We start from the raw sequence: 111042 nt of genomic DNA, 5'->3' as shown, positions 1-111042 counted from the left end.
TCCTCCTGCCCCAAGGCACCTCGTGGCCCCAGTCCTTCATTCCGACGTGGCGCTCGATGCGCTTTTCGTTCCCTTCGACACCGGCGACCTGCGTTTCCCGGCGGACGGCCGCGTGCTGTTCCTGCGTGCACGCGACGGCTTCCGTGCGCGCGAACTGCGTCGCCCGGGCTGGGTAATGCAGCAATCGTTCCGGCCGTTCGCCGACGCGCTGGAGCGTTCGGGGTTCGATGTGGTCGCCGATGCGCCCGACGATGCGTTCCCGCTGGTGCTGGTGCTGCCCACGCGCCAGCGCGAGGAAACGCGCGCGCTGTTCGCCCGGGCGCTTCGGCAGGTCGCGCCGGGCGGGATTGTCGTCGCCAGCGTTCCGAATGCGGAAGGCGCACGCACTGCCGAAAGCGATCTGGCAACGCTTGCCGGGGGCGTCACGCAGATATCCAAGCACAAGTGTCGCGTGTTCTGGACCCGGCCTGGCGCCGTCGTCGACGACGCGCTGATGCACGCCTGGCTGGCGTTGGACGAACCGGTTCGCATCGCCGGCGACCGCTTCGTCAGCCGGCGCGGCCTGTTTGCCTGGGACCGGCTAGACGTGGCGTCCGCCTTGCTTGCCGAGGTGCTGCCGTCCGATCTTTCAGGGACCGTGGCCGACCTGGGTGCAGGTTTTGGGTATCTGTCGTGCGAAGTGCTGGATCGTTGCGCCGCCGTGACGGATATCGATCTCTACGAGGCGGAGGCCCGCGCACTGCAACCCGCGCGAATGAATGTGGAAGCCGCCGCGGCGCGGCACGACAGGCCCGTTCGTTTCGACGTCCTCTGGCGCGATGTCACCGCCGGGCTCGACCGCCGTTATCACGCCATCGTGTCCAATCCGCCGTTCCATCAGGGCAGGGCGGACCAGCCCGAACTTGGTCGCGCGTTTATCGAACGCGCCGCGGATGCGCTCGTGCACGGCGGCGTACTGTGGATGGTGGCCAACCGGCACCTGCCTTACGAGAGCACGCTCGCGGCGCGTTTCGTGCAGGTGCGCACGGTCATCGAACGCGATGGATTCAAAGTAATCGAAGCACGGGGTGTGCGATGAAACTGGTAAAACTTCTGGCCAATCTTGGCTATGGCAGCCGTAAGCAGGTGGCCGCGATGTTTCGCGAAGGCCTGGTCACGGATGTCGATGGCGAGGTGCTGTACGCCGACGACAAGGTCGAACACGATCGCATTCTGTTCGAGGAGGAACCTCTCGATCCGCCGCAAGGCCTGATCGTCCTGCTGAACAAGCCGCTTGGCGTTACCTGCTCGCGCAAGGATGTGGGTCGTCTGGTTTACGACTTGCTGCCGCCGCGCTTCGCGTTGCGCAATCCCGTGCTGTCGACGGTCGGGCGGCTGGACCGCGAAACATCGGGATTGTTGCTGTTTACCGACGACGGTCCGTTGCTGCACCGGATCATTTCGCCGAAATCGCGGTTGACCAAGGTGTACGAAGCGACGCTGGCCTCGGACCTGCGTGGCGACGAAGGCGACATCTTCGCTGCCGGCACGCTGATGCTCGAAGGCGAGAACGATCCGCTCGCGCCTGCGAAGCTAGAGGCTCTGACGCCGCGTAAAGCGAGGGTCTCGCTCACCGAGGGCCGCTATCACCAGGTGCGCCGGATGTTCGCCGCCGTGGGCAATCACGTCGAGGCGCTGGAACGTGTTTCGCTGGGTGGTCTTACGCTCGACGGTCTGCCGTCGGGGCAGTGGCGCGCGCTCGACGCGGCGGATATCGCACGTATCTTTTCATCGGAGGCCCCGTGAGCCAGGAACTGTCGGCCGTCACTTTTCTCGTTCGCGATTACGACGAGGCCATCGCCTATTTCACCGGCGCGCTCGGATTCGCGCTTCTGGAGGACACCGCGCTATCGCCTTCGAAGCGCTGGGTCCGCGTGGCGCCGTCCGGTGCGAACGGCAGCTGCCTGCTGCTCGCGGTTGCCGACACGGACGATCAACGCGCTGCCGTGGGCAGGCAGACCGGCGGGCGGGTGGGTTATTTCCTGCATACGACGGATTTCGATGCCGACTACGCACGGATGCGCGAGGCGGGCGTGCGTTTTATCGAAGCGCCGCGCCGGGAGAGTTATGCGACGGTGGTGGTGTTCGAGGATCTGTACGGAAACCGGTGGGATTTGTTGCAGCGGGCTTAAGAGCGCGCCGGAATGGCGGCCAGGAGGCAGGAGACACCGCTGTAGCGACTTTGCCTCGACATCCATCGTCGTTGTCGTTCCTGCGCAGGCAGGAACCTGGTGCGGTGCAATCGGTTTTCGCGACAGAATCCGTTCATGCCCTTAAAGCGCGATCGTGCGCATTTAAGCAGCCCTCGCGTGGTCGCTCTGGGCCCCTGCCTGCGCAGGGGCGACGGTGAGTCTTGTGGAGGCGTTTCCGTAAACGCGAGGGAAGGGATTCAGCGATAGACGCTCCCTACACCGATCCTGCAGTATCGGTGTCTCACTTAACGGACGAGGAACCCCCACGATGAACAAGATCGCCTACGCATTGACCGGCCTGCTTCTGTGTTCGACCGCCTTCGCCGCCGACAAAACCCTCGACGTGCCCATGAACGCCGTCACCGCCGATGGCGTCGGCGCCGCCGTCGGCAAGATCACGGTGACCGAGAGCAAGTACGGCCTCCTTTTCACGCCCGACCTCAAAGGGCTGGCGCCGGGCGTCCACGGTTTCCACCTGCACGCCAATCCGAGCTGCGAGCCGGGCGAGAAGGACGGCAAGAAGGGCGCGGCGCTTGCCGCCGGTGGCCACTTCGACCCAGCGAAGACCAACAAACACGAAGGTCCTTACTCCGACTCGGGTCATGAAGGCGATCTTCCCGCGCTGACCGTGACGGCCGATGGCAGCAGTACCACGGAGGTTCTTGCCCCGCGTCTTAAGACGCTGGCGGAGCTGAAGGGTCATGCGCTGATGGTGCATGCCGGTGGCGACAACCATTCCGATCATCCCGAAGCGCTGGGCGGCGGCGGTGCGCGCATTGTCTGCGGCGTGGTGAAGTAAGACCGCAAGCACGCGGCGTCGCCATGCTGGCGGCGCCGCGTATTCCGGCCGTACACTCCGGCGTCGACCACGCCACCGGGAATACGTCATGCCGAAGTTGTCCAGAACGCTGCTGTGTGCCGCCCTCGTTGTCGCGCTGCCCACGTTCGCGCATGCCGCAGAGCCGGCTCAGGCGGTCCAGCCGGCCAGTCAGAGCGACAAGACCTTCATGGCGCTCGCCGACACTTACTTCGACGGTTTCTACTTTCCGAGCAATCCCACCGCCGCCACCACGGCAGGCATCCATCGCTATGACGGACAGCTCGAGGATGCCAGCAAGGCGGGTATCGATGCGCAGGTAAAGGCGCTGCGCGAATGGGAGTCCCGTTTCACGGCCGTAGCGCCCAAGACGCTTGGCGAACAGGTGTCTGGCGATCGCGAGTTGCTGCTGAACAGCGTGCGAGGCCAGCTGCTGACCTTGACGGTCATCAAGCCCTGGGAAAAGAATCCGGACTTCTACTCAAGCGGCATCGCGAGTAGCGCGTTCACACTGATGGCGCGCAAGTTCGCCTCGCCGGACGATCGCATGCGCTCGCTGGTTTCGCGCGAGAAGCACATGCTCGACACACTGGCCGCGGCGCGGACCAATCTCGTCAATCCCCCGAAGATCTACACGGAGATTGCGTTGGAGCAGCTGCCGGGTCTGCTGACGTTCTTCCAGAACGACGTCCCCGCCGCGTTCGTCGATGTGAAGGACGCCGCGCTTCGCAAGGCGTTCGATGCATCCAACGGTGCCGTGATCAAGGCGCTCGACGACTACCAGACCTGGCTGAAGAACGACGTCCTGCCGCGCTCGAAGGGCGACTTCCGGATCGGAGCCGACACGTATCGCAAGAAACTGGCGTATGACGAGATGGTGGATACGCCGCTCGACAAGCTCATCGCCATCGACATGGAAAACATGCGCGCCAATCAGCGCGAGTTCGCGCGCGTGGCGAAGGAACTCGATCCGACCAAAACGCCCGCGCAGGTGCTGGCCGACCTCGCCGCGGATCATCCGCCGGGCGACAAGCTGCTGGATACGTTCCGCGCCAGTTTCGACAAGCTCATAGGCTTCATCGAGGACAAGGGCATCATCACGATTCCCTCGAAGGTGAAACCGATTCTCGAAGAAACGCCGCCCTTCATGCGCGCGACGACGTTCGCATCCATGGACACCCCGGGACCGTACGAAACCGTCGCCAAGGAAGCGTATTTCAACGTCACGCTGCCCGAGTCGGGCTGGGACAAGCAGCGCACCGACGATTTCATGGCGCAGTTCAGCTATCCGGTGATCAGCAGCGTTGCCGTGCACGAAGCCTATCCCGGCCACTACATCCAGTTCCTTTGGATGCACCAGGTGGACGATCGTGTGCGCAAGCTCGTGGGTGCGAACAGCAACGCCGAGGGCTGGGCGCACTATTGCGAGCAGATGATGCTGGACGAAGGCTTTGCACAGGCGTTGTATCCGAACGATCCGCGCCAGCAGAAACTGCTGAAACTGGGTCAGTTACAGGATGCGTTGCTGCGCAACGCGCGCTTCATCGTCGGCATCAAGATGCATAGTGGTCAGATGACGTTCGATCAGGCGGTCGACTTTTTCGTGAAGGAAGGCTATCAGTCTCGCGGCGTTGGCCTGATCGAAACCAAGCGTGGCACGTCCGATCCGACTTATCTCTATTACACGCTCGGCAAGCTCGAGATCCTCAAGCTGCGCGCCGATCTACAGGCAAAGCAGGGGGCGAAGTTCGACGTGCATCGGTTCCACGACGATTTCATGCGGCAGGGTTTCGCGCCGATCAAGATCGTGCGCCGCGCCATGTTGCACGACGATTCGGCGCCGTTGTGACGGGCCGACGCCTGTAAGGGCGTCGCTTCAGAACAGGTCGATGCTTCCCGCGGGCATCGGCGTCGCCAGTTCGCCGCGTTCGGTCAGCGCTTCGTAGCCATACACGCTGTTGCGGCCGTTCTGCTTCGCGAAGTACAGCGCCTTGTCGGCACGGTCGAGCACGATTTCCGGATAGTCGTGTTCGCCGATAAGGGCGTATCCGATGCTGACGGTGACGTTGCCGACCTGAGGGAAGTTGTGATCGGCTATGTGCTGGCGGAAGCGATCGAGCGTCGCGTTTACCGATGCCTCGTCGACAGCGGTGATCAGCATGACGAATTCTTCGCCGCCGAAGCGAAACAGGATATCGGACTGGCGGAAGGACGCACGCATCCGCTGGGCGAGCATCAGGATCACTTCGTCGCCGTAGACATGGCCGTAGGTGTCGTTGATGCGCTTGAAGTGGTCGATGTCGAGGATGGCGAGCCATATCCGCGAATCGTCGACGGCCGTGCGCCGCTCGTTGTCTTGCCTGAGCGCGCGTTCGGCATGCGATTTCAGCAGCCGGCGCAGGCGCTGTTCGAAACTGCGACGGTTGTACAGGCCGGTGAGCTTGTCGCGCTCGCTCTCGTTGAGCAGGGCGATGTAGTTGCCGTAAATCCGCGAGAAGCCGTCGATCAGGGGACGGATGGCGTCCAGCGGTTCGCCCGATTCGAGCATCAGCGCGCCGATGGCGACGTGGTCCCGCTGTACGGGAACGATCAGGCGCGATACGCCGTCGGGCGTAATTTCGCTGATGGCCTGGAGCGTATCCATGCTGCGGATCAGGCTTTCGGCGAGTACGGCGTCCTGGTGCGTGCCGACCGCATTCACGACCAGTGTGTCTTCGTCGTTCCGGGTGCACACCACCAACGATTCGATCGGATGGTGGGGATCGTCGCCGCGTTTGCACAGAGCGACCGACCCGACCGTGACCAGCTCGGCCAGCGAGAGGACCAGGCTGTGATCCAGGGCGTCGATATCACGGTGATGCGTGAACTCGGCCACGGAGGCGAGCAGCCGCGATTCGGGCAGGGCGTCGGAAGCGAAGGGCCATGTGCCTCTCATGCCGGCACGGCCCGACGCGAGGCATCGGCCTCGGGAAGGTTCTTCGCTGGGTTGTTTCCTGATGGCACCGACGGCTTCCTCCCCCGAGTAGATGCGCTCAACGCCCCGTGTTCAACCACGTACTGTCGCGCCTGAGGACATCTCTCCTTAGTCCTTTAGCGGCAACGCAGCCCCTTACTTTAGTCGAAATGCAAGTCGATGTGCCAATTTGTGACGTAGTTCCTTGCCTGATGGCGCCATGCCATCCGGATCGAGGCGGATTTTCGGCAGGAGGGGGTCCCTACCAGCGGGTCAGCAGTTCGGGGGTGACGCCCACGCGCCGGCAGGACCGCGATGCGACGCCGTCCTTCAGTGCGCGGCGGAAAAGCGGCGACATGCCTTTCAACGTATGTGCGGCCAGGCGGGCGCCGCGACGCTGCGAGGCGGTGCGTTGAAGGGCGTCCTCGGCCCAGGCCGGAAGCAGGGCCGCGCCGGCGCCGAGGAACAGTTCGCGGGACAGCCCGGCCATGGGGACCGGAAGCAGGATGCGCGACAGCACGTCGAGGACGACGCGCGAGCGCTCGCCATAGACCAGGCGAGGGAGCATGGCGGCAAAGTACGCCTCCACTTCGCGTTCGGATGCCGGTACGTCACGCGCTCCCAGCGCTTCCGCGACCCGGCGCGTTTCGTCGTAGTAGGCATCCGCCGCGCCGGGTGGGAGGTCCGCGCGGCAGTATCGGCGGTAGCCGGTGAGGAAGCTGCTCATCTCGGTGACGTGCACCCAGGTCAGCAGGTCGGGGTCGTCGGCGGAGTAGGGAACGCCGGCTTCGGTGACACCACGCACCTGGCCATGAATGCGGCGCACGCGGTCGATCAGCGCATGCGCGTCGGCGGTCGGGGCGTAGGTGGTTCCACCGACGAAAGCCGTCGTGCGGCGCAGGCGGCCGACCAGGTCTTCGCGAAAGTTCGAGTGGTCCCATACGCCCGCCAGTGCTTGCGGATGCAGGGTCTGCAGCATCAGTGCGCACAGGCCGCCGGAAAGCATGCCGGGAAAATCGGCGTTGATTTTCCAGGTGACGCTGTTGGGGCCGAACAGGCCGGCATCGCCCACCGGGTGGTCGTAATCGATACCGCTGGCCGGATCGCGGGGAAATGCGCTGAGTACCCAGCGACGTATCTGGCCGCTGACGGGGCCCATCAGGAAAGAGAGGGGAGGGCTCATACAGTCAGTCGCCCGATAGCCAGCCGCGCCACTTGAAGAACAGCACGGGCAGGATCGTGCTGATCGCGATCGCGGCGAGTGCCAGCGGGTAGCTCCAGTACCAGTCCAGTTCGGGCATGTGCTTGAAGTTCATGCCCCATACGCCGGCCAGGATGATCGGCGGAATGGTCGCGACCGAAGCGACCGTCAGCACCTTCATCACATGGTTCTGATCCGTATTGATGAAGCCGAGCGAGGCGTCGAGCAGGAACTGGAGCTTGTTGGTCAGCTGATCGTCGAATTCGTCCAGCGTGCGCAGGTCGTGGTCCACGACGCGCAGGCGAACTTCGACATCGTCGGACATCCATTCGGGCGACTTGCTGCGAACGAACGATACGATGCGCTGGATACCGAGCAGCGAAGAACGGTTGCGCGTCTGCTGACCTTCCAGATGCCCGACGTCCAGCATGCAGTTGCGCAGCGCGGCGGTACCCAGGCGTGTCCGGGTAAAGACCCGCTCGGACAGCTTCCTCAGGTCGACGGCGACCGCCTCCATGCGCCCGGCGGCAAGGTTGACGATGGATTCCAGCAAGGTGGCGAGCGCGTCCGCGCTGGATGTCCAGGGATGCTCGTCGCTGTTGCTGGCGGCGAGATCGAATGCCTTCGACGGTGCGAAGCGCACGGTCAGCAGGACCTTCGCGGTCACGACGATGCCCAGGGGCGCCGGCGCATGATGTCCTTCGCAGTCGGCGAAGTAGGGGACGCTGAGGTACATCGCATCGTCATCGGTACGGATGCGGCTGGACAGCGCAAGACTGTCGATGTCGTGACGGAGAGGAATGCGCAGGTTCGTGACCTTTCTCGCGCATTCCCGCTCGTCGTCGTCGGGATCGATCAGGTCCAGCCAGAGAATGCCATGGGGGATGGGCATGTCCTTTTGCCACCGAAGGGGCACGGAGCCCTCGCCATGTTGGTGAATGGTCAGCACGCGGCCTTGCGCCTCATCGATCCGTTACGGGTGCCTGAGTTTACGACTCCAGCGTGGCGTGGGTGTGGAAGTCGCATGCCGGAGCGAGCATTCTTATCGTCCACCCGACGAAAAGCTTGTTGTAGGAGCGCTCTCGAGCGTAATCCGAAGCGGAGCACATCACCGGGCTCGCGTCACGCAACGAACAGGAGAAGACATGAGCGCCCAACCCCTGGAAATCGTTCACGACACCGCGAACCGGGCCTTCAGGGCCACGGTCGAGGGACAGGTCAGCGTGCTGGAATACCAGCTAGGCGACAAAATCATGACGATCACGCACACGGGAGTGCCGCAGTCGCTTGGCGGACGCGGTATCGCCTCGGCACTGACGCTCTTCGCCGCGAAGACCGCCGAAGCCGCGGGCTGGAAAATCATCCCGGCCTGCTCGTACGCAAGCACCTGGTTCAGGCGCCACCCGGAGTACGACAAGCTCCTGACATGACCTTCGTCCGGTGACGACACGGAAGGACGCGTGCTAGCGTTCGGCGTTTAAGCGCTTCGCTAGGGGATATGTCATGTCGATGTCCAGAACCTGGACCCTTTCGTTCGCGACGCTGGCCTTCGTGGCCGGCGCGCAGGTACAGGCCGCCGATGCGGCGGCTCCGGCGGCGAAGCCTGCCGATCCACGGATCGAAGCCATCCTGACGTCGCTGGAGAAGGTGCGCAGCATCGACTCGGTGTCGCTGTCGCCCGATGGGCGGAAGCTTGCGTGGACGGTGAAGACCGATGGCAAGCCGGTGCTGGAAGTCGCCGACGTCGATGGCCGCCATGCGCATCGCGTTACTACCTTCAAGGCGGGCGCGTGCCGGGAGACCGCCGCGATCTGGGCGCCGGACTCCCGGCACCTGGCCTTCCTCTCCGATTGCGCGGGCAAAGCGCCGGGCGCCGACGAGGGGAAGCAGAACGATATCTACGTCGTCGACACGCAGGCAAAGAATGCGCCCGCTCAGGTATCCCACCTGAAAGGCTATGTCCACGCGCTGTCCTGGACGGCCGACGGCAAGACCCTCGGCTTTCTGTATGTGCCGGGCGCCACGCGCCGTGCCAGCGCGACCGCGGCGGCGAAACCGCAGCTCGGCGAGGTGGGTGTGGACGGTGTCGAAGTGCAGCAGGTGGCTTCCATCGACGCGGCCGGTGGCGAGCCGCGCCTGCTGACACCGGACGGTCTGCACGTCTACGAGTTCAGCTGGTCGCCGGATGCGTCGCGCATCGCCTATGTCGCGGCACCGCCTCCTGGAGATAACAACTGGTGGGTGGCTAAGCTCTATGCGCAAGGCACGGCTACCGGTTCGTCGCCAACGGTCGTCGTCGACACCGCCACGGTAACCGGTTCGCTGCACGGTTTGCAGATGGCCGTGCCGAGCTTCTCGCCCGATGGTTCGCGCATCGCGTTCGTCGGCGGCCTGATGAGCGATCAGGGGGCTACCGGCGGCGACATCTACAGCGTGGCGGCCAACGGTGGCGAGCCGGTCAACCTGACGACCGGTAGCAAAGTCACGCCTTCATGGCTCGCGTGGCCGGAAGCCGACCGGCTGGTGGTTTCGGAAGTGGCGGGCGGCGTCAGTCGTGTGTCGGCCTATCGCATGGACGCCGCAGGCACGTCGCTGACGCAGCAGACGCTGTTCAGCGTGCCGGCAAGCATCGGCGACGGGCGGCTTTCGATGTCGCTTTCGCTGGATACGGCAGCCACCCGTGCCGCGTTTACCCAAAGTTCCTTCGGCACGGCGCCCGAGGTTCAGGTGGCAAAGCTCGATGGCAGTTCGCTTCCCCAGTCCGTCACCCGTTTCAATGCCGGGTTGAAGCCGACCTGGGGCAAGGCCGAATCCATCGCGTGGGAAAACGAAGGACACGATGTGCAGGGCTGGCTGCTCTATCCCGCTAACTTCGATCCGAAAAAGCACTACGGCATGATCGTGGCGATCCACGGCGGTCCGGCCAGCGCCGTGCTGCCCCGCTGGCCGGCGGCCGGCTACGGCGGCGCACCGCTCGCGGCCCTGGGCTATTTCGTGTTCATGCCCAACCCGCGCGGCAGCTACGGGCAGGGCGAAGCCTTTGTGCAGGCCAACCGCCGCGATTTCGGCTACGGCGACCTGCGCGACGTGCTGGCGGGCGTCGACGCGATCGAGAAGACCCATCCCATCGACGATGCCCGGTTGGGTCTCACCGGCTGGAGCTATGGCGGCTTCATGACGATGTTCGCGGTCACCCAGACCCATCGTTTCCGCGCCGCGGTCGCGGGTGCGGGTATCTCGAACTGGCAGAGTTATTACGGTCAGAACCTGATCGACCAGTGGATGACGCCTTACTTCGGCGCGTCGGTTTACGACGACCCGGGCGTCTATGCGAAGAGTTCGGCGATCGACTTCATCCGCCAGGCGAAGACGCCCACCCTGATCGTGGTCGGCGAGCGCGATGCGGAAACGCCCGCGCCGCAGTCCTTCGAGTTCTGGCACGCGCTCAAGGCACAGGGCGTTCCGACGTCGCTGGTGGTCTATCCGGGCGAAGGCCATGGTTTCGCTCGCGACGAAAACAAACGCGATGTGCTTGCCCGCGCCCTTTCGTGGTTCGACCGGTATCTGCCAGCCACGCCCTGAGCGCGCTCGGATACACTGCATGCCGGACTGGTTGCGGTCCGGCATGCAGTTAGGGATGGGAAGGACAATGAGCCTGGCGGAACGCATTCTCGAGGGACGAAGCGTCTTGCTGGTCGAGGACGAGGCCATGCTGGCCATGGTGTTGGAAGACCGGCTCCTGGATGCCGGAAGTACGGCGGTGCACATTTTTGGACACGTCGAGGCCGCGCTGGCCTTCCTCGCCGCCCATACGGTCGATATGGCCATCGTGGACGTGAACGTGGCGGGCGATAGCGGCGAGCAGGTCGGCGAAGTGCTGGTCGCACTGGGTATCCCGTTCGTCTTCAGCAGCGGCTATGACGACGTCGGGCTGGACGAGCGCTGGCGCGACTGGCCGTTGCTCCGCAAGCCCTATGGCACGGCGGATCTCCATGCCGTCCTGCTCGACCTGATCGACGGTAGCAAAGGGGCCGGCCCGGCATGAGTCCACGTAAACGCATCTCCGGATGGCGGCGGTTTACCCCGCATTTCCGGCTCAGGCCGCGCTGGACCATCGCCCTGACGATCTTCGTCCTTCTGGCGGGCAGCCTGATCGCCGGCGGCATGCGCCCCAGCCTGGGCTTTCTATTGGGATTCGACGCCGCGGCCCTGACCTTCCTCGGCAGTACCATGCCCATGTTCGCAGGGGCGACCATCGAGGAAATGCGGGTCCGGGCCCGCGAACAGGATCCCGGGCGCTGGACGGCGCTATGGATCAGCGTGGCCCTGTCGGTGGTGGTGCTGGTCGCGCTCGGGGTGGAACTGCGCTCGGACAGCGCCAGCGGGCTGCTTGGCATCGCGGTGGCGGGCTTCAGCCTGCTGTTGTCATGGCTGTTCATGAATACGATGTTCGCGCTGCACTACGCACACGCCTGCTACAGCGACGCCACGGTGGAAGTCGAAGCGCTGCAATTCCCGGGAACCAAGGTCCCCGATTATTGGGATTTCCTGTATTTCGCCATGGTACTGGGCATGACTTTCCAGGTTTCCGACGTCCAGATCGCGGACCACAAGCTGCGCCGGGTGGCCTTGGGGCACAGTGTCATCGCGTTTTTCTTCAACGTCATTATCATCGCCATCACCGTGAACGTGGTGGCCGGCAAGGCGTGAAGGCGCACGGGGATGGGGCGGAACACGCTGCATTGTTTGTCAGGGCACGCTAAAGTCGCACGCGGGGGTGGCCGTTATTCCACCGGGTATGCATATCCGCGGCGTCTGGACCGACCGGTCACGAGTGCCGCGGTCTTGATCGATTGGGGTGAGACCGTAGATCGGCGTTCCGCGGAGATGAGCGGTTGAGGTCGATGGATCGGAATCGGAGTGTGGCGTGCTGACAGAACGGCTTGTCGAGAACGGCTTGGGCACCGCCGTGTCGAACTGCGTCCGCGCGAGTTTTTCCACTCCGGGCGACCTCCCGCGTTGCGCGGGGGCCCTGGCATTCGGCGCCGGCGCCGAATGGACGATCGCCTTGCTGGCCGTTTCGGTCATGGTGACGGCTTTCGTCTTCTTCCTGATCTTCCAGCGCCGCCACCGCTCCCAGCGCCTGCGCGATCCGCGCGAGCAGGCGCGCCGGGCGCTCGCCTTTCACGCCTATCACGACACGCTGACCGGCCTGCCCAACCGCGCATTCCTCATGCACGAACTGCAGGAGGCACTTGCATCGACGGAAAAGCCGGCGCTCGCCGTGATGTTCATCGATCTGGATGGCTTCAAATCCATCAACGACACGCTGGGGCACCAGGCGGGCGACAGCTTTCTGCGCGCCGTGGCCACGTCGCTGCGCAGCAGCGTCCGCGAACGCGACACCGTGTCGCGCTTCGGCGGCGACGAATTCGTGGTGGTGGTGCAGTCCTACGGCGGCATGGAAAACCTGGTACGGGTCTGCCGCAAGGTGCTCGACCTGGTCTCTCAGCCAGTGAACGTGGCCGGCCAGTTGGTGGCCGTGTCCCCCAGTATCGGTGTGGCCGTGGCACCGCACGATGGTCGCGACGCCGAAACGCTGCTGCGCAACGCCGACGCCGCGATGTACGCGGTGAAGGAAACCGGCAAGGCGGACTTCCGTTTCTACGAGGAAGGCATGCACGAGCAGGCCCGCGAACGTCTGGCGCTGACCGTGGAGCTTCGCGAAGCCTTGCAGCGCGGCGAGCTCAGTGTCGAATACCAGCCCAAGCGCAACCTGCGTTCCGGGGCACTGGCCGGTGTGGAGGCGCTGGCGCGCTGGCATCATCCGACCCGCGGCGATGTACCGCCCACCGTTTTCGTCGCGGTGGCCGAGCGGTCCGGGCTGATCCACGCGCTGGGCGAATACATGCTGCACAGCGTGCTTCAGCAAGTGTGCGACTGGGATGCCGTCGGTACCCGGGTCGACTATGTCGCCATCAATCTGTCGATGCACGAACTCAGTCGTCCGGCGTTTGTCGACACGCTCCATCGCGCCGTGAAGTCGTTCGGGGTCGATCCGATGCGGATACGCTTCGAACTGACCGAATCCAGCGCCATGCGGCAGCCGGAAGAAACCCTGCGCCAGCTACGCAAACTGCGTTCGCACGGTTTCGCGCTGCTGATCGACGATTTCGGTGCGGGGTACTGGAACCTGGGTCACCTGCGCGAGCTGCCGGTGGGTACGATCAAGATCGACCAGTCGTTCGTACGCGGCAGCGCCTACAATCTCGCGGACCGCGAAATTACCGAGGCCATCGTTGGCCTGGCCAAGAAGCTGAACATGGAGACGATCGCCGAGGGTGTGGAAACGGAAGCTCAGGCCGACTGGCTCCGCGATATGGGTTGCGATATAGGACAAGGGTATTTCTTTGCCCGTCCGATGACCGCCGATGCGTTCCTTCAATATCTGAAACCATCCATGACCGCCTATGCCCATTGAACTGCGACCACGTCGCAGTGTTCTGAGTCCGCGGCGGTTGCTACGCTTTTTTATCCTGTTGACCGGCTTTGCGCTGGCGATGCCGTTCGCGCGCGCGGCCTCCGTTCCCGTCGATCCCTGGGCGGTATTCGAAACGGCATGGTTTGACAGCGTGACGGTCGCAGACGGCCTGCCGCACTCCACGACCACGGCGATCGTGCAGGACAAGCGCGGCCTGATCTGGATCGGCACATTCGGCGGCCTTGTCCGTTACGACGGCTATCGCATGCAGGTCTTCGGACAGGAGCCCGATTCTTACGGCGGGGCGGTGCTTCCCGATGCCTATGTGCGCGCCCTGCAACCGCTGGACGACGGTGGCCTGCTGATCGGCACCAATGCGGGCGGTCTGGTCCGGTTCGATCCGGAAACGACGCGGTTCCACGTCTATCCGATAGGGCGGGATGGCACGTCGAACGGCAAGATATTCTCGATCGCCAAAGCACGCGAACCGAACGCATTCTGGCTGGCGACCGAAAACGGCGTGGACCGGATCGATATCGCTACCGGGCACGTCACCCACGAATCCGGCCGGGACGGAGACGCGCCGGGCATGGTCGCCCGTACTTTCGTCGTGGCCGAAGACAGTCAGGGCAATGTGTGGGCTGGCGCCGATAACGGTCTGTTCGTCCGCAAGCCCGGCAGGCATTTCGAGCGCTATACGCAGCAGGGCGCCGCGATCGAGGAGATTCTCAATGATCAGGTCTGGGCGCTGCACGAGGACTCCGCCGGCCGGCTGTGGGTCGGTACGGGGCAGTCGGGTGCGATCTATATCGACAGAGCGGGAGCCGCGCATCTGGTTCCGGGGTTCTCCGGAAAGAATGGCCTGGCCCGTCGGCGTACCGTGCGCGCCTTCCTCGAGTCCGAACAGGGCGAGTTGTGGGCCGCGACGGACGGTGCCGGTGTCGTCGTTTACGACCTGAATACCGGCAGGTTGCGCACGCTGGCGCATGACGCCGCGATGCCATCCTCGCTGCCGGGCGACATTACCCGCGATCTGCTTCGGGACACGTCCGGCAATATCTGGGTGGCCACGGAACTTGGCGCCGCGCGCTACGACCCGCATGGCCGCAGGGTGTTTTCGGTCCTGCCGTCGCCGCTGGAAACCCACACCCTTTCAAATGCCAACGTGCATTCGGTGTTCGTCGATCCGCGCGGGCGCGTATGGCTCGGACTGGGCATGGGGCGTATCGACGTCCTCGATCTGGCCAACGGCACGATGCGTCATCTGCAGCTGGGCGGCGAACAGGCCGAGCGCGACGTGCAGGCGTTCGTCGTGGCACCCGACGGCTCCATCTGGGCGGGCGCGCAGGGCATTTCGCGAATCGATCCCGATACCTTCGCCTTGACCAGTTCCATGCTGCCGAGTCTCGACGGACGATTGATCCTGTCGTTGCAGCGCGATGGCGACATCATTCTGATCGGCGGCTACGACGGTCTCTTCCGTTACGACACGGTCAAGGGGACGCTGGAGCAACTGCGCCACGAGGCAAACGATCCGGGCAGCCTGGTGGGAGACCAGGTCCGCTATATCGTGCGCATGCCCGAGGCGTGGTGGTTCGAAACGATCAACGGCATCAGCATTCTGTTCGATGGTGCGTCCGGTTTCACGAATCTGCGGCACGATCCGAAGGACGGCGACAGCCTTCCGCAGGATTACACCGGCTCGGTGATGTTCGATCAGCACCATCGCCTGTGGATCGGTACGTTCGGCGGCCTTGCCTATATCGACGACTTCAAGCCGCATGGCCCGTTCCGATTCGGGTTGATCGGCGCGCGCGAAGGTTTGCCCAATACCAAGATCAACGCTTTGCAGATCGACCAGCGAAACCGGATATGGGCCTCCATGGCCAACGGCGTCGTCATGGTCGACGCCGCGAGTCACCGGGTTTCCGATCTGGGCATTCGCGATGGCCTGCGCATTCCGAGCTATATCCATCGCGCGGCGGCCGAGGCGCCCGGTGGCGAACTGATGTTCGGCGGACTGGGTGGCCTGACGGTCGTCCGTCCTTACTGGACGGCGCCGGATACGCCGCCGGCGAAGCTGGCGGTGACGCATATCGCCGTCAACGACGTGCCGATTCCGTTCCGGAATATTCCCGACGACGATGGCAGGCTGGAGCTTGGCGGGAACGGCAGGAATCTTCGCGTCGACTTCGCGCTCCTCGACTTCCGGGCACCGCTGGAAACCCGCTACGCGTATCGCATGGAAGATGCGGATGGCGGCTGGAACGAAGTGGCGCGCGGTATTCCGCCGAGCGCGATCTACACGAATCTGGCCAGTGGGACGTATACGTTGCGATTGCGCGCCACGACGCGTGGCCTGGATGCGCGCACGGTGGAAACCGCCATCCGCGTTGTCGTGACGCCGCGCTGGTACGAAAGTACCTGGGTGTTGCTGGCGGTCGTGCTCCTGGGCGTGGCGGCTTTCTTCGGCCTGGTTTATTTGCGGACGCTGTACCTGCGTCGTCGCGCGGTGCTTTTGCAGGCCGAAGTCGATGCGCGGACGCGCGACCTGAAAGCGGCCAACGAGCGCCTGAACCATCTGGCCGGTACCGACGAACTGACCGGGTCGCTGAATCGCCGGCGCTTCCTCGAACAGGCCGAGCGCGTGCGCATGGGTGCGGCGAACGACGGCATTCCCTTCAGCCTGGTCCTGGTCGATATCGACGACTTCAAGACGGTCAACGATACGTTCGGCCATCTGGCTGGCGACACGGTCATCCGCGAGACGATGCGGGTGCTGTCGTCGATGTGCCGTGCCGACGACCTGGCCGGCCGCTTCGGTGGCGAGGAGTTCATCCTGTGCCTGCCGGGCGCGCTTGCCGAACACGCGCTGGAAGTGACCGAACGCGTGCGCCGCGCGCTTGCCGGCATGGTCATCGTTCACGGCGAATACCGCATCCGGATCACCGTGAGCGCCGGCGTGGCCGTATGGCGCGCGCCCGAATCGCTCAATTCGCTGCTGGGGCGCGCCGACGAAGCGCTGTACGAGGCAAAGGACGACGGCCGCAACCGCAGCCGTCTGGCGACGCACTAATCAGTCGCGGAAGTTCTCGAACTGCAGCGGCAGTTCGACGTCGGCTTTGCGCAGCAGGGCCATGGCGGTCTGCAGGTCGTCGCGCTTCTTGCCCGTAACGCGCAGTTTGTCGCCGTTGATCTGGGCTTCCACCTTCAGCTTGGCCTCCTTCATCGTAGCGATCAGTTTCTTGGCGATCGGCTGCTCGATACCTTGCTTCAGCGTGATCTTCTGCTTCGCGCCGCCCAGGTTCGTCTCGACGGACCCTTCTTCCATGCAGCGGATATCGATGCCACGGGTAACGAGCCGGCCGCGCAGGATGTCGAGCATCTGCTTGAGCTGGAAATCGCTGTCGCCGGTCTGCGTGACGACGAAACCTTCGAGCTCGAATTTCGCGCTGGTGCCTTTGAAATCGAAGCGATTGGCAAGCTCGCGGTTGGCCTGGTCGATGGCGTTGGTCAGTTCGTGCTTGTCGACTTCGGAGACGACGTCGAAGGAAGGCATGGGAATGTCCTTGGATGGGTTCGCCGTCGATTCTAATGGCAATGCCGCGATCTCTCACCGTCGCCCCTGCGCAGGCAGATACCGTCTTGGCCACGCTCATGCAAGGGCGATGTTCGGCTCATAAGGCTTGCCGGATCGGACCACGCCCCAAGCGATGTGCAGTAGTTTGCGCATGGCTGCGACCAGAGCCAGTTTGCGCGGTTTTCCGCGCGCGGTCAGGCGCTGAAAGAGATGCTGGATAGCCCGATTGCATCGGATGGCGGTCATGGCTGGCATGAAGAGCTTGGCTCGAAGCAGGGCGTGGCCGAGCTTGGACAGCGTGCTGCGCCCTTTCCACCTCCCCGATTCACGGATCGCCGGATTCAGTCCGGCAAACGCATCGAGCTTGCGCGGGTCGGAAAACCGCCGCAGATCGCCGACGCAACCGAGGATGAAGGCGGCGGTCAGTTCGCCGATGCCCGGGATCGATACGAGCAGATCGCTGTCCCGACGCAGGTCCGGGTCCGAGTCGATGTGGTCGTTAATCTCCCGGCGCAGGGCGTTGATTTGCCGGTCCAGTGTCTGGAGCATCTCCTCGATCGAGGGGCGGACCGAGGTGTCGGCGACCTCCCGCCGATTGGCCTCCATCTGGCGCATCCCTTCCAGATCGTTCAGCCGATAGATCAGGGCGCGCAGCTTGCGCTGCGCCGGGGTCGGCGGCTGCCAGGGCCGCAGGGGACGGGTCAGTTGCCTTTGCGCGATCGCAAAGCGGGCAATTCGCTTGGCGTCGGTGGTATCGGACTTGGTCCGCGACAGTTCGCTTTTGGCGTACGCGGCGACCTGTGCCGGATTGACCACGAAGACGGTCACCCCCCGTTCGTACAGATAGATGGCCAAGGCCTCGTGATACACCCCGGTCGCTTCCATGCACACGGCCGCATCGGGCGCATGCCGGGCCAGCCATTCGCTCAACAGCTTAAAACCTGCCGGGGTTTGCGGCATCTTGCCCTTGGTCTGGTACTTCCCCGGTCGATCCAGAGGAAGTGCTACGTCGAACGTCGCCTTGGCGACATCGATCCCCACGATGGGCTGAGTCATCAGCTGAGTCCTTAGGTCAGAAGTTTTCGCATCCGATCATCACGACCCGCCAGGCTGATCCTTACATGTGCAGGCTCACGCCACTATGGCGGGCCTAAGATACCGTTCCAGCTTCAGGCGAGTGAAACGGAACGAGGGCGCGAATCTGCCTTGCCGGCTTGATGCCGAAGGAGCCCATGGGCGTCACCTCGTTCCCACCGATGATCAGTCGGGGATTCTCGCGCCATTCGGCTCGGGAATCGACACATAAGGGGCCCAGTGCGTTGCGGACTTTTTTTGCGAGCACGTCCGTTCACGCTTTTTGAGCGCGATCGGTCGCGTCATGCCACAACGGATGCGGTCGCTCTGGGCCCCTGCCTGCGCAGGGGCGACGGTGTTGGATGGATGGGATGGGGCGATTGGGAATGCATTGGCCCAGCCCTGCAGGCATTAACATATGCATTTGCCTCTTCGGGAATCCCCTCTTGGAATACGACGCCCTCATCGTCGGCGCAGGCGCCGCCGGACTTATGACGGCCATTGTCGCCGCGCAGCGCGGACGGCGCGTGCTGGTGGTCGACCATGCCAACAAGGTGGGCAAGAAAATCCTGATGTCCGGGGGCGGGCGCTGCAATTTCACGAATACCGGCACTACCCCGCAGAATTATCTTTCGAACAATCCGCATTTCTGCAAATCCGCATTGGCGCGCTATACGCCGTGGGATTTCATCGCCATGGTCGATCGCCATGGCATCGCCTGGCACGAGAAGGAACTGGGCCAGCTGTTCTGCGACGATTCGTCGAAACAGATTGTGCGCATGCTGCTGGACGAATGCGCGGCGGCGGACGTGCGGGTGGAAGCGAATTGTCCGGTCAGCCGGCTTCGCGCGGTGGAAGGCGGTTTCGCGGCGGAAACGCCGCTCGGACACGTCCGGGCGGATGCCCTGGTGATCGCGACGGGCGGTCTGTCGATCCCGAGCATGGGGGCGACGGGATTCGGCTACGACGTGGCGCGCCAGTTCGGCCATACGGTCCTGCCGACGCGTGCGGGCCTGGTCCCGTTGACCCTCAGTGGCAAGCACCAGGAGCGCTTCGCGGAACTGGCGGGGGTCGCATTGCCGGTGGAGGCGCGTTGCGGACGGCAGTCGTTCCGCAATGCCATGCTGATTACCCATCGTGGCGTCAGCGGGCCGGCCATTCTGCAGATTTCGTCGTACTGGCAGCCAGGCGACGACCTGCGCCTGGATATGCTGCCGGGCACGGATGCTTTCGAGGCGCTGACCGCGCAGCGGGCCGAACGTCCGGGGGCCGAATTGCGCACCGTGCTTTCGTCGCTGCTGCCGCGCCGGCTGGCCGAGCGTCTGTGCGAGCTGTGGTTCGGTAGCCGGCCGATGAAACAGTATCGTGACGCGGAATTGCGGGACATCGCCGTACAGTTGGCGGACTGGCCTTTCGTGGCCAGCGGTACCGAAGGCTATCGCACCGCCGAAGTGACGCTGGGCGGCGTGGACACCGACGAAGTGTCTTCCAGCACCATGATGTCGAAGCAGCACGCGGGCCTGTACTTCGTGGGCGAGGTGCTCGATGTGACCGGGCACCTGGGTGGCTATAACTTTCAGTGGGCCTGGGCGTCGGGCCATGCGGCCGGTTCGGCCCTGTAGACAGAGGAATCAGGCAATGCGTATCGGATTCATCGGACTGGGTGCCATGGGCGCCGGCATGGCGGCCCAGCTGCTGGCGGCCGGCCATGGGGTAACGGTGTGGAATCGATCGCCGGAGGCCGCGAAGGCGCTTGAGGCGAAAGGAGCCCGTGTCGCGGCGACGCCTGCCGACGCTGCGCGCGGCGAAGTGGTCCACAGCATGCTGGCCAACGATGCCGCCGTGCGCGAAGTCATCGAAGGCGGTGGCGTGCTGGATGCGATGCCGCGCGGCAGCGTGCATGTAAACCACGCCACGATTTCGATCGCGCTGGCACAGGAACTGATCGCGGCCCATGCCGAACGCGGCATCGGTTACGTCGCGGCGCCCGTGTTCGGCCGGCCCGAGGTTGCCGCCGCCGGTAATCTGAATATCGTCGTGTCTGGAGACCCTGCCGCCATCCAGCGCGTCCAGCCGTTGCTAGACACGCTGGGCCAGAAAGTCTGGCCGCTGGGCGACGACCCGATACGCGCGCATATCCTGAAGATCGCCGGCAATTTCATGATCGCCACGGCTATCGAAAGCATGGCGGAGGCTTCGGCGCTGACCCGTTCCTATGGCGTTTCGGCGGGCGATTTTCTCGAAGTGATGACGGGTTCGCTGTTCGCCTCGCCCATCTTCAAGACCTATGGCGGCCTGATCGCCGAGGAACGCTACGCGCCCGCCGGGTTCAAGATGTCGCTGGGCTTCAAGGACGTGGGGCTGGCGCGCAGTGCCGCCGAAGCAAAGCGCGTGCCGATGCCGTTCGCCAGCGTGGTGCACGACAACCTGCTGGAAGCCATGGCAGCTGGCGACGGCGACCTGGACTGGTCGGCGCTGGCGCGCGTCGCGGCCGGCCGGGCACACCTGAAAGATCGTTGAGGTTCGTTCTTCACAATCGTCACCACACGGTATTCGCCAGAATGAACCGGCACGTTGGGTGCGGCAGCGGGGTGTGGTTATGACGGCAAGCTGGAAGGTGGTGTACGAGGGCGAGCTGGAAGGTCGCGCGATCACGGTCAGGGAGTCGGGCGACGGCACATACAAGGTGCTGACGAAACAGAACGTGCACGACGAAGGCATTGCCTATCAGGACGGCAAGAACTTCGTCCATGTGTCGCCCAGCAGCGTGGGCGAGCAGGTCGAAAGCGAGGTCAATTCCCGGGACAGCCTCGCCGAGGCGCTGAAAGAACTGCATTTCTCGCCGAAGTCGGTCAATGCCATCGTCGACGGTTTGTCTGGCTGAATTCGCGGTCGTTCTGCCATGATCGGGGCTCGTCTTCCGATCGGTGAGTCCGTTCATGGCAGAAGCGATGTCTCCGATGGTCGAGCGCACCGTGCCGCGCGTCCTCATGTGTGCGCCGACCTTCTTCGAGGTCAGCTACGTCATCAATCCGTGGATGACCCACCACGTCCACGACACCACGCCGGAGCGTTCGGGCCACCAGTGGGACGCGCTGCGCGAAACCGTCGCACAACATGCCGACGTCGTGCTGCAGCCACCCGCGGAAGGCCTGCCGGACATGACCTTCGCCGCCAATGCCGGCCTGGTCTTCCGCAATACCTTTGTCCCGAGCCGCTTCCGCTTCGCCGAACGACGCGACGAAGAAGCGCATGACCGCGCCTGGTTCGTCCGTCACGGGTTCGATATCGTCGACCTGCCTGGCGGCGTATTTTTCGAGGGCGCCGGCGACGCGCTGTTCGATCGCGGCGCGAGCCGGCGATTGTGGATGGGGCACGGACACCGCTCGGACCGGGAGGCCGCGCCTGCGCTGGCGCAGTTGCTCGGCGTCGAGGTGCTCCCGTTACAGCTTACCGATCCACGGTTCTATCACCTCGACACGTGTTTCTGTCCTCTGGCGGGAGGCTACACGGTGTATTTCCCATCGGCATTCGACGAGGCATCGCTGGGCGTCATAGACACGTATGTGTCGCCGGACAAGCGCATCGCGGTCGAAGAGGCCGATGCGCTGGCATTCGCCTGCAATGCCGTGAATCTCGGGAAAATCGTGATACTCAACCGCGCCAGCGCCGATCTGCGGCTGCGGCTGGAGAATGCGGGGTTCGTCGTTATCGAAGTAGCGCTGGACGAGTTCATGAAATCCGGCGGCGCGGCGAAATGCCTGACCCTGCGGCTGGACGAGTTATAAACCGCATTTCCATAGCGACGTAGCTCCTGCACAACGGAGCGGGGCTTCAGCGCTTGCGTTGCGCCAGCCAGCGATCCAGCTGATTGGCGAACGCCTGGCGGTCGCGCGCATGGAAGACCGGCGGGCCACCGGTATCCACGCCCGAGCCGCGCAGTTCGTCCATGAAATTACGCATCGACAGGCGCTGCGAGATGGTCTCGGCGGTATACAGCTCACCGCGCGGATTCAGTGCGAGCGCGCCTTTTTCCAGCACCAGCGCGGCAAGCGGAATGTCCTGGGTCACCACCATGTCGCCCGCCTCGACGCGCCGGACAATTTCACCGTCCGCCACGTCGAAGCCGCTGCCGACCTGGATCGAGCGGATAAAGCGCGATGCCGGCACGCGAATCCACTGATTCGCCACAAGGGTGACATCGATCTTCTCGCGTTCGGCCGCGCGGAAGAGAATTTCCTTGATGACGACCGGGCAGGCGTCGGCATCGACCCATATCTTCATCGCTCAGGCCCGGTTCCAGTGCACATGGCCGTCGATGACCGTATTGGTCCGGCCGCCTACCCATACCGCGTCGCCATCGATGCGGATGAGGATGCGGGCGTCATGGCCGACTTCGCGTCCCTGGCTGACCTCGTAGCCCCGTGCAAGCGGTCCCTGCGGTTCGGCATGTGCGATATACGCCGCGATAAGGCCGTTGGCGGCACCGGAGGCGGGGTCTTCCACGATACCGACGCCTGCGGGAAAGGCCCGTACGGCAAGGCTCGAACCCGAGCGCGCGAAGACGCAAAGTCCAAGACTGTCGCTGGCTTTCGCGAGCGCGGCGATGGCCGCGTGATCGGGCTGCCATGCACGCATGGCGGCCTCGTCGGCGAATTCGGCGATCCACCAGCGCCGGCCGCCTTCGACGAAGGCGGGGGGCAGGGCGCCCGGTACCGACGCACCGAGTACGCTGGCGAGGCGGCCTTCGGCGTCGCCGCCTTCGCTGAGAACGTGTGCCTTTGGCGCCTGGACGAAGAGTTCGCGTCCGCTACCCTGGCCTTCGACGCGGATCGGCAGCGTGCCGGCGCCGCATTCCTGCCAGACCAGTCCGTCGCCATCGGGCACGATCAGCCCGCTGTCGAGCGCGGCATGCGCGCTGCCGACGGTGGGATGGCCCGCGAACGCGATCTCGCGCGTGGGGGTGAAAATGCGGACGCGATAGCTGGCACGCGGGGCGGTCGCGGGCAGCAGGAAGGTGGTTTCGACCAGATTCGTCCAGTGCGCGAAGCGCTGCATCTGGTCGTCTGTCCAGCCGGCGGCATCGACGACGACGCCAAGCGGGTTGCCACCGCCCATCCGGGCGGCGAAAACATCGAGTTGCATGTAGCGGATGAGGGACATGGGGTCGGGATCGGGGCGTGACGGGGATCGTTCATGATAGCCGTCCGAACACCCCTATGCGCCCCGAAGATCGACAAGAGGCCCCCAAGACGGCGAAGATGCGCGGTCGACTCGCGTACGGAATCGCTTCTTCGCATGATTACCCTGCTTATCATCCTGGTTACCGCTGTCGTATCCATCCTGGCGTTCAGGAACGTGCGCCTGATGAACGATCTGATCCTCTGGCCTCCCGCGCTGTCGCGCAGCCGCGAATATTACCGGCTGGTCAGCTACGGGCTCGTGCATGCCGATGGTTCGCACCTGTTCTTCAATATGTTCACGCTGTTCTTCTTCGGCCGCGTGATGGAAGGCTTCTACAACGCCCACATGGGCCCGCTGGGCTTCGTCACGTTCTACATCGGCGGTCTGGTGGTTTCGATCCTGCCGTCCTACCTGAAAAACAAGAACAATGTGTCGTACCGCAGCCTGGGCGCGTCGGGCGCTGTCTCCGCGGTACTGTTCGCCTTCATCCTCATGGCACCCTGGACACGCATCCTCGTCTTCGTGATTCCGATGCCGGCAATCCTGTATGCGGTGCTTTACGTGGCCTATTCGATCGTGATGGAGCGGCGTGGCGGCGACAACGTCAACCATAGCGCGCATCTGTGGGGAGGCGCGTATGGCATAGCCGTCACGTTGCTCATCGATCCGTCCGTGTTCGGCGATTTCATCGCCCAGATCAGCCAGCCGACGTTCCGTTGATGTTCCGTTCCTGAATTGCAGCTGCGCGGGAGATGTGACTTCGCGCGTTGAGTGAGTGATGATGAGCCACCGGAACGTCATCCCTCTCCGATAGGCATCTTCCGGACGAACGCGAGTTTCCCCAGCGCGGGTAGTTCGCGTCGCATACCACCGCAGGAGGAATGAGCGCATGGCTACTACCCGTAAGTCCGCCGCGAAGAAGTCCGCGGCAAAGAAAGCGTCGAAGAAGACCGCGGTAAAAAAGGCAGCGGTAAAGAAAACCGCGGTAAAGAAAGCCGCGGCACGCAAAGCGCCCGCGCGTAAGGTCGCTACTCGCAAGGTCGCCAAAAAGGCCGCCGGGAAGAAGGCGGCTCCGAAGAGGGCGGCAGCGAAGAAATCGTCCGTAAAGAAAACCGCCGTGAAGAAGGCAGCGGGCCGCAAGGTCGCTGCGAAAAAGGCGCCGGCGAAGAAGACGTCCGCAAGAAAGGCGGCAACGAAAAAAACCGCTGCTCGCAAGGGCGTAGCGAAGAAGACCGTCGCGAAGAAATCGGCGGTCCGGAAGTCGGTAGCGAAGAAGCCGGCTGCCCGGAAGGCCACGGCGAAAAAATCGCCTGTCCGTAAAGTCGCCGCAAAGAAGGTAGCGGTGAAGAAAGCCGCCGTTCGCAAGGCGCCCGTAAAGAAGGTACCCGTAAAGAAGGCCGCGCCGGCCCGTAGCGCGCGTACCGTCGTCGCGAAACCCGTAAAGCCCGCAAAAGCGGCGCCGATCAAGAAGCCTGCAATCCGGCCAATCGGCAACCGCGAGGCCGGTGCGCATACCGTGGAACACAAACCTGTTTCGAAGTCGCCGGCGAAGGCCGTGGCGCGCAAGCAGCCAGTCCCCGTCGCCCCGATCCCGGACGAGCCGGTGCAGCACATCACTCAGGAAGAGGCCGTAGCGCACATCCAGGCGCTGCTCGACGCCAAGCGCGAGCGTGTGGCGCAGGGTCCCTCCTGGCCTACCGACGACGCATCCAGGCCCGCTTACTCGCCCGAAGCCGACGTCCACGATGCGCCCAGCGCTCCTTCGCCCGAAGCCACTTACGCCACCACGGCACACGAGCGTGGCGACCAGGACAAACGCAAAGGCTGAACGAATGGATGGGGGCCGCGCGTCGCGGCTCCCGTTTTTTAGCGGCCGTTCAACCACACGCGCCTAGTGTCGTAGTCGACACTCCAAGGGGTACGACAATGCGCCGCGCCGTCGCTATCTGTTTCGCCATTGCTTCCGCGTCACTGCTCTCGGGCTGTTACGACACGGGGTATCGCTATGTCCGGAACGGCGGTGGCGGCGATGCCTATTACGGCAGCGAAACCACGACGGTGGTTTCGCCGGGCTACGGCTACGGTTATGCCGACCCTTATTACGGCTGTTGCTATAACTCGGGCATCGGCGTTTCCACGATCTGGTATCGCGACGGACGGGACGGTCGCTATTACGATCGTCGTCGCGACTACGACCGCGATCGTGATCGCGACCGCGGTCGACCGGGTGGCTGGAACGGAAACGATCGCGACGATCACGGCTCGCGGCCGCCTGGCGGTTGGCAAGGCGGTGGCGGAGACCATCGTCCTCCGCCTGGCGGTTGGCAGGGCGGCGGTAATCGTCCGCCCGGCGGAGGCGACCACAGGCCGCCTCCGGGTGGCTGGCAGGGTCAGGGTGGCGGCAATCGCCCGTCACCGCCTCCCGGTGGCGACGGCGGCCGGCCACAAAGCAGGCCCGTGGGACGCGAGGCACCCGAAGGCGCGCCTAATCGCGGTTGGAAACAGTCTCCCAAGGAACGCGAATAGCGATCCGTTGCGGCACAATGCGGGATGCTTCTACCGCGCCGTTTCGCGATCGTCCTGATCATCCTCATGTCCCTTTGTTCGGGCTGCACTTCAGTTCGCTATTACGCGCACGTAGCGCGCGGGCAGACTTCGTTGCTGTTCGACCGCCGGTCCATAGCGCGTGTTGTAGCCGATCCGGCGACCGATGCGCGCACGGCGGCACGGCTGGGTACGGCTGGGCAAGCACGCGAGTTCGCGTCGACCACGCTGAAGCTGCCGCGCAATCGCAGTTACACCTATTTCGTCGAGCTGAATCGTCCGGCCGTGGTCTGGAACGTTTTCGCCACGCCCGAGCTGTCGCTCGTTCCCGTAACGCACTGCTTTCCTGTCGCCGGTTGCGTGGCATATCGCGGGTATTTCAGTAAAGACCTCGCCGACGCAGAGGCGAAGCGGCTGCACGACGAGGGCGACGATGTCTATGTCGGCGATGTGCCCGCGTATTCGACGCTGGGCTGGTTCGCCGATCCCATCCTGAGCAGCATGCTGCGCTGGGACGACGACGAGCTGGTGGGAACGATATTTCACGAACTGGCGCACCAGAAGCTATACGTGAAGGACGACACGGCCTTCAACGAGTCGTATGCCAGTTTCGTCGAGGAAGAAGGTGTGCGGCAGTGGCGACAGGCGAAGGGGTTGCCGCCGCCGGACCAGACGGGCGCCGTGCTGTCCAAGGCTTTCACGCAGCAGGTGATGGATCTGCGGGACCGGCTCGCGAAGCTCTATACGAGCGATGTTTCCATCGAGGTCAAACGCGCGGGAAAGGCGAATGAAATCGTCGATTTCCGGGAGCGCTACGCCGTGTGGAGAGATACCGAAGGGAAGGGCGATCGCCGTTACGATCGCTGGGTAGCCGCGCCGATCAACAACGCACGGCTTTTGCCCTTCGGGCTTTACGATCAGTGGACGGCGTCGTTCGCGCGCGTGTTCGCCGATGCGCACGGTGACTGGGATGTGTTCTTCGCTGGGGTGCGGCGGTTGTCGAAGCTGAAGAAGGCGGAGCGCGATGAGAAGCTCAAGGCGCTCGCCATTTTACCGTTGCCCGCCACGCCGCCGTTGTAGGAGCCCGCTTTGCGGGCGAAAACCAACGGAGCGGTGACGATGTGCGTGGCATCCGCAGCCCGTAGACCGGGCTCGCGAAGGTGAGCATCCAGCGTCCTCGCCCTGTTGGCTTTCGCCCGCGAAACGGGCTCCTACAAAAGTGGATGTTGATGGCTGTCGTTGCCTCAGAGCGCCGGATAATCCGTATAGCCCTCGGCACCGCCGCCATACAGCGTCGCCGGATTGAGCTTGTTCAACGGCGCACCCTCGCGCAGGCGACGCACGAGATCCGGATTGGAAATAAACCATCGCCCGAAAGCGATCAGGTCCGCGTATCCGCTGGCGAGCGCCGCATTGGCCATACCGGTGTCGTAACCGTTGTTAGCCATCCATGTGCCGCCGAAACGCGCACGTAAAGCGGCGTAGTCGAAGGGTTCGACATGGCGGTCGCCACCGGTGGCGCCTTCGACGACGTGGATATAGGCCAGGCCCAGCGGCGCCAGGTGGTCGACCGCCCGCTCGAAAAGAGCCTGGGGACTGGAGTCGCGGATGTCGTTGGACGGTGTGACCGGCGAGAGGCGCACGCCTGTGCGGCCGGCGCCGGCGACGCTCGCCACCGCCGCGACCGCCTCGCGAAGCAGTCGCGTCCGGTTGTCGATGCCGCCGCCCCATGCGTCCTCGCGACGATTGCTGCCGTCGCGCATGAACTGGTCGATCAGGTAGCCATTGGCGGCATGGACTTCCACGCCGTCGAAACCCGCGTCCATCGCCAGTTCGGTGGCGCGGCGGTAGTCGTTGACGAGACGCGGCATCTCGCCCGCAGCCAGGGCACGGGGCTCGGAGACGTCCTCGAAACCCGCCGCAGTGAACGTTTTGGTTTTCGCCCGGATCGCCGAAGGCGCCACGGGCTGTTCCCCGCCGGCCTGCAGACTGACGTGCGAGACGCGTCCGACGTGCCACAACTGCAGCACGATACGGCCGCCGCGCGCATGCACGCCGTCCGTCACGACCTTCCACCCCTTCACCTGGGCGGCGCTGTAGATACCCGGAGTATCGAGATAGCCCTGGCCTTCCGGGGAAATCTGCGTGCCCTCGGCGACGATGAGTCCGGCGTCGGCGCGCTGCGCGTAGTACTCGGCCATCAGCGGTGTCGGCACGCGGCCGGCTCCCGCGCGGTCGCGCGTCAGCGGCGCCATCACGATGCGGTTGGCCAGTTCGATATCGCCGGCTCGGGTGGGCTCGAACAGCGAGCGGGATACGGTCGGATTGCGCATGGAAGTGAAGCCTTGGAAGGATGCGGAGTTGCGTACGAGCTGGGTCCCGACGGACCGCTTGCAACCCCCTCAGCGTTCGCGAGAGGAAACACAGCGTCCGGTTCGCTGTTCCCGCCAGATGGCTTCGCGGTGTAAGGTCGGACCCTGCTCAACGGGGAAACACAGCGTGGCGCTTTTCTCTTTCTGGTTCCGTATCCGCTTCTGGAAGCGGGTCGCGGCGGGTTTCGTGCTTGGCGCGCTGGTGGGCTGGCTGATGGGCCCGGCCGCGCAGACATGGTTCGCGCCGCTGGGCGAGCTGTATGTCACGCTGATCAAGATGATCGCCGTGCCGCTGGTGTTCTTCGCGGTGTTGCACAGCGTGTCGAGCCTGCATGGCGTAAAGGACGTCGCCGCCCTGGGTGGCCGGACCTTCGTCTGGTTCGCCATCACGGCGGCACTGGCGGTCGTGGTGGGCCTGGCGATCGCTCACCTGACGAACCCCGGCCTCGGTGTCGGCGAGCTGACCATGGCCAGCGATTACAAGGTCAGGGTGGTTCCGACGCCCGTACAGGTATTGCTGGATGTGGTTCCCGCCAATCCGTTCCGGGCGCTGACCGAGGGGAAAATCCTTCAGGTGATCTTTTTCGCCGGCCTGCTCGGGCTGGCGCTGGTGCGCATCGGCGAGAAGTCCTCGCGATTGCGCGCGCTCGCCGGCGAGGCCAACGACGCGATGATCCAGGTGACCCGTTTCGTGCTCGAAGTTACGCCGATCGGCACCTTCGGCCTGATCGCGGCCCTGGTGGGCAGCTACGGCTTCGCCAAACTGTTGCCGTTGGCCACCTTCGTGGTCACGCTTTACCTGGCCTGCGCCATCCAGATCTTCGTCGTATACGGGGGCCTGCTGATGGCCCATCGCCTTAATCCGATCCGGTTCTTCCGCGCGGCACTCCCCGCCATGCAGGTGGCCTTTACTTCGTCGTCCAGTTTCGCGGCGATGCCGGTCGCGCTGCGCAGCGTGGTGCACAACATGGGCGTGAAAGAGGAATACGCCGCCTTTGCCGTGCCCCTGGGCGCGAGCATCAAAATGGACGGCTGCGGGGCGATCTATCCGGCCATCTCGTCCGTGTTCATCGCCCAGTACTTCCACCTGGACCTGGACGCCTCGCAATACTTCATCATCCTGCTGGCGTCCGTGCTCGGTTCCTTCGGTACGGCGGGCGTGCCCGGCACCGCGATCGTGATGGTCACGCTGGTGCTCAGCTCGGCGGGTCTTCCGCTGGAAGGCATCGGTTACCTGGTCGCCATCGACCGCATCCTGGACATGATGCGTACGATGACGAACGTCACCGGCCAGATGGTGGTGCCGGTCCTGGTTGCGCGCGAGCGCGGCATTCTCGATGTGGATATCTATAACCGCGCGTCGACGAATCTCGGCGTGGAGGAAGGCGAGAACGCCTGACTACGGCCTGGGCCTGCCTGCCATGTGCCGCAGGTAGGCGATCAGCGCATCCAGATCGGCGTCGCTCAGCGTGTCGCGCCCGAAGCCGGGCATCTTGCCCTGCGGCCAGCGTCGCAACGACGAGGGATCGCGAATCAGCGAACGCAGCATGTCCTCGCGGAAGTATTCCGTGGGACTGTGCGGCATGTTCAGATCCGGTCCGAGCTTCGCGTCGCCCTGACCGTTGAGGGTATGGCACGCCAGACAGTTGCGCTGGAAGACGGCGAAGCCGCGTACCGGCGCGCTGTCGCGGGGCAGACCGTCGTCCGGACGCATGGCGGGAAAACGGCCGGCCGGGTCGCTCAGCAGGCGAATCGATGCGATCTGGTACGGCCATTGTTCCGGGCCGATCGAAGCGCGTTCCGGATGCAGCCAGACGAGGTAGAAGGGGCCGCCGCCAGGCTTGTCGGCACCGAGCTTCGGCCAGGGTGCCGTCGGCGTTTCCACGGCCAGCCACGGCTCGGCGCCACGGTCGTTAAGGAGTTGGGCCGCCGGAATTTCCGCCGCGAAACCGTCCAGGGCGACGAATTGGAGATGGGCGTCGGGCGGCATGTCGCCCAGTAGCGCGCGTAGCGGGATCGCACGGTAACGCATGGCGCGGTGGTAGGAGACATCGCCGGGCACGTCGATGGTCCGTATGTCGGAGCGCCCGAGCAAGGCAGCCGTATCGAACGTGCGCCGGCCGTGGCCGGTATCGATCTCCAGCGTGGCGGCGAGAGCCGCGGTCGCGACCAGCGACAGAATGAGTCCCAACAAAGCGCGCACGGCGGTCATCCTCGTCTCCACGCGATCGAAGTCGCGGTACTCTCGATTATCGTCGCTTACGCCCCATATCGGTGCGTTACCGTACGCAATACGCAAAGAGTCCCGCCATGGCAGACAGCGCCGTTCCCCAGTTCTTCGACCGGTTCCCGATGCAGCGCATCGCCGATGTCGATCTGGACGCCAATCTCGGCGTCGACGACAACCGCATCGCGATCCTGTTCCTGTGGGGGCGCGACTGTCCCAACTGCGATATCGCGAAGCGTTCGATGCTGCTGACGCCGGAGCGATTCGAATGGCCTGGCGTGCGCTGGCTCCACGACAACGTATACGACGATCCGCGCATGGGGACGCGCTTCGGTCTGCATGGCATTCCGGCGTTCTTCCTGTTCCATCGCGGCAGGAAGCTCGGCCGGATCACGGCGTGGCCGGGAACCGACGCATTCGTCGATGCCGTGAACAAACAGATTGCCGCGACGGGAGCTACCGCATGATCGTCCGTTCGTTGCTGGATACCGATCTCTACAAGTTCTCGATGATGCAGGTGGTACTGCACCAGTATCCGGCGGCGCAGGTGGAATACCGTTTCAAGTGCCGCACGCCGGATGTGGACCTGGTGCCGCACATCGAAAGAATCCGCGAGGAAATCGATGCGCTGTGCACGTTGCGCTTTACCGACGACGAGCTGGCGTACATGCGCAGCCAGCGCTTCCTGAGCAGCGACTTCGTCGATTTTCTCGGCCTGTTCCACCTCAACGCGAAGTACGTCAGCGTCGAGCCGTCGGCGAAAGGCGATGGCGAGATCGAGATTGCCATCGCTGGCCCGTGGCTGCATACGATCATGTTCGAGGTGCCGATCCTGGCCATCGTCAACGAGATCTATTTCTCGGCACGGTATCCGGATATGGATCTGGCCGAGGGACGCAGGCGCCTTCGCGCGAAGATCGAACTGCTTCGCGATACGGACGGTTACGAAACCTGCCGTATTGCCGATTACGGCACGCGTCGTCGCTTCTCGCGTGCCTGGCACGACGAAATGCTGACGATCCTGAAGGACGAACTCGGCCGGCAACTGGCGGGCACCAGCAATGTATGGCTCGCCATGCGGCATGGTCTCGTTCCGCTGGGCAGCATGGCGCACGAATTCCTGCAGGCGTTCCAGTCGCTCGGTCCGCGCCTGCGCGATTCGCAGGTGGCAGCTTTCGAAGGCTGGGCGAAGGAGTATCGCGGCGACCTGGGTATCGCGCTATCGGACGTCTACGGACTGGATACCTTCCTGCGCGACTTCGACATGTATTTCTGCAAGCTGTTCGATGGCGCGCGGCACGATTCGGGCGAGCCGTTCCAGTGGGGCGAACGGGTGCTGGCGCATTACGTGGCGAATCGCGTCGATCCGCGTACGAAGACGCTGGTCTTCAGCGATGGGCTGGATATTCCGCGAGTCATGAAGCTCTACGCGCATTTCCGCGGACGCTGTCAGCTTGCCTTTGGCGTGGGTACGAACCTCACGAACGACGTCGGTCCCGATGCGCTGCAGGTTGTTATCAAGATGGTTCGCTGCAACGGGCAGCCGGTGGCGAAGCTTTCCGATACGCCGGGGAAGAATATAAGCGACGACGTGGAGTACGTGGCGTATCTGCGGCGGGTGTTCGATATCGCGTGAGGTATGCGAAGCCGTATGCGGCGGTGCTTGCCCTGACATTCCTGCCCCTCACCATCGTTCCCGCCTGCGCAGGAACGATGGTGAGGGGGGCAGGGACGGCGTTGCCGGACGGGTGAGGCGTATCAGAATGCCGGCAGCACCGCTCCGTGATACGTCTTCTCGATAAAGGCTTTCACTTCCGGACTCGTCAGTGCCTTCGCCAGCTTCTGCACGCGCGGGTCGTCCTTGTTGTCCGGACGCGCCACGAGGAAGTTCACGTACGGGGAATCCTTGTCCTCGATCAGCAGCGCATCCTTGACCGGATTCAGATTCGCCGCGAGCGCATAGTTCGTATTGATCAGCGCCAGATCCACTTCGTCCAGCACGCGCGGCAACATCGCTGCTTCCAGCTCGCGGAAGGCCAGATGCTTCGGATTCGTGGCGATGTCCTTCAACGTGGCCAGGCGGTCGTTGGGATTCTTCAGCGTGATCAGGCCATGGCTGGCCAGCAGCAATAGCGCGCGGCTGTTGTTGCTGGGATCGTTCGGGATGACGACGTTGGCGCCGTCGGGAAGCTGGTCGATCGACTTGTACTTGCGCGAATAGGCGCCGAACGGTTCGATGTGTACACCGACGACCTTGACCAGGTCGGTCTTGTGATCGCGGTTGTAGGAGTCGAGGTAGGGCTCGGTCTGGAAGAAGTTGACGTCGATCTGCTTCTGCGCGACCTGCGTGTTCGGCTGCACGTAGTCGGTGAAGACCTTGATGTCGAGATCCACGCCTTGCTGGGCAAGCAGGGGTTTGATCTCCTTGAGGATTTCCGCATGCGGCACCGGCGTCGCGGCAACGGACAGGTGCGTGCTCTCAGCGGCCTTGTCGCCGCCGGAACAGCCGGCGGCGATCAGCGCGACGGCGGCGACGAACGGGGCGATAAGCTTCTTCATGAGGCGTCCTGGCGAATGCTGCGGTGCATCAGCATAGACGTCCATACGCCCGGATGCAAAGCAGGATTAGCCGAGGCGCTTTGCGCCTCACCGCATCGTCATCCCCGCGAAGGCGGGGACCCGGTGAGGGCATGGCGCGAAGCGCCTCGAATCAGCGTCGCGAATACCGTTGCACGAGATGGTCCCCGAGCATCTGCAGTATCTGCACCAGAACGATCAGCAGGGTCACGGTGACCAGCATGTAGTCCGGCTTGTAGCCGTTGTAGCCATATTGGTAGGCGAGGGCACCCAGGCCGCCGGCGCCGACAATGCCGCCCATGGCCGTATAGCCCACCAGCGCCACGGCCGTGACGGTGGCGCTGGCGATAAGGCCGGCCCGGGCTTCGGGCAACAGCACGCGACGCACGATCTGCCAGGTGGTGGCGCCCATGGCCTGGCTGGCCTCGATCACGCCACGGTCGACCTCGCGCAAAGCGGTTTCGACCAGCCTGGCGAAGAACGGCGCCGCGCCGATGACCAGCGGCACGATCGCGCCGCGAATGCCGATGCTGACGCCCGTGAGTGCCTTGGTCAGCGGAATCAGCAGGATCATCAGGATGATGAACGGAACCGAGCGCAGGACGTTCACCAGCAACGACATCACGCCGTACAGGCGCGGCTTCGCATGCAGTTGCCCACGCGCGGTAAGGAACAGGGACACGCCCAGCGGAAGGCCGATAGCGACGGTGAACAGCAACGAGCCGCCCAGCATGACCAGGGTATCGAGGCAGGCCTGCGCGATCTCCACCCAGTCGATATTCGGAAACAGGCTATGCAGGAAGGGAGTCATCGTGCGATGTCCTCGATGTCGACGCCGGCGCTACGCAGTTGTTCCAGCGCGGCTTCGAGGTTGTCGCCACGCATGGCGAGCGTCATCTGGCCGTACGGCATGCTCTTGATGCGTTCGATGCGACCGGCAAGCAGGTTGTATTCGACACCCGTGTCGCGCACCACCTGCGAAAGCAGCGGCGCGTACGTGGTGTCGCCACGGAACGACAGGCGGAACAGCCGTCCCGTCACACCCGAGTAGTCGGGGCCGCGGCCTTCTTCGTGCTCGGCTTCGGCGACGAAACGGCGCGTGGTCGGATGCTGCGGATGCAGGAACACATCGGCCACGCTGCCGGACTCCACGACGCGCCCGGCGTCCAGTACCGCCACGCGGTCGCACACGCGACGGATGACGTCCATTTCGTGCGTGATGAGCACGATGGTGAGCCCGAGCTTTTCGTTAATGTCCGCCAGCAGCTCCAGCACCGAGGCCGTCGTCTGCGGATCGAGCGCGCTGGTTGCTTCGTCGCAGAGGAGGATTTCGGGTTTGCTGGCCAGGGCGCGTGCGATACCTACGCGCTGCTTCTGGCCGCCGGAAAGCTGGGCAGGATATTTTTCGGCATGCTCGCTGAGGCCGACCAGCGCCAGCAACTCGCGGACCCGGCCAGCGGTATCCGCATGACCGTGCAGTTCCAGTGGGAACGCCACGTTCTGCGCGACGGTGCGCGAGGACAGCAGGTTGAAATGCTGGAAGATCATGCCGATGCGACGGCGCAACGCGCGCAGCTCGGCGCCCTCGGCATGCGTCACATCCTTGCCGGAGACGAAGACCTGGCCCGAACTGGGCCGCTCCAGCAGGTTGATCAGCCGCAACAGGGTCGACTTGCCGGCACCGGAATGGCCGATGATGCCGAAGACTTCGCCTGGCGCGATCTCGAGGTCGACCGGATGCAGCGCGGACACGTCCGCTCCGTTGACCCGGTAGGATTTGGTGACGGCGGCGAATCGGATCACGAGCGGGTGGGGCCTTCGGTGAAAACCAGGCTGGGAGTGTACCGGACGAGACCCGCCCGGGATCATGCGTACAATGCCCGGACGCCCTGTGGAGGTCCTGAGACGATGACGAGCATCTACGATTTTTCGGCCCGCGATATCGACGGCAACGAACGTTCGCTGGCCGAGTTCCGCGGCAAGCCTCTCCTCGTGGTGAACGTGGCCTCCAAATGCGGTTTCACCCCCCAGTACACCGGGCTGGAGGCGCTTTACAAGGAATGGCACGAGCGTGGCTTCGAAGTCCTGGGTTTTCCCTGCGACCAGTTCGGGCATCAGGAGCCCGGCAACGAGGAAGAGATCAAGAATTTCTGCTCGCTGACCTATGAGGTCAGCTTTCCGATGTTTTCCAAGGTCGACGTCAACGGCGACAAAGCCCATCCGCTTTATCGCTGGCTGAAGCACGAAGGCAAGGGCATTCTGGGTAGCGAAACGATCAAGTGGAACTTCACGAAGTTCCTGGTCGACAAGGACGGGCAGGTCGTCAAGCGTTATGCGCCGACCGATACGCCGGAGAAGATCGGGAAGGATTTGCCGAAGGTGGTCGGGTAAGGCAAGCACCCATCGCGCGCCTGCGCGCGATGGTTACAGCCGGGTGTCCAGCGACGCCAGCATGACCGCAATCGCATCCACATCGCCCGACGACGAAGGCAACGCCTCCGCATCGGGCGGCTGATAATTGTTCAGCACGATCGCGAACGCCAGTCGTTGCCCGGCCTTCGTGGTGACATACCCCGCCAGCGCATTGACGAAGGTCATGCTCCCCGTCTTGGCCCGCAGGTTGCCTTCGGCGGGCGTCCCGCGCATGCGCCCCCTGAGCGTGCCATCGACGCCGGCCACGGGCAGCGCATCGCGGAAGGTCGCTGCGGACGGCTGGCCGTCCATATGCACGAGCAGACGGACCAGTGCGCCGGCGGTGGTCAGATCGCGGCGAGAAAGCCCTGTACCTTCTTCCAGCAGGGTCGTCGCGGGGCCGATGCCGAGTCCGGTAAGCCATTCGGTCATCGCATGCGACGCGTGTGTCTCGGTACTGGTAAATCCGACGGCATCGGGGTCCGGCGCGTGAACGCCGCATAGCAGCCAGATCGCCTGGAGATAAAGGTTCTGCGAACGCTTCAGCCCGGAGCGAAGAATCTCGCCCATGGGTGGGGAGTCGATGGCGGCGATCTCCCGCTGATCGCTACCGGTCAGTACGGCATCGTGCGACGGCCAGTGCACCGCGCGCAGGCTGCCGTCGATGCGGACGCCACGCGCTTGCAGTGCCCGGCGCAGCCGTTCGCCCGCCAGTCGCGCGGGGTCCGGGACGCTCATATGTATGCGCGTCGACGGCGAACCGGCCGGCACGGAGCCGAAGGCATCCACCGCGCTCGCGCCGGGAGCGCGATACAGATTGAGGTCCGCCGCCGATCCCGTCGCGCCGGTAGCGATACGGTTGTTCAGGGGCATGGCGGCGTCCCCTGGCTCGAATGCGACGTGCGCGGGCCGGCCAGCGGCGGTCGCCGCGTTCACCGTGACATCCACGACGTTCTCGCCGACGCTAAGCGCGGCGACCGGTGCGGCGAAATAACTCTGCAGGTCGATGGCTTCCCAGCCGCTGCCCGCCGCCGGGCTCTGGAAAGCGGTGTCGTCGGCGATCAGGTCGCCGTGGACCCGGGTAATGCCTTGCTGCGCCACCGCGGCGGCGAGACGTTCCGGCCAGTCGTTGCTGGAGGGTGCGACGCCCAGCGTCGGATCGCCACCGCCGCGCAATACCAGCGAACCGTCGAGCACCCCATCGCGGACCTTGCCCGAGGCCAGCAGGCTCGTACGGACACGATAAGCGGCGCCCAGGGTGTCCAGAGCCAGAGCTGCCGTGAACAGCTTGGCGGTGGACGCCGGCTGGACGAGCCGGTTCGCTTCGTGGGCATACACGATGCGGTTGTCGTCGAGCGAGGCAACTTCGATGGCCCAGGACGCGGCGGCGAACCGGGGTTGCCCGACATGGGCGTCGATCCGCGTGGCGAGCGCGCTCGTCTCCTCGGCGCCCGCCGCCTGCGCCGCGAACAGGGCGACGCAGGCAAGGGCGACGCGCACCTTCGTCATTCCGCGATCCAGGGCGGCGTGGTCTTGGCGAGAAAGGCCGACAGGCCGCTCTGTCCCTCCGACGACACCCGCAGACGGGCGATGAGCGCCGCGTTTTTTTCGTCGACGTGATGGGCCTGCATTTCGGTCATGCCGCCCATGTCCAGCGCAAGGCGCTTGGCTTCGTGTTGCGCCACCGGGCCGCCCTTGGCCAGCAGGGTCACGCAACGCGCTACCGTGGTATCGAGTTTCTCGGCAGGTACGCTTTCGTGCAACAGTCCCATGCGCACAGCAAGCTCCGCGTCGAAAACCTCACCGGTAAGGAAAAGCCGGCGTGCCTCGCGCAGGCCTATCGCGGCGATGACATAAGGCGAGATAACGGCAGGCACCAGGCCGAGCTTCACTTCCGACAGCGCGAACTTCGCGTGTTCCGCGCCGATGGCGATATCGCAGCAGGCGATCAGGCCGACGCCACCACCGTAAGCCGCGCCGTTGACACGCGCGATCGTCGGTTTCGCAAGAAATTGCAGGTCGCGCATCAGCTTCGCCAGCTTCAGCGAGTCGGCACGATTGTCCATTTCGCTGGCGGCGGCCATGCCGCGCATCCAGTTCAGGTCGGCACCGGCCGAAAAGCTCAGGCCCTCGCCGGTCAGCACCACCGCGCGAACCGTGTCGTCGCTGCCTACGGCCGCGATAGCGGCGGTGAGATCGCCTATCAGGCCGTCGTCGAAAGCGTTGTGCACTTCCGGGCGATTCATGACGATGCGGGCGACGGAGCCCTCGCGTTGGACGATGACGGCGGACATGGGTGGCTCCCGGGCTAGGTCGTTCAATCATAAAGGCTGGGGGGAAGAGCGGGGGTGGGAAGTGGGGGCGTGTTTCCGGCGAGCGCTTGAGGGAACGATAAGCGCCACGCGGAGGCAGCGTCCGCCGGACGATACGAGTCCCCTCACGCGCTCGCCGGAAACACGCCCCCACTTCCCACCCCCAATCCCCGCTTGCGTGCAGCGGCGAACACAAAGGCATACAATGCGAACAGTTCTTATTTGAGTACGCCCCGTGCGCCTGTCCGACGTACCGAAAGGTGCCCCTGCCGTGGTTCGACAAGTCGAAGAAGCCCATCCCGCCGATCTGATTGCGCAGAGATTGCGCGATCTCGGCTTCGTCGCCGGCGAACCCGTGCGCATCGTGGCGCGAGGGCCGCTCGGCGGCGATCCGCTGCTGGTGCAGATCGGCTCGACGCGTTTCGCGCTGCGCCGCTCCGAAGCCGCCCGTGTCACCGTGGCACTGGACGGTCAGGCATGAGCGCCACGGCAATGCGTATCGCCCTTGTCGGCAACCCGAACTGCGGCAAGACGGCGCTGTTCAACCAACTGACCGGCGGCCGGCAGAAAGTCGCCAACTACGCGGGCGTGACGGTGGAACGCAAGGAAGGGCGCTTCGTCGCGCCGTCCGGTCGCACGCTTCATGTACTCGATCTGCCGGGCGCGTACAGTTTCGAGGCGACGAGCCCCGACGAGGCGATCACCCGCGACGTCTGTTACGGGCGCTATCCGGGCGAAGCCGCCCCGGATCTCATTGTCTGCGTGGCCGACGCCACCAATCTGCGCCTGCACCTGCGTTTCGTGCTGGAAGTGCGCCGTCTGGGCCGGCCGGTCGTACTCGCGCTGAACATGATGGACGCCGCGCGCCGTCGCGGCATCGTCATCGATGTCGCCGGACTCAGCCGCCGCCTGGGCGTGCCCGTGGTCGAAACCATCGCCGTGCGGCGCGGCGGTGCGAAAGCGCTGATCGAACACATCGATCGCGACGTAACGCTGGCTGGCGCCGCAAAGGAAGAGGACGTCACGGTCGAGGAACTGCATGGGCAGGTTCGCGAGATCATGGCGGCCACCGTCAGCATGCCGCGCCAGACCGTGGCCATCGACGATGCGCTGGACCGCTGGGCGCTGCATCCGGTTTTCGGCCTCGCGATCCTTGGCGTACTGATGTTCTTCATCTTCCAGGCCGTGTTCTCCTGGGCACAGCCGGTGATGGACGGCATCGAAACCGGCGTGGCGGCGCTCGGCGCCTGGGTCACGGGGTTCCTTCCGGCCGACAGTGCGCTGCACAGCCTGCTCAACGACGGCATTTTCGCCGGCCTTGGCGCGGTGCTGGTGTTCCTGCCGCAGATCCTGATCCTGTTCCTCTTCATCCTGATACTCGAGGAATCGGGCTATCTGCCGCGTGCCGCGTTCCTGCTCGATCGCATGATGTTCAAGGTGGGACTGACGGGCAGGGCGTTCATTCCGCTGCTGTCGAGTTTCGCCTGTGCCATTCCCGGCATCATGGCGACGCGCAGCATCCAGGATCCACGCGACCGCCTGACGACCATCATGGTCGCGCCGCTGATGACCTGCTCGGCGCGCCTGCCCGTCTATACGCTGCTGATCGCGGCATTCATTCCCGCCCGTACGGTGCTCGGCGTCTTCAACCTGCAGGGTGTGGTGCTGTTCGTCCTGTACTTCGCCGGCATTTTCAGCGCGCTCGGCGTCGCCTTCGTGATGAAACGGATGCGCAAGGACAAGAGCGAACACGCGCTGATCATGGAACTGCCGTCGTACCGCCTGCCGAACGTGCGCGATATCGCGCTCGGTCTGTGGGAACGCGCGAAGATCTTCCTGAAGCGCGTGGGCGGCATCATTCTCGCGCTGACCGTGTTGCTGTGGTTCCTGTCCAGCTTCCCCGGGCCGCCGCCGGGCGCGACGGAACCGGCTATCGATTACAGCCTCGCCGGCCGTATCGGTCACCTTCTGGAATACGTTTTCGCGCCCATCGGTTTCAACTGGCAGATATGCATCGCGCTGGTACCGGGTCTTGCCGCGCGCGAAGTCGCCGTCGCCGCGCTGGGTACCGTCTATGCGATGTCCGGCAGCGACGACACCGTCGCCGCGCAGCTCGGGCCCCTGATCGCCCATCAGTGGTCGCTGGCCACGGCGCTCTCGCTGCTTGCCTGGTATGTGTTCGCGCCGCAATGCATGTCCACGCTGGCGGTGATCCGCCGCGAAACCAATTCGTGGCGCAACGTGGCGATTTCCGCCGGCTATCTGTTCGGTCTGGCGTATCTCGCGTCGCTCGCTACTTTCCAGATCGCGAGCGCGCTGTCATGACCGCATTCGACATCGTGCAGGCGGTCATCATCGGACTTGTCGTCCTGATAAGTGCCGTCGTGGCTTTCCGCAAATTGCTGCCCGCCACGGTGAAACGCTGGCAGGCGAACTGGTCGGCCAGCCTCAACCGGTCCGGACGCGCGACATGGATGCGCGCGTTGGGTCGGCGACTTCAGCCGGCCATGGCAACCGGTAGCTGCGGCGACGGTTGCGGTTCGTGCAACAGCTGCGGACCGACGGCAGCAACGTCCGACGTACAGCCCCTCGAATTCCGTCCGCGCAAGCCGTCCTGATCGTATTGACCGCGGGCTTCACCGCGTCAGTTCGGCCGTTCATTTTCCAGCCAGCTACCGGACGCAGATCCGCGTAGCCTTGCGCGGTCACTTTCTGGAATAGCCATGCGTGAAACAAACGCGGATCCGCACAGCCGTGCGGCGTTGCCGCTTGCCCCCTCGCTCGACGAAACGCTCGCTCGCGCTCATATGCCCCGGCAGTTCCGCCCCCTGGACAATCGGGTGCTCTGGATCAGCCTCGTCGCCATGTTGCTTGGTGCGGCCGTTGCCCTGGTCGCCAGGGCGCTTACCGCGTTGATCGGTTTGTTCACTAATCTTGCGTTTTACGGCCGCTGGAGCTACGACTTCGTCAGTCCTGCGGGGAATCATCTTGGTGCTTGGGTCATCGTGGTGCCGGCCATTGGCGGACTGATCGTGGGAGTCATGGCGCGCTGGGGTTCGCGCGCCATTCGTGGCCACGGTATTCCCGAAGCAATGGAACAGGTGCTGCTCAACGAAAGCCGCATTCCGCCGCGCATCACCTGGCTCAAGCCTGTCTCATCGGCGATAGCCATCGGCACAGGCGGACCGTTCGGCGCGGAAGGTCCGATCATCGCCACGGGCGGTGCCCTGGGTTCGCTTGTCGCCCAGTGGATGCATGTCACCGCCGACGAACGCAAAACGCTGCTGGCAGCGGGCGCGGCGGCCGGTATGGCGGCGGTATTTTCCGCACCGGTTTCAGCGGTGCTGCTGGCGATCGAACTGCTGTTGTTCGAGCGTCGCGCTCGCTCCCTGATCCCCGTCGCGCTGGCGGCGGTGATCGGTACGGGCGTCCGTTACGTACTCGAGGGAAGCGAACCCATGTTCCCCATGCATGGCATCGCCACCCCCGGGCTGCCTGCGCTGGCGGCGTATATCGTGCTCGGTCTGATCATCGGTGTGATCAGCGTCGGTATTACCCGCCTGACCTACGCGATTGAAGACGGCTTCGAGAAACTGCCCATCCACTGGATGTGGTGGCCGGCGCTGGGCGGCATCGTGGTGGGCATCATCGGTTATTTCATGCCGCTGACGCTCGGTGTGGGATACGCCAACATCGCTGCCGTTATTACGGGACAGATCGGTCTTGGAGGCATGCTGACGCTTTGCCTGTTGAAATTGCTTTCGTGGTCGGTCGCGCTCGGGAGCGGCACGTCGGGGGGTACCCTGGCGCCGCTATTTACGATCGGTAGTGCGCTGGGGGGTGTATTCGGCCTGGCGCTGGTGGCATGGGCTCCCTGGCTGCATGTCGATCCCCGCATGGCGGCGCTGGTATGCATGGCGGCCATTTTCGCCGGCGCGTCGCGTGCATTCCTGACCTCGGTGGTGTTTGCCTTCGAGACGACGCAACAGCCACACGGACTGCTGCCCCTGCTTGGCGCCTGTGCGGCGGCTTATCTCGTCTCCGGGCTGATGATGCGACATACCATCATGACCGAGAAGATCGCGCGTCGCGGCGTGCGAGTTCCTTCCGAATACGCCGCCGACTATCTGGATCAGATCTACGCAGGCGATGCTTGCAGCCGGGATGTCGTGAGCTTGCGCGCAAGCCAGACCGTGGCCGAAATCCGTCACTGGCTGGCATCGGCGGAGACGATGACGAAGCACCAGGGGTTTCCGGTGATCGGCGACACCGGACATTTGATGGGTGTTCTGACGCGTCGTTGCTTCCACGACGTAGCACTGGATGGCGACACGCCGATCGGCGCATTGATCCAGCGGGCCCCGTTGGTGGTGCGCGAGGATCACACCCTGCGAGAGGCTGCCGATCACATGGTCGAGATGGATGTCGGCCGTCTGGTGGTGGTAAGTAAAAAGGCACCGCATACGATGCTGGGGATTATCACGCGGGGCGACTTGCTCGCTGCTCATGGAAGGCGATTGCGTGAAGCACGTCAGGCGTCGCGCAGCTTCGGAGCGGAACGCAGCCGCGCGAGCTAAGGAGGCGTTAGTCGATCCTGTGCGACATCCTGCTTGCGTCGCTGGCGCAGGTTCCGCCAGCGAATGCCGAGATTCAGCGCGAACCATGCGCCCAGCAGGGCAAGCGGCCATGCGATGACGGCGGGCCACAGAAGGGCGACGATGACGAGGACGGTCAGCGCCGCGATACCCGCCAGTAACGGCCCGGTTTCCGTATCGCCAAGCACGCGATGACCGCTGAGAGCGGCGCCGACGGTATTCGCCAGACGCAACGCGCCGGCGGCGGCGCGACCCGAACTGCCGCCTGCCCCTCGCGGGCGTGGCGGTCGCGGTTCGTTGCTGCTGAGCTGTTCGTTGCCATGACGACGGCGTTTCGGTTTCAGGACGATCTCGGTGGCGTTCTGCAGATCGCGTTCGTACTGGGCGGCGAGTTGTGACGCGAAGCCGGAATCTTCGATAGCGACGTCGATTTCGCGATTGCCGAGCCAGCTGGCGATATTGAGATTGGACGAACCCACGCGCGCCCACTGGGCGTCGGCGACCGCGGTCTTGGCGTGCAGCATCGAGCCGTTCCACTCGAAAACGCGGATACCGGCCTTCAGCAACGGTCGGTAGCCCGCGCGGGACATACTGGCGACCATGGGAATATCGCTGGAACCGGGGACCAGCAGACGGACGTCCACGCCATCGCGCGCCGCCGCCGACAGTGCCTGGATATACGGTGCCACGCCGACGAAATAGGCGTCGGTAAGCCATAGCGTTTTACGCGCCATCGCGGCGATCATCTGATCGAGCCGGTACATGCCCGCCGTATTGGGCTGGGTCGCGATCACCCGCAACGACACGTCGCCCGCCGCGAGCGGGTCCGCATTGCGCCGCAGCCGTTCGTCGTCCGGGAGTGCCTCGCCACAGGTGGACCAGCTATCGGCGAATCCGTGCTCCAGTTCCGTCACGGCCGGTCCGCGCAGCGATACGCCGGTGTCGCGCCAGGGCGGAACGTCGCGGTCCGGATCGCCCAGCCATTTCGCGCTGATGCAGACGCCCGACAGGAATCCCACCTCTCCGTCGACGACGAGCAGCTTGCGGTGATCGCGGCTGATCCAGCCGAACGACGAGCCAAGGCGGGGAGGATTGTAGATACGCACTTCGCCGCCGGCCTGGCGCAACGGATTCCAGAATGCGCTGCGCGACTGGCCCAGTGCCCCGACCCAGTCGGAAATGACGGCGACGAAGATGCCGGCCTGCGCGCGCTCGACGAGAGCATCGCGAAACTCCCGGCCGATCTCGTCGTCGCGGATGATGTAGTTCTCGAGGAAAACGTGGCGCCTGGCGCCCCGGATCGCCGCTAGCCAGGCATCGAAATGGGCCCGCGCGTCGATCAGTAGTTCGACGGCATTGCCCCCGACCAGCGGAGCGCCGGCGCTACGGCTTAAGGCTTGTTCGGCGAAGAGCCGACCCGTAAGGCCGGACGACGGGTGCCGTGCATTCATGAAGTGAATCGATGGCGGGTCATAAGGGCCAGTGTATCCGGGATGCTTGCGCGTTCTGGCATGATCCGTCACATGCCATCACTATCGCGTGTATCCGATACCGGGGCCTGTGTCGCGGCCATCCTCGACCATGCTGGCGGTCATCCGCGGATCGCGGCTCCGCTCGGGCTGGGAAAGCCGCACGGATTGCTCAATGCGCTCTATCGCGCGGTGAATGGCACGCCCGGCCGGTCGATGACCCTGTTCACGGCGTTGTCGCTGACCCGCCCGTCGGCGGGCAAAGGCTTGCAGGCGCGATTCCTCGGACCTTTCCTCGAACGTCACTTCGGCGCCGGTTTCGAGGACCTCGACTACGCACTTGCACAGGCCCGGAATGCATTGCCGGCCAACGTCCGCGTGCACGAGTTCTACATGCAGTCCGGTGCGCTGCTGCAGTCCGGACGCGCGCAACGCGATTACATCAGCCAGAACTACACGCACGTGGCTCGCGATCTGGTCGAGCGGGACATCAACGTACTCGTGCAACTGGTCGCGGTGCGGGACGACGGTGCGGGTATGCGGGTCAGTCTTTCGTCCAACCCGGACCTGACGCTCGATTTCCTCGATCGCCTTGCGCAAGCGGGTAAACCCCGGCCGCTGTGCATCGCCGTCGCGCATCCGGACATGCCCTTCGTCAGCGGCAACGCGGAAGTGTCGCCCGATTACTTCGACATGTTGCTGGAGCCGGCGGTGTCCCCGCCGTTGTTCGCCGTACCGCGACCGCCCGTGGAACCCGCGGAATACGCGCTGGGCATGCACGCGAGCGCATTGGTCCGCGACGGCGGCACGTTGCAGATCGGCATCGGCGCGCTGTCCGACGCGATCGTGCGCGCGTTGCTGTTGCGGCACGAACAGAACAAAACCTGGCGGGCCGCGCTGCAATCGCTGGACGGCGAAGGATTCACGCGCGCCGCCATGCGCAGCTGGGGCGGCAGCGAATGCTTCGTTACCGGCCTGTATGGCGCGAGCGAAATGGTGATGGACGGGTTCATGTATCTGCAGCGTGCCGGCGTGCTGCGCCGTCGCGCCTACGACGACCTGGCGAAGGAGCGCGACGCGGCGGCTGGCATCGACGTCGGTGTCGCCGGCGGCCACTATCTGCGCGGTGCCTTCCTGCTCGGGTCCCGCGACCTGTATGCGTGGATGCATCGCAGCGAAGCGGAAGATCCCGATGCCATCGACATGTGCCGGGTGTCCAACGTCAATCATCTCTACGGCGATCATCAGGTGCTGGCTGCCCTGCAGCGACGCGACGCGCGTTTCTTCAACACCTGCATGATGGCGACGCTGACCGGTGCGGCCGTATCCGACGGTCTGGAGGACGGTGCGGTCGTCAGTGGCGTCGGCGGCCAGTACAACTTCGTGGCAATGGCGCACGAACTGCCCGGTGGCCGCTCCATTCTGCTACTGCGATCCACGCGCTCGAAGAACGGCAAAGCCGTTTCCAACATCCGCTGGAACTACGGGCACGAAACGATTCCACGGCACCTGCGCGATGTCTTCGTCACCGAATACGGCATGGCCGATCTGCGCGGCCGTAGCGACGAGGAATGCGTGATCGCGATGCTGGGCATCGCGGATGCGCGCTTCGTCGACGACCTGGCGGAGGAAGCCAGGGCCGCCGGCAAGCTGGCGCATGATTTCCGCATTCCCGATCCGTGGCGTGCCCACACGCCCGATGGCCTGCGCAACGCGCTGCGACCGCTGCGGGAACACGGCCTCCTGGACCCGTTCCCCTTCGGCAGCGACTTCACCGATGTCGAGCGTCGCTTGCTGCCGGCCCTGGGGTGGCTCGGCGCGCGTGCGACATCTCTTCAGGGCCGTCTCGCGCTGGCGGGCGCCCTCGTGGCGCCTGGCCAGCCGGTTCAGGGCGAGGACGAGGCGGTCGCCCGGATGGGGCTGGACACAGCGAAAACCGTGGCGGATCGCCTTCAGGCACGCCTGTTGCGGGCCGCGTTGCGACGCGTCTGAACGCGGCCGGTCATGTCGATGCGTTATCCTTGGGTCCATTCATCGCGGCATCGGCCGCCGACCCGACCTCGAAACCCCAACGCCATGACCCAGTCCCAGTCCCCCCGGCCACGTCCCGCGGAAGCCGGTGCCCGTCGACCCAGCGTCGGCGTGCTGATCGATAACGTCCTTGTCGGCGGCGGCGCACCGATCGTCGTGCAATCGATGACCAATACGGACACCGAAGATCCGGCATCCACCGCAAAACAGATTGCCGAGCTCGCGCGCGCGGGGTCGGAACTGGTCCGCATCACGGTCAATACGCCAGCGGCCGCGGCCGCCGTGCCGCGCATCCGCGAGCGCCTGGACATGATGGGCGTGTCGGTGCCGATCATCGGCGACTTCCACTACAACGGTCACCAGTTGCTGGAAGGCGAACCCGCCTGCGCCGAAGCGCTGGCCAAGTACCGGATCAATCCGGGCAACGTCGGGTTCGGCAAGAAGAAGGACACGCAATTCGCCTCGATCATCGAGATGGCGATCCGCTACGGCAAGCCGGTGCGCATCGGCGCGAACTGGGGTTCGCTGGACCAGAGCATGGTCGCCACGCTGATGGACGAGAACGCGCTGCGTTCCGACCCATGGGATGCGAGCCATGTCGTCCGCGAGGCACTGATCCGTTCGGCGCTCGACTCCGCCGCCCGCGCCGAAGACCTCGGCCTGGCGCGCGATCGCATCATTCTTTCCTGCAAGGTTTCCGGTGTGCAGGAATTGATCGCGGTCTATCGCGATCTGGCCTTGCGCGCGGATTACGCGCTGCATCTGGGCCTTACCGAAGCGGGCATGGGCTCGAAGGGCATCACGGCATCGAGTGCCGCGCTGGGCGTGCTGCTGCAGGAAGGCCTTGGCGACACCATCCGCATTTCGCTGACTCCCGAACCGGGCCAGTCGCGTACGGGCGAAGTCATCGTTGCGCAGGAACTGCTGCAGACGATGGGTCTGCGTTCGTTCACGCCGCTGGTCACCGCGTGCCCGGGGTGCGGACGTACCACCAGTGAGTTCTTCCAGGTGCTGGCGAAGACCGTGCAGTCCCACGTCCGCGAGCAGATGCCCGTATGGCGCGTGAAGTACGACGGCGTCGAAAACCTCACGCTGGCCGTCATGGGCTGCGTCGTGAACGGCCCGGGCGAATCGAAGCACGCGAACATCGGTATTTCGTTGCCGGGCAACGGCGAGGCACCGTCCGCGCCGGTGTTCATCGATGGGCAGAAGGCCATGACGCTGCGTGGCGACAATATCGCCAGCGAATTCGTTTCTATCCTCGATAACTACGTGTCTACGCATTATCAATCGCGTGGTGATTGAGGGTCTTCACGCTTTTTCGCGGAGGGCTCGGCTTTGCCATCGCTTTCGCCGTAGCATTCGGACGCTTCGCGAAGAGCCGTCGGCCACCGCCCTCGACGCTCCGTCTCCACCGTCGCTCGGGAAAAGAAGCCGCTGCGCGGCTGGTGTTTTAATGGCTGCGCCCCGTCGCGCCCGCGCGGCGGGCGGGGGTTTTCGATTCGGCTCCTGCCTCAGCGAAAACGGCGGACCGTCCTGGTCCGCCCCCTGCGGGCCTTGTCCGCCCGCCGCGCTCGGTTGCGCAAGTCGCGTCGAGGGCGGTGGCCGACGGCTCTTCCGGAGGTTGCGGTCGGGTGGGGGAAAGCAGCGCGTGACGCATGACGGGTGGTGATCGCATCCGGTCTGGCTCCCTCACGTGCTTAGCTCGCGTTCTGCCCCCAGCAAACCGCAGTCGACGGTGCCGTGGCCGGGTTGGTCCTTGGGGCCGCCTTAGCCGAGGGCCGCGATGAGTGGTTGGAGCGACAGCGGCGCTACGGCCCGCTCCCGCAGGGACGGCGCCGAAGGCCCCAAGGACCAACCCGGTCGCGGCTTCCCCGACAGCAGAAGTGTAAGGCGGCTTGTCCTCAACCAAAGAACGACGAGCCGCGCGAGATCGTCCCCTCGTGCGCGAAGAACCTTTTATGTGCCGTCGGGGTTGATTGAGCGGCAGGTGGCGCCATCATCCTAAACTTTGACCAGGAGACGTCGCATGACCCAACACGTTCCGATGATGGATCTCAACGATGGACGCCGCGCACCGCAACTGGGCTTTGGTGTGTGGCAGATCGACGACGCGCTGGCGGCAGATGCCGTCGCTTCGGCGCTGAAGGCGGGTTACCGCTCGATCGATACCGCTGCGATCTACGGAAACGAAAGCGGCGTGGGCGAGGGGATCGTCCGGTCGGGTGTGGCGCGCGAGGATATCTACCTCACGACCAAGCTCTGGAATGCCGACCAGGGTTACGACAAGACGCTGAAAGCCTTCGATGCGAGTCTGAAAAGGCTGGGCACCGACTACGCCGACCTGTACCTGATTCACTGGCCGGTACCGTCGAAGGACCTTTATGTCGAGACGTGGAAGGCTTTTATCCGTCTGCGCGAAGAGGGTCGCCTACGTTCCGTAGGCGTGTCGAATTTCCAGCCGGCGCAGCTCGGTCGGATCATCGGGGAGACCGGCGTCGTTCCCGTCGTCAACCAGATCGAACTGCATCCGGACTTCGGTCAGCGCGAAGTGGCTGCGTTCAATGCCGATCATCACATCGTGACCGAATCGTGGAGTCCGCTGGGGCAGGGCGGCGACATGCTGAAGAACCCGGTCCTGGCCGGCCTGGCGAAGCAGCACGGTAAGTCCGTGGCCCAGGTCGTGCTTCGCTGGCATATCCAGCGCGGTTACATGGTTATTCCGAAGTCGCAGAATCCCGAGCGCATCGCCGAAAACTTCCAGGTTTTCGACTTCGATCTCAGTGCGGAACAGATGCGCTCGATCGACGGTCTGGACGCGGGCAACCGCATCGGTCCGCACCCGGATGATCTCGACTGATCCCCGGGGCGGGGTATTCGCATGCCCCGCCCCGACGTTTATTCAGACGCCAGTCGCGTCAGTTGTTCGGTCAGTACCGCTTCCAGCTCCGCCAGAACCGCTGTGCGTCCGGTCATGCCCGGCTCCGCCGCGAGTGCGACATAGGTTTTCATCAGTTGCAGCACGACGTAAGCCGCCACGCGGGCGCGCGCTTCGGTCAGGTCGGGCAGATGGGCTTCGAGGATCGTGGCCACGGCCGCGCGGTTGTTACCGCGCACGGCCAGCAGGTAGTCCAGGGGAATACCCGGCGCTTCCGCCAGCATGACGAAACCGGGATAGTCCCGGCGAAAATCCTTCAGCAACCGCAGCAATGCGCGCGCGAGCGCCGCGTGTTCCATGCCGTCCGCCGCTTTGTTGCGCAGCGTGAGCATGCGCTGCTTCAGCGCATCGATGTGCAGGTCGAGCAGCGCTTTCGCTATCAGTTCCTTGGTCGGGAAAAACTGATAAAGCGAGCCGATCGAAGCGCCCGCCCGCTTTGCGATAGCGGTCATGGTCGCCGCCTCGTAACCTTTTTCCGCGAATGTCTCGCCGGCCGCCTCGAGCAGGGATTCGACACGCGCGTGTCCGCGCTCGCGACGAGGCGCTTTTACCTGCGGACTTGCCTTTTGTGAGGACATGCTCATAAACTCCAAGGTGAGGCAATCCTCACATATCTTCCATCGGTACAGCCACGCGGAGTTATCCCATGACCGACGATACCCTCGATTCTCGCACGACAGCCCTGGTTCTCATCGATCTCCAGCAGGGCATACTGCCTTACGCGCAGGGGCCGTATACAGGGGATCAGGTCGTGGCCAGGGCGGTGCGCCTTGCCGACCGTTTTCGTGAACTGGGCGCTCCCATCGTGCGTGTGCGCGTCGGGTTTTCGGCGGATTTCGCCGACGCGCTGAAGCTGCCGGTCGATCAGCCGAACCCCGCCGCGAGCCTGCCTGCGAACTGGTGGGACGACATCGATGCGCTGAAGCCTTCGGCATCGGACATCGATATCGTCAAGCGTCAGTGGGGTGCGTTCTACGGTACGGAGCTGGATTTGCAGCTGCGCCGTCGCGGTATCGCGAACGTCGTGCTGGCCGGTATTTCCACCAATATCGGCGTGGAATCCACGGCCCGCTCGGGCTGGGAGCATGGTTACGGCATCGTGTTCGCGGAAGACGCGATGAGTTCGGGCAATGGCGAACATCACCAGTTCGCGGTTGCCAATATTTTCCCGCGCATCGGGCGTGTGCGCAGCACGGATGCCGTGCTCGGCATGCTGCGCTGAGATACTCAGCGCGTCAGGCTGACGTCGATCTCGATCGGATAAGGCGCGGGTAGCTTCGGCGGTACCGGTAACAGCCACGTAGCGAATTGTCCGGAGAAACAGCCGGCGACGGGTGTCGCCGGCTTTATCGCCACACCGGATACCCTGCCATCCGTACCGACGTTCGCGACGACGGTGAACGGCGAACGGTCCGCCGGCGCGTTGCTTGCGATGCAGCTTTCCAGCGCCACGGTCATCTGATCGGTGATGCTGTCCCACAGGAGTTTCTGATACGCGGTGCCATCGGCGGTCGCTTCCAGCTTCTTGGCCGCGAGCATGCGGTCGGCGAAGTCGGGCGTGGCAAGTGTGGCAAGCGCGAGCAGGGTCGAAAACATGGGGGAAGCTCCGTGTCGTGTCGGCGCACGTTAGCAGGACTCCACCCCATTCGTCAGATGAACATGCCGCCCGATGCTTCGATCCGCTGGGCGGCGATCCAGCCGTTCTCGGGCGACAGCGGCGAGGCACCTGGGCTAAGCCCTCGTCGCGCCATCACTTGTTGTCGGTCGTCAGTCCCTTCATCGCCGTATTGAGCTTGTCTTTTAGTGCCGTGGGAGGATGCGTGCCCTCGACGGCAATGGTGACGGAATACAGGTGGTCGGGCGATGTGGCGGGTGAAGGCGACGGAGCGCCGACGACCGTGCCCACGAAGCTCACGTCGCTATCGGTGTAAGGGACGCGATCCAGCGGATGTTCGCGTTTGAGTATGCGCTGCCAGGCGGTCTTGTCGGATTCCTCGGAATCGTCGAACGGCTTCGCGTAGCGGCTGACCAGAACCATGTCGCGTTTTGCCGCTTCCGCCGCGGCCACGACGCCGCCGACGCGCATGACGTAGTTGTCGCCGTCCGGAACCACGGCGAAGGCTACGACGAGTTTGCTGTCCGGCTGGATTTTCTGCAGGTTCGGGCCGAACTGGATCTGGATCGGTTTCGAGGTGAAGTCGAAGCGCTTGTCGTAGTCGACGGACAACGTCGTATCGCGCAGCGCATCGGGCAGCGGTGCTTTGCTCGACAGGAATTCCTTCCACTGCGAGAACCTACCGCCATATCCCACGCTGACGAAGTCGGTCATGGCTTCCAGATCGATCGAATGCGCGTGCCGGTCGCTGGCCGATGCCATCCGGGCGATCGCGATATAACCGTCGGGAACGGGCAGGGCGGCGATTACGATGATGCCATTCATATAGGGCAGCGCGAACACGCGCATATACCAGCGGCGCCCGTAGCGGTCGACATGCAGTTCGTCGCTGACGGGTTTGCCCAGAGACAGGATCTTGATCTTCTGGTTGCCGACGTCGCGGTTGAGCGGCGTGCCTTTCAGCAGCAGATCCATCATCAGTTTCGGATCGCCGTACAGGCTGGCCGACGAAACGCTGTCCGGTTTGCGCAGGTGGAAGAGCATGTTCTTGCCGGAGGCGCCGAGTTCCAGATAGCCGTTGTCGGCCAGCCGGTCGGTGCCATGTTCCGCTTCCACCCGGTTCCACGTACCGCCCGCGCTGCGGCGGACGATCGACGGGAAGGTATCCATGTCCTGGCTGTCCACCAGCAGGCGATGCGAGCCTGCGCCGCGCGGATACAAGGTGTCCGCACTCTTGGCCAGAAGCGCTTTGAGCTGCCCTTCGATGAATGCGTTGTACTGCTTCAGGTACGTCGCCATGAAGTCCGGGTACGCGATGGGTAGCGGAATGCTTCCCCGGAAGTTACCGGTCTGGGCATCGTCCATGATGTCGAGGACGTAGTTTTCGCGGCGGTCGATGTCCGCCTTTGTCGTCGAGGCATCCAGTACGCGATTGATGGGCAATGCGTAGTTGAGGTTTTCGCCGGGGGACTTCGCCAGCACGACACCGACAAGCTTGCCCGACTTGTCCAGCAACGGACCGCCGCTGTTGCCCGGCGATGCGGCAGCGGAAAAACGCATCCATTTCCAGCGGCCGTCCTGTTCTTCCGGCGTATCGGATGTGTACAGGCCGTCGCGGATCACCACGCCGGTTCCCAATGCGTTGCCGACAGCGAAGACGACATCGTTGAGCGGCGCGTTGCGATTGATCGCCAGCGGCTTGACCTTCGGCGCGTCGCGTACGGTGAATTCGACGAAGTCTTCCTGTGGAGAAAATCGCGTGATCTGGTCGATGGCATAGACGTGGCCGCCGGAGTCGCGCAGCGCGGGGGCGCCGGACACGCTATCGATGCCCGCGGCGAATACGTGGAAGGCCGTGACGAAATGGCCGTCGCTTACCGCGAATGCCGTGCCGATCGAGACGTATTTGTCGTTGCGGAACTGGAACGGCAACAGATCCAGCGGCAACGGTTTCTCGTAGGTGACCGTGGATTCGTCGGCCTTCGGCAGCACGACTTCGAAAGTCGCGGCCTGCACTTTCGGCAGCACGGCCGGGTCCAGGCTGACAGCCAGGACGGGGGTGCCGGGAAGTAGCGCGACGAGAAAAAGGAGTCGGGTCATGACGCGGTGACGGATAAGCATGCAATTCCTCGGCCTTGAAGAAAATAACCGGGATCCACGCACGCTCCCCCGGGGCACTCGCAGTCAGGAGGCCAAGATACGTCAAGGCCATGACGTTCCGATAGCCCCATAGTGTGGTCGTCGGCCAGGACGATCGACGATGACTTTCGTCATGTATTCCCGAGACCTTGCCGCTGATAACGTCGGATGGCCCCGGTGGCGGGCTTTCTCCAGGCCAAGGATCTACGGTATGAAGCGTCGCGATTTTCTCCGCTCGTCCCTCGCCACTGGCGTAACAGCGAGCCTGATCTCGGGGGCGGCGTTGCCTGCCTATGCTCTTGCCGCCTCGCCGAAGCTCCCCGGTGATCCGGATCGCATCAATCACTCGATCTTCCTTTTCGGCGACAACGTGCCGCGCTATAACCGCGATGTCGTTGCCCGTATGGCCGAGTTGCTCGAACAGCGGCGCACGGGCTCCGATCCCCAGCGTAAGAAGACCAGCGATGCATACCTGGCCAACGGTACCGTTGGCGAACTGGAGCGGCGTTTCGCGACCTTGCTCGGTAAGGAAGATGCCGCCTTCATGCCGACGGGCACATTGGCCAACCAGGTCGCCCTGCGTCTGCTATGCGGCGAACACCGGCGCGCGATCGTCCAGCAGGAAAGCCACGTCTACCGCGACGAAAGCGATGCGGTCACGACGCTCAGCAATATCAACCTGCTTACGGTGGGTGGGGCCAAGGCATCGCCCACATTCGACGAGGTCGTGGCGGCCGTTACGTTGACCGAGAAGGGTGCGTATCCGCTTTCCGTCGGTGCCATTTCCCTGGAAAGCCCGGTGCGTCGTGCCGACGGTGCCATGGTGCCTTACGAGGTCGCGAAAGAGATCTCCACGTTCGCCCGCCCGAAGGGCATCGGGATGCATCTGGACGGTGCCCGGTTGTTGCTCAACAGTGGCGCGGAAGGTTTCTCGGTCGATCGTTACTGCGCTTTGTTCGACACGGTTTATGTGTCGCTGTACAAATATCTCGGCGCGCCATTCGGAGCCATTCTCGCCGGCACGAAGGCGCAGATCGAACAGGCCCGGGCGACCCGCCACGTCTTCGGCGGCACGATCTATCACGGCTGGCAGTCCGCGCTCCTGGCGCTTGATGCGCTGGACGGATTCGAGCAACGCTTTGCGCGCGTGCGGCAGGCGGGCGACCGCCTGCTGGATCGACTGGGCGCGACGGAAGGCTTCACGGTCCATCGCGTCGAACACGGCACCAATATCCATTTCGTCGAGGTGTCGGCCGAGCGGCAGAAAGGTCTCGAAGAGCGGCTGGACAAGCTGGGCATCCGGATCGACCAGATCGAGAACGGACGTCTGGCGCTGGGTTTCAACGAAACGCTGCTCCGGCGCGATACGGACACCATTGCGAAGGCATTCGCGGGCTGACGTTGCCGCCATCGGTTCTATACTGCGCTCCCGGCCGCACAGGCGATCGGGTCACGGGGAGCGGGAATGGAAAACAAGCGTGCGGCGATGGAAACGGAACGGCTGATCCTCGACCCGCTCCGTCCGGACGATGCGGCGAACCTGTTCGCGTATCGTGGCGATCCCGAGGTGGCTCGATATCAAGGCTGGAAGCCGGCCACCGAAAGCGAGGCCACCGCTTTTATCGCGGAGCAGGCGCTACACCTCTTCGGCGAACCCGATAGCTGGTGCCAGCTTGCGATCCGCAGCCGGCGGACCGGCGAACTGATCGGCGATTTCGGCGTGCATTTCCCGGCAGGCAAGGACGACCCGATCGAGTTCGGTCTTTCGCTGAAGCCTGCGGAACAAGGTAGGGGCTATGCGCGCGAAGTCATGCACGCGGGTATCGATCTCGCGTTCCGGCAGTGGGGTTATCGGCGCGTGGTCGGTTCCGTCGATCCTCGCAACACCGCCAGCGTTGCGCTGTGCCGGTCGCTGGGCTTCCGTCAGGAAGCGCACCATGTCGAAAGCTACTTTTTTCGCGGCGAATGGGTCGACGACATGATCTTCGCGCTGCTGGCCCGCGAGTGGATGGCGGTACGCGGGTAGAACGCCGTAGGGCGTTGCCGGGTGACCTATGGCAGAATGCGCCGGTATTTCAGCCACATAAGTTACCGACCCATGCATAAGCCCCGGCCCTTCTCGATGATTCGCGAGTTCCATCTGGCCGACTGGTTTACGTTGGGGAACGCCGTGGCCGGCGTGAGCGCGCTTTTCTCCATGATGTCGTATCTGCAATACGGGGATACCTGGCATATCTATCTTGCCTGCGGCCTTGTCGTCGTCGCGCTGACGTTCGACGTACTCGATGGTCGCATCGCCCGTTGGCGGCAGAAGAGCTCCGCGATGGGGCGCGAGCTGGACTCGCTCGCGGACGTCGTCTCGTTTGGCGTCCTTCCCGCGGCGATCGCATACGGTTGCGGCATGCAGGGCTCGCTGGACCGGGTGGTACTGGTCACCTTCGTTGCATGCGGCGTATCGCGGCTGGCCCGGTACAACGTTACCGCCGAGGAACTCTCGGCTGGCGGCGACAAGGTGAAGTACTTCGAGGGCACGCCGATACCGACGACCCTGATACTCGTCGCCATGCTGGCTGTCGCGGCATGGTATGGCGCGCTTGGCGAACGACTGTGGCTGGGTAAGTGGCAGATCGGTGTACTGGAGCTGCATCCCCTCGTGCTGACGTTTGCCGTATCGGGTGCGCTCATGGTCAGCCGCATCAGGATTCCGAAACTCTAGCGAGGCTCGTAGGCCACCGATCGCGCCCCGCATTCCGGGCGCGATACACCCTCTTCGATGTCCTGAAGCCTATGCGGGCCGATCGCGACGTGCCGCAAATGCCGGATATTCGGTAGCGGCGATTCGATTCATGAGGATTTCGGCAAATCGTTCGGGCTGCTCGATGTCCGGAAAGTGCCCGCAATCCTGAAAGCGCACGATATCGGCGTGCGGGACACACTCGTGCAGGGAGCCGGGATCGGTGTGCTGGTGAGAGCGATCTTTCTCACCCCATATCATCGTGCACGGCACGGTGACTCCACATAACGATGCCATCTCTTCTTTCGCCAGCCCCTGAACGACGCCGGCCAGACAAAAGCATGCGCCATCGGAAAGCGCGTCGAGCGACTTTTTCCGTAAGGGCCGCGGGTCCGTCGTTTGAGGTAACGCGACCCCGTACCAGCTGGCGGCGGCTTTCTTTCGGAAGATCCACGCCGCTATTTGTCCCACGACGGGAACACGCAACGGTCCCGGTATGACCCGGGTTGTCCAGGCGTGCATGGCCGTAAGCGATGGCGTCTGCGAAAGGACCAGATTGACGATGCGCCCTGGTGCCATCCTCGCGGTTCGCAGGGCGTAGAAGCCGTTGGCACAGCTGAATGCGAGAGTGGCTTTATCGATGCCAAGGCCATCGAGCACGCCAAGGACCGCTTGCGCACCGTGATCCAGCGAGTGCCTGTAAGTATGCCGCGGTGGGGAATGGCCAAAGCCGGGCATGTCGAAACACACCACGCGCAGTGTTTTCGAAAGCAGATGGATCAGTGCTTCGTAGTGCTCGATGACGTTGGGGCCATCGGGAACCATCGCCACGCATGGCATGGTCGAGCCGGAGTCGTAAACGCGCACCGTGCCAACCGGCGTGTCGATGTATCGGATGTTGGAGTCGGCAGGAGGACTCGTGTGCCGCTTCGCCGACATGCGCGCCAACAAGCTATCTATAAACGTGGCAATCATGATTGTTCTCTCGAACTATCGCTCAGTATATGGCAGCGCGTGGTGCGTTCAGTCCCGCGTGCGGCAGCCCAATGCGTTGGTTCGACCGCTGCGGCTAGGCGTGATTCTTCGTTGGTATGCGCTGGGCCGGGTCATAGAAAAAAGTCTCTTCGGCAATGCGTTCGCCTTCCCAGCGTTGATAGGCCAGCTCCTCCATGTGGGTGACCGTTCCGTCCATCCATTCGAAATGGAAAATCCAGCGGATGACGACGTTGTCGCCGCTGACGAACACGGGACGAACGCAGCGGGACGTGAGGGACCTGGCTCGGGCCATGACGCTTCGCTCGTTTGCCACGTGCGCCTCTCGTCCGATTCTCGGCGGCGACTGGTTTTCTTGCATCGACGAATCGACGGTATAGAACTCCTCGCAAGCCTCGGCATGCGCATTCTCTTCAACGCGTGCGATAAATCGTTCTAGTGTCTCTGAGGTGGGCATGGTTTTTCGCCGCCGGGAATGAGGAAGGGCAACGTCCGGCAGGACGGGCCTGCCGGACGCGTGGATGCGATGGGATCAGCGCATATTTCCCGTGTGGCCCAGCGAGTAACGGCCCGGTTGCGGCCAGACGGTAAGACCGTGCGGTTCCATGCCGACAGGAATGGATTTGACCGCACCGGTCGTCGTATCGATCGCATAGACGACGTCGTCCATGCGGCCGGACAACCACAACATTTTGCCATCCGCGCTGACATTGCCCATGTCGGGGCTGCCGCCGCCCGGAATGGGCCAGGTCACCAGGACCTTGCGGGTGGCGAAGTCGATCACCGACACACTGCCCTTGGCATGGCTCTTACCATGGCCGTGGCTATGGGTACGGCTTTGGCTCGGTCCATGTATGCGATTGGAACCGCGGTTGGCGACATACAGTCGCGTGCCGTCCCGGCTCGGGTACAGGCCATGCGTACCGATGCCGGTCGGGATGAAACCGATCTTCGTGAAGCTGTCGCCGTCGACCACGAAAACACCATCGGCCATCATGTCGGCGACGTAAAATACCTTGCCGTCCGGGGAGACACGGACGTCCTGCGGCATACCCTTCTTATTGAGCGGAAGGTAGCCCACGACGGTGCGGTTGACGAGATCGACCTTCGCCAGGCTCCCGCCGAATTCGCACGTGAAGAGCGCGTACTTGCCATCGATCGAGAAATCGGCGTGATTGATGCCCTTGCACTCCGGGACGGGAAGGCTCGATTTCAGAGCCATCGTATGCGAATCGCGAAAGTCCAGCCGTGCATGCGCTTCCGCTACCACGATCGCTTCCTTGCCGTCCGGCGTGAAGTACATGTTGTAGGGATCGTCGACCATGACCTCCTGGCCTGGCTTCCCGGTCTTCGGGTCGATCGGCGTCAGGCTTCCGTTGGGCCGGCCTTCCGCGTTGTTGGCCACCCACAGCGTCTGCAGATCCCATGAAGGGACGACGTGTTGCGGGCTAAAGCCGACCTTGAAGCGGTCGACCACCTTGAGCGTTGCCGGATCGATAACATAGACGTCGTTCGAACGCAGATTCGGCACATAAACCCGCGACAACGCACCCGCCACCGCCGGACTGAAATGGCCTGCACCCGCTTCGCTGTACAGGTTTTTGGCATTCACCACGGGCGGCATGCCGGGCACCGTGGCGATAGCCGACGCGGCGGATGCAACGCCGGCGCCGGACAAGCCAGCCAACGCGACACCGGCAGACAATGCGAGGCGCGACAAACGACGAGAACACAAATACATGGCATTTCCCTAATCGAGGGGGAGTGGTAACTGTGGAGAGAATCAACGCACCGGCGAATTCATTAGCGACCCGCCGTCTCCTTCTTGATGGCATCGATGGTTCGCGACACGATCGCCTCGACGCCCAACTGACCGAGTTCGGCTGTCGAGCGACGCGGGTCGCCGCCGTAGATCCCGTCGGCAGACCCGAGCTTCGGACCGCTTCGCAGTCGATCCTGCCGGACCATCTGCGGTGCCACCGCAAGCTGCAACGAGGTGTCCGCGAGCCCCGCGTGTGTGCCGATCTCGGTATCGCGGTAGCCGTGCTTACGCAGGATTTCCGAGTACCCGTCCGAACTGGTAGCGTAATACTCCGGCGGGACGAATGCCCGCGCAGTCGAACCGGACCATGTCTTGTTGAGCCGGGCGACGGCTTGCCTTATATCGTTCTGGTAACCGCCGTGATCGCCCAGAAAGACGATGTTCCTGAATCCGTGGATTTTAAAGCTGTTCGCCGCCGACTCCAGCGTTTTTTCGAACACGTCGTCCGGCACGGTGATGGTGCCGGGAAATCGCATATGGGATGTCGGCGGTGCGTAGCTTCCCTCGGGCACATAGGCTATGACCGGCGCGACGAGCGCATTGCCCAGTCCTTCCGCAATTCGTTGCGAAAGCACCCTCACTCGCGCGTTGTGCTTGCCAAGCGCGACGTCCGGGCCGCTTTGCTCCGTTGCGCCGATGGGAATGATGATGGTGGTCTTGCCCGCCTGAATCTGGTCGCGCAGCTCGGTCCAGGTCAGGTCGTCAAGGAACACGGTTTTCGGCGTTTGCGCAAATACCGCCTGCGTGGCGATGAGAAAAAAGACAGAAACGAAAGCTCGTCGCAGTGGAATGCGCATGAAGGCTCCTTATAGAAGGCAATAATACTAAGGAACTACCTGGGAAGAGCCGCAAGCCACTTCAGCACGACGCGCGACAGTTCGATGCGCTGGTCGGAATAGGCGTGATCGGTGGGCAGATGCACGGCCGTTACCTGGGCATCTCCGGCCTTGCCCAGATCGGCAGCGAAGGCTTCGCTTGGCTTTGCCAGGCCATCGTCGGAGGTGACGATCAGCGCCGTTCGTTGTTTCAGCGCCTCGACCTTCGAGTGGAAGGTCCATGTGGCGGCGTGATCGGCAAGCTCGTGGGCCAGCCCGTCCGGCGTACACCCGCTCAGAGGCGCCATGCCTTCGTGGGCAAGCCCTTCGCTCATTTTCTGTACGGCGGTCTGTTCCTTGTCCTTGCTCAGCAATTGCTGAAAGGCTTCTCCCAGATCGGCGGCCGAGATCGTCGCGAAGGCTTTGATGGCGGGGTCCGCCGCCGCGGCCTGCACGGTCATGAAGCCGCCCATGCTGTGCCCGATCAGGACAATGCGCGCGGGGTCCACTCGCAGCTGACGTGCCACGGCCGGTTGCCGCAGGTAGGCCAGTGCCGCCGCCGTATCTTCTATGCCGTGGGAGAACGAAAAATCTCCCGGCGTGCCCCACGACCCGCGGTAATTGAAGTAAAGAACGTTCCAGCCTGCCCGGCGCATATCCTGGGCGAGGTCCAGATTGCGTTCATTGCCGGGGAAGCCATGCAACAGGATCACGGTCGGATGCGGCCCGGCGCCCGCCGCGACATAGACCAGCGCATTCAGGAGGGTTCCATGGCTGGGAATCTGCATGGTTTCCATGGAGGCACGGTCGCCGCCCCGGGGAGCGGATACCAGAGCGGTCCTGGCCGTGGGAGCGTGAGCCGCGGTCTGCCCGAGCGCGCCGCTTGAGCTCAACGCGAGACAACCGGAAAAACAGGTCGCCAGAAGGACATGTGCCGAATGGTTCTTCACGTTTTACCCCGGGGCTTCAGCGGTTCTGTTCCGAGCATATTACGGCCATTGCCCCTGTCTTCGGTGCACAGGGGCAGCAGATTATAGGCATCCGCGACATCGTAATCGTAGAACATGAGGTCAGGGCTCACGCAGATCGTCGTTGCGGATCTTTCCGAGGCGTGTTTAGCGATTGGTCGGCAGCGGTCCATCGGACGTGCCGTCGTATTCGTAGCTGTTGTTGCGGATTCCGGTGATGGCTGAACAGCGTTCCGGCACCGTCGTGAAAACATGCTGATACTTGGCACATGCTGGTGTTGCCCAAACCGGACCATCCGGAAGAGCCGCTGTAGATCAAAAGCGGACCATCAGTAGCCCTTTGCATTGGTCCATGTTCCAAACTTGCGGTAAGTTGCCGTTACGGTAGCCGCACAGGCGGCCTTTGAGGGGCGGGGAATGAATCGAATTACCATGATAGTCGGGATGGCGATATACATTTGTCTGCCCGTCGGAGCGTCCGCGAGCCCGATATTGACCATCACATGCCACGACCTGAAGGGCTCGACGCTGCATTACGGCGTGCCGTTTTGGGAGCGCTTACATGCAAGGATAAACAACGAAAAGGCGCCGGAGCCGCATATCGTCGGCCCTAAGGACGACAGCTTTGACAACACTCTAACCATCGTGGTGGATTCGGCTTCGCGCCGCACGATGACTATCGTGTGGAACGAGTCCGCAGCAACCCAGAAGATTCGCGCGGATGTCAAAAAAAGGGATGGATATGATTCCACCTTCGGTTAAAGAAGCTCGGATCGTCTCCGTGAACAAGGATATGTTCGCCGCTTTGGTCGAAGATGATCCCCAAGGCATTTCGCTCTACACATTCTTTCACAAGCTTGGGAGCGCGTTCATTACCACCCATGGCGAAATACCCGATGGAACGGACACCGTTATGACGGCCGTGCGTGGTGCGTGCGAATTCAGTGGCGACGCCTACCACGCGTTGCGCTGACGAAAAGATCCGGAGGCCAGTTGGGTAATGGCGTGTAATGGCCGTACTGGGTTGGAAGCGGAATCATAGGGTCAAAGTATCTACTGGAGCTGGGCAAGTCCAAAGATTTAACGCGGCTTGACCACCATGTACTGCCCCTTGTCGCCAAACTTCTTCCCGCGCGACTCGACGTTCGCACATAGCCTGCCATCACACAGATTCACATCGGCCTGATTATAGGCACGCATCAGTTCGGCCGATATCTTGTGCTGCCGCATTTGTCCGCCGTAATGCCAGAGAACCGCGCCACCGCCGACCACGATCACTAGCAGGGCACCGCCGACGGTGATCGCGAGTTTCCACATCAGATGACGGGACAACCGTTCCAACTGCCCCATCTGCTCCGTCAAGGCATTCACCCGGTCGCGAAACTGGTCGCCGCCTTCTTTCATTCTTGTCTTGTAATCGTCCATCGCCGCATCGAGACCGCTGCTCACCTTGTCGGTGACCATGCTGGCAATGCCTCCAAGCATCTGCTCGCTCGACCGTTGAACCACCCCATGGATGGCCTCGACGGCCGACTGAAGCCGGTCCGTCGTGGCGGCATGTCGCGCACTCGCATCCGCGCATCGTCGCTCGAACGATTCCATGAGCGCACCGGCCTTCTTTACGACCCCTTCGATATGGTCCTGTTGCATCACTTATGACCTCCTTGTTTACTCAACGACTGAGCACTGGACCGCGCTGACGCATCTGCATCTGCATGTCCATCTGCTTCTGTAACTCCATGGCCTGCTCGCGGATGATCTGCTCCTGCATGCGCGCCAGCTCGTCCGCGGCGACCTGCGCCTGGATACTTGCCCGAAGGTCGCGCCCTACCTGCGAGTTGACCGCTTCCTGAAGACTCTCTTGAATGGCCCATTCATTACCGCTTTCAAAAGCGGCATACATGCGGTCGATAAAGGACTCGGGTGCGGTGGCGGTAGGCGCGGAGCTGTGATCCTGTTCTCGCCGTTCACCAATGTCCGGCGCATCGCCATGGCGATGATCCATCACGGACTGAGTCATACGATGTACGCCTTGTTGGGCCCTATCGATGCCTTGCGTGACTTCGCGCCCTACGTATTGCGCGCCATGGATTGTGGCATCGAGCCCGTGGTCGACCCGCTCCGCCACGGCATGGGCGGCGCGATGGACGCCCTGCTGCGCCATGTCGATACCCTGAGTGACCTCGCGGCCAAGGTGTTGCGCGCCGCGCTGCACGGCGTGCTGGGCCACGTCGATACCTTTACCGAGTTCATGGCCCAGATGGCGGGCATCGTTCCACGTCTTCTCGACGGTACGGTCGGCCTGCTGCACGGCAACGTCAGCGGTACGCTGTATCGCGTCGCGGGTGACTTCGACGCCGTGCGCGATCTCGCGGCCAACGTACTGCGCGCCGTGAACCGTCGCCTCGACACCCCGGTCCACCTGCTCGGCGACCACATGAGTCGTGCGCTGCGCGGCCTGCTGGGCCACATCGACACCTTGCGACACCTCGCGACCGAGGTACTGCGCCCCTTCGCTGGCGGATTTGGCGACCGTGTCGGCGGCGTGTTCGACGCGGTGCCCGATCGCCGATACGGTGTGGAGCATGGCGCGATGCGCGGTATCGAGGCTGTGCCCGATGGTGTCCGTGGTGCGCTGGTAGGCATGTTCGGCCAACGAGGCACTTAACCCCATCGTTTGGGTGACGGTGGCCTGTGTTTGTCCAAGTACCATGCCGCCACGCTGCCTGATCGTCTCGACGGTGTGCATGGCCCCGTCGACGTCGCCCTTCCACAGGTCCGACGTCACTTTGCCGACCATGCCATGCAGGGTCTGTGCCTTATGAGCGGCTTCCCAAAGCGACGAGACCGTGTTTCCGCGCAGGGCATGGATATCGGCCCGGAACAGGCCGATGGCGCGTGCGTGATCGCGTGCGTTTTGTTCGTTGGCCTCGGACAGGTCCGAGAGGGCGGCGTCCGGCGCGTCGGGTGCGAAGTGGGTGATCGTGTGCGCGGCGAAGCTGATCGGGGTGAACGGATTGCGGAGACTCGTTGCGGTCGCGTGGTCGTGATACCCCGCATCGGTCAGTCGCTGGATATCGCTGTCGGTCGCGTAGTAGCGCACGGAGCCGAAGTGCCGACTGGCCGCGCTGACCACGTCGGTGACCCGCACATGGTTGATGACCTGATCGCCGCCTTCGGGAATGCCGTGCTGGAGATCGACGGCACCGTAACCGTTGAAGGTCTCGCCGCGCAGGCCGAATTCGTAGGCGGTGGCTTCGGCAAGAGCACCACCGAGAGAGTGGCCGGTGACGGTGATGTTGGCGCGGTCGAAGAGCGGACCTTCCTTCTCCTTGGCTTTGTTCAGTACAAGGTTCGTGAATGCACGGGCTTCGTCCAGCTGGGCGTTATGGCCTGTGACGATCATACCCAGATCAACTAGAGCATCCAGAGCCACGCCCTTCATCGACGTTTCGGTGCCGCGATGGGCGATGATGACCTTGCTCGTTGTTTTGTTGCGATATGCCGTACCTTGGTAGCCTGTCAAGTGGCCCCGTGTTGTGGCAATCACTTCGTAGTTAACGTTGTCAATCAGATGTCTATTCTTGCTCGGGTCGACCTCGTCAACCTGATAGTTCTTGTAGCTATCCTTGCTTAGAACCGCATGCTCACGTGTGGTGGTTTTCATTCAATAGCCTCCTTGGCCGATATCGTGACCGGAAAGAATTCATTTTGGAGTTCAGACGGGACTAGGGAGAGATCAGATACGCCAAATGGCGCTAGTTCCTTCTGACTATTTTTGTAGTTATTCAGATTAAAGTAGGTTGTTTCCTTTTTTTGAGACAAGAACTCGGCACGCCAAATTCCTGCATCAAGCGTTAGATTATTGACCTTCGCCAGGATCGAGACAGCCGTCAGGGACCATTTGCATACGCCGAGGTCGAAGTAGTCTTCATCGATCATGCCGTCGAGATATGTACTGCCTCGATAGAGGTTGTCTGCGCCTTTAGAGAAAGCAATATCGATGTGCTCCGAACTTGGAGGAATGCGCAATGGATTCATCGGGCCACCAGTAACGGGAATGCAGGAATCGTTGCTTACGTCGTATTGCGCGAATCCCCTAACTTCATCGAACGGGCCGGGCGCGCCGTCAATCGCTACGGTGACCTCATAACGTATCTTCGGGCTTGGATTTTTCTTGACGTCTGGTTTTGGATTGAAAATGTCGTAAGCGACGAAATAGACGAGCAGCGCAATGGCGAGCGATTTGAGCAGCATCGTTCTCATGGAATTTGCTCGGGGAAGCTGCATGCGGTGTGGAAGATGCGGCAATTGGTATCGATTGCTTTGCAACGCGAAAGTCCTGAATCGATGGCCTTATCCAATGTCGCTTCGGCACTGATACTTAGTTCCTTTTCACCGAGGATCATCGCCGCACATTCGTTGTCATATGCCATACCAAGCTCGCACTTGGTTCCGCCGTTCATTGCGCAATGCGCAAGAGCCCCTTGGATGGCGCGCTCTTTGCTGGATTCGCCCGTGACAGAACCCAGACTGGCCGTCGTCGTATCGGTGGCAATGGCGCCCCATCGTGAGACCCATCGCGGTGCGGGCGGTGTAGCGGGTCCAGCGCCATAACCCGGAATCGGTGCGCACCCGACGATTCCTTGTCCTGACGGCGCTGGCATGGGGTAGGACCCTGGCGCGCATCCTCCCTCCGCCTTTATCGACCCGCTGACGCATATCGCGCCAAGGAAAAAGCAAAGCAGCGTCGCGATTTTCGTCCCTAAAAGTAATGATTTCATTCATCCAACCTTTTGATGACGTCAGCGTGTGTTGATCCCGTAGGGCGCGTCGTTGCCAAGGGGTGATTAAAAGCTCCGGGATTCGTCGTTGCCTGAGCAGAGCCAGTGCTCGCTTGCGGCGGCGTATACGACCCCGCCGGCTGCCCCTGCGGCCCGGGCCGGTTTTTCGGATCGAGCGCGGAATACGACAGGAAATGGCCGGCCGTGCCCTGAAAGAACGCTGCCGCCAGCGGTGGAACGGAAACGATCAATACGGTCAACAGAAGACCGAGGCCGCCTTGTTGCAGCGCCTGACTGGACAGACCTTCGGGGTCCGAACCATAGATGGCATCGTTGACGAACTTCGATCCCCACATGGCGGTGGCGACACGCAACGACAGACTCAGCACCATGGCGCTGACCATGTTCAGTACCGCCATGGAGAACAGGGTGCCGATGCCGTACATCAGCCACTTACGGAACAGGTCTTTGGTCTGATCGAAGATCAGGCAGAGGATGAATAACGGCCCCAGCCCGATAAAGAGCGCGAGGGTGAACTGATAGAGGAGAAGCATCGCGCCAGCCGCCATGGGCGGGCTCGCTGTACCGAACCCGGCGAAGAGCATGGCGTGGGCTTTCTGCTCGCGGTTTTCGTCGTCGCCCTGGGGGACCTGCACCGCGTCGATAGCCGCAAGCGCGACCTGGGTATAGGCAAGATTTTCGTCGATGGCTTTGGAGGATTCCTCGTAATCGCCCGTGACCAGGTAGTTGATTTCCTTGCCCACATCGACGGTCAGGAATTCGTGCAGGTTTTCGCCGAACATCCCCATGGTCGTGGCGGTGACGACGATGAAGGCCGTGCGCGCCATCCGCTCGACGACATGGGCGACGGGTTCGCGGAGCTGGCCGGTGGTCAGGCGGTAGCCAAGGAGCATGACCCACAGAGTGGTCAGGACCAGGGCAACGCTGCTGGCCCAGGTCATGGTCCGGCGCATCAGGTCCATGCCGGTCGTGGCGATCTGGTGGTTCAGGTAGTTGTAGATCAGTTCGAAGAACAGGAAATCGCCCAGGTTCGCCGGATCGGCGAAGGCGATGGCTCCCATCGGTCCGAGAAACCCAGTGAACCCTTCCGTTAGTGCGTCCATGCCGTTCCCCTAGCTTCCGCGTGCGCTGTCCGGCACGCGTCCTTGAATGTGATTGTCCAGACTTACAGCCCCGGCACGGCCTTCAAAGCGGATACACGTACTCACCGCAAGTAGGCGATCGGCCAGCTTGCGGTGAGGTAAGCGGGGAGTGTCGTCAGGGCGGTGTCCCGGAGCTACGAGACGAATCTGAAAAAACGCGAGTAATTAATTGCTCGTTCCCAATTCGAGAACTTTGTCAGAACAGGCCTAGGGCGCCGGCACGACGGCGATCGCCTCGATCTCCAGAAGGAGTCCGTCCCGCGACAGCTTGCTGACCTCGACAAGCGTGCTTGCCGGTGGATGCCTGAGGTCGACGTACTTGTCGCGCGCCGCACGCAGAGACTTCAGCTGGCTCACGTCGGTAACGTAAATGGTCAGGCGGACGACATTGGCATAGGTGGCGTTGGCCGACTTGAGGGCGGCGTCGAGATTCGCGAAAACCTGTTCGGCCTGTGCCGCGAAATCGTTGGGACCGACAAGCTCGCCCTTCGCGTTGAATGCCACCTGGCCAGAGATATAAAGCGTCTTACCCGCAGCAGGCACTTCCACGACGTGCGTGTACCCGGTCGGTGCGGAAAGGGTGGGCGGATTGATGAAGCGAACGCCGTTCACGGGTGACGCCGGTGCGGCTTCTTTCGCGAAGGCGGTCGTGGCGAACATGAGCATCGTAAAGGCACAGAAGAACGACACGATCGAACGGCAAGACATGGCACGCTCCCGGGCTGACAGATCGGGGCAGGGTACCTTTATTCCCGGGATATTGCGTCGTTCCAGGACCCGTCTATGCCGCCGTCACCCGATTGCGTCCCGCGTGCTTTGCGCGATACAGCGCCGCGTCCGCGGATTCGATCAACGAATTCAGCTCCGGACTCGGCGATGCGGATACACCCACGCTGGTGGTAAAGGGAATAGCCTGCCGCGAGAACAGGGCAGGCTCGCCAGCGACGCGCGAACGCATGAGTTCGGCTAGTTCGATCGCGTGTTCGCTGCCGATCTCCGGCACGACGAGCAGGAATTCCTCGCCGCCGTAGCGTGAGAACAAGGCATTGCCGGGCACTCCCGCGGCACGGATGACATGGACGAAATGCTTCAGCACTTCATCGCCCGCCGCGTGCCCCCACTGATCGTTCACCGCTTTGAAATTATCCAGGTCGAACATCAGTACGGCGCTTGCGCGTCCGCGGTTGCGACAGTCGGCAATCAGCCGCGACCCTTCGCTGACCACGGCGGCGCGATTCAGCAGGCCGGTCAGTCCGTCGGTATCGGCGGCGCGTCGCAGGTCGTGGGTGAGCCGCTGCGCGAGCATCAGCGTGAAGCCCGTGCTCAACAGGAACGTACAAAGGATACCGAACAGATAATTGGACGTCGTGAGCAGGGTGGCCAGCACGACGTGCGATTCGATGTCCGGATAGATCGATGCACCCGCCCGGGCGATGTAGAAGAAGGTGTCCACGATAAAAATAAGCGCGGTGAACGCACAACTGATTCGCAGCTCCGGCGGCGCGCGCCGGAGAAGCAGCCAGACCATCCATGCATCCCAGACGATGCTCTTGAGGCCGAACACCGTGGCTTCCACTTGTTGCGCCGGCGGATCGATGAGAAACGCGACCTGTATGGCAAGGAAGAGCGCAATCACGGCCACCGGCCACCGCGTCTTCAGCGGATAGCCGATGTGATAGGCAATGCCCATGAGCATGAGGCCGTTGGCCGCGGCGATAAGCACGCTGCCGATAATCGTCGACAGGAACGTCGTGTTCTCATCGTAGCCCTGCGCCAGTCCGGCAAGCGTGAGCAACCAGAACGACACGGCCCATATGTGCAGCGCGAGCATGCCTCGCAGCACCATGCTGAGCAGGGTGAAACTAAGCGAGATAGTGACGCCTACCGCCAGGCCGATGATGCCCAGCGTATAGACGTCGAGATGACCGGCCGTTCCCATCGCGCCCCCTGTGTTCCCCCGGGGACCATATTACGGCGTAAAAGGCGTCTTCACGCCGGATCTTTGCGCTGACGCGAATCCGTCTCGCAGGACGAGGTCCAGTCGGCAAGCAGGGCGGGCAGGTGCTCCATGCTGTCGAACACACAGGCGACGCCGACCTCACGCAGAGCATCGGCCCCACTGTGTCCGGGGCCTCCCGGGCTGTAGCCGAATACGGTGGCGCCGGCCGCGACGCCGGCCGTGGCGCCCGTCACGGTGTCCTCGACGATCGCGCAGCGCTTCGGGTCCACGCCCAGCGCACTGGCGGCAGCCAGATAGACGTCGGGGTGCGGTTTGCTGCGTGGCGTTTCATGCCCGCTGAAAATCCTGCCCTCGAAGCAGTCGAGGATGCCGACCTTGGCCAGTTGCAGCTCGACCTTGCGCCTGTCGGCACCGGAGGCGACGGCGATGCGACCGGCAAGCTGCCGGTGCAAGGTGCGTACGGTCGACACCGCTCCGGGAATGGCTTCGAGATCGCGTTCCAGCGCCACGTTGCGGCGCACCCAGAACTGCGCCAGCCATTCCGGCGTGATCGAAAAGCCCGTATGGGCCAGGATGGTCGCCGCCTCGTCCTTTACCGCCTTGCCGATGAAAATGCGCATCGTTTCTTCGAGGCTGACCTGCCAGCCGAGTTCGCCGAGCATGTCGGCAAGCACGCGAGCCGTGATGGCCTCCGAATCGACGAGTACGCCGTCACAATCGAAAAGCACGGCATCGAAAGAAAATCCGGACATGGCGATCCATCTGCGGCCTGCTGGGGAGGGCAAAGGATAGCGCGCCAGGCCGGTTTCTTCGTGGACCGGGCTGTCCGGGGATTGTCGACCGGACCATTCGATTGCAGGATGCGTGAATGGACCTGCCTGTTAACCCGCTCGGTACGCTTGTCGCGGAAGCCTCTTCGTCCGGTCGCCCGTCACGCTTTTACGCCTGGCGTCGGCCGCTCGTATGGCTGGCGATCCTGACGGCTATCGGCACGCTTCACGCATTCCATTTTTACCTCAACGAGATAGCCAACCGCCTGCCTGGACGCTTCTGGCAACGCCTTGGCGAGGAGTTGACCGGGACCTTCAGCGCGGGCCTGCTGGTTCTTCCCGTGGTAGTTGCGGCGCGCTGGATCCGTGACCGCAACCCGTGGCCGCGCCGATACGCGTGGCATTTTGCGTCGCTTCTGGCCTTTTCCGTGCTGCATACCAGCGTGATCTGGGGATCGCGTAGCCTGATCTTTCCGCTGATCGGACTGGGTTCGTACGACTACGGTTCGATGCCCTGGCGCTATGCCATGGAGTTCGGCAGCGATGTGGTGGTCTATGTCCTGATCGTCTACATCACCTGGCTTCTGGACCACTATCGCGCCAGTCGCACTCGCGAACTGCGTGCGGCGCAGCTCGAAACGGCGCTTGCCGATGCGCGTCTCGAAGCATTGCGACTCCAGTTGAACCCGCACTTCCTGTTCAATGCGTTGAACGCCGTTTCGGCGTCCATGTACGAGCATCCCCGCGTCGCGGACGAGATGCTTGCCCGCATCGGCGAACTGCTTCGGGCGACGCTGAAAACGTCCGCGCAACAGCATGCGCTTGGCGACGAACTTCGCCTGCTGGAGCTTTATCTGGACATCCAGCGCGCGCGATTCGGCGATCGTCTGGATGTGCGTATGCATGTCGCACCGGGGCTTGCCGCGTCGAGCGTGCCGTTCCTGTTATTGCAGCCGCTGGTGGAAAATGCGGTGGAGCACGGCGGTGGCGCGGGGCGTCGCATCGATATTCGTATCGCCGGACGGGAGGAATACATCGAGTTCCTGGTGCGGGACAACGGCGATGGTTCGCCGCGCCATCGGGGACACGGTATCGGTCTGGGCAACGTCCGGGCCAGATTGAATCACCTGTATGGCGAGGCGACGGGTGTGGAACTGGCGCCTGCCGAAGGGGGCGGGATGCAGGTGCGGATCTGGTTGCCGTTGTCCATGGCCCGTGCGCCGTGACGCTGCGGGTTGTACTTGTGGACGACGAGGCGCCCGCGCGGGCAAAGCTGCGGCGTTACCTCGATACCGTGGACGAGGTCGTCGTCGTGGGCGAAGCGGGCAGCGGCAGCGAAGCACTCGCTGCGATCGCGACGCATCGGCCGGACGTGGTCTTCCTCGACATAGGCATGCCGGACATGGATGGCTTCGAGCTGCTTCAGGCGCTCGGCGAGCCGCTGCCGGCGGAAATCGTTTTCGTCACGGCGCATGGCGACTATGCGCTGCAGGCTTTCGAGGTGCATGCCTTCGATTATCTTTTGAAGCCGGTGAGCCCCGAACGTTTCGACCGTCTGGTGCATCGGCTTCAGGAACGCCTGACGCCGCGCGCCGATATGGGCGGCCGGATCGACCGGTTGCTGAACGCACTGCCCGCGCCCGTTCACTTCGCCGAACACCTGCTCGTCGAAGCGGACGGTCGTGCCGGGTTGCTGCCGGTCGATGGCATCGGCCATATCGAGGCGGATCGCAATTATCTGGTGATCCACGCCGATCGCGGGCGTTACCGTTTACGCGGCACTGTGGAACGTATGCAGGCCAGACTGGACCCGGCGAAGTTCGTCCGGGTGAATCGTTCCACGCTGGTCCGCCTTGCGACGATAAAAGAAGTCGCGCCGTGGCCGGGGGGCGAGTACCGGCTGGTCCTCGACGACGGCAGCCGGCTGACCTGGACGCGGCGTTACGTGGATCAGGTCCCGTCGAGCCTGCTGATGCGGGTCTGACCGCGGTCGCCGCGCGTTTCGTCCCCGCGCTGGGGAGGTTCGTCCCTGTTTGCGCGCCGCCGCGCGCCGCGTGAGCGCATGATCGCGCTGGCATCTTCGCAGAGGCAACGGACCCCCTATGAAACGACGTGACCTTCTCAAAGCCGCGATGGCGACACCGCTGCTGCTTGCGGTCTTACCCGGCGGACTGGTTTCCATATGCGCGGCGGCGGCGCGTGGCGCGGCAGGCATGCTTCGTTCGCGCGTCCGGCCGGGGGATGCGGGCTGGCCGTCGGTGGCGCAATGGGATCGACTGAACCGGGTCACGGACGGCCATCTGCTAAAACTGGAGTCGCCATTCGCGCATTGCGGTACCGATGGATCGGGTGCCTCGTGCAACGAAGCGCTCCAGCACATCAAGAATCCGTTTTATATCGGCGATCAGCCCGCGCTCACCCAGACCAGCGGCTGGGCGGATGCGTGGCTTTCGCAGCCGAGCGCCTATGCCGTTGCGGCAAGGAACGCATCCGATGTCGCTGCCGCGGTGAACTTCGCCCGCGAACACCATCTGCGTCTGGTCGTGAAGGGCGGCGGCCATAGTTATCAGGGAACCTCGGATGCGCCCGATTCGCTACTGGTGTGGACGCGGGCGATGAATACCGTGACGTCGCACGATGCTTTCGTCGCGCAGGGCTGCGTGGGCACCGCACCGCAGCCGGCTGTGACTGTCGGCGCGGGAGCGATGTGGATCGACGCCTACGATGCGGTGACGACCCAGGGAAATCGCTATGTGCAAGGAGGCGGATGCACGACGGTCGGCGTCGCGGGGCTGGTACAGAGCGGCGGCTTCGGCAGTTTTTCCAAGCAGTTCGGCACGGCGGCGGCCGGGTTGATCGAGGCCGAAGTCGTCACCGCCGATGGCGTCGTCCGCACGGCCAATGCGTGCACGAACCCGGAACTGTTCTGGGCTATCAAAGGTGGAGGCGGCGGCAGTCTGGGTGTGGTCACGCGGCTCACGCTGCGTACGCACGCGTTGCCCGAATTTTTCGGAGCGGTATTCGGGGCGATCCAGGCATCGTCGGATACGGCTTACCGGGCATTGATCGCCAAAGCGATCGAGTTCTATCAGGCCAGTCTGTTCAATCCGCACTGGGGAGAGCAAATGTCCTTGCGCGGCGACCGTGTCCTGCGTGTTTCGATGGTTTTCCAGGGGCTGGATAAAGCCCAGGCGCAGAAAACATGGCAACCCCTCATCGACTGGGTGAATGAGCATAAGGAATATTCCTTCGTCGATTCATTGAAGGTGCTGGTGCTGCCCGCCCGGCATTTCTGGGACGCCGAATTTTTCCGCGAGCACGCACCGGGCCTGATGGTCGCCGACGACAGGCCGGAAGCACCGCGCAATCGCGTGCTCTGGAAAGGGGACCAGGGACAGGTCGGCTGGTTCATTCATGCCTATCAGTCGATCTGGATGCCGGCGAGCCTGTTACGCAAGGACCGGCAGTCCGAGCTCGTCGATGCGTTGTTTGCCGCGGCGGGGAAATGGGATGTCGAGCTGCATTTCAACAAAGGGCTGGCCGGGGGAGGCGACGATGCGATTGCCAGGTCGCGCGATACGGCCACGAATCCCGCCATGCTTGAAGCTTTCGCGCTGGCCATCATCGGCAGTAGCGGCTCGCCGGCGTATCCGGGCATGCCCGGCGCCACGGTCGATATCGCCAAGGCACGGGACGATGCGAAGCACGTCGGTGCGGCAGCGGAGGCGTTGCGGAAAGTCGTGCCGGATGCGGGAGCGTACGTATCGGAGAGCGACTATTTTCAGGCGTCCTGGCAGTCGGCTTTCTGGGGCACGAACTATTCGAGGCTGGCAGCGGCGAAGCACAAGTACGATCCCGAGGGTCTTTTCTTCGTTCACCATGGTGTCGGAAGCGAGGGCTGGAGCGCCGATGGGTTCACCCGTACGACGTAGCCGGTAGCGCGAGCGAAATCTTGCGGTACCATCGGACACCATGAGGTTCCATGGTTAGTCCGGACGTCTTGAGGGGTTACGATGAAACGGTTCTTGGGAACGCTTGCGTTGACCGTCGCGCTTGCCGGCTGCCAGGGTATGGGCACCAAAATCGCGAAGCTCGACGTCGGTACCCCTCGCGAAGAGGTTGTCGACAGGCTGGGCCGTCCCGACGCCGTCCGCACGGTGATCGGGTTCGAAGTGATGAGCTACCTTAACCGCCATCGCAGCCGCTTCTCGTTTTCCTCGTCCGACTACACCGTGATCCTGAAAGACGGTCTCGTGACACAGTTCGGTCCCGGCCTGATCAAGCGCGATAGCAAGACCACGCTCGTCATCGAGCAATAAGCGATCAGAAGAGCGCGTCCACCAGATGGTGGACGATCGTCGACATGGGTATGGCGCTCAACCAGACCGGAACGAACGGCAGGAGTCCGCTGATCGCCAGCGCAGCCAGTCCCTGATAGTCGAACAGCATGAGGCGCATGTCGTAGACATTGCCGACGATCCCATAAAGATCCGTCGTCGACGAGAAGTCGGGACGTTCCAGGCTGGATGTGTCGACCGTCATCTGCGAAGTCAGCCATTGCGATTCGAAGGTCTGGCCCATGCGGGAGGCAAGCTCGCCGTAAAGGAACACGCCGTTCCGCCAGGTGACGAGAAGTGCGCGGCTGAACACGAGCGGCGGACTGGCGAAAACCAGGAGCATGACCGCCGCCGTGATGGCCGGAGTCATCTCGTGGCCGATGGGGGACGCGCCGAGGAGAAGCACCTTGTTCGCCAGCGTGCCCGCCACGACGACGCTCATCGCAAATGCCACAGGCGCGAAGATGCGCGGCGAGAAGGCGAGGAACTGCAGGCCGGCGGCGTGATCGGGATGAGCCGCGACGAGGCAGAGTCCCATGCGCGACAGTCGCCAGAGAAATCTCACCCAGATCAGCAGGCGCCAGAGCCACGCGAAGATCAGGCCCAGCATCATCGGAAGCGCCACCAGCAAATGCCACCAGCCAGGCAGCGAAAGTCCCTGCCGGTCTGCCGAGCGCTGCCATGCTGGCATGACGTCGGAGGGTACGACGGCCGCCAGTGCGAAAACCAGTATGTACACGAAGGCGAGCAGGAACAGCGATGGCCATACGCCGGCGCTCAGGCGCTTCGTATCGGCCGCGAGCACATCGAACGTTTCCATCTGCGAAGGGGGTATCAGCGACGACTCCCGGAAATGCCGGCCGATGGATTCCAGCCGCGGAAGAACGATGTACTCCGATGCGATAAACAACGGGGCGGCCAGCAGGAAGCGGGCATGCACGGCGATGTCCGTGAAGAACCCGAAATGGTCCCCATGGTCATGCATGCCGCCGTGAAGGCCGCCTTGTACGGCCGCGAGTATGGCCATGGGCAACCAGCCGACGGCCACGACGATGCCCATGCGCTTCCACGCCTCGACGCGATCTTCGCTGCGGATCAGCCGCATGCGCCGCAGCATGTCCACGTGCATCGCTTCGGCAAAGAGGATTCCAGTGTGCATCGAACGTCCCCGTGTGCCCCATCGCCGCAGCCTACGACCTCGACGCACACGTCCGAACCGAACTCTTACCTAAGGCTGCCCGGTAGATGTACCCGCATAAGTACTTTTGCGGAGACGGATTGCGCACAACTGCGCTATCCGCCTGGCGCCCGTCGGGCGAATCTCATCGCGTGACCGGACTGGAGGGCTTGCGCACGTGAAGACCATAACGAGGTGGCGGGTGCTGGCGTGGGTGTGCGCGATGATGCTTCTCGCGTTCGGGACGGGTGTCGCGGCCCAGGATGCGCAGAAAATCTTCAAAAACGAACAGCTCGATCAGTTCGTCGCGCCGGTGGCCTTATACCCGGACGCATTGCTGTCCCAGATATTGATGGCATCGACCTATCCGGGCGACGTGGCCGACGCGGCGGCGTGGTCGAAGTCGCATCCGGACGCGAAGGGCGACGCTGCCGTCAAACAGGTGGCGTCGCAGTCATGGGACCCGAGCGTCCAGTCGCTCGTTGCGTTTCCCCAAGTGCTGGCGCAGATGAGTGCGCATCCGGACTGGGTGCAGAATATCGGCGATGCGTTCCTGGCCCAGCCCGACGACGTGATGGCTTCCGTGCAGCGGTTGCGTGCGCAGGCGCAGAAAGCGGGCAACCTGAAGTCGAACGAACAGCAGAAGGTCGTCGTGCAGCAGTCGACGCCGCAGACCACGATCATCCAGATCGAACCGGCCAATCCGCAGATCGTCTACGTCCCCAGCTACAACCCAACCGTGGTTTATGGAACGTGGGCTTATCCCACATATCCGCCGACCTACTGGCCACCGCCGCCCGGTTACTACCATCCCGTCGCTACCGGCCTGGCTGCCGGGCTGGCCTTCGGCGCGGGTATCGCTATCGCCGATTCGCTGTGGGGCGGATTCGACTGGGGTCATCACGACGTCAATATCAACGTCAATCGCTACAACAACATCAATGTGAATCACCGGATTTCCGGTAACGGCAACGTCAACTGGAATCACAATCCGGCGAATCGCCGCGGTACGCCATATCGGGATCCGCACAGCCGGCAGCAGTTCGGCCAGGGTGTGGCCGGCGCGCAGCAGCGTCAGGATTTCCGCGGCCACGACGCGTCGCGCGACGCCAGTCGCCAACGTGCCATGCAGAGCTTCGATAGCCGCACGAACAACGGCGCGGCCGCATCGGCGCGGCGTCCGGGCGAGGGGCAGGGGACCCGCAATGCCGCGGGCGATCGCGCGGCGTCGCGGCCGAATGGCGGAACGGCTCGACAGACGCCGCAAGCCAATGCGTTTTCCGGTGTAAGAACGCCGGGCAGCACCCCCGAGCAGATCCAGCGCGGCCAGAACAGCATGAGGAATGCCTCGGCTCCTCGGCCCGACGCAGGCGCGGCTCGTCAGATCAATCGTCCCGTCCCCGCGCGCGGCGGCGGTTTTCGTGGCCGATAGGAGCGTGCGATGAATCGAAGCAATGCGAAGCGGGACGTGCGGGTGCTGGCGGCGGCGATACTCCTTGCGTTCCAGTGGCCAGCATGGGCCGCTGCGGCAGCGGCGAGCTATCCCACCGCGGACGCAGCCGCAGAAGCACTGGTGCAGGCGTTGAAGAGTGGCGACAAAGGCGCACTCGCGCATGTATTCGGAGCCAACTGGCACGACTACATACCGGTAGAAGGCGTGGATCGCGACGATGTCGACGCTTTCGTCGACGATTACGCACAGGCGCATCGTATCGACGACGCAAAAGGCGTCAGCCATCTGTCGGTAGGCAAGGAAGGCTGGACGTTGCCGATTCCGCTGGTGCATGGCGCATCGGGATGGTCGTTCGATACCCGGGCAGGGCACGACGAGATCGTCGCGCGACAGATCGGTCACAACGAGCTGTCGGTGATTCAGGCACTGCTTGCCTGTTACGACGCGCAACGCGATTACGCCACGACGGACCGCAACGGCGACGGCGCTCCCGAGTACGCGCAGAAACTACTGAGTACGGCGGGGAAGCACGACGGACTGTACTGGGCATCGGTCAAGGGCGAACCGGAAAGTCCGTTGGGACCGTACTTCGCTACGCCGCCAGATGGCGACGGCTATCTCGGCTACCACTTCCGCATCCTGACGGCGCAAGGCCCTTCGGCGCCCGGGGGTGCGTACGACTACATGAGCGGCAAACGGATGATCAACGGATTTGCGCTGGTCGCATGGCCGGTGCGATATGGAGAAACCGGCGTCATGACGTTCATGGTCAGTCACGATGGCCAGGTTTTCCAGAAGGATCTCGGGCCCACGAGCGACAAAGCCGCGACGTCGATCAAGCGTTTCGATCCGGATTCGAGCTGGACCGAAGTGCCCGCCTCTCCATGAACCCAGGAAGGAACACGCCATGAATCGCTGCATGCCCATGATTTGCGCCATCTTCGCGATGGCCGCGACAAGCGCCGCGCCAGTCTTTGCCGCCGGCCTGGATTGCACGATGCATTTCGATCTTTCGTCGTGGTCGCTTATCTATAAGCATGCCAGCGGAAAGGGCGTGGTGACCTGCAAGGACGGCCAGACGCTAAAGGTATCGATTCACGCCAACGGCGGCGGCCTCACCGTCGGCAAATCGAAGGTCACGGATGGCATCGGCGACTTCACCGACCTCGTGAGTATCGACGACGTCCTTGGCACGTATGCACAAGCCGATGCCAGCGCGGGGTTGCCAAAGAGCGGCGACGTTCAGGTGTTGACGAAGGGCACGGTGTCGCTTGCGCTGCACGGTGCCGGGGAAGGTTTCGGCATGGGCGTCAGCGTGGGTGGCTTCGTGATCGAGCGCGATAAGTAGTGAGGACGGACATGCACACTACGCCCGACTATACCTTCGAGATCCATTGCGTACCTCACGAGGACACGATCGAAGCAACGTGTTTTACCGCCGACGCAGTCATTCGCGACAGCTCGGGGAACGAGGTCCGACGTATCCAGGGCACCGTGAAACACAGCTACGCGGAGGCTGCCGAAGACGAGGCGGCGGCAGCGGTTCGCGACGCGTTGCGTGCGCTTCGTGGCGAGCCGGCAAAGCATCGCCGTTAAGTGCGGGGAAGCTATCGCCACCTCCGGTAGCGACGGAGCGCAATCCTTCGGCGGATAGTATTTCGAAGATATCGGGCTTCACTGGCCCGGCGTTTTCGCTTCCGGCAATGTCGAAAAAATCGTTGCCCAGTCGTCGCGCATGCTCACGACGTTGAAACCATAGTGCTTTGCCGAACTCAACGAATAGCCGTCTTTCTCCGCGTATGCGAACTCGCGTGTACCGTCGTCGTGATTGATGAGTAGCTGGAACGACGGCCCCTGCCGATCTTTCGAATAACGCATCATTGCGATATCGCCCGAGTTGCCGACGTTACCGCCGACGAAGATCGGTCGCGCGCCGATAGCCAGGTTGATGCCGGGTGGTTTGCCTTCCTTGTCGTTTACATGGTCGACCTCGCCTGTGTAGACGAGCACGCTGCGACCGTCGCGTTCGGAGAATTTCGTTTTCAGACTGCTGCCGATCACCTGTTGGGGCGGGATGCCGAACTGTGCGGCGGACAATCCACGCGTATACGCGACAGGCGTGCCGCTGGATATCCAGGTCTGAAAACCGTTCGCCCGAAGATAGGTAAGCAGTTCGATCATAGGGACATAGGTCAACTCGGTATAGGGTTTGCCGTAGCGTGGATTCTTTGCGCTCGACTGGACGCGGGCCATGTCGGCCGCGACTTCCTCCTCAGTGCGGTTATCGATGGCGGCGGCGACGATATCCGCCTGTCCCGCTTCGCCCGTGGCTGCTACGCCGGCCAGATCGGCGCGCAGCAAAGCGGCGATGGCGGGTTTCTTCTTCAGTTCGGGACGGCGTCCTACCGCGCGTTTGATGTCGCCGACGATCGGCAATGCAGCGGCGGGTACGGGCTTTTCGGTGATCAGCGTGCCATCCATGTCGAATACGGCGATGCGTTGTTCGGTGGGTACGAAGTTGCTGCCGCCTTGCAGCGTAACTTTGTCGACAAAGGCGACGATGGCCTGTTTGGTAGCGGTATCCTTCCATGAGGGAAGCGGGTCGGCGGCGAGAGCCGCCACCGTCCATGCGTATGCGAAGAATGCAAAGGAAACTTGCCTGCGTGTCATTTTTTTGCTCCGTGGGATAGCGCGTCGCCGATGGATGTCGAATGGGCCGGCTGGACAGGCAGCGTTCGATCCGCACCACGTGCTGCGTGCACGATGCGGTGGGTGGTATAGGGGGCAAGCAGGACGAAGACGACGGTGCCCGCCAGGGCGAAGTAATGGCGTCTTTCGATGCGATAGCAGTACATCGCTTCCGTCCCTTCGCCCGATTCCGTGTCGTGGAGCACCATGATGCGTATGCGCGAGACGTTGCCCAAGCGTAGTTGGTCGTAAAAGCGGACCAGTAGAACTACGGGGATCGATGGGTGGGATTTGCGCTGTCGACATCCGTGCGCGCGCCGGAAGATGTCGGGGCATCGGCGCGTGATGCGGCTGCCGGATTTCCCCATGTCCCTACGAATGACCGCGGTGTGTCTCGTGCTGATCCTTGGACTGGCGTCGGCGACATGCGTCGCATCCGCGTGGGGCGGCGATCCCGCAACGGCCGCCGCGACCAAACCGGCGAAGGAATCGTGGTGGAGCATGGTCCACGACCAGAAGGACGGATACTTCGACATGTCCCGCTGGTTGCTGCAGCACAAGGGCGCGCTGCTGGTTCCGATCATCGTGACCGAGCCGGCTGTCGGCAATGGCGGCGGCGTCGGCGTAGTGTTCTTTCAGCCGGCGAAACAGTCTGAGGAATCGAAAGCGAAGGGCGAACGGATTCCGCCGAATATCTATGGTTTCGGCGGATTGAAGACGGAGAACGGGACCTTTGGTTATGCGCTGGCCGGCGAGTTTCATTTCGCGGACGATCGCTGGCGCTATAAGGGGGCGGTCGGCAAAGCGTCCGTCAATCTGGACTTCTATACGCAGGGCCAGTTCCTTGCGCCGCATAAGATCGGCTACAACCTCGACGGGATTTTTTCGTTCCAGCAGGTTTCCCGTCGCCTCGGTAATACGCCGATGTATCTGTCCGCGCGCTGGCTCTACATCGACCTGGACAGCAAACTGAACATCGAGAGCGACCGGCAGTTCTTCACCCCCAAGGAATTCGCCAAGCGCTCGTCGGGTCTGGGCGCCGTTCTCGAATACGACACGCGGGACAACTCGCTCACGCCGTCGAAAGGCTGGTTGTCGATGGTAGAGGGGACGTTCTATGCGCCCGGTATCGGCAGCGATACCGCCTATCAGGCTTATCGCGCACATACGCTGGCCTATTTTCCGCTGGGCAAGTCCTGGGTGCTTGGTGCTCGCGTCGACTATCGCACCGTGCGTGGCAATGTGCCGTTTTACCAACTGCCATCGGTCGATCTTCGCGGTGTCTCGTACGGACGCTATCAGGACAGGTCGGTTGCGATGCTGGAAGCCGAGCTGCGCTGGAACATGACGTCGCGCTGGGCCGCGCTTGCATTCGGTGGCGCGGGCCGTTCGTGGGGTCGCAAGACGAATTTTGGCGATGCGTCCACGGAAACATCGAAAGGTGTTGGCGTGCGTTATCTGGTGGCGCGCCTGCTGGGCATGTACGTGGGTGTGGACTGGGCGTGGAGTCAGGGCGATCACGCGTATTACATCCAGGTCGGCAGCGCCTGGCGATAGCGCGCACGACCGGTACGATCAATAACGAGGCGAGGATTCAAGCGATGAGCGATTCATACGTCTATGACATGGTGCCGGCGGCTACCATCGACGGTCGCCACGATGCCTCTGTGGAGCTGTCGGCGCGGCGCACCGGCATGTCGTTCCAGCGCACGCGCATGAGTACCGACCGGACGCTGATGTCGGTGATGCGCACATCCATTTCACTGATCAGCTTCGGCTTCACCATCTCGCAGTTCTTCGCTCACCTGCGCGATTCGGCGGTTCTTGCGCCAGGAAGCCATGCACCGCGGAACTTCGGCATTGCGCTGGTGGCGTTGGGCATCGTCATGCTGTTTCTCGGCATCGTCTATCACTTGCGGTACATGGGCGTGCTACGTCAGGAGCGTACGTCGATGGTGCGCGGTGGACTGGTCCACGGCGATAGCCCTTATCCCGTGTCGCTGACCCTCATCGTCGCGACAATGATGCTTGCGCTGGGCCTGATGGCGATCGCGAGCATGATCTTCAAGATTGGTCCCTTCTCCTGATCGGCATCGCCGGATCTGACATCTTCCTCACCGGAGGTGCTGCTCTGAAGGTGACGACCAGAACGTCGCGGTGGGCTGGCTCGGAGGCATCGAGCGGGGTTACTGGCGTGACGCCGTGGAATACGCGGGGATCGTCGATCAATGCGCAGTCCAGCGGTCGGGTCAGGGTGAAGTCGCCGAGCAACCGGCCATCCGGGGCGTGGATCGTCGTGGTGCCGCTGGCGATGTTGTGCCGGTCGACCAGTAGTACCAGCACGTAGTCGACGCCGTCGCGATGACTGCCTTCGGGTGTCGGCTCGCCGGCAGTCTGTGCATTCGCCTCGATGCGGAACTGGTGTACCTCGATGTGCCAGCGCGGTACATCGGGCGCGAGGGCCCCGAAGAAATCGTGACAGAACCGGAGAATCGACCGCATGCTCGCGCTTGCCGCGATGGTGGACAGCACGGGTTCGAACCAGCGCTCGATATCGCCTTGCAGCGTGTTGTATTTCAGCGCCTGGTAATGCGCCTGATGCGGTTCCGGAGTGACGGGACCACCCGGTACGGCCGAGAACGTGGCATGCCTGCGCCGGCGATAGCGTCCATGCGCGGCGAGGTAGGCATCGGGTGCCAGGTCGTTCCAGCTTGCCGCGAATTCGTTCCAGTCGTTCAGTCCGCTTGCCCTGTCGAGCAGCGGACGCATCGCATTGTGGGTAACGAAGGCATACCCGTCATTACGTAGCAGGTCGAGCAGCGCCGGGACAGCCGGGGCGGAGAGCGTAGTCATTCGCCGATTATAGAGCGTTGTTTCGTTCGCGAGCTGCCCTGAACTCAGGGCAATTTGACCGGTGGCGGACGGTCGAGCGCCTGCAGCAACGGCTGATCCCGGCTGTAGACATCCGGCTTAAACGCGATATGCCCGTCGTCGGCTATGTCGACCGTCCAGTACGCCAGCAATACGGGGACGGAGGCCGGCAGGGTCACGTTCTGTGTCTTGCCGGCGGCGATGCGGTCGTCGATGGCGGCGCGGTTCCACTTCGTGTCGTTGTTGAATAGTAACTGGACCAGTTCGAGAGGTTTCTCCACGCGGATGCAGCCGGAGCTGGTGTCGCGTTTCTGCAGCGCGAACATTTCCTGGTGCGGTGTGTCGTGCAGGTAGACGGAGAAAGCGTTCGGGAACCGGATGACGACGCGTCCCAGCGAGTTGCCGGGTCCGGCATCCTGACGAAGGGTGATCCCGCGCGGATTGTTCCAGTCGACGCTGGAGACGGGCACCACCTGACCGCTGCCGTTGAGCGCGCGGATGCGGTTGTTTGCGAGATAGGCCGGGTTCTGGCGGACCTTGGGCAGTATGTCGTTCTTCAGAATTGTCGGCGGTACGGTCCAGGTCGGATTGAACGTGATGTAGGTGATCTGCGAACGGAAGATCGGCGTGCTTCGATAGGGCTTGCCTACCTGCACGCGTGAACGCCATACCGGCTTGCCGTCGCGATAGAAGCTGATCTTGTAGCCTGCGATGTCGACCACGACGAAGGTACCCTGAAGCTCGTGTAGCAGCCAGCGCGCTCGCTCGAGATTCACGCGGATCTGCTCGATGCGCTGCTGGACGGGTACGTTCAGTGCGGCAATGGTACTCGCGCCCACGCTACCGTCCGCATCCAGGTACTGATCGGCCTGAAAGCGCTTGACGGCATCGGTCAGCGGGCTGTCGAAGGTGTTGCCGGTGGCGAGCGTGGGATCGAGATAGCCACCCGCTACCAGACGCGTACGCAGCGCATCGACCCGCGCATCGGTCATGCCGGATTTGAGCACCGGACCGTCGGTGAGAATGGGCCAGCCGCCTTTGGCGGCAATATCGCGCATCCGGGTCAAACCATCGCGAAGGCTTGCATACAGCGCGTTCTGCGGCCGGGCCATGGCGTAGACCTGGTCGATGCTGCGCTCTTCGATAGCCGTCTGGATCATGGTCATCCCCTGCTGGGGATCGATGGCGACGGGATCGAAATTCCACGTGGCATCGAGGCTGACCGGATCGACCTTGCCGCGCGCGAGCTGCACCAGCGACGTGATGTAAGCCGTGGTGGCCAGCACATCGAACTCCGATTTCTGCGTCGGCGAGGCACTGGCCGGATCGAGTCCGTCGCGCAGCGACGTCAGCTGCGACAGCGAATAGTCCTCGGGGTTGAGACCGTCGTTGTCCATGGATCGGAGTCCCGCCAGCAACTGGTCGACATTCGTTTTGTCCGTCCACGCCGCGGTGTAATGCCTCTGCGCATAGAAATCGCCCACGGCTTTCCCCAGCGTGACATCGGATCGCGGCAACGGGCCGCCACCGATCGGCGTCATCTGCTGCATGCGCGCGTAGATGGCCTGTGCGACGGGGTCGTCGGCTGCCGGCGAGGCGGGTGCCGCGGTAACCGACGAACTGACCGCGGGTGCGACGATCGGCGGTGGCGCCGCTGCCGAACTGGCGGAGGAGGGAACCTGCGCGTGGGCGGTGAAGGCAAGACCCGCTGTGAGAATGGCGATGGCAATGCGGCGCGACACGAAGTTTTCCATAGACATGATCAATCAATTCCTGTGATTCGTGTGCATTGTCTCAGTTCTTCACATATATGAATGACTGCGACGTGACGACAATGTGGTCGATAAATGATCGGCGCGTTAGGATGCCTCCTGAGTTTGCCCCGGTCGGTTGCATGATTGAATTCCAACGTTCGCTCGCCGTTCTGGCGCCTCTGGCTTTGGTCGCCTGCTTCGCCCTCGCCACTTCCGCACGCGCCGATTCCCTTGGCGCTGCGCTGGCCCGCCTCGCTCCCTCCGCTGATCCCAAGGTGATCGGACTCGCTGTCCGGGCATCGGAATGCGCTCAGGGACAGGGCATGGCCCCGTCGGAGAAGCTCGCGGTGATCGATTATTCGAAGCCTTCGTCGGAACCGCGGCTGTGGGTGTTCGATACCGTCAAACGAAAGCTTCTGTTCCAGGAGCTGGTGGCCCACGGCCGCAATAGCGGCGACGCGCTTTCGACGCGTTTTTCCAATGCGCCGGAAAGCCTCGCTTCCAGCATCGGCCTGTTCCGTACGTCGTCGGCGTACGAGGGCAAGAACGGCTATTCGCTGCGGATGGATGGGTTGGAACCCGGTGTGAACGATCACGCGCTCGATCGTGCCCTCGTTATTCATGGGGCACCCTACGTCAGCGAATCCATGGCCAGGGCGGCGGGCCGCATCGGTCGCAGCTGGGGTTGCCCGGCGGTTCGCGTCGCTGTCGCGCACAAGCTGATCGACGCGATGAAGGACGGGCAGATGGTGTTCGCCTATTACCCCGACAGGCGCTGGCTTTCGTCCTCCGCGTTCCTCAATAAGTGCCCGGTCGGCCAGCTGGCGAAAGTCGAAACCACGCACGCAGGCGATACCGGCATCTGATCTCGCGTTAGAATCGGCGGAACCTAACCGTGGAATCGAGCATGAAACACGTTCTTGCGATCGCCGCCTGTGTCGCCCTTGCCGGCTGTGCTACGCGCGGCATGACGGATACCCTGCCCAAGCTCAGCAGCCATACGTCGAAGAGTGTCCAGGCGTATGTGCAGTGCGTCGAGCCGAAGTGGCAGGCGATCACGCCGAATGCCAAGGGCAACAGCAAGGACGACGAAGGCCGCATCACCGCCGACGACAGCAAGTCCAGCGCCCATGAGCGCATCGACGTCAAGGCCAGCGGCGCCGGCGCACAGGTCGTGATGTACGAAATCCAGAAGGGCAAGGGCGACTATGACGGTCGTTATCGCGAGGAAGCGATTTCCTGCCTCTGAAGCTCCGCGCTTCCGACTGAAGAGGCGACCTTCGGGTCGCCTCTCGTCTATTAAACGAGTCCCCACGGGCAAGGAACGCCATCGTGCACTTCGATACGCAATTTCGCCCCGAGCACGGGGACATGATTTTCGGCCTGAGCGCGACGATTAACCGCTACGCCTTTCCGCATCACTATCGATACGTCCTGTGTTGCATTCCGATGGGGCCGTTGCCGCATATCAGCTTCGTTGGCCGGTGTAACGGCATGCTGGGAAGTGCCGCCGACCCGCGTAGCGGTATCCGTTACATCGTCGAATACGGTCTGCGACGAGCGGGCAATATCACCATGGACGACGAGTCCACGATGCTTGCCGAACTGCATCGCCGCATGGGCATGCGCGACGCGGACGATCCGGCCTCGATGGATCCGAGGTTGCTCTACGCGTGCGTTTACCTGATGGACCTGTTCGACCATCCGAAGTATTCGATCGTTGCGCCACTTATACGGAACCTGGCCATCCGGACGTCGGAGCGAAACCAACGGTTCGCGCCCGCATGGAGCGTCGCCAACAGTACCTGGCTTGCCACGAAGCACATGAGCAAGTTCGCGCTCGAACAATTGCTCAAGGACAAAGGTATCCACTGGCGGGGAGCGCGCCAGGCGACCGTGCACTTCGCCCTCGACGGCCTGGACATGCGCCGCGTTGTCGACAAGACAGACCGTTCGCACGCGGGCGGCCGTCCTTCGGGACCGGTCGATATGTCGATGCCGGGTTACACCGGGTCCGAATTGCGCTATCTGTTCCGTCAGCGCGAGAAACTCGAGGGACTCGTCCGTTTCTATCTGGATAAACGGGAAGTCACCGCGCCCTGGGATACCGACCCCGAACTGTGGGGGTGCTACGTGCCGCGAACGGCGGGGCCGTCCCGCTAACCGCGATTGCTACTTGTCAGTGCGGTTGGGAATCACCACACTTTGTCGATCCTTTGGGGGAAGGGGCTATGGCGCGTACGTTCGTAATTGGCGTCAGGCTGCTCGCGGGCAGCCGCGAGGAGGACGTCGTGGAACGGATCCGCGAAGCCCTGAACATCGCCCGCGAAAAGGGGCTGATGACCCGCAAGGATGTCTATATTTCCCGTACCGAGGCTGGCCACATACTGGTCATCGCCGAACTCTCGTCCGTCAGGAGCATCGAGGCCATGGACGAGGACCCGGACCTGCAGGAAGCCGTCAGTCGCGTCAGCGGCGTGGCCGAGGCATTTCCGCTGCATACGCTGATCGAATTCAGCGCGTCGCGCGTGACATTCGAGGCGATCGGACCCTAGCTTTTTGTGATCTGCGTCTCGATAAGCGGTCAGCTGTGGCCGCAACTATGCGTGGGCGGCCGTGAGCGGTCTCATCGGGAGGCGATATGGAACTGACGCAATACCGACGTTCGCAGGGGCAGCAGGCAACCTACCTCGTGGAATACGGACCGGACGGTTACCAGATCAGTCGCGATGGACGGCTGCGACGAAGCAAACAGCTTGGCCCGGCCTGCCGACTGATGGGGCAGCGGGAGCGGGTGCGCGTGGCAAAGCAGTTCGCCATCGAGGACATCGAGCGTCTGATCGGAATGGAAGAGTAAGTCGGCAGGCCGGTTTCACCGATCGTGCACATAGTCCACCCAATGCTTCGGGGCATCCCCGCCAAGGAGCGCGCCATGCGTCCCGCCTATACCCTCGTTCTCGCGGTAGTCGCCCTCGCGGGCTGCGCCACGCAAAACCAGCGTCACACCGACATTCACGACGCGATGTCCAGCACGGTCTATCAGTATCAGGACCCGACCGAGGGCGACGCGACCCTGACACTTATAAGAGACCACGACCTGTGGGGAGCCGGGTGCTCCAGCGCTATCTATGTCGACGACAAGGTGGTCGCGGATATGGAGGTCGGTCAACAACTTACGCTGCACCTTCCCTCCGGTAGCCGAAAGCTGAGCCTCCTGCCGCACGGCGCCTGCGACGCCCCCCGGGTGGACGCCGACGCGACGCTGGGCACGGGCGAAACCAGGGTGTTCCGTATTTCGCCGGACGGGGGTAGTCTGACGGCTGAGAAGCACGCTCCGGGCTGATATTCCGTGACCCGTGTCGTGGCTTCGGACTATGCCGCAAAGGACGGGGAGGCAATCATGCATCGGCGGATCGTTGGACATTACTGCGTCGAAGTGCGAAGCATGCAAACGCCGGCTGGCGTGTACAAGTCGGCCTACATCGTCGAGCCCGCTGCCTATATCGGTCCGAAGGACTTCGTGATGATCTCCCTCCTCGACGATTTCGAAAATGAACGCAGTGCGGTAGATGCCGCCATGGGGCGTGGTATCAAACATGCCGAGTGGCTGGACACCGCCAGATCGGAACGTACTCGATGAAAAGGTATGCGATGAAAGCAGGGATGGCAGCGAGCTTTGCGCTCGCTTTGTGCGTTGCCGGTGTCGCCTTCGCCGGAAGCACGGTCCGGATAGGTTCCAGCGTGCTTTCCGTGGGCGACTCGGAAGGTAAGGTTTACCAGGTGGCGGGCAAGCCCTCGCGCACACGTCCCATCGAGGCGGCCGCCGGTGGCTACGAAGGTGACCGCCTCGACTACGACGTCGACCATAAGACAGTGCAGATTTTTATCAGGAACGGCCGCGTCGACAAGATCTTGGAAATCGATTCCTGACACCCCCGCGACAACCGGCCCGTGACGCGTATGCGACGGGCCGCCCCCCGGATTGCGCTACACAGGACGCCATCGGGCTTCTGTGCGGTTCGACGTGCGCACGCAACTCACGGGTTCACGACCAATCGCGGCATTTTCACGCCTAAATCATCGATTTGTAGGTCATCGCCTACAGACGGCACGACACGTACCTGCTTCACTACAGGTGCTCCTGATCGGGGTCGGCAGACCTCGGGCAGTGGGCAGTTAACCTCGATTGCCCCCCTTTAACGGCGCCCGAAACGGCGCCGCTTTTTTTGGTTCTTCACGCATGGTCGGGGAGGGCTCGGCTTCGCCATCGCGGTCGCCGTCGCGCTTGGACGTTGCGGGGAGAGCCGTCGGCCACCGCCCTCGACGCTCCGTCTCCACCGTCGCTCGGGAAGGGATAGCCGCTGCGCGGCTGGTGTTTTAATGGCTGCGCCCCGTCGCGCCCGCGCGGCGGGCGGGGGTTTTCGATTCGGCTCCTGCCTCAGCGAAAACGGCGGACCGTCCGGGTCCGCCCCCTTCGGGCCTTGTCCGCCCGCCGCGCTCGGTTCCGCAAGTCGCGTCGAGGGCGGTGGCCGACGGCTCTTCCGGAGGTTGCGGTCGCGTGGGGGAAAGCCGCGCGTGACGCAGGACCGGTGGTGACCGCGTCCGGTCCCGCCCCCTCACGTGCTCGGCTCGCGCTCTGTCCTCAGCAAACCGCCGTCGACGGTGCCGTGGCCGGGTTGGTCCTTGGGGCCGCCTTAGCCGAGGGCCGCGATCACCCACTGACGTAGCGAAGTGGGCGCTACGGCCCGCTCCCGCAGGGACGGCGCCGAAGGCCCCAAGGGCCAACCCGGTCGCGGCTTCCTCGAGCCATGAGCGTGAGGCGACTGTCCTCGACCAAAGAACGACGAGCCGCACGAGATCGTCCCCGCAGTGCGCGAAGAACTTTGTTGGGGCGTCCCTGGTTCTCGCAAAGCGTCGCAGGATCTGAGACGACGCGGCTCTACAACGGAAGCCCTGTCTGTCGTCGAGCGCACTCCGTGGCTGCCTACCTTTCCACCCTACGTTCCGACGAGGGCGACGCTGTCGTCGGAACGGCACTCGACGGTCATGCGCTGGCCAGTCGCCTTACCGCCAAGTACGGCGATCGCGTGGCATCCGCGTTCACCGTCTTCGGTAGGGAAGGCGCGTTCGTGCCGCTGCCCGACGACCTTCCCGAGAGTCTGGCCACCGCGTTGCGTTCGCGCGGCATCGACCGTCTGTACAGCCATCAGCGGCAAGCGTGGGACGCCGCGCGCGCCGGCCGGCACGTACTGGTGGCCACGCCGACGGCATCGGGCAAGACACTCTGCTACACGTTGCCGGTGATCGCCTCCGTGCTGGAAAGCGGCGGAAAAGCGCTTTACCTGTTTCCGACCAAGGCGCTTGCGCAGGATCAGGTCGCCGAATTGCTCGACATCAACCGAGCCGGCGACCTTGGCGTGAAGGCTTTTACATTCGATGGCGATACGCCCGGCGATGCCCGACAGGCGATCCGGCTGCACGGCGACATCGTGGTCAGCAATCCCGACATGTTGCACCAGGCCATCCTGCCGCATCACACGAAATGGGCGCAGTTCTTCGAGAATCTTCGCTATGTGGTTATCGATGAAATCCATACCTATCGCGGCGTGTTCGGATCGCATCTGGCCAACGTGCTGCGCAGGCTCAGGCGCATCTGCGCGTTTTACGGTGTGCGTCCGCAGTTCGTGCTGTGTTCGGCCACCATCGGCAATGCGACGGAGCATGCGCAGGCGCTGATCGAAGACGATGTGATCGCGATCGCACAGAGCGGGGCACCGAGTGGCGACAAGCACGTGCTGCTATGGAATCCGCCCGTGATCAATCCCGACCTGGGTTTGCGCGCATCGGCCCGCTCCCAGACGAACCTCATCGCGCGCGTCGCTATCAAGGCGAAGCTGAAGACGCTGGTGTTCGCCCAGTCGCGGTTGATGGTGGAGGTGCTGACGAAGTATCTGAAAGATGTTTTCGACCACGATCCGCGAAAGCCCGCGCGCATCCGTGCCTATCGCGGGGGGTATCTGCCGACCGAGCGGCGCGAGGTAGAGCGCGAGATGCGTGCGGGCAACGTGGATGGCATCGTATCCACCTCGGCGCTGGAACTGGGTGTCGACATCGGTAGCCTGGATGCGGTGGTGCTCAACGGTTATCCCGGTTCGATCGCTGCAACCTGGCAGCGTTTCGGTCGTGCGGGACGCCGCCAGCAGCCGTCGCTGGGCGTGCTGGTGGCGACCAGTGCGCCGCTGGACCAATACCTGATGCGCCATCCGGCCTTTCTGACGGAGGCGAGTCCCGAGCACGCGCGTATCCAGCCCGATCAGCCGCTGATCCTGCTCGATCACATCCGCTGCGCGGCGTTCGAGCTGCCTTTCGTGGGCGGCGATACGTTCGGGCCGGTCGATGCCGGGCCGTATCTGCAGGTACTGGCCGAAAGCGAGGTGCTGCACCGCGAAGGCGACCGCTGGGAGTGGATCGCCGACAGCTATCCCGCCATAGCGGTCAGTCTGCGGTCGGTAGCCGATGGCAACTTCGTGGTCGTCGATCGTACCGGCGGACGGCAGACGATCATCGCCGAGGTCGACTATTCGGCAGCTGCCCTGACGCTGTACGAAGGCGCGATCCACATGGTTCAGTCCGTGCCTTACCAGATCGAAAGGCTCGACTGGGAAGGGCGCAAGGCGTATTGCACGCGCACGCACGTCGACTACTACACCGATGCCATCGACTACACCAGGCTCAAGGAACTGGAGTGTTTCGATGGCACGAAAGCGGGCGAGGGAAGTGCGCGGCATGGCGAGGTCCATGTGATCCGCCGTGTATCCGGGTACAAGAAGATCCGTTACTACACGCATGAAAACATCGGTTACGGCCCGGTGAATCTTCCCGATCAGGAATTGCACACCACGGCGGTATGGTGGCAGTTGCCGCAAGCGATGCTCGACGAGGCTTTTCCTTCCCGCCAGGCGGCGCTGGACGGATTTCTTGGCGCAGGGTATGCGTTGCACACCGCGGCCATCGTTGCCGTCATGGCCGAGGCGCGCGATCTGCAGAAAGCCGTAGGTAGTGGCGAAGGCGAATGGTCGGCCCATGTCGATGCCAGTGGCCGTGGGCAGGTTCGCGCGCCGGATGGTGGACTGGACAGGATCGATACGCTGGAGCGTTTCCTGCCCACTGTTTATCTCTACGACAATTTTCCCGGTGGTGTCGGCCTGAGCGAACCGTTGTTCCATCGGGCGGCGGAGCTGATCCGGCTCGCGCTTGCTACGGTCGACGGCTGCGAATGCAAGGCCGGCTGTCCCGCGTGCGTCGGGCCGGTGCTGGCCGCCGACGAGCATCGCGAGGAAACGCCTCGCATGCTCGCGGCACGCGTGCTTCGTCTGCTCGGTGCCAACGCATGAGCGAACTTGCGCTTCGTTTGGCGAGCTTGCGTCGCGAGGCCGGCGCACCCGTCACGTCGACGGTACGCCCATCGGTGCCTGCGCGACCGGACATCGACGCTTTGCGCCGGATGGCCGGAGTACGGCAACGGCTCGGCCTGCCCGTGACGACACGCAGTGCGAGCCGCGATGTTCCCGGCGACGAACTCGCGCCGGGTCTGCGTTATCTGGAGCAGCGTTTCGTGTGGCCCGATGCGCCGGCCATACTCGATCTGTCCTTCGCAAAAATCGAGCCCGCCGCACGCCATCGCTTCGTGCATTTCGACACGGAAACCACGGGTCTTGCCGGTGGTACGGGCACGCGCGCCTTCATGATCGGAGCGGCGGACTGGCACGGTGAAACCCTGCGCGTGCGGCAGCTCTACATCACGGCGATGAGTGCCGAACCGGCGATGCTGCGTACATTCGCGGCGTGGCTCGACGAGGAGACCGTGCTGGTCAGCTACAACGGAAAATCTTACGACGCCCCCTTGCTGGCCACACGCTATCGCCTGGCGCGGATGACGAATCCGCTGCTCGGGCTGCCGCATGTGGATCTGCTGCACCCGATGCGGCGGCGTTATCGTCACGTATGGCCGAACTGTCGCATGGCGACCGCGGAGCGCCAGTTGCTGAATGTCGTTCGCGAAGACGATCTGCCCGGCTCCGAAGCCCCGCGTGCATGGCTGACCTATCTGCGGGGCGGACCGTCGACCGATCTCAAACGCGTCGCCGCGCACAATCTTCAGGATGTACGCAGTCTCGGTGGCTTGTTGGTGAAGGCACATGCCTGGGCCGATGACGAAAAATAGACGGGTTGCCGCGCAATCTTGATCACTGACCTCTTTGAACAGCTGGAGGCATTCGGCGATGAGTGAGGAAACCAAGCCCTGCGATCACGACGCATGCAATTGTCGCGTGCCGGCGGAACAGGAATATTGCAGCGAAGCCTGCAGGTTGGCCGTGGAAAGTCAGGCTATGAGCGGTCAGTGCGAATGCGGCCACGCCGCGTGCCAGCAACGCATCAAGTCATGACTCCACGAGGCGATACCATGAAAGACCAGGGCAAGCAGCCCAACTCGGGTTATCCGGAAGAACAACTGAAACCCTCGCGCGGCAAGCCGAAGCTGCCGGGCGAGGGCGGTGCGACCGAGCCGCAGAATATGCCGAAGAAAAAGCCGGGCAAGCAATCGTCGGCGTGATGTCCGGCTCCTGCACAAGCAAGCGTCGATCAAGCATATCGACGCTTGTGCAGATTACGCCGCCTTGCGCAGCAAGCTGCCAACGCCGGCCAGCGCGCCTTGTACCGCGACGTCCTTGTGATCGGCGCTCATCGCCACACCTTCGGCACGGACGAACTCGATTTCGTTGATGCCGAGGAAGGCGAATACGGCCCGCAGGTAGTTTTCCTGGAAATCCAGGCCCGCTGCTGGCGTGCCCTGGCTGTAAATACCGCCACGCGACGAAGCGACGATGAGACGCTTGCCGCCGGCGAGGCCTTCAGGGCCGTTTGCCGTGTAGCGGAATGTCTTGCCGGCGACGGCGATGCGGTCGATCCATGCCTTCAGCGTGCTGGGGATGCCGAAGTTGTACATAGGGGCGCCGAGGACGATGACGTCGGCGGCCAGGAACTCGTCCATGACCCGATTGGCCTCGATGGAGGCGGGATCGGCGGCGTCGGCGACCGGCGTCCAGTGGGCCAGCGGCGCGGCGGCCAGGTCGCGGTAGACGACCTCAAGGTCGGCGTGGTTGTTCTTGAATTCCGCGACAACGGCCGCCGTCAGGCCGCGCGACACGGAATGGACACCCAGAGCGCTGGAATCGATATGCAGAAGTTTCATGACGTTAATCCTCGTTGCCTGGCCGCCGTGGCGGTATGGCAACGCACGATACTCGGCAGACAATGCAACGATTAGCCCGCCCGATGTAGACTGATCGTTCTGAATGGGAAACGATGGGATCGCGATGGAAGGGGCACTGCAGGATCTGAACGATCTGTATTTCTTTGCGGCCGTGGTGGAGCACGGCGGTTTTTCGGCGGCGGGCAGGGCGCTCGGCATTCCGAAATCCCGGCTGAGCAAACGTATCGCCCAACTGGAAGATCGTCTGGGCGTCCGCCTGCTCCAGCGCACCACCCGCCGTTTCGTGGTCACCGAGATCGGCGAGCGCTTCTACGCGCATTGCCGCGCCGTGCTGGAAGAGGCAAGGGCGGCGCAGGACGCCGTCGACGAATTGCGAACCGAGCCTCGCGGCGTCGTCCGGGTCAGTTGCCCGGTGTCGCTTGCCCAGCATGTGCTGGGGCCGATGTTGCCCGCCTTTATGCTCGAACACCCCAAGGTGCAGGTTCGCCTCACGGCGACCAACCGCCGCGTCGATCTGATCGGCGAAGGCTTCGATGTCGCTATCCGCGTTCGCGAGAAGCTCGACTCCGACGCGACGCTGGTCCTGCGCAGCTTTGGCTACGCGCGCAACCTGCTCGTCGCCAGTCCGAAGTTCCTCGATACCCATGGCCGCCCGAAGACACTGGAAGACCTGGCCGCGCTGCCCGCGCTTTCGATGTACGAGCATGAAGGTGCGCAGGTCTGGGAACTGGTGGATTCCCAGGGAAAGAAGGCCGCCGTGGAGGTTCGTACGCGTCTGATCAGCGGAGATTTCTCGGTGCTGATGAGCGCGGCGCTGCAATGCTGCGGCGTCGCGTTGATGCCGGAAGACTACTGTGCGCCGCTGATCGGCTCGGGCGAACTCGAATGGGTACTTCCCGAATACAGCACCGCGCAGGGCACGTTGCACTTCGTCTACCCCAGCCGCCGTGGCCTGCTGCCGGCTATCCGCAGCTTCGTGGATTTCCTCGCCGACCGTCTTCCGCAGGCGCAGATGGACCAGCACAAGGAATGCGAGAACGCCAAGAAGAAGCGCGGCTTGCGCTGAGGCCTCTCGCCTCCGAAAGCCCTCGTGCTAGCATGGCGGCACGGGGGCGCCATTTGGCCGTCCAAATGTGAAGGCACAATGCAGATCGATACCAAGCTGCCGAAAGTCGGCACCACGATTTTCAGCGTCATGAGCCAGCTCGCGCTCGAGCACAAGGCGGTGAACCTGGGTCAGGGATTCCCCGACTTCGAGCCACCCGAAGCGTTGCGCGATGCGATCACCCGCGCCATGGCCGAGGGTAAGAACCAATACGCGCCGGGCATCGGCATTCCGAAGCTGCGTGAACAGATCGCGCTGAAGACCGAGCGGCTCTACGGTCATCGGGTCAGTCCCGATACCGAAGTGACCGTGACTTCCGGCGCGACCGAGGCATTGTTCGCCGCGATTGCCGCCGTGGTGCGGGCTGGCGACGAAGTGATCGTATTCGACCCGTGTTACGACAGCTACGAGCCCGCGATCGATCTGCAGGGAGCGCGGGCGGTCCATATTCCGCTGACGTTGCCGGAATTCGGTATCGACTGGCAGCGTGTTCGCGACGCGGTCACGCCGAAGACGCGGATGATCCTGATCAACTCGCCGCATAATCCGTCGGGTGCCGTGCTTTCGCGCGCCGATCTCGACGAGCTGGCCGCCATCGTGCGCGACACGAGCATCCTCGTGCTCTCCGACGAGGTCTACGAGCACATCGTATTCGACGGTGCCGAACACCAGAGCGTGCTTCGTCATCCGGAACTGGCCACGCGCAGCTTTGTCGTGTCGTCGTTCGGCAAGACCTACCATTGCACGGGCTGGAAGGTCGGTTATGCCATCGCGCCGAAGGCACTGACCGCGGAATTCCGCAAAGTGCACCAGTACCTGACGTTCTGCACGTTCAGTCCGGCGCAGTGGGCTTTCGCGGAATTCCTGGAATCCAGCCCCGAGCATTATCTTGAGCTTCCGGCCTTCTATCAGGCCAAGCGCGACCGGTTTCGCGAGTTGCTCGCACCGTCGCGCCTGAAGCTGCTCGACGTGCCCGGTGGCTATTTCCAGTTGGTCGACTACACGGCTATCCGCGACATCGACGATATCAATTTCAGCGAGTATCTGGTCCGCGAAGGCGGAGTGGCAGTGATTCCGCTGACGCCCTTCTACGAGACGGCGCCCGACACCCGGCTGGTCCGGCTATGCTTCGCGAAGAACGATGCGACCATGGAGGCCGCCGCGGAACGCCTATGCAAGCTCTGACCATCTCCCTTGTGCAGGGCGCTACGCGCTGGCACGACCCGAAAGCAAATCGCGAGTACTACGGGCAACTGGTGCGCGGTGCCGTATCCAGCGATCTGTTCGTACTGCCCGAGACCTTCCTCTCCGGCTTCACCAACGACACGCTCGCCAACGCCGAAACGATGGATGGCGAGGGTGTTGCCTGGATGCGTTCGCTGGCGGCGGAAGTCGGCGCCACGCTGACGGGTAGCCTCGTCATTCGCGAAGGCGAGACCGTGTACAACCGCCTGATCTGGGCCAGCCCGGATGGTTCGCTGTCGTATTACGACAAGCGTCATCTGTTCCGTATGGCCGGCGAACATACGCGCTATGGCGGCGGCAACGATCGGCTGGTCGTCGAGCTGAAGGGTTGGCGCATCCTGCCGCAGGTCTGCTACGACCTGCGTTTTCCCGTATGGCTGCGCAACGGTCGACGCGAGGAAGCCGAGGGTGGCATGGACTACGACCTTGCGATTTTCGTCGCGAACTGGCCCGCTCCGCGTCGCCAACCCTGGCGCACGCTGTTGCGTGCGCGAGCCATCGAGAATCTGGCCTATGTCGTCGGCGTCAATCGCGTCGGAACGGACGGCAACGAGCTTCCTTATGCCGGCGATAGCGTCATCGTCGATCCGGTCGGCGAGCCGTTGATCGAGCTGGGGCCGCAGGAGCAGGTCGTGACGGTGACGCTCGACCCGGCGCCGCTGCGTGCTCATCGCGAGCGCTTCCCCGCATGGATGGATGCGGATCGCTTCACGATCGGCTGACGCCGCTCTCCGTGGGAGCGCACGTGCGCGCGAAAGCCAACGAAACGGTGAAGCAGGGCATGACTAACGTGTCGTCGTGCCTACGTGGCCGCGCGGAGCTGTTCGGATGTTCTCGCGACAACCCCATGCATCGCACTGGGTCCCTGCCTGCGCAGGGACGACGTTGAGGGGGGAAGCGGTGACCGGTGTTACTTCGCCGCGGTGAAAGGCACCGCTTGACCGATATGCGTTGCCTTGCGCCAGGCGGCAAGATGGTCGGCGATGCCGCTACCCGTGTCGATCTGCGGTTCGGATGGCGTGAGTGTGTCGCGCTTCTCCCAGCCTGCGATCTCCGTGCGTGCCTGCCCGAATGCCTCGATGAAGTCCGGCGTCGCATTGAGTCCGTCGGCCAGCCAGGCGCGGCCGAAGTACGTGATGTCCGAATCGACTCCGCAGCCGAACGAGGTGCGATCGCTGCGTGCCGACGTGAGCACCAGCGTTCCGGGACCGCGCAATTTCGGGACGAAGCCGCCCGAATAGCAGGCGTTGACCACGATTACTTTCCAGCGGAAGCGATGTTTGGCCAGGATGTCGGCGAGTCCGTCGGGATCGAGCTGGTCGAGCGGTAACGGGTCCATGTCCACCAGCAGCGAATGATCGTCGCCGCCATGCGTGGTCAGGTAGAGCAGCAGGATGTCCTCGTCCGGATGCATCACGGAGGCCAGTCCGTCGAGCGCGCCTTCGAGATTGGTCCAGCTTGCCAGCGGCCGTGTGGACAGCGTGTCGGGATGGTTTTCCAGGACGAGCGTATGCGCGGCGCTTCCGAAGCGATGCGTCATCAGGGTGTCGAGGTATTCCGCTTCGTTGCGGAAGACATCTTCGGAGGCGTCGGCCGCGAACGCGATGGCGTAGACGTTCGGATGGCCCGGCTCGCGTGGCGCCAGGTGGGCCAGCGCCTTACGCAGCTCGCTCGGCTGGCCGGTCATCACCTGCTCGGGCGTGGGGCCGTCGCTGGGCCATTGCTCCGTCTGGACGGTGTCGTCGTCGGTCTCGGGTGAGGTCGAGGCGGGGGCAGGCGCAGTCGCCGCCGGCGTGGCTACTGCGGTCCGTTCCGGGACGGGCACCTCGGGCACCGGACTCAGCCGGGCGACCGCCAGCATGACAAGGACGCCGGCGGCGAAAGCCAGAAGGACCGGAATGGCGCGACGTGCGCCCCGTTCAGAACGTGATGGCATCGAAGTCCGCCACGGGCGTGTGATCGGCGGCGGCTGGTAGCGGCTGCGGGGGGCGAACCAGCCAGGTGGTACGCATGCCGGCTTCGCGGGCGGCGTCGAGTTCGGCGGTGATGTCCGACAGGAACAGGATGTGATCGGGATTTTCGCCGATGGATTCGGCGATCCGGGCATACGACGCGGTCTCGCGCTTCGGCCCGGTTTCCGTATCGAAATAGCCGGCCAGCAATGGCGTCAGATCCCCGCTCTCGCTGTAGCCGAAGAGCAGCTTCTGCGCCGCCACCGAGCCGGACGAATAGATGTACAGGTGCAGTCCGTCGGCGCGCCACTCGCGCATGCGCTTTGCGACTTCCGGATACATGTGCGAACGATACTCCCCGTTTTCGTAGCCTTCCCGCCAGATCATGCCCTGCAGCGCTTTCAGCGCCGTGGATTTGCGATCTTCGTCGATCCAGCGAAGCAGCAGATCGATGATTTCCTGACGTGACGCCTCGACAATGCCGGCTTCTTTCGCCGCCTCATGCAGCCAGTGCTGCACCTCGGGCGTGTCGGCATGGGTTTCCACAAAGGCCGGCAGGCGCTTGCGGGCGTACGGGAACAATGTGTCGCGCACGAAGTCGATCGAGCTGGTGGTGCCCTCGATATCGGTAAGAATGACGCGGATTTCTGACATGGGGAGGGCCTGCGGGTCGGACGAACCCGCAGGATAAACGAGCGTCGACGTCTAGGATACGGCGGCGACGGCAGACGCGTGCGGCGTCATGCGGGGAAAGCGGTCGGCGATGTCCTCGCCGGTGAACGTCGCGACCCAGCCATCCTTGCTGGTGAAAAGGCGAATGGCGACGAAGTAGGGCGATTCGCTCATGTCGAACCAGTGCGGCGTGCCGTCGGGGACGCCGATCAGGTCGCCCTGTTCGCACAACACCTCGTAAACACGGTCGTCGATGTGCAGTGTGAACTGGCCGGCGCCGGCCACGAAGAACCGTACTTCGTCCTCGCTGTGCGTGTGCTCGCTCAGGAACTTCTGGCGCAACGTCGCCCGGTCCGGGTGATCGGGTTTCAGGCTGATGACGTCGACGGACTGATAGCCCTCGCTGCTCATCAGGCGCTCGATGTCGCCGCGATAGGCTTCGATGACTTCGTCCTGCGTCGCGCCGGGTTCGATCGGTTGCCTGGCTGCCCATTGTTCGAAACGGACGCCTACCTTTCCGAGCGCCGCCGAGATATCGGCGTGACTGTTATGGATGGCAACGGGCGCTTCGTGTTTCGTATCGTCGTAAATACGCAAACGGCTCATGGGGAAAGCCTCCGTAGGTCGAGTTCGCAGCCCAGCAGGAATTCGAGGGCTTCGAGATGGCGGCGGGTCTCGGGCATGTCGCGGCCCCAGGTATAGATGCCATGCCCGTTGATCAGGTAGGCGTAGAGCGGTTTGCCGCTGTCGATCCATGCGTCGACCTGGGCAACCAGTTCGGGCATGTGCTGGGTGTTCGGGAAGACGGGGATATCGAGAACGCTTTCGTGTGTCGTATAGCCCGCGATCGCTTTCTGCAGTTCCCAGCCTTCCAGGCGAACGACGCCATTTTCGGCGAACAGTCTGGAGGCGACGCTCTGCGTGCGCGAATGCGTATGCAGCACGGCGTTGGCATCCGGATAACGGCGGTAGATCTGTGTGTGCAGGGCGGTTTCCGCGGACGGTCGCGCCTCCGTACCGACGGGCAGTCCGTCCATGTCGACGGTCATGATGTCGTCGCGACCGAGTCGGCCCTTGTCGCGCCCGGAGATCGTGATCGCCGCCAGGTCATCGTTGAGCCGCATCGAAAAATTGCTACTCGTCGCTGGAGTCCAGCCGAAGGCGGCCAGGTCGCGCGCGGCATCCGCGATGGCGTCGGCGCGCTCGGCGAACAGGATCGGATCGATAGGGTTATGGGCTTTCGACATGACTATTTGGACGTCCAAAACGAGGCCGACTATAACATGGGGCTGGTGGGTGTCTGGCCAGACGAAATCGGGAATGCGAGCCATTCTCGCAGGCTTGCCCGTGGCAGGCGTACGATTTGCGACGGACCGGCCGCGTGAGCAGGCCGGCATACCATCGACGGAGGTTTACCTATGTCGCAACACGATCAGAATAATGAGGGCCGGCGCCGCTTCCTCAAGGTGGCCGCAGGTACCGTGGCCGCTGCCGCCGTGGTGGGCGTCGTCCCGCGTATGGCGCTCGCTGCCGATCTGCCTCACCTCGCTACCAGCGACCCGACCGCCGCGGCCCTGAAGTACGTAGAGGACGCCGGTACGTCGACCGATCCGAAGCATAAGGCCGGGGACACCTGCGCTAACTGCAATTTCTATCAGGGCAAGGCAGGCGACGCGTTCGGTCCCTGTCAACTGTTCCCGGGGAAGGCGGTTGCCGCTAAGGGTTGGTGCGTCTCGCACGCCGCGAAAGCGGCAGTCTGAGTTCGCCTCAAACCAGAAGGCCGGCCACAGGCCGGCCTTTTCTTTGCCCGTAAGAAAGTACGGGCAGAAAATGCTGCCCAAGCGCGCCAGGCCGAGGAGCTGACCCGCCTGACGCGTTGGGCGGCAATCCGGGGCCCACTGCCAAGTAAAACCCGCGGAACCGGGATGATACTCCTCCCGGGACGTGACCGGCCAATGGCAGCTAAATGACTATGATTCATGAATGTGAATGCATTTATATTCATGCACTTGCATCATTAACCTGCTGCCATTCAGAGCTTGCTGTTACCCCGGCGCAGGCGGCTGTGCTTCCAGCCATAGCCCATGTACAGAGCCATACCGAGCACGGTCCAGACCGCCATCAGCGTCCAGTTGTACCAGCTCATCGTAAAGAGCAGTGCGATGCAGCTGAGGATGCCCGCGATGCACACCACGGGAGCCCAGGGAACGCGAAATGTGCGTGGAAGATCGGGTGCCGTTTTGCGCAGGATCAGCACGCCGGCGCACACCGCGCAGAACGCGATGAGCGTGCCCATCGACGTCAGGTCGCCAAGCACGTTGAGCGGGAACACCGCCGCGAGCAATGCGATGCCGAGACCGGTGATGACGGTATTGATGTGCGGCGTGCGGTACTTCGGATGAATGGTGGTGAAGACCTTCGGCAGCAGACCGTCGCGTCCCATGATCATGAAGATGCGCGGCTGCGCGATGATCATGACCAGCACGACGGACGACAGGCCGATCAACGCGCCGACTTCAACCACACCGCGAAGCCAGCCGAGTTCCGCATGGCTGCGGATGGCGGTGACGACGGGCTCGGCGGTGCCGAGTTGGCCGTACGGCGTGAGGCCGGTGAGCACCGCCGCCATGGCGATGTAGAGGATCGTGCAGATACCGAGCGAGGCGAGCGTACCGATGGGCATGTCGCGCTGCGGATTTTTCGACTCCTGCGCTGCCGTGGATGTCGCTTCGAAACCGATATAGGCGAAGAACACCATGGCGGCGCCGCGCAGCACACCGTGCCAGCCGTACTTGTCGCCGCCCTGGCTTTCGGGAATGAACGGATGCCAGTTGCTGGTATCGATGTGGCGTGCGCCGACGATGATGACGATGACGATGAGCGCGACCTTCAGCAGCACCATGGCCATATTGATGCCGGTGGACTCGCGGATACCGACGTAGCAGAGCCAGGTCAGCGCCAGAACGATGCCTACCGCCGGCAGATTGAACAAGGCGCCGGTAGCGACGAGGTGCCCGTCGACATAGTCCAGTGGCGCGTTGGTCAGGAAGGGTGGGATGTGGATGCCTACATGGTCGAGCAGGCTGACGAAGTAACCCGTCCAGCTGACCGCGACCGCCGAAGCCGATACGCCGTATTCGAGTACGAGGTTCCAGCCGATGAACCAAGCGGCACCTTCGCCCAGCGTGGCATAAGCGTAGGAATAGGCGCTGCCCGAAACGGGGATCATCGAGGCGAACTCGGCATAGCACAGTGCTGTGAACGTGCTGCAGATCGCCGCCAGAATGAAGGAAAGAATGATCGCGGGACCGGCGTGATCCGCGGCGGCAACGCCGGTGATGACGAAGATGCCACCGCCGATGACGGCGCCGATGCCAAGCGCGGTGAGGCCCCAGGGGCCTAGTGTGCGGCGAAGCGCTGGACCGTGCGCGTCGTCGGGTTCGGCCTGGGGAGCTTTCTTGGCGAGTAACTGCTGGAGCATGGATAGCCCGGATAATGATGAACGTGACGAGGATAGCCGCAAAACGCGGATCCGGAATGAGAAGGGCCGGCACGTATGCCGGCCCTTCCTTGTCTGCCGCTTACGCGTTGTGCTTGCGTAGCTTGCTGTGGGTGTAGCCGTAACCGAAGTAGATGATCTGGCCGATGACGATCCAGCCCAGCATCAGGCGCCAGTGCTCTTCGAACGCCTGCCAGAACAGGTAGACGCAGGCGAGGGCACCGATGACGCAGATCGGCCACACGAACGGTACGCGGAAGCTGCGCTTCAGGTCCGGACGGGTGTAACGCAGGATCAGCACGCCGACGCACACCGTGGCGAAAGCCAGCAGCGTACCCATCGAGACCAGTTCGCCGAGCACGCTGACCGGGAACAGGCCAGCCATGGCCGCGGCGGCGACGCCGACGATGATGGTGCCGATGTAAGGCGTACGGAACTTCTGATGCACCTTGCCCATGGCCGGGGGCAGCAGGCCGTCTTTGGCCATCGAGAAGAAGATGCGCGGAAGACCCATCAGCATGACGAGGATGACCGAGCTGAGACCCGTGATCGCACCGAGCACCACGATAGCCTTCAGCCACGACAGCTGCGGATACAGACCCAGTGCCGTAGCAACCGGCTCGGGTGTATTGAGCATGCGGAACGGAGCGATGCCGGTGAGTACCAGGGCCACGGCGATGTACAGCACCGTGCAGACCGCCAGCGAACCCAGAATGCCGATCGGCATATCGCGCTGCGGATTCTTCGCTTCGCCCGCCGCGGTGGAGACCGCGTCGAAACCGACGTAGGAGAAGAACACGATGGTCGCCGCACGGAAGATGCCGCTCCAGCCGAACGTACCCTCACCCTCGTTGGGCGGGATGAACGGATGCCAGTTGCTGGGATTGATCACCTGGATCGCGAAGGCGAGGAACAGCAGGATAACGGTGACCTTGATCGCGACGATGATCGAGTTCACGAAGGCCGACTGCGTGATGCCGACATAGCACAGGCCGCTGAGCGCCGCGATGATGACAACGGCCGGCAGGTTGATGATTGTGCCGGTGGCCTGGATGTGGCCTTCGACGAACTTGAACGGCGCCGATGCAAGCTGAATGGGTAGGGACAGATCCGTTCCCGCCATATGTCCGATCATACCGAGCATCTCGTTGAAATACCCCGACCAGCCTGCGGCGACGGTCGCCGCCGCGAACAGGTATTCGAGCACGAGGTTCCAGCCGACGAACCAGGCGACGAATTCGCCGAGCGTGGCGTAAGAGTACGAATACGCGCTGCCCGATACCGGGAGCATTGCCGCGAACTCCGCATAGCAGAGGCCGGCGAGTGCGCACGCAAAGCCTGCGATGATGAAGCTGATGACAAGGGCGGGACCGGCGTGCAGGGCGGCAGCCTGACCGGTGATGACGAAGATACCCGCACCGATGACGGCACCGATGCCTAGCATGACAAGGTGGCGTGCGGTAAGGACGCGTTTTAGTTCGCCGTTGCCGCTGTGTGCGCCCGTCTCGATGTGTTCGCCCGCATCGACGTGCGGCGCGGCCTCGATAGGATGCGTCGCGAATAAGTTTTTCAGCATGTTACTCCCCTACAGCCGTGTTGTTGCCTTTTCTTATTAAGACCGTAACGCACGCCACGGCCGGCTCGCCCAAGCCCGGAGGCGTTGACGGGGCACCATAGCCTAGCGGGGCGCGACGGTACAAGCTGCAATGCGGGCAGACACAAGGCCTGCGGGCTTGCAATCGGAGGCGCCGACCATGACTTGCGGCGGTTGCGAAATGTGCTGGATGTCATCATCAGAAGACCATGTTCACGGCAGCCTGCGGGCTGACGTAGCTGGCGGTGTTGCGTCCGGCGACGTTGAATTGCACGCCTGCGATGATTCCGATCGTCGGGCTGATGTGATATTCGACGGCTGGCGCGAGGCTCCAGTCCGACTGGATCGGAGAACGGAAGCTTTCCGCGGCCAGTCCGGGCATGCGCTGCCCGGTAACGCTGGTTGCGCCGGCATGGCTCCAGGCCGCTTCCATCACCAGTACCCAGCGAGAGTCGACGCTGTATTCGACGGCCGCCGATGCGGAAAGCGAGTGACCCGGCCGTGCCCTTCCGCGGAAATCCGTTTCCGTGCCATAGACGCTGGTTCCGTTGACGTCGACCTTCGGCGGTACCGGGCTCCAGCTCACATTGGCCCGCCAGCGAAGCGGGCGTCCGTTGGGCATCCAGACCACCTGCTGGCCCAGGAACGAAAGCGTGCTGCGCTGCGCGCCGCTGCCCGTGCCATTGAGCGGGTTGGTATCGAGTCGGTGGTAGGCGCCGGTCGGGAAGCGATGGGCGACCGCGACGGCGAATGCAGGGCGCGTGCCGTCGGCGTTCGGTGCCTGCAACAGATAGCTGAAGCGCAGGGACGTATCGCCCATACGCGTTCCGTTGCTGTGGCGGCCGTCGGTGTATGCGTGTACCGCATTCAGCGTGACCTGCGCGGTCAGGCGCTCGCTGACGCCATAACTGATGGGCAGTGCGACCTGCCACTGGCGCGTGGACGAATCCGTACGGTGCCGGTCGCCGCGTGAGTCGTATAGACCGGTGGTTTTCGTGTGGATCAGATAGGGCTCGATGTTGAACACGCCCACGGGCAGCGCGTTGGGATTCGGCGTAATGAGTGGGCCGGTGAAATTGACGCCATCCAGCGAATGTTCCGCAGCGGCGCTCATGGGCAAGGCCATCAGGAGAAGGGCAGGCAAGTACTTCTTTGGGTACATCGACGTTTCCCTACGTATGCAGCGCATGCTGCGAAAAGGGTGCGCATCGTGCGCATGAGTCGATGCTAGTTAGCGGAGGTCGTGTCCCGATATCAGACTAATCTGAATTTCCATGCCAAAATTGCACTGACAAACAAGTAGGGCTTTGCGTCGGGCTATGAACGATTTATCCCACCTGCGTTTTTCGCTGGCGAGCTATGCCGTGCGCTGGCCCGAAGAGACGGATACGCTGCATTTCGCGCAGTTGCTCGATGTCGGCGTGGATGCATTTCATCGCGAACACACAGCAGCTCACTTCACGGCGTCGGCCTGGCTGGTAAGCGGCGATAGCCAGCGCGTCCTGCTGACGCATCATCGGAAGCTGAATCGCTGGCTCCAGTTGGGCGGTCATGCCGATGGCGACGTGGACCTCGAGCGCGTGGCGCTACGCGAGGCGCAGGAGGAATCCGGCATCGATGCCCTGCGTTCCGAGCCGGCCATGTTCGATGTCGATCGCCATCGCATTCCGGCGCGAGGCAACGAGCCCGAGCACTGGCACTACGACGTCCGCTATATCGTGCGCGCGGACGACGAGCAATTCGCGGTTGGCGAAGAGTCGCTGGATCTCCAGTGGCGCGACATAACGGCTATCGCCAACGATGAGGCAAGCGATGCATCGCTCCGGCGCATGGCGCGGAAATGGCTGGAGCGGGACGGGGGCTAGGCCTCGTTCGCCGCAAAGCGGGACGGAGCCGGGTGGATCGTTCCACAGTGTCTGCAGGTGCGGGCTTCGAGAGAACGATAGAAACGATCGAACACGGGCGGAAAGTCCGATTCGATGCTATCGAGTACGAAATATTCTTCGAATAACAGATGGTTGCAGTGTTCGCAGAACCACAGCAATCCATCCCGTTCGCCCGCCAGGCGGCGGCGTTCGATGACCAGTCCGATCGAGTCGGGCATGCGCTGGGGCGAGTGCGGGACACGTGGCGGCAGATAGAAAAGCTCGCCCGCGCGGATGGGGATGTCCTTCGGTTGCCCCTCGTCCTGCACCTTCAGCACCATTTCGCCTTCGAGCTGGTAGAAAAACTCCGGCCCCTCGTCATAGTGATAGTCGGTGCGCGCATTGGGGCCGCCCACGATCATGATGATGAAGTCGCCGTCGACGATGCACTTGTTGCCCACGGGAGGCTTCAGCAAGGCGCGGTTTTCGTCGATCCAGCGCGTGAGGTCGATGGGAGGCAGCAGGCTCATGGTCGGAGCGCCAGGAAGTACATGCGCGAAAGATACCGTCTTTTGCTTTTTTGTGTAGGAGCAAGGCCACTTGCTCCTTGCCAGGCGCTGACGTACAACAATCGGTCTTGCCTGCGGTCTTGAGAGCGGGGGCTCTGCCGTTGATTCGTTCCTACTACCAAGCCAAAGACGGCGAGGGCGTGCGATACGCACCGCTCGACGGTCGCGTGGACGCATCGACCGTGGTCGTCGGCGGCGGTTTCGCCGGACTCAATACCGCGCTTGGACTGGCGGCCCGTGGCGTGCGCGATATCGTACTTCTGGAAGGCGAGCGCATCGGATTCGGCGCGTCGGGGCGTAACGGCGGGTTTGTGTTCGCCGGTTATTCGCTGGGCGAGCGCGCGCTGCTGGAGAAGGTCGGGGCCGAAAAGGCCCGCGCGCTTTACGGGCGCACCGTGGCGGCCGTCGATCTGATTCGCGAGCGGATCGACAAGCTCGGCATCGAATGCGACGCCGTCGACGCGGGCGTTATCTGGGCCAACTGGTTTCGCGATCCCGGGGTGTTGCGGCAACGACAGCAATTGCTTGCGGAACAGTTCGGTACGGACTGGCAGTGGCTTCCCGCCGATGCGATGCGCGAGTTCGTTCGCAGTCCGCGTTACCACGACGGTCTTTTCGAGCGTAACGCGCTGCATATCGATCCGCTTGCTTATGCGCGCGGGCTCGCACGGGTCGCCGCGGCTACCGGCGTGTCGATTCACGAAGGCAGTCCCGCGAGCTGGCTGGAGCGACGTGGCGAAGGATGGACCGTGCATACCGCGCGAGGTGCCGTAACCGCCAAGCACGTGGTGCTTGCGTGCGGCGGATATCTCGCGGGGCTCGATCGCAAGGTCGATCGTTCGGTGCTGCCGATCGCCACCTATGCGATGGTGACCGAACCGCTTGGCGACCGCCTGACGGAATGCCTGCGCACGCGCGCCGCTGTTTACGACACACGCTTCGCATTCGACTACTACCGCCCTCTGGCCGATACGCGTCTGTTATGGGGCGGTCGCATCTCTATCCGCAATCGTTCGGCGCGTGCCGTGCAACGGCTGCTTCGCCACGATATGGGCAGGGTGTTTCCGTCGCTGGCGGACGCACGCGTGGACTATGCGTGGTCGGGCCTGATGAGTTACGCCCGCCATGAAATGCCCCAGGTCGGCGCGCGTGCCAAAGGACTCTGGTACGCCCAGGCGTTTGGCGGTCACGGCCTTGCGCCCACATGCGCCGCCGGCGAAGCGCTGGCCGACGCTATTGCCTCGAACGAAGATGGCTGCGAAACCTTCGCGGACTTCGGGCTAGTGTCGACTTACCGCCCTCTCGGTTATCTTGCGGCGCAGGCCAGCTACTGGAATGCGGAGATGGCCGACTGGTTCAAACGGCGAGTGGAAGGGTGAGCATGACGCAGGAAATTAGCTGGACCGATTTCGAAAAAGTCCTGATGGTGGCGGGTACGGTGGTGCGCGTCGAAGTATTCGCGGAAGCGCGCAAACCGGCATACAAGATATGGGCGGACTTCGGGACCTATGGCGAGCGCAAGACCAGCGCGCAGGTCGCTGGCATCTATAGCCCGGACGAACTCGTTGGTCGGCAGATCGTTGGCGTGATCAACTTTCCCGAAAAGCAGATCGGCCCGTTCCGCTCGCAATTCCTGCTGACGGGTTTCCATACCGACGAAGGTGTCGTCGTCACGACGACGGAGCGGCACGTGCCGAACGGTACGCGACTCGCCTGAAAGTTGGTTTTTCATGCACTACGGGGAAGGGCTCGGCTTCTGAAGAACCAAAAAAGAACCCGCGGATGGCCGCGGGTTCTTTGACTGCTTACAGCGCCTCGAACACACCCGCGGCGCCCATGCCGGTGCCGATACACATCGTCACCATGCCGTACTTCTGCTTGCGTCGACGCATGCCGTGGATCAGCGTCGCGGCGCGGATCGCACCCGTGGCGCCCAGTGGATGGCCCAGCGCGATGGCGCCACCCAGCGGATTGACCTTCGACGGATCGAGACCGAGGTCGCGGATGACCGCCAGCGCCTGCGCGGCGAACGCTTCGTTCAGTTCGATCCAGTCGAGCTGATCCTGCGTGATACCCGTCTGCTTCAGTGCCTTGGGAATCGCTTCCTTTGGACCGATGCCCATGATCTCGGGCGGAACGCCCGCGACCGAGAAGCCGACGAAACGGGCCAGCGGTGTCAGGCCGTAGTCCTTGATCGCCTTCTCGCTGGCCAGCAACAGCGCGCCGGCACCGTCGGACATCTGCGAGGAGTTACCCGCCGTGACCGAGCCGCCGAACTGGCCGTTACGGAATACCGGGCGCAGCTTCGAGAGAACCTCAATGCTGGTGTCCTTGCGCGGACCTTCGTCGGTATCGATGATGCGGCGGTCTTCGTGGACGCTGTGGTTGCGAATGTCCGGATAACGGTCGTCCAGCTGGAACGGCGTGATCTCGTCCCTGAATTCGCCGTTGGCGATGGCGGCCAGCGCACGCTGATGGCTTTGCAGTGCGAACTGATCCTGGTCTTCGCGGCTGACTTTCCAGCGCTCGGCGACTTTCTCGGCCGTGATGCCCATGCCGAAAGCGATGGCGCGGTTTTCGTCGTTCTCGAAGAGCGCGGGATTCATGGCGATCTTGTGGCCCATCATCGGCACCATGCTCATGCTTTCGGTGCCGCCGGCCAGCATCAGGTCGGCTTCGCCGAGACGGATGCGATCCGCGGCCATGCCGATGGCCTGCACGCCGGACGAGCAGAAGCGATTGATGGTGACGCCCGGCACGCTCTGCGGCAGGCCGGCCAGCAGTACGCCGATGCGCGCCACGTTCATGCCTTGCTCGGCTTCGGGCATCGCGCAGCCGATCACGGCGTCGGCGATGATCGACGGGTCGATGCCCGGCGCCTGTTCGATCACGGCGCGAATGACGTGGGCGAGCATGTCGTCGGGACGGGTATTGCGGAATACGCCACGGGGCGCCTTGCCTACCGGGGTGCGGGTGGCGGCGACGATATAGGCGTCTTGAACTTGCTTGCTCATGGTTATGTCCTGTCAGAAGGGAGGTCGATGGGAATGTCTGCGCGCGTGGCGCGTCAGTTCCGCAGCGGCTTCCCTGTCGTCATGGTGTGTGCGATACGAGCCTGGGTCTTTTCGGTCTGGGCCAGTTCCACGAAATGCCGACGTTCGAGGGCGAGGTACCACGCCTCGTCCACCAGCGAACCGCGTTCGATACGACCGCCCGAAAGTGTGTCGGCGATGCGGCTGGCGATGTCGATGTCGTGCGGCGAGGCGAAATAGCCTTCGGCCAGATTCGCGAGCGAGGCCTTGAACGTGGCGGTGCCGACATCGCCGGCCACCGGAATCGCACGGGCGGGCAGCGGCGGGCGATAGCCGGATTCGGCCAACGCGGATGCCTGCTGTTTCGCGATGTAGAGCAGTTCGTAAGGATTGAACACGACGACGTCGTCATCGCGCAGCAGTCCCATCTGTTTGGCTTCAAGCGCGCTCGCCGACACCTTCGCCATGGCGATGGTTTCGAAGATCTTCTTCAGGTATTCGAACGGGTCTTCCGGATTGGCCTTCGCCGCGCGCACGGCGAATTCCTTCAGGCCGCCGCCGGCCGGGAGCAGGCCAACACCGGCCTCCACGAGGCCGATATAGCTTTCCAGCGCCGCGACCGTGCGGGCCGAGTGCATCTGGAATTCGCAGCCGCCGCCAAGCGCGAGGCCGCGGATCGCCGCGACCACGGGCACCAGCGAGTACTTGATGCGCATGCTGGTCGCCTGGAAGTTCGCAACCATGGCTTCGAACTGCGCGAGCTTGCCGGACTGCAGCAGACCGAGCGCGCCCTTCAGGTCCGCACCGGCCGAGAACGGCTCGGCGGTCTGCCAGAGCACGACACCCTTGAACTGTTTCTCGGCCTCGTCGATGGCGCGCTGCACGCCGTCCAGGACGAAGTCGTTGACGGTATTCATTTTCGTCTTGAAGGAGATGACGCCGATGTCGTCGCCGTGGCTCCACAGGCGCACGCCTTCGTTTTCCCATGCGGTGGTGCCCTGGTCGAAAGTCTCGCCGAGGAGCGGATCGGGGAACAGCTGGCGCTTGTAAACCGGGTGGCTGGAGCGCGGCTTGTCGGCCGACGCACTGGCCGAATACGAGCCGTCGGCGCCGTGCACGCCCTTGCGGCCGTCGGTGACCCAGGCGGGCAGGGGCGCATGGCTCATGCTCTTGCCGGCGGCGATGTCTTCGGCGATCCAGCCGGCGACTTGCTGCCAGCCGGCGGCCTGCCAGGTCTCGAAGGGACCGAGCTTCCAGCCGTAACCCCAGCGGATCGCGAAATCGACGTCACGTGCGGTCTCGGCGATATCGGCCAGATGGAACGCGCTGTAGTGGAACAGGTCGCGGAATACGGCCCACAGGAACTGCGCCTGCGGATCGGACGACGCGCGCAGTTTGCCGAACTTCTCGGCCGGGTCCTTGACCGCAAGGATCGCGGCGACCTCGTCGGACGCTTTCTGTTCGGAGACGCGGTAGTCCTGCTTCGCCAGGTCGAGGACGACGATGTCCTTGCCGGCTTTGCGATAGAAGCCCGCACCGGTCTTCTGACCGAGCGCGCCCTTTTCGATCAGGCCGGACAGCCAGACGGGCGCCTTGAAGTATTTGTGCCACGGGTCGTCCGGCAGCGTATCGGCCATCGTCTTGATGACGTGGGCCATCGTGTCCAGGCCGACGACGTCCGCGGTGCGGTAGGTCGCACTCTTAGGACGACCCAGGGCCGGACCGGTCAGGGCGTCGACCGTGTCGAAGCCGAGACCGAACTGTTCGGTGTGATACATCGTCGACAGGATCGAGAACACGCCGATGCGGTTGCCGATAAAGTTCGGCGTGTCCTTCGCATAGACCACGCCCTTGCCGAGCGTCGTCGTCAGAAAGGCTTCGAGGCCGTCGAGGACATTGCGTTCGGTCAGTCGCGTCGGGATCAGCTCGACCAGGTGCATATAGCGCGGCGGGTTGAAGAAGTGGACGCCGGTGAAGCGGTGACGCATCTCTTCGGGGAGCGCTTCGGCCAGCGCGTTGATCGACAGGCCCGAGGTGTTGCTGGCCAGTACGGCGGTCGGCGACACGTGCGAAGCGATCTTCTTGTACAGATCCAGCTTCCAGTCCATGCGCTCGGCGATGGCCTCGACGATGAGGTCGACGTCCTTCAGCTGGTCGAGGTCGTCCTCGTAGTTCGCCGGGATGATAGCGGCGGCGCGGGTCTTGTCCGCCAGGGGGGCAGGCGAGAGCTTCTTGAGGTTCTCGATCGCCTTGAGGGCGATGCCGCTCTTCGGGCCTTCTTTCGCGGGAAGGTCGAAAAGCACGGTTTCCACGTTGGCATTGGTCAGGTGAGCGGCAATCTGCGCGCCCATGACGCCGGCGCCGAGTACCGCGGCCTTGCGAATGCGTAACGGTGTTGCGGTCATGGTGATCTCCGGTAATGCAGACACTTGCGAGGAGGAAGTCCGCGGTCAGCGAGTGGCCGTGGATGATTTGAAGGAGGGGTTGCGCATGCCGGCGGCGGCGAAGCGGATCAGATGCTCGGCGGCCTGTTCGCGGTGGTCGCGCTCGGCGACGTCGTTCTTGCGCTGGATGATGCCGAAGTCGGCCATGGCGTAAGTGAGCGCGCCCGTAACGATGTCCAGGCGCCAGTAGATATCTTCCTTGGCCAGGCCGGGCAGCAGCCGGCCGAACTCGCCGGCGAACTGACGCAGCACGTGGCCGTAGTTTTCGGACAGGAAGCGCCGCAGTGTTTCGTTGTGTTCGGCGTAGGCACGGGCCAGTACGCGGACGAACGCGGCGCCGCCGCCATCCGTGCGGGACAGGTCCAGGGCGGGACGGATATAGGCGTCGAGAACGTCCTCGAGCTGGGTTTCCGGCTTGCCGGCAATGCGGGCGAGAGCGGCAAGGCGGCGTGTATTCAGCTCGTCGAGACGGCGACGGAATACTTCCTCGATCAGCTTGTCCTTCGAGCCGAAGTGGTAGTTGACCGCGGCGAGGTTGACCTTGGCCGCCGCGGTCACCTGACGCAGCGACGCGCCGGCGAATCCGTGGGTGGCGAACAGGGCTTCGGCCGCGCCAAGGATGCGTTCCTTGGTGGTGCGTTCCCGGGAGGCGAACGGTGAGGTGCTCATGTCGGGTTCCTCCAGCGAGATACGGGTCGTATCAAACGATCGTTTGAGAATACGCCCGCCCTGTGCGCCGGGTCAAACTTG

112 protein-coding genes are annotated in these 111042 nt (G+C 63.3%); 64 read left to right on the top strand and 48 right to left on the bottom strand.

Annotated elements, in window-relative coordinates; all coding sequences use genetic code 11:
- Window positions 1-22 precede the first annotated feature (22 nt).
- From AC3IR3_RS11865 to AC3IR3_RS11845, 5 genes are all read left to right on the top strand, one after another.
- A complete protein-coding gene (locus tag AC3IR3_RS11865) occupies window positions 23-1078 on the top strand; it encodes a class I SAM-dependent methyltransferase (protein ID WP_489192335.1) in 1056 nt (351 codons plus the stop codon).
- Complete coding sequence (locus AC3IR3_RS11860) at window positions 1075-1785, top strand: pseudouridine synthase (protein ID WP_489192333.1); 711 nt, start codon at window positions 1075-1077, stop codon at window positions 1783-1785. The genes AC3IR3_RS11865 and AC3IR3_RS11860 overlap by 4 nt, the downstream gene beginning before the upstream one ends.
- Complete coding sequence (locus AC3IR3_RS11855) at window positions 1782-2171, top strand: VOC family protein (protein ID WP_489192331.1); 390 nt, start codon at window positions 1782-1784, stop codon at window positions 2169-2171. Before AC3IR3_RS11860 ends, AC3IR3_RS11855 begins: the two co-directional genes overlap by 4 nt.
- A gap of 328 nt (window positions 2172-2499) precedes the next feature.
- The gene (gene sodC / locus AC3IR3_RS11850) at window positions 2500-3030 is read left to right on the top strand and encodes a superoxide dismutase [Cu-Zn] SodC (RefSeq protein ID WP_489192329.1); all 531 of its coding nucleotides are present in this window, start codon (window positions 2500-2502) and stop codon (window positions 3028-3030) included.
- Between the two features lie 88 nt (window positions 3031-3118).
- A complete protein-coding gene (locus AC3IR3_RS11845) occupies window positions 3119-4897 on the top strand; it encodes a DUF885 domain-containing protein (protein WP_489192327.1) in 1779 nt (592 codons plus the stop codon).
- A 27-nt stretch (window positions 4898-4924) separates the two neighbouring features.
- Here AC3IR3_RS11845 and AC3IR3_RS11840 read toward each other — a convergent pair whose 3' ends face one another.
- From AC3IR3_RS11840 to AC3IR3_RS11830, 3 genes are all read right to left on the bottom strand, one after another.
- On the bottom strand, window positions 4925-5983 hold the full coding sequence (locus AC3IR3_RS11840) for a GGDEF domain-containing protein (protein ID WP_489192325.1): 1059 nt from the start codon (window positions 5981-5983) through the stop codon (window positions 4925-4927).
- A 280-nt stretch (window positions 5984-6263) separates the two neighbouring features.
- Window positions 6264-7184, bottom strand: coding sequence for an oxygenase MpaB family protein (locus AC3IR3_RS11835; RefSeq protein ID WP_489192323.1), 921 nt, complete (start codon window positions 7182-7184; stop codon window positions 6264-6266).
- A 4-nt stretch (window positions 7185-7188) separates the two neighbouring features.
- Complete coding sequence (locus AC3IR3_RS11830; RefSeq protein WP_489192321.1) at window positions 7189-8094, bottom strand: CorA family divalent cation transporter; 906 nt, start codon at window positions 8092-8094, stop codon at window positions 7189-7191.
- A 253-nt stretch (window positions 8095-8347) separates the two neighbouring features.
- On the opposite strand from AC3IR3_RS11830, the gene AC3IR3_RS11825 reads away from it, so the two are divergent.
- From AC3IR3_RS11825 to AC3IR3_RS11800, 6 genes are all read left to right on the top strand, one after another.
- Window positions 8348-8632: a GNAT family N-acetyltransferase gene (locus tag AC3IR3_RS11825; RefSeq protein ID WP_489192319.1), complete on the top strand. Its 285-nt coding sequence runs from the start codon at window positions 8348-8350 to the stop codon at window positions 8630-8632.
- A gap of 79 nt (window positions 8633-8711) precedes the next feature.
- Complete coding sequence (locus AC3IR3_RS11820) at window positions 8712-10784, top strand: S9 family peptidase (RefSeq protein ID WP_489196920.1); 2073 nt, start codon at window positions 8712-8714, stop codon at window positions 10782-10784.
- A 67-nt stretch (window positions 10785-10851) separates the two neighbouring features.
- On the top strand, window positions 10852-11247 hold the full coding sequence (locus AC3IR3_RS11815; protein ID WP_489192317.1) for a response regulator: 396 nt from the start codon (window positions 10852-10854) through the stop codon (window positions 11245-11247).
- Complete coding sequence (locus AC3IR3_RS11810) at window positions 11244-11912, top strand: DUF1345 domain-containing protein (RefSeq protein WP_489192315.1); 669 nt, start codon at window positions 11244-11246, stop codon at window positions 11910-11912. Before AC3IR3_RS11815 ends, AC3IR3_RS11810 begins: the two co-directional genes overlap by 4 nt.
- Window positions 11913-12129: 217 nt before the next feature.
- Entirely contained in the window at window positions 12130-13683 is a 1554-nt protein-coding gene (locus tag AC3IR3_RS11805; RefSeq protein WP_132144865.1) for a putative bifunctional diguanylate cyclase/phosphodiesterase, read from the top strand.
- Complete coding sequence (locus AC3IR3_RS11800) at window positions 13673-16759, top strand: ligand-binding sensor domain-containing diguanylate cyclase (protein WP_489225023.1); 3087 nt, start codon at window positions 13673-13675, stop codon at window positions 16757-16759. Before AC3IR3_RS11805 ends, AC3IR3_RS11800 begins: the two co-directional genes overlap by 11 nt.
- On the opposite strand, the gene AC3IR3_RS11795 is transcribed toward AC3IR3_RS11800, so the two are convergent.
- Both AC3IR3_RS11795 and AC3IR3_RS11790 read right to left on the bottom strand, forming a co-directional pair.
- Window positions 16760-17242 carry a YajQ family cyclic di-GMP-binding protein gene (locus tag AC3IR3_RS11795; protein ID WP_489192311.1) on the bottom strand — a complete coding sequence of 161 codons (483 nt, stop codon included), beginning with the start codon at window positions 17240-17242 and terminating at the stop codon, window positions 16760-16762. It abuts the gene before it with no gap.
- 96 nt (window positions 17243-17338) lie between these two features.
- Entirely contained in the window at window positions 17339-18319 is a 981-nt protein-coding gene (locus AC3IR3_RS11790) for an IS110 family RNA-guided transposase (protein ID WP_489192309.1), read from the bottom strand.
- A 509-nt stretch (window positions 18320-18828) separates the two neighbouring features.
- Between AC3IR3_RS11790 and AC3IR3_RS11785 the strand changes: the two genes are divergently transcribed.
- The 4 genes from AC3IR3_RS11785 (at window position 18829) to AC3IR3_RS11770 (ending at window position 22125) form a co-directional block, all read left to right on the top strand.
- Entirely contained in the window at window positions 18829-19959 is a 1131-nt protein-coding gene (locus AC3IR3_RS11785; RefSeq protein ID WP_489196919.1) for a BaiN/RdsA family NAD(P)/FAD-dependent oxidoreductase, read from the top strand.
- 16 nt (window positions 19960-19975) lie between these two features.
- On the top strand, window positions 19976-20857 hold the full coding sequence (locus AC3IR3_RS11780; RefSeq protein ID WP_489192307.1) for an NAD(P)-dependent oxidoreductase: 882 nt from the start codon (window positions 19976-19978) through the stop codon (window positions 20855-20857).
- 79 nt (window positions 20858-20936) lie between these two features.
- Window positions 20937-21221: a hypothetical protein gene (locus AC3IR3_RS11775; RefSeq protein WP_132144875.1), complete on the top strand. Its 285-nt coding sequence runs from the start codon at window positions 20937-20939 to the stop codon at window positions 21219-21221.
- 67 nt (window positions 21222-21288) lie between these two features.
- Entirely contained in the window at window positions 21289-22125 is an 837-nt protein-coding gene (locus tag AC3IR3_RS11770) for a dimethylarginine dimethylaminohydrolase family protein (RefSeq protein WP_489225022.1), read from the top strand.
- Window positions 22126-22171: 46 nt separating this feature from the next.
- On the opposite strand, the gene AC3IR3_RS11765 is transcribed toward AC3IR3_RS11770, so the two are convergent.
- Together AC3IR3_RS11765 and AC3IR3_RS11760 are read right to left on the bottom strand one after the other, a co-directional pair.
- Complete coding sequence (locus AC3IR3_RS11765) at window positions 22172-22621, bottom strand: YaiI/YqxD family protein (RefSeq protein WP_207906843.1); 450 nt, start codon at window positions 22619-22621, stop codon at window positions 22172-22174.
- A 3-nt stretch (window positions 22622-22624) separates the two neighbouring features.
- Window positions 22625-23500, bottom strand: coding sequence for a PhzF family phenazine biosynthesis protein (locus AC3IR3_RS11760; RefSeq protein WP_489192303.1), 876 nt, complete (start codon window positions 23498-23500; stop codon window positions 22625-22627).
- A 135-nt stretch (window positions 23501-23635) separates the two neighbouring features.
- Here AC3IR3_RS11760 and AC3IR3_RS11755 point away from each other — a divergent pair, with 135 nt between their 5' ends.
- The 4 genes from AC3IR3_RS11755 to AC3IR3_RS11740 all read left to right on the top strand — a co-directional run bounded on the left by AC3IR3_RS11755 (window position 23636) and on the right by AC3IR3_RS11740 (window position 27145).
- Window positions 23636-24241 carry a rhomboid family intramembrane serine protease gene (locus AC3IR3_RS11755; protein WP_132144879.1) on the top strand — a complete coding sequence of 202 codons (606 nt, stop codon included), beginning with the start codon at window positions 23636-23638 and terminating at the stop codon, window positions 24239-24241.
- A gap of 169 nt (window positions 24242-24410) precedes the next feature.
- On the top strand, window positions 24411-25349 hold the full coding sequence (locus tag AC3IR3_RS11750; protein ID WP_489192301.1) for a histone H1-like repetitive region-containing protein: 939 nt from the start codon (window positions 24411-24413) through the stop codon (window positions 25347-25349).
- Between the two features lie 98 nt (window positions 25350-25447).
- Complete coding sequence (locus tag AC3IR3_RS11745; protein ID WP_489192299.1) at window positions 25448-26047, top strand: hypothetical protein; 600 nt, start codon at window positions 25448-25450, stop codon at window positions 26045-26047.
- Between the two features lie 24 nt (window positions 26048-26071).
- Entirely contained in the window at window positions 26072-27145 is a 1074-nt protein-coding gene (locus AC3IR3_RS11740; protein ID WP_489192298.1) for an aminopeptidase, read from the top strand.
- 164 nt (window positions 27146-27309) lie between these two features.
- Here AC3IR3_RS11740 and AC3IR3_RS11735 read toward each other — a convergent pair whose 3' ends face one another.
- Entirely contained in the window at window positions 27310-28398 is a 1089-nt protein-coding gene (locus tag AC3IR3_RS11735; RefSeq protein WP_489192296.1) for an alkene reductase, read from the bottom strand.
- A 166-nt stretch (window positions 28399-28564) separates the two neighbouring features.
- Between AC3IR3_RS11735 and AC3IR3_RS11730 the strand changes: the two genes are divergently transcribed.
- A complete protein-coding gene (locus AC3IR3_RS11730) occupies window positions 28565-29836 on the top strand; it encodes a dicarboxylate/amino acid:cation symporter (RefSeq protein WP_489192294.1) in 1272 nt (423 codons plus the stop codon).
- On the opposite strand, the gene AC3IR3_RS11725 is transcribed toward AC3IR3_RS11730, so the two are convergent.
- Complete coding sequence (locus tag AC3IR3_RS11725) at window positions 29837-30649, bottom strand: cytochrome c (protein WP_489192292.1); 813 nt, start codon at window positions 30647-30649, stop codon at window positions 29837-29839.
- Window positions 30650-30747: 98 nt separating this feature from the next.
- Between AC3IR3_RS11725 and AC3IR3_RS11720 the strand changes: the two genes are divergently transcribed.
- Both AC3IR3_RS11720 and pncB read left to right on the top strand, forming a co-directional pair.
- Window positions 30748-31131 carry a thioredoxin family protein gene (locus AC3IR3_RS11720; protein ID WP_489192291.1) on the top strand — a complete coding sequence of 128 codons (384 nt, stop codon included), beginning with the start codon at window positions 30748-30750 and terminating at the stop codon, window positions 31129-31131.
- Window positions 31128-32300 carry a nicotinate phosphoribosyltransferase gene (gene pncB, locus AC3IR3_RS11715; protein WP_489192289.1) on the top strand — a complete coding sequence of 391 codons (1173 nt, stop codon included), beginning with the start codon at window positions 31128-31130 and terminating at the stop codon, window positions 32298-32300. The genes AC3IR3_RS11720 and pncB overlap by 4 nt, the downstream gene beginning before the upstream one ends.
- Window positions 32301-32422: 122 nt before the next feature.
- Here pncB and AC3IR3_RS11710 read toward each other — a convergent pair whose 3' ends face one another.
- From AC3IR3_RS11710 to AC3IR3_RS11700, 3 genes are all read right to left on the bottom strand, one after another.
- Window positions 32423-33223 (bottom strand): MetQ/NlpA family ABC transporter substrate-binding protein, encoded by an 801-nt coding sequence (locus AC3IR3_RS11710; protein WP_489192287.1) that lies wholly within the window; start codon window positions 33221-33223, stop codon window positions 32423-32425.
- A gap of 151 nt (window positions 33224-33374) precedes the next feature.
- A complete protein-coding gene (locus tag AC3IR3_RS11705; RefSeq protein ID WP_489192285.1) occupies window positions 33375-34052 on the bottom strand; it encodes a methionine ABC transporter permease in 678 nt (225 codons plus the stop codon).
- The gene (locus AC3IR3_RS11700; protein ID WP_489192284.1) at window positions 34049-35044 is read right to left on the bottom strand and encodes a methionine ABC transporter ATP-binding protein; all 996 of its coding nucleotides are present in this window, start codon (window positions 35042-35044) and stop codon (window positions 34049-34051) included. Before AC3IR3_RS11700 ends, AC3IR3_RS11705 begins: the two co-directional genes overlap by 4 nt.
- Window positions 35045-35149: 105 nt before the next feature.
- Here AC3IR3_RS11700 and AC3IR3_RS11695 point away from each other — a divergent pair, with 105 nt between their 5' ends.
- A complete protein-coding gene (locus tag AC3IR3_RS11695; RefSeq protein ID WP_489192282.1) occupies window positions 35150-35632 on the top strand; it encodes a glutathione peroxidase in 483 nt (160 codons plus the stop codon).
- 33 nt (window positions 35633-35665) lie between these two features.
- Here the strand turns inward: AC3IR3_RS11695 and dacB are convergent, their stop codons facing one another.
- Together dacB and AC3IR3_RS11685 are read right to left on the bottom strand one after the other, a co-directional pair.
- Window positions 35666-37162 (bottom strand): D-alanyl-D-alanine carboxypeptidase/D-alanyl-D-alanine endopeptidase, encoded by a 1497-nt coding sequence (dacB, locus tag AC3IR3_RS11690; RefSeq protein ID WP_489192280.1) that lies wholly within the window; start codon window positions 37160-37162, stop codon window positions 35666-35668.
- Window positions 37159-37947 (bottom strand): enoyl-CoA hydratase-related protein, encoded by a 789-nt coding sequence (locus AC3IR3_RS11685; protein WP_489192278.1) that lies wholly within the window; start codon window positions 37945-37947, stop codon window positions 37159-37161. Before AC3IR3_RS11685 ends, dacB begins: the two co-directional genes overlap by 4 nt.
- 253 nt (window positions 37948-38200) lie before the next feature.
- On the opposite strand from AC3IR3_RS11685, the gene AC3IR3_RS11680 reads away from it, so the two are divergent.
- From AC3IR3_RS11680 to AC3IR3_RS11665, 4 genes are all read left to right on the top strand, one after another.
- Entirely contained in the window at window positions 38201-38446 is a 246-nt protein-coding gene (locus AC3IR3_RS11680) for a FeoA family protein (RefSeq protein ID WP_489192276.1), read from the top strand.
- Complete coding sequence (gene feoB, locus AC3IR3_RS11675; protein ID WP_489192274.1) at window positions 38443-40290, top strand: ferrous iron transport protein B; 1848 nt, start codon at window positions 38443-38445, stop codon at window positions 40288-40290. Before AC3IR3_RS11680 ends, feoB begins: the two co-directional genes overlap by 4 nt.
- Window positions 40287-40583 (top strand): DUF6587 family protein, encoded by a 297-nt coding sequence (locus tag AC3IR3_RS11670; RefSeq protein WP_489192273.1) that lies wholly within the window; start codon window positions 40287-40289, stop codon window positions 40581-40583. Before feoB ends, AC3IR3_RS11670 begins: the two co-directional genes overlap by 4 nt.
- 189 nt (window positions 40584-40772) lie before the next feature.
- Entirely contained in the window at window positions 40773-42542 is a 1770-nt protein-coding gene (locus AC3IR3_RS11665; RefSeq protein WP_489196918.1) for a chloride channel protein, read from the top strand.
- Here the strand turns inward: AC3IR3_RS11665 and AC3IR3_RS11660 are convergent.
- Entirely contained in the window at window positions 42539-44011 is a 1473-nt protein-coding gene (locus tag AC3IR3_RS11660) for a phospholipase D-like domain-containing protein (RefSeq protein WP_489192271.1), read from the bottom strand. The genes AC3IR3_RS11665 and AC3IR3_RS11660 overlap by 4 nt on opposite strands.
- Before the next feature lie 72 nt (window positions 44012-44083).
- Between AC3IR3_RS11660 and AC3IR3_RS11655 the strand changes: the two genes are divergently transcribed.
- The 3 genes from AC3IR3_RS11655 to AC3IR3_RS11645 all read left to right on the top strand — a co-directional run bounded on the left by AC3IR3_RS11655 (window position 44084) and on the right by AC3IR3_RS11645 (window position 48920).
- Window positions 44084-46021, top strand: a complete 1938-nt coding sequence (locus tag AC3IR3_RS11655) for an acetyl-CoA hydrolase/transferase C-terminal domain-containing protein (RefSeq protein ID WP_489192269.1) — start codon at window positions 44084-44086, stop codon at window positions 46019-46021.
- Window positions 46022-46105: 84 nt separating this feature from the next.
- Entirely contained in the window at window positions 46106-47365 is a 1260-nt protein-coding gene (ispG, locus tag AC3IR3_RS11650) for a flavodoxin-dependent (E)-4-hydroxy-3-methylbut-2-enyl-diphosphate synthase (RefSeq protein WP_132144903.1), read from the top strand.
- A 724-nt stretch (window positions 47366-48089) separates the two neighbouring features.
- Complete coding sequence (locus tag AC3IR3_RS11645) at window positions 48090-48920, top strand: aldo/keto reductase (RefSeq protein ID WP_489192267.1); 831 nt, start codon at window positions 48090-48092, stop codon at window positions 48918-48920.
- A 38-nt stretch (window positions 48921-48958) separates the two neighbouring features.
- Here the strand turns inward: AC3IR3_RS11645 and AC3IR3_RS11640 are convergent, their stop codons facing one another.
- Window positions 48959-49576, bottom strand: a complete 618-nt coding sequence (locus AC3IR3_RS11640) for a TetR/AcrR family transcriptional regulator (RefSeq protein WP_489192266.1) — start codon at window positions 49574-49576, stop codon at window positions 48959-48961.
- A gap of 68 nt (window positions 49577-49644) precedes the next feature.
- On the opposite strand from AC3IR3_RS11640, the gene AC3IR3_RS11635 reads away from it, so the two are divergent.
- The gene (locus AC3IR3_RS11635) at window positions 49645-50220 is read left to right on the top strand and encodes a hydrolase (protein ID WP_489192265.1); all 576 of its coding nucleotides are present in this window, start codon (window positions 49645-49647) and stop codon (window positions 50218-50220) included.
- A 5-nt stretch (window positions 50221-50225) separates the two neighbouring features.
- Here AC3IR3_RS11635 and AC3IR3_RS11630 read toward each other — a convergent pair whose 3' ends face one another.
- A complete protein-coding gene (locus AC3IR3_RS11630; protein ID WP_489192264.1) occupies window positions 50226-50594 on the bottom strand; it encodes a peptidase C13 in 369 nt (122 codons plus the stop codon).
- A gap of 154 nt (window positions 50595-50748) precedes the next feature.
- Window positions 50749-52734: a S1 family peptidase gene (locus AC3IR3_RS11625; RefSeq protein WP_489192262.1), complete on the bottom strand. Its 1986-nt coding sequence runs from the start codon at window positions 52732-52734 to the stop codon at window positions 50749-50751.
- Window positions 52735-52963: 229 nt separating this feature from the next.
- On the opposite strand from AC3IR3_RS11625, the gene AC3IR3_RS11620 reads away from it, so the two are divergent.
- The 3 genes from AC3IR3_RS11620 (at window position 52964) to pssA (ending at window position 55468) form a co-directional block, all read left to right on the top strand.
- Window positions 52964-54151, top strand: a complete 1188-nt coding sequence (locus tag AC3IR3_RS11620; RefSeq protein WP_489192260.1) for a threonine aldolase family protein — start codon at window positions 52964-52966, stop codon at window positions 54149-54151.
- A gap of 66 nt (window positions 54152-54217) precedes the next feature.
- Window positions 54218-54778 carry a GNAT family N-acetyltransferase gene (locus AC3IR3_RS11615; protein ID WP_489192258.1) on the top strand — a complete coding sequence of 187 codons (561 nt, stop codon included), beginning with the start codon at window positions 54218-54220 and terminating at the stop codon, window positions 54776-54778.
- A gap of 72 nt (window positions 54779-54850) precedes the next feature.
- Entirely contained in the window at window positions 54851-55468 is a 618-nt protein-coding gene (pssA, locus tag AC3IR3_RS11610; protein ID WP_489192257.1) for a CDP-diacylglycerol--serine O-phosphatidyltransferase, read from the top strand.
- A gap of 69 nt (window positions 55469-55537) precedes the next feature.
- Here pssA and AC3IR3_RS11605 read toward each other — a convergent pair whose 3' ends face one another.
- From AC3IR3_RS11605 to AC3IR3_RS11585, 5 genes are all read right to left on the bottom strand, one after another.
- Complete coding sequence (locus AC3IR3_RS11605) at window positions 55538-56461, bottom strand: alpha/beta fold hydrolase (protein ID WP_489192255.1); 924 nt, start codon at window positions 56459-56461, stop codon at window positions 55538-55540.
- A gap of 94 nt (window positions 56462-56555) precedes the next feature.
- On the bottom strand, window positions 56556-56936 hold the full coding sequence (locus AC3IR3_RS11600; RefSeq protein WP_489192254.1) for a nuclear transport factor 2 family protein: 381 nt from the start codon (window positions 56934-56936) through the stop codon (window positions 56556-56558).
- Window positions 56937-57011: 75 nt separating this feature from the next.
- The gene (locus AC3IR3_RS11595; RefSeq protein ID WP_489192252.1) at window positions 57012-58220 is read right to left on the bottom strand and encodes a YncE family protein; all 1209 of its coding nucleotides are present in this window, start codon (window positions 58218-58220) and stop codon (window positions 57012-57014) included.
- Window positions 58221-58282: 62 nt separating this feature from the next.
- Window positions 58283-59098, bottom strand: a complete 816-nt coding sequence (locus tag AC3IR3_RS11590; RefSeq protein ID WP_489192250.1) for a creatininase family protein — start codon at window positions 59096-59098, stop codon at window positions 58283-58285.
- A gap of 35 nt (window positions 59099-59133) precedes the next feature.
- Window positions 59134-60066 (bottom strand): alpha/beta fold hydrolase, encoded by a 933-nt coding sequence (locus tag AC3IR3_RS11585; RefSeq protein ID WP_489192248.1) that lies wholly within the window; start codon window positions 60064-60066, stop codon window positions 59134-59136.
- Window positions 60067-60501: 435 nt separating this feature from the next.
- Between AC3IR3_RS11585 and AC3IR3_RS11580 the strand changes: the two genes are divergently transcribed.
- Window positions 60502-60846, top strand: a complete 345-nt coding sequence (locus AC3IR3_RS11580) for a hypothetical protein (protein ID WP_489192247.1) — start codon at window positions 60502-60504, stop codon at window positions 60844-60846.
- Window positions 60847-60865: 19 nt separating this feature from the next.
- Window positions 60866-61057 carry a hypothetical protein gene (locus tag AC3IR3_RS11575; RefSeq protein ID WP_489192245.1) on the top strand — a complete coding sequence of 64 codons (192 nt, stop codon included), beginning with the start codon at window positions 60866-60868 and terminating at the stop codon, window positions 61055-61057.
- 107 nt (window positions 61058-61164) lie between these two features.
- Here the strand turns inward: AC3IR3_RS11575 and AC3IR3_RS11570 are convergent, their stop codons facing one another.
- The 8 genes from AC3IR3_RS11570 to AC3IR3_RS11535 form a co-directional block, all read right to left on the bottom strand.
- Window positions 61165-61734 carry a relaxation protein gene (locus AC3IR3_RS11570; RefSeq protein ID WP_489192243.1) on the bottom strand — a complete coding sequence of 190 codons (570 nt, stop codon included), beginning with the start codon at window positions 61732-61734 and terminating at the stop codon, window positions 61165-61167.
- A gap of 22 nt (window positions 61735-61756) precedes the next feature.
- The gene (locus AC3IR3_RS11565; RefSeq protein WP_489192242.1) at window positions 61757-63751 is read right to left on the bottom strand and encodes a Tle-like phospholipase domain-containing protein; all 1995 of its coding nucleotides are present in this window, start codon (window positions 63749-63751) and stop codon (window positions 61757-61759) included.
- Window positions 63748-64350, bottom strand: a complete 603-nt coding sequence (locus tag AC3IR3_RS11560) for a hypothetical protein (RefSeq protein WP_489192240.1) — start codon at window positions 64348-64350, stop codon at window positions 63748-63750. Before AC3IR3_RS11560 ends, AC3IR3_RS11565 begins: the two co-directional genes overlap by 4 nt.
- Window positions 64347-64868 (bottom strand): DUF4189 domain-containing protein, encoded by a 522-nt coding sequence (locus AC3IR3_RS11555; RefSeq protein ID WP_489192238.1) that lies wholly within the window; start codon window positions 64866-64868, stop codon window positions 64347-64349. Before AC3IR3_RS11555 ends, AC3IR3_RS11560 begins: the two co-directional genes overlap by 4 nt.
- Entirely contained in the window at window positions 64865-65992 is a 1128-nt protein-coding gene (locus tag AC3IR3_RS11550; RefSeq protein ID WP_489192236.1) for a TrbL/VirB6 family protein, read from the bottom strand. The genes AC3IR3_RS11555 and AC3IR3_RS11550 overlap by 4 nt, the downstream gene beginning before the upstream one ends.
- A 246-nt stretch (window positions 65993-66238) precedes the next feature.
- Window positions 66239-66739, bottom strand: a complete 501-nt coding sequence (locus tag AC3IR3_RS11545) for a RidA family protein (protein ID WP_489192234.1) — start codon at window positions 66737-66739, stop codon at window positions 66239-66241.
- A gap of 73 nt (window positions 66740-66812) precedes the next feature.
- Window positions 66813-67970, bottom strand: a complete 1158-nt coding sequence (locus tag AC3IR3_RS11540; RefSeq protein ID WP_489192232.1) for a GGDEF domain-containing protein — start codon at window positions 67968-67970, stop codon at window positions 66813-66815.
- A gap of 50 nt (window positions 67971-68020) precedes the next feature.
- Window positions 68021-68743, bottom strand: coding sequence for an HAD family hydrolase (locus AC3IR3_RS11535; RefSeq protein ID WP_489192231.1), 723 nt, complete (start codon window positions 68741-68743; stop codon window positions 68021-68023).
- A gap of 116 nt (window positions 68744-68859) precedes the next feature.
- Between AC3IR3_RS11535 and AC3IR3_RS11530 the strand changes: the two genes are divergently transcribed.
- From AC3IR3_RS11530 to AC3IR3_RS11515, 4 genes are all read left to right on the top strand, one after another.
- Window positions 68860-69987: a sensor histidine kinase gene (locus AC3IR3_RS11530; protein ID WP_489192230.1), complete on the top strand. Its 1128-nt coding sequence runs from the start codon at window positions 68860-68862 to the stop codon at window positions 69985-69987.
- Complete coding sequence (locus AC3IR3_RS11525; RefSeq protein WP_489192229.1) at window positions 69984-70745, top strand: LytR/AlgR family response regulator transcription factor; 762 nt, start codon at window positions 69984-69986, stop codon at window positions 70743-70745. The genes AC3IR3_RS11530 and AC3IR3_RS11525 overlap by 4 nt, the downstream gene beginning before the upstream one ends.
- Before the next feature lie 118 nt (window positions 70746-70863).
- Window positions 70864-72693 (top strand): FAD-binding oxidoreductase, encoded by a 1830-nt coding sequence (locus AC3IR3_RS11520; RefSeq protein ID WP_489192228.1) that lies wholly within the window; start codon window positions 70864-70866, stop codon window positions 72691-72693.
- A gap of 81 nt (window positions 72694-72774) precedes the next feature.
- The gene (locus tag AC3IR3_RS11515; RefSeq protein WP_489192226.1) at window positions 72775-73080 is read left to right on the top strand and encodes a hypothetical protein; all 306 of its coding nucleotides are present in this window, start codon (window positions 72775-72777) and stop codon (window positions 73078-73080) included.
- Between the two features lie 4 nt (window positions 73081-73084).
- On the opposite strand, the gene AC3IR3_RS11510 is transcribed toward AC3IR3_RS11515, so the two are convergent.
- The gene (locus AC3IR3_RS11510; RefSeq protein ID WP_489192225.1) at window positions 73085-74257 is read right to left on the bottom strand and encodes a hypothetical protein; all 1173 of its coding nucleotides are present in this window, start codon (window positions 74255-74257) and stop codon (window positions 73085-73087) included.
- A gap of 196 nt (window positions 74258-74453) precedes the next feature.
- Between AC3IR3_RS11510 and AC3IR3_RS11505 the strand changes: the two genes are divergently transcribed.
- From AC3IR3_RS11505 to AC3IR3_RS11490, 4 genes are read left to right on the top strand one after another with little or no spacing between them, the layout of a single operon-like run.
- Complete coding sequence (locus AC3IR3_RS11505) at window positions 74454-75707, top strand: DUF3300 domain-containing protein (RefSeq protein ID WP_489192223.1); 1254 nt, start codon at window positions 74454-74456, stop codon at window positions 75705-75707.
- A 9-nt stretch (window positions 75708-75716) separates the two neighbouring features.
- Complete coding sequence (locus AC3IR3_RS11500; protein WP_489192221.1) at window positions 75717-76616, top strand: DUF2950 domain-containing protein; 900 nt, start codon at window positions 75717-75719, stop codon at window positions 76614-76616.
- Window positions 76617-76635: 19 nt separating this feature from the next.
- Window positions 76636-77076, top strand: a complete 441-nt coding sequence (locus tag AC3IR3_RS11495) for a hypothetical protein (protein WP_489192219.1) — start codon at window positions 76636-76638, stop codon at window positions 77074-77076.
- Window positions 77077-77087: 11 nt separating this feature from the next.
- Window positions 77088-77324, top strand: a complete 237-nt coding sequence (locus AC3IR3_RS11490; protein WP_489192217.1) for a hypothetical protein — start codon at window positions 77088-77090, stop codon at window positions 77322-77324.
- A 78-nt stretch (window positions 77325-77402) separates the two neighbouring features.
- Here AC3IR3_RS11490 and AC3IR3_RS11485 read toward each other — a convergent pair whose 3' ends face one another.
- The gene (locus AC3IR3_RS11485; protein WP_489192215.1) at window positions 77403-78398 is read right to left on the bottom strand and encodes an HAD family hydrolase; all 996 of its coding nucleotides are present in this window, start codon (window positions 78396-78398) and stop codon (window positions 77403-77405) included.
- Window positions 78395-78625 carry a hypothetical protein gene (locus tag AC3IR3_RS11480; RefSeq protein ID WP_489192213.1) on the bottom strand — a complete coding sequence of 77 codons (231 nt, stop codon included), beginning with the start codon at window positions 78623-78625 and terminating at the stop codon, window positions 78395-78397. The genes AC3IR3_RS11485 and AC3IR3_RS11480 overlap by 4 nt, the downstream gene beginning before the upstream one ends.
- 157 nt (window positions 78626-78782) lie before the next feature.
- Here AC3IR3_RS11480 and AC3IR3_RS11475 point away from each other — a divergent pair, with 157 nt between their 5' ends.
- Window positions 78783-79973 carry a BamA/TamA family outer membrane protein gene (locus tag AC3IR3_RS11475; protein ID WP_489192211.1) on the top strand — a complete coding sequence of 397 codons (1191 nt, stop codon included), beginning with the start codon at window positions 78783-78785 and terminating at the stop codon, window positions 79971-79973.
- A 44-nt stretch (window positions 79974-80017) separates the two neighbouring features.
- The gene (locus tag AC3IR3_RS11470) at window positions 80018-80503 is read left to right on the top strand and encodes a YidH family protein (protein ID WP_489192209.1); all 486 of its coding nucleotides are present in this window, start codon (window positions 80018-80020) and stop codon (window positions 80501-80503) included.
- On the opposite strand, the gene AC3IR3_RS11465 is transcribed toward AC3IR3_RS11470, so the two are convergent.
- Window positions 80481-81269, bottom strand: coding sequence for a 2OG-Fe dioxygenase family protein (locus AC3IR3_RS11465; protein WP_489192207.1), 789 nt, complete (start codon window positions 81267-81269; stop codon window positions 80481-80483). The two genes, AC3IR3_RS11470 and AC3IR3_RS11465, sit on opposite strands and share 23 nt — an antisense overlap.
- Before the next feature lie 44 nt (window positions 81270-81313).
- Entirely contained in the window at window positions 81314-83047 is a 1734-nt protein-coding gene (locus AC3IR3_RS11460) for a L,D-transpeptidase family protein (protein ID WP_489192205.1), read from the bottom strand.
- Window positions 83048-83181: 134 nt separating this feature from the next.
- Between AC3IR3_RS11460 and AC3IR3_RS11455 the strand changes: the two genes are divergently transcribed.
- The 11 genes from AC3IR3_RS11455 to AC3IR3_RS11405 all read left to right on the top strand — a co-directional run bounded on the left by AC3IR3_RS11455 (window position 83182) and on the right by AC3IR3_RS11405 (window position 91655).
- The gene (locus AC3IR3_RS11455) at window positions 83182-83907 is read left to right on the top strand and encodes a murein L,D-transpeptidase catalytic domain family protein (RefSeq protein WP_489192204.1); all 726 of its coding nucleotides are present in this window, start codon (window positions 83182-83184) and stop codon (window positions 83905-83907) included.
- Between the two features lie 41 nt (window positions 83908-83948).
- On the top strand, window positions 83949-84290 hold the full coding sequence (locus AC3IR3_RS11450) for a hypothetical protein (protein WP_132144952.1): 342 nt from the start codon (window positions 83949-83951) through the stop codon (window positions 84288-84290).
- Window positions 84291-84373: 83 nt separating this feature from the next.
- On the top strand, window positions 84374-85204 hold the full coding sequence (locus tag AC3IR3_RS11445) for a hypothetical protein (protein WP_489192202.1): 831 nt from the start codon (window positions 84374-84376) through the stop codon (window positions 85202-85204).
- Window positions 85205-85272: 68 nt separating this feature from the next.
- Complete coding sequence (locus tag AC3IR3_RS11440; protein WP_489192200.1) at window positions 85273-85596, top strand: hypothetical protein; 324 nt, start codon at window positions 85273-85275, stop codon at window positions 85594-85596.
- Window positions 85597-85682: 86 nt separating this feature from the next.
- Window positions 85683-85898: a hypothetical protein gene (locus tag AC3IR3_RS11435; RefSeq protein WP_489192199.1), complete on the top strand. Its 216-nt coding sequence runs from the start codon at window positions 85683-85685 to the stop codon at window positions 85896-85898.
- A gap of 75 nt (window positions 85899-85973) precedes the next feature.
- On the top strand, window positions 85974-86384 hold the full coding sequence (locus AC3IR3_RS11430) for a hypothetical protein (RefSeq protein ID WP_489192197.1): 411 nt from the start codon (window positions 85974-85976) through the stop codon (window positions 86382-86384).
- Between the two features lie 57 nt (window positions 86385-86441).
- The gene (locus AC3IR3_RS11425; RefSeq protein WP_489192195.1) at window positions 86442-86681 is read left to right on the top strand and encodes a hypothetical protein; all 240 of its coding nucleotides are present in this window, start codon (window positions 86442-86444) and stop codon (window positions 86679-86681) included.
- Window positions 86682-86704: 23 nt separating this feature from the next.
- Window positions 86705-86971 (top strand): DUF2845 domain-containing protein, encoded by a 267-nt coding sequence (locus AC3IR3_RS11420; RefSeq protein ID WP_489192192.1) that lies wholly within the window; start codon window positions 86705-86707, stop codon window positions 86969-86971.
- Window positions 86972-88017: 1046 nt separating this feature from the next.
- Window positions 88018-90435 carry a DEAD/DEAH box helicase gene (locus AC3IR3_RS11415; RefSeq protein WP_489192191.1) on the top strand — a complete coding sequence of 806 codons (2418 nt, stop codon included), beginning with the start codon at window positions 88018-88020 and terminating at the stop codon, window positions 90433-90435.
- On the top strand, window positions 90432-91265 hold the full coding sequence (locus AC3IR3_RS11410; protein WP_489192190.1) for a ribonuclease H-like domain-containing protein: 834 nt from the start codon (window positions 90432-90434) through the stop codon (window positions 91263-91265). The genes AC3IR3_RS11415 and AC3IR3_RS11410 overlap by 4 nt, the downstream gene beginning before the upstream one ends.
- Window positions 91266-91505: 240 nt before the next feature.
- Window positions 91506-91655, top strand: coding sequence for a hypothetical protein (locus tag AC3IR3_RS11405; RefSeq protein WP_489192188.1), 150 nt, complete (start codon window positions 91506-91508; stop codon window positions 91653-91655).
- Window positions 91656-91709: 54 nt separating this feature from the next.
- Here AC3IR3_RS11405 and AC3IR3_RS11400 read toward each other — a convergent pair whose 3' ends face one another.
- Complete coding sequence (locus AC3IR3_RS11400) at window positions 91710-92294, bottom strand: FMN-dependent NADH-azoreductase (RefSeq protein WP_489192186.1); 585 nt, start codon at window positions 92292-92294, stop codon at window positions 91710-91712.
- Between the two features lie 124 nt (window positions 92295-92418).
- Between AC3IR3_RS11400 and AC3IR3_RS11395 the strand changes: the two genes are divergently transcribed.
- From AC3IR3_RS11395 to AC3IR3_RS11385, 3 genes are all read left to right on the top strand, one after another.
- The gene (locus AC3IR3_RS11395; RefSeq protein WP_489192184.1) at window positions 92419-93381 is read left to right on the top strand and encodes a LysR substrate-binding domain-containing protein; all 963 of its coding nucleotides are present in this window, start codon (window positions 92419-92421) and stop codon (window positions 93379-93381) included.
- A gap of 78 nt (window positions 93382-93459) precedes the next feature.
- Window positions 93460-94605: a pyridoxal phosphate-dependent aminotransferase gene (locus AC3IR3_RS11390; RefSeq protein ID WP_489192182.1), complete on the top strand. Its 1146-nt coding sequence runs from the start codon at window positions 93460-93462 to the stop codon at window positions 94603-94605.
- Window positions 94593-95387 (top strand): amidohydrolase, encoded by a 795-nt coding sequence (locus tag AC3IR3_RS11385; RefSeq protein WP_489192180.1) that lies wholly within the window; start codon window positions 94593-94595, stop codon window positions 95385-95387. The genes AC3IR3_RS11390 and AC3IR3_RS11385 overlap by 13 nt, the downstream gene beginning before the upstream one ends.
- 188 nt (window positions 95388-95575) lie before the next feature.
- Here the strand turns inward: AC3IR3_RS11385 and AC3IR3_RS11380 are convergent, their stop codons facing one another.
- The 4 genes from AC3IR3_RS11380 to AC3IR3_RS11365 are packed head-to-tail and all read right to left on the bottom strand — an operon-like array spanning window position 95576 to window position 98536.
- Window positions 95576-96601 carry a C13 family peptidase gene (locus AC3IR3_RS11380; protein ID WP_489192178.1) on the bottom strand — a complete coding sequence of 342 codons (1026 nt, stop codon included), beginning with the start codon at window positions 96599-96601 and terminating at the stop codon, window positions 95576-95578.
- On the bottom strand, window positions 96585-97271 hold the full coding sequence (gene mtnC, locus AC3IR3_RS11375) for an acireductone synthase (RefSeq protein ID WP_489192177.1): 687 nt from the start codon (window positions 97269-97271) through the stop codon (window positions 96585-96587). The genes AC3IR3_RS11380 and mtnC overlap by 17 nt, the downstream gene beginning before the upstream one ends.
- A 51-nt stretch (window positions 97272-97322) precedes the next feature.
- On the bottom strand, window positions 97323-97895 hold the full coding sequence (locus AC3IR3_RS11370; RefSeq protein WP_489192175.1) for a 1,2-dihydroxy-3-keto-5-methylthiopentene dioxygenase: 573 nt from the start codon (window positions 97893-97895) through the stop codon (window positions 97323-97325).
- The gene (locus AC3IR3_RS11365) at window positions 97892-98536 is read right to left on the bottom strand and encodes a methylthioribulose 1-phosphate dehydratase (RefSeq protein WP_489192173.1); all 645 of its coding nucleotides are present in this window, start codon (window positions 98534-98536) and stop codon (window positions 97892-97894) included. Before AC3IR3_RS11365 ends, AC3IR3_RS11370 begins: the two co-directional genes overlap by 4 nt.
- A gap of 171 nt (window positions 98537-98707) precedes the next feature.
- Between AC3IR3_RS11365 and AC3IR3_RS11360 the strand changes: the two genes are divergently transcribed.
- Window positions 98708-99049, top strand: a complete 342-nt coding sequence (locus AC3IR3_RS11360; protein ID WP_489192171.1) for a high-potential iron-sulfur protein — start codon at window positions 98708-98710, stop codon at window positions 99047-99049.
- A 272-nt stretch (window positions 99050-99321) separates the two neighbouring features.
- Here AC3IR3_RS11360 and AC3IR3_RS11355 read toward each other — a convergent pair whose 3' ends face one another.
- The 3 genes from AC3IR3_RS11355 to AC3IR3_RS11345 form a co-directional block, all read right to left on the bottom strand.
- Window positions 99322-100770, bottom strand: a complete 1449-nt coding sequence (locus AC3IR3_RS11355; RefSeq protein ID WP_489192169.1) for an amino acid permease — start codon at window positions 100768-100770, stop codon at window positions 99322-99324.
- Between the two features lie 100 nt (window positions 100771-100870).
- Window positions 100871-102364 (bottom strand): APC family permease, encoded by a 1494-nt coding sequence (locus tag AC3IR3_RS11350; protein ID WP_489192167.1) that lies wholly within the window; start codon window positions 102362-102364, stop codon window positions 100871-100873.
- 217 nt (window positions 102365-102581) lie between these two features.
- Window positions 102582-103526: a hypothetical protein gene (locus AC3IR3_RS11345; protein ID WP_489192165.1), complete on the bottom strand. Its 945-nt coding sequence runs from the start codon at window positions 103524-103526 to the stop codon at window positions 102582-102584.
- Window positions 103527-103701: 175 nt separating this feature from the next.
- Here AC3IR3_RS11345 and AC3IR3_RS11340 point away from each other — a divergent pair, with 175 nt between their 5' ends.
- A complete protein-coding gene (locus AC3IR3_RS11340) occupies window positions 103702-104247 on the top strand; it encodes an NUDIX hydrolase (RefSeq protein ID WP_489192163.1) in 546 nt (181 codons plus the stop codon).
- On the opposite strand, the gene AC3IR3_RS11335 is transcribed toward AC3IR3_RS11340, so the two are convergent.
- On the bottom strand, window positions 104244-104777 hold the full coding sequence (locus tag AC3IR3_RS11335; RefSeq protein WP_489192161.1) for a 3-hydroxyanthranilate 3,4-dioxygenase: 534 nt from the start codon (window positions 104775-104777) through the stop codon (window positions 104244-104246). The two genes, AC3IR3_RS11340 and AC3IR3_RS11335, sit on opposite strands and share 4 nt — an antisense overlap.
- 179 nt (window positions 104778-104956) lie before the next feature.
- Between AC3IR3_RS11335 and AC3IR3_RS11330 the strand changes: the two genes are divergently transcribed.
- Together AC3IR3_RS11330 and AC3IR3_RS11325 are read left to right on the top strand one after the other, a co-directional pair.
- Window positions 104957-106195 (top strand): NAD(P)/FAD-dependent oxidoreductase, encoded by a 1239-nt coding sequence (locus AC3IR3_RS11330; protein ID WP_489192159.1) that lies wholly within the window; start codon window positions 104957-104959, stop codon window positions 106193-106195.
- 2 nt (window positions 106196-106197) lie between these two features.
- Window positions 106198-106533 (top strand): tRNA-binding protein, encoded by a 336-nt coding sequence (locus AC3IR3_RS11325; RefSeq protein WP_489192157.1) that lies wholly within the window; start codon window positions 106198-106200, stop codon window positions 106531-106533.
- 88 nt (window positions 106534-106621) lie between these two features.
- On the opposite strand, the gene AC3IR3_RS11320 is transcribed toward AC3IR3_RS11325, so the two are convergent.
- Genes AC3IR3_RS11320 through AC3IR3_RS11310 form a run of 3 tightly spaced genes read right to left on the bottom strand, consistent with a single transcriptional unit; the run spans window position 106622 to window position 110961 of the window.
- Complete coding sequence (locus AC3IR3_RS11320) at window positions 106622-107830, bottom strand: acetyl-CoA C-acyltransferase (RefSeq protein ID WP_132144998.1); 1209 nt, start codon at window positions 107828-107830, stop codon at window positions 106622-106624.
- A gap of 53 nt (window positions 107831-107883) precedes the next feature.
- Window positions 107884-110253, bottom strand: coding sequence for a 3-hydroxyacyl-CoA dehydrogenase/enoyl-CoA hydratase family protein (locus AC3IR3_RS11315; protein WP_489192155.1), 2370 nt, complete (start codon window positions 110251-110253; stop codon window positions 107884-107886).
- Between the two features lie 45 nt (window positions 110254-110298).
- Window positions 110299-110961, bottom strand: coding sequence for a TetR/AcrR family transcriptional regulator (locus AC3IR3_RS11310; RefSeq protein WP_489192154.1), 663 nt, complete (start codon window positions 110959-110961; stop codon window positions 110299-110301).
- Window positions 110962-111042 lie beyond the last annotated feature (81 nt).

It is taken from the genome of Luteibacter sp. GL_149 (genome assembly GCF_057834065.1).
Note: the sequence above shows the minus strand (reverse complement) of the source record. Positions and strands in the feature narration are given on the sequence as shown.

Bases quoted from the DNA above. Each gene is read 5' to 3' on its own strand.
- AC3IR3_RS11860 (WP_489192333.1), top strand. From the start codon at position 1,075: ATGAAACTGGTAAAACTTCTGGCCAATCTTGGCTATGGCAGCCGTAAG.
- sodC (WP_489192329.1), top strand. From the start codon at position 2,500: ATGAACAAGATCGCCTACGCATTGACCGGCCTGCTTCTGTGTTCGACC.
- AC3IR3_RS11845 (WP_489192327.1), top strand. From the start codon at position 3,119: ATGCCGAAGTTGTCCAGAACGCTGCTGTGTGCCGCCCTCGTTGTCGCG.
- AC3IR3_RS11840 (WP_489192325.1), bottom strand. From the start codon at position 5,983: ATGAGAGGCACATGGCCCTTCGCTTCCGACGCCCTGCCCGAATCGCGG.
- AC3IR3_RS11835 (WP_489192323.1), bottom strand. From the start codon at position 7,184: ATGAGCCCTCCCCTCTCTTTCCTGATGGGCCCCGTCAGCGGCCAGATA.
- AC3IR3_RS11830 (WP_489192321.1), bottom strand. From the start codon at position 8,094: ATGCCCATCCCCCATGGCATTCTCTGGCTGGACCTGATCGATCCCGAC.
- AC3IR3_RS11825 (WP_489192319.1), top strand. From the start codon at position 8,348: ATGAGCGCCCAACCCCTGGAAATCGTTCACGACACCGCGAACCGGGCC.
- AC3IR3_RS11820 (WP_489196920.1), top strand. From the start codon at position 8,712: ATGTCCAGAACCTGGACCCTTTCGTTCGCGACGCTGGCCTTCGTGGCC.
- AC3IR3_RS11815 (WP_489192317.1), top strand. From the start codon at position 10,852: ATGAGCCTGGCGGAACGCATTCTCGAGGGACGAAGCGTCTTGCTGGTC.
- AC3IR3_RS11810 (WP_489192315.1), top strand. From the start codon at position 11,244: ATGAGTCCACGTAAACGCATCTCCGGATGGCGGCGGTTTACCCCGCAT.
- AC3IR3_RS11800 (WP_489225023.1), top strand. From the start codon at position 13,673: ATGCCCATTGAACTGCGACCACGTCGCAGTGTTCTGAGTCCGCGGCGG.
- AC3IR3_RS11795 (WP_489192311.1), bottom strand. From the start codon at position 17,242: ATGCCTTCCTTCGACGTCGTCTCCGAAGTCGACAAGCACGAACTGACC.
- AC3IR3_RS11790 (WP_489192309.1), bottom strand. From the start codon at position 18,319: ATGACTCAGCCCATCGTGGGGATCGATGTCGCCAAGGCGACGTTCGAC.
- AC3IR3_RS11785 (WP_489196919.1), top strand. From the start codon at position 18,829: ATGACGGCCATTGTCGCCGCGCAGCGCGGACGGCGCGTGCTGGTGGTC.
- AC3IR3_RS11780 (WP_489192307.1), top strand. From the start codon at position 19,976: ATGCGTATCGGATTCATCGGACTGGGTGCCATGGGCGCCGGCATGGCG.
- AC3IR3_RS11775 (WP_132144875.1), top strand. From the start codon at position 20,937: ATGACGGCAAGCTGGAAGGTGGTGTACGAGGGCGAGCTGGAAGGTCGC.
- AC3IR3_RS11770 (WP_489225022.1), top strand. From the start codon at position 21,289: ATGTCTCCGATGGTCGAGCGCACCGTGCCGCGCGTCCTCATGTGTGCG.
- AC3IR3_RS11765 (WP_207906843.1), bottom strand. From the start codon at position 22,621: ATGAAGATATGGGTCGATGCCGACGCCTGCCCGGTCGTCATCAAGGAA.
- AC3IR3_RS11760 (WP_489192303.1), bottom strand. From the start codon at position 23,500: ATGTCCCTCATCCGCTACATGCAACTCGATGTTTTCGCCGCCCGGATG.
- AC3IR3_RS11755 (WP_132144879.1), top strand. From the start codon at position 23,636: ATGATTACCCTGCTTATCATCCTGGTTACCGCTGTCGTATCCATCCTG.
- AC3IR3_RS11750 (WP_489192301.1), top strand. From the start codon at position 24,411: ATGGCTACTACCCGTAAGTCCGCCGCGAAGAAGTCCGCGGCAAAGAAA.
- AC3IR3_RS11745 (WP_489192299.1), top strand. From the start codon at position 25,448: ATGCGCCGCGCCGTCGCTATCTGTTTCGCCATTGCTTCCGCGTCACTG.
- AC3IR3_RS11740 (WP_489192298.1), top strand. From the start codon at position 26,072: ATGCTTCTACCGCGCCGTTTCGCGATCGTCCTGATCATCCTCATGTCC.
- AC3IR3_RS11735 (WP_489192296.1), bottom strand. From the start codon at position 28,398: ATGCGCAATCCGACCGTATCCCGCTCGCTGTTCGAGCCCACCCGAGCC.
- AC3IR3_RS11725 (WP_489192292.1), bottom strand. From the start codon at position 30,649: ATGACCGCCGTGCGCGCTTTGTTGGGACTCATTCTGTCGCTGGTCGCG.
- AC3IR3_RS11720 (WP_489192291.1), top strand. From the start codon at position 30,748: ATGGCAGACAGCGCCGTTCCCCAGTTCTTCGACCGGTTCCCGATGCAG.
- pncB (WP_489192289.1), top strand. From the start codon at position 31,128: ATGATCGTCCGTTCGTTGCTGGATACCGATCTCTACAAGTTCTCGATG.
- AC3IR3_RS11710 (WP_489192287.1), bottom strand. From the start codon at position 33,223: ATGAAGAAGCTTATCGCCCCGTTCGTCGCCGCCGTCGCGCTGATCGCC.
- AC3IR3_RS11705 (WP_489192285.1), bottom strand. From the start codon at position 34,052: ATGACTCCCTTCCTGCATAGCCTGTTTCCGAATATCGACTGGGTGGAG.
- AC3IR3_RS11695 (WP_489192282.1), top strand. From the start codon at position 35,150: ATGACGAGCATCTACGATTTTTCGGCCCGCGATATCGACGGCAACGAA.
- dacB (WP_489192280.1), bottom strand. From the start codon at position 37,162: ATGACGAAGGTGCGCGTCGCCCTTGCCTGCGTCGCCCTGTTCGCGGCG.
- AC3IR3_RS11685 (WP_489192278.1), bottom strand. From the start codon at position 37,947: ATGTCCGCCGTCATCGTCCAACGCGAGGGCTCCGTCGCCCGCATCGTC.
- feoB (WP_489192274.1), top strand. From the start codon at position 38,443: ATGAGCGCCACGGCAATGCGTATCGCCCTTGTCGGCAACCCGAACTGC.
- AC3IR3_RS11670 (WP_489192273.1), top strand. From the start codon at position 40,287: ATGACCGCATTCGACATCGTGCAGGCGGTCATCATCGGACTTGTCGTC.
- AC3IR3_RS11665 (WP_489196918.1), top strand. From the start codon at position 40,773: ATGCCCCGGCAGTTCCGCCCCCTGGACAATCGGGTGCTCTGGATCAGC.
- AC3IR3_RS11660 (WP_489192271.1), bottom strand. From the start codon at position 44,011: ATGAATGCACGGCACCCGTCGTCCGGCCTTACGGGTCGGCTCTTCGCC.
- AC3IR3_RS11655 (WP_489192269.1), top strand. From the start codon at position 44,084: ATGCCATCACTATCGCGTGTATCCGATACCGGGGCCTGTGTCGCGGCC.
- ispG (WP_132144903.1), top strand. From the start codon at position 46,106: ATGACCCAGTCCCAGTCCCCCCGGCCACGTCCCGCGGAAGCCGGTGCC.
- AC3IR3_RS11645 (WP_489192267.1), top strand. From the start codon at position 48,090: ATGACCCAACACGTTCCGATGATGGATCTCAACGATGGACGCCGCGCA.
- AC3IR3_RS11640 (WP_489192266.1), bottom strand. From the start codon at position 49,576: ATGTCCTCACAAAAGGCAAGTCCGCAGGTAAAAGCGCCTCGTCGCGAG.
- AC3IR3_RS11635 (WP_489192265.1), top strand. From the start codon at position 49,645: ATGACCGACGATACCCTCGATTCTCGCACGACAGCCCTGGTTCTCATC.
- AC3IR3_RS11630 (WP_489192264.1), bottom strand. From the start codon at position 50,594: ATGTTTTCGACCCTGCTCGCGCTTGCCACACTTGCCACGCCCGACTTC.
- AC3IR3_RS11625 (WP_489192262.1), bottom strand. From the start codon at position 52,734: ATGCTTATCCGTCACCGCGTCATGACCCGACTCCTTTTTCTCGTCGCG.
- AC3IR3_RS11620 (WP_489192260.1), top strand. From the start codon at position 52,964: ATGAAGCGTCGCGATTTTCTCCGCTCGTCCCTCGCCACTGGCGTAACA.
- AC3IR3_RS11615 (WP_489192258.1), top strand. From the start codon at position 54,218: ATGGAAAACAAGCGTGCGGCGATGGAAACGGAACGGCTGATCCTCGAC.
- pssA (WP_489192257.1), top strand. From the start codon at position 54,851: ATGCATAAGCCCCGGCCCTTCTCGATGATTCGCGAGTTCCATCTGGCC.
- AC3IR3_RS11605 (WP_489192255.1), bottom strand. From the start codon at position 56,461: ATGATTGCCACGTTTATAGATAGCTTGTTGGCGCGCATGTCGGCGAAG.
- AC3IR3_RS11600 (WP_489192254.1), bottom strand. From the start codon at position 56,936: ATGCCCACCTCAGAGACACTAGAACGATTTATCGCACGCGTTGAAGAG.
- AC3IR3_RS11595 (WP_489192252.1), bottom strand. From the start codon at position 58,220: ATGTATTTGTGTTCTCGTCGTTTGTCGCGCCTCGCATTGTCTGCCGGT.
- AC3IR3_RS11590 (WP_489192250.1), bottom strand. From the start codon at position 59,098: ATGCGCATTCCACTGCGACGAGCTTTCGTTTCTGTCTTTTTTCTCATC.
- AC3IR3_RS11580 (WP_489192247.1), top strand. From the start codon at position 60,502: ATGAATCGAATTACCATGATAGTCGGGATGGCGATATACATTTGTCTG.
- AC3IR3_RS11570 (WP_489192243.1), bottom strand. From the start codon at position 61,734: ATGCAACAGGACCATATCGAAGGGGTCGTAAAGAAGGCCGGTGCGCTC.
- AC3IR3_RS11565 (WP_489192242.1), bottom strand. From the start codon at position 63,751: ATGAAAACCACCACACGTGAGCATGCGGTTCTAAGCAAGGATAGCTAC.
- AC3IR3_RS11560 (WP_489192240.1), bottom strand. From the start codon at position 64,350: ATGAGAACGATGCTGCTCAAATCGCTCGCCATTGCGCTGCTCGTCTAT.
- AC3IR3_RS11555 (WP_489192238.1), bottom strand. From the start codon at position 64,868: ATGAAATCATTACTTTTAGGGACGAAAATCGCGACGCTGCTTTGCTTT.
- AC3IR3_RS11550 (WP_489192236.1), bottom strand. From the start codon at position 65,992: ATGGACGCACTAACGGAAGGGTTCACTGGGTTTCTCGGACCGATGGGA.
- AC3IR3_RS11545 (WP_489192234.1), bottom strand. From the start codon at position 66,739: ATGTCTTGCCGTTCGATCGTGTCGTTCTTCTGTGCCTTTACGATGCTC.
- AC3IR3_RS11540 (WP_489192232.1), bottom strand. From the start codon at position 67,970: ATGGGAACGGCCGGTCATCTCGACGTCTATACGCTGGGCATCATCGGC.
- AC3IR3_RS11535 (WP_489192231.1), bottom strand. From the start codon at position 68,743: ATGTCCGGATTTTCTTTCGATGCCGTGCTTTTCGATTGTGACGGCGTA.
- AC3IR3_RS11530 (WP_489192230.1), top strand. From the start codon at position 68,860: ATGGACCTGCCTGTTAACCCGCTCGGTACGCTTGTCGCGGAAGCCTCT.
- AC3IR3_RS11520 (WP_489192228.1), top strand. From the start codon at position 70,864: ATGAAACGACGTGACCTTCTCAAAGCCGCGATGGCGACACCGCTGCTG.
- AC3IR3_RS11515 (WP_489192226.1), top strand. From the start codon at position 72,775: ATGAAACGGTTCTTGGGAACGCTTGCGTTGACCGTCGCGCTTGCCGGC.
- AC3IR3_RS11510 (WP_489192225.1), bottom strand. From the start codon at position 74,257: ATGCACACTGGAATCCTCTTTGCCGAAGCGATGCACGTGGACATGCTG.
- AC3IR3_RS11500 (WP_489192221.1), top strand. From the start codon at position 75,717: ATGAATCGAAGCAATGCGAAGCGGGACGTGCGGGTGCTGGCGGCGGCG.
- AC3IR3_RS11495 (WP_489192219.1), top strand. From the start codon at position 76,636: ATGAATCGCTGCATGCCCATGATTTGCGCCATCTTCGCGATGGCCGCG.
- AC3IR3_RS11490 (WP_489192217.1), top strand. From the start codon at position 77,088: ATGCACACTACGCCCGACTATACCTTCGAGATCCATTGCGTACCTCAC.
- AC3IR3_RS11485 (WP_489192215.1), bottom strand. From the start codon at position 78,398: ATGACACGCAGGCAAGTTTCCTTTGCATTCTTCGCATACGCATGGACG.
- AC3IR3_RS11480 (WP_489192213.1), bottom strand. From the start codon at position 78,625: ATGGTGCTCCACGACACGGAATCGGGCGAAGGGACGGAAGCGATGTAC.
- AC3IR3_RS11475 (WP_489192211.1), top strand. From the start codon at position 78,783: ATGTCCCTACGAATGACCGCGGTGTGTCTCGTGCTGATCCTTGGACTG.
- AC3IR3_RS11470 (WP_489192209.1), top strand. From the start codon at position 80,018: ATGAGCGATTCATACGTCTATGACATGGTGCCGGCGGCTACCATCGAC.
- AC3IR3_RS11465 (WP_489192207.1), bottom strand. From the start codon at position 81,269: ATGACTACGCTCTCCGCCCCGGCTGTCCCGGCGCTGCTCGACCTGCTA.
- AC3IR3_RS11460 (WP_489192205.1), bottom strand. From the start codon at position 83,047: ATGTCTATGGAAAACTTCGTGTCGCGCCGCATTGCCATCGCCATTCTC.
- AC3IR3_RS11455 (WP_489192204.1), top strand. From the start codon at position 83,182: ATGATTGAATTCCAACGTTCGCTCGCCGTTCTGGCGCCTCTGGCTTTG.
- AC3IR3_RS11450 (WP_132144952.1), top strand. From the start codon at position 83,949: ATGAAACACGTTCTTGCGATCGCCGCCTGTGTCGCCCTTGCCGGCTGT.
- AC3IR3_RS11440 (WP_489192200.1), top strand. From the start codon at position 85,273: ATGGCGCGTACGTTCGTAATTGGCGTCAGGCTGCTCGCGGGCAGCCGC.
- AC3IR3_RS11435 (WP_489192199.1), top strand. From the start codon at position 85,683: ATGGAACTGACGCAATACCGACGTTCGCAGGGGCAGCAGGCAACCTAC.
- AC3IR3_RS11430 (WP_489192197.1), top strand. From the start codon at position 85,974: ATGCGTCCCGCCTATACCCTCGTTCTCGCGGTAGTCGCCCTCGCGGGC.
- AC3IR3_RS11425 (WP_489192195.1), top strand. From the start codon at position 86,442: ATGCATCGGCGGATCGTTGGACATTACTGCGTCGAAGTGCGAAGCATG.
- AC3IR3_RS11420 (WP_489192192.1), top strand. From the start codon at position 86,705: ATGGCAGCGAGCTTTGCGCTCGCTTTGTGCGTTGCCGGTGTCGCCTTC.
- AC3IR3_RS11410 (WP_489192190.1), top strand. From the start codon at position 90,432: ATGAGCGAACTTGCGCTTCGTTTGGCGAGCTTGCGTCGCGAGGCCGGC.
- AC3IR3_RS11405 (WP_489192188.1), top strand. From the start codon at position 91,506: ATGAAAGACCAGGGCAAGCAGCCCAACTCGGGTTATCCGGAAGAACAA.
- AC3IR3_RS11400 (WP_489192186.1), bottom strand. From the start codon at position 92,294: ATGAAACTTCTGCATATCGATTCCAGCGCTCTGGGTGTCCATTCCGTG.
- AC3IR3_RS11395 (WP_489192184.1), top strand. From the start codon at position 92,419: ATGGAAGGGGCACTGCAGGATCTGAACGATCTGTATTTCTTTGCGGCC.
- AC3IR3_RS11390 (WP_489192182.1), top strand. From the start codon at position 93,460: ATGCAGATCGATACCAAGCTGCCGAAAGTCGGCACCACGATTTTCAGC.
- AC3IR3_RS11385 (WP_489192180.1), top strand. From the start codon at position 94,593: ATGCAAGCTCTGACCATCTCCCTTGTGCAGGGCGCTACGCGCTGGCAC.
- AC3IR3_RS11380 (WP_489192178.1), bottom strand. From the start codon at position 96,601: ATGCCATCACGTTCTGAACGGGGCGCACGTCGCGCCATTCCGGTCCTT.
- mtnC (WP_489192177.1), bottom strand. From the start codon at position 97,271: ATGTCAGAAATCCGCGTCATTCTTACCGATATCGAGGGCACCACCAGC.
- AC3IR3_RS11370 (WP_489192175.1), bottom strand. From the start codon at position 97,895: ATGAGCCGTTTGCGTATTTACGACGATACGAAACACGAAGCGCCCGTT.
- AC3IR3_RS11365 (WP_489192173.1), bottom strand. From the start codon at position 98,536: ATGTCGAAAGCCCATAACCCTATCGATCCGATCCTGTTCGCCGAGCGC.
- AC3IR3_RS11360 (WP_489192171.1), top strand. From the start codon at position 98,708: ATGTCGCAACACGATCAGAATAATGAGGGCCGGCGCCGCTTCCTCAAG.
- AC3IR3_RS11355 (WP_489192169.1), bottom strand. From the start codon at position 100,770: ATGCTCCAGCAGTTACTCGCCAAGAAAGCTCCCCAGGCCGAACCCGAC.
- AC3IR3_RS11350 (WP_489192167.1), bottom strand. From the start codon at position 102,364: ATGCTGAAAAACTTATTCGCGACGCATCCTATCGAGGCCGCGCCGCAC.
- AC3IR3_RS11340 (WP_489192163.1), top strand. From the start codon at position 103,702: ATGAACGATTTATCCCACCTGCGTTTTTCGCTGGCGAGCTATGCCGTG.
- AC3IR3_RS11335 (WP_489192161.1), bottom strand. From the start codon at position 104,777: ATGAGCCTGCTGCCTCCCATCGACCTCACGCGCTGGATCGACGAAAAC.
- AC3IR3_RS11325 (WP_489192157.1), top strand. From the start codon at position 106,198: ATGACGCAGGAAATTAGCTGGACCGATTTCGAAAAAGTCCTGATGGTG.
- AC3IR3_RS11320 (WP_132144998.1), bottom strand. From the start codon at position 107,830: ATGAGCAAGCAAGTTCAAGACGCCTATATCGTCGCCGCCACCCGCACC.
- AC3IR3_RS11315 (WP_489192155.1), bottom strand. From the start codon at position 110,253: ATGACCGCAACACCGTTACGCATTCGCAAGGCCGCGGTACTCGGCGCC.
- AC3IR3_RS11310 (WP_489192154.1), bottom strand. From the start codon at position 110,961: ATGAGCACCTCACCGTTCGCCTCCCGGGAACGCACCACCAAGGAACGC.